Annotated in this window: 83 protein-coding genes and 1 pseudogene; 36 read left to right on the plus strand and 48 right to left on the minus strand. The window is 70.1% G+C overall.

Going from position 1 to position 82,820, the window contains the following annotated elements; translation table 11 throughout:
- A partial coding sequence (locus tag CRP55_RS46860; RefSeq protein WP_097328582.1) for a methyl-accepting chemotaxis protein occupies nucleotides 1–1,257 on the minus strand: 1,257 nt, incomplete at its 3' end.
- A 35-nt stretch (nucleotides 1,258–1,292) separates the two neighbouring features.
- Nucleotides 1,293–2,363, minus strand: a complete 1,071-nt coding sequence (locus CRP55_RS46865) for an erythromycin esterase family protein (RefSeq protein ID WP_097328583.1) — start codon at nucleotides 2,361–2,363, stop codon at nucleotides 1,293–1,295.
- A 56-nt stretch (nucleotides 2,364–2,419) separates the two neighbouring features.
- Here CRP55_RS46865 and CRP55_RS46870 point away from each other — a divergent pair, with 56 nt between their 5' ends.
- Both CRP55_RS46870 and CRP55_RS46875 read left to right on the plus strand, forming a co-directional pair.
- Nucleotides 2,420–3,646, plus strand: coding sequence for an endonuclease/exonuclease/phosphatase family protein (locus CRP55_RS46870; protein WP_097328584.1), 1,227 nt, complete (start codon nucleotides 2,420–2,422; stop codon nucleotides 3,644–3,646).
- A gap of 49 nt (nucleotides 3,647–3,695) precedes the next feature.
- Nucleotides 3,696–4,112, plus strand: a complete 417-nt coding sequence (locus tag CRP55_RS46875) for a DUF1801 domain-containing protein (protein ID WP_097328585.1) — start codon at nucleotides 3,696–3,698, stop codon at nucleotides 4,110–4,112.
- 1,242 nt (nucleotides 4,113–5,354) lie between these two features.
- On the opposite strand, the gene CRP55_RS46880 is transcribed toward CRP55_RS46875, so the two are convergent.
- The 9 genes from CRP55_RS46880 to CRP55_RS46920 are packed head-to-tail and all read right to left on the minus strand — an operon-like array spanning nucleotide 5,355 to nucleotide 21,286.
- Nucleotides 5,355–6,155 carry an aminoglycoside phosphotransferase gene (locus CRP55_RS46880; protein ID WP_097328586.1) on the minus strand — a complete coding sequence of 267 codons (801 nt, stop codon included), beginning with the start codon at nucleotides 6,153–6,155 and terminating at the stop codon, nucleotides 5,355–5,357.
- Between the two features lie 12 nt (nucleotides 6,156–6,167).
- The gene (locus CRP55_RS46885; RefSeq protein ID WP_097328587.1) at nucleotides 6,168–7,115 is read right to left on the minus strand and encodes a hypothetical protein; all 948 of its coding nucleotides are present in this window, start codon (nucleotides 7,113–7,115) and stop codon (nucleotides 6,168–6,170) included.
- An 11-nt stretch (nucleotides 7,116–7,126) separates the two neighbouring features.
- Nucleotides 7,127–7,747, minus strand: a complete 621-nt coding sequence (locus tag CRP55_RS46890; protein WP_097328588.1) for a hypothetical protein — start codon at nucleotides 7,745–7,747, stop codon at nucleotides 7,127–7,129.
- Between the two features lie 10 nt (nucleotides 7,748–7,757).
- A complete protein-coding gene (locus tag CRP55_RS46895) occupies nucleotides 7,758–10,751 on the minus strand; it encodes a family 43 glycosylhydrolase (protein WP_245923816.1) in 2,994 nt (997 codons plus the stop codon).
- Between the two features lie 11 nt (nucleotides 10,752–10,762).
- Entirely contained in the window at nucleotides 10,763–16,210 is a 5,448-nt protein-coding gene (locus tag CRP55_RS46900; RefSeq protein WP_245923818.1) for an OmpL47-type beta-barrel domain-containing protein, read from the minus strand.
- Between the two features lie 40 nt (nucleotides 16,211–16,250).
- On the minus strand, nucleotides 16,251–18,191 hold the full coding sequence (locus CRP55_RS46905; RefSeq protein WP_245923820.1) for a glycoside hydrolase family 127 protein: 1,941 nt from the start codon (nucleotides 18,189–18,191) through the stop codon (nucleotides 16,251–16,253).
- A gap of 7 nt (nucleotides 18,192–18,198) precedes the next feature.
- Nucleotides 18,199–19,014 carry a carbohydrate ABC transporter permease gene (locus CRP55_RS46910; protein ID WP_097328591.1) on the minus strand — a complete coding sequence of 272 codons (816 nt, stop codon included), beginning with the start codon at nucleotides 19,012–19,014 and terminating at the stop codon, nucleotides 18,199–18,201.
- 2 nt (nucleotides 19,015–19,016) lie between these two features.
- Nucleotides 19,017–19,925 carry a carbohydrate ABC transporter permease gene (locus CRP55_RS46915; protein ID WP_097328592.1) on the minus strand — a complete coding sequence of 303 codons (909 nt, stop codon included), beginning with the start codon at nucleotides 19,923–19,925 and terminating at the stop codon, nucleotides 19,017–19,019.
- A 50-nt stretch (nucleotides 19,926–19,975) separates the two neighbouring features.
- Nucleotides 19,976–21,286: an ABC transporter substrate-binding protein gene (locus CRP55_RS46920; RefSeq protein WP_245923822.1), complete on the minus strand. Its 1,311-nt coding sequence runs from the start codon at nucleotides 21,284–21,286 to the stop codon at nucleotides 19,976–19,978.
- Nucleotides 21,287–21,424: 138 nt separating this feature from the next.
- On the opposite strand from CRP55_RS46920, the gene CRP55_RS46925 reads away from it, so the two are divergent.
- Complete coding sequence (locus CRP55_RS46925) at nucleotides 21,425–22,465, plus strand: LacI family DNA-binding transcriptional regulator (RefSeq protein ID WP_097328594.1); 1,041 nt, start codon at nucleotides 21,425–21,427, stop codon at nucleotides 22,463–22,465.
- Here CRP55_RS46925 and CRP55_RS46930 read toward each other — a convergent pair.
- Nucleotides 22,434–23,093: a TetR/AcrR family transcriptional regulator C-terminal domain-containing protein gene (locus CRP55_RS46930; RefSeq protein WP_218855066.1), complete on the minus strand. Its 660-nt coding sequence runs from the start codon at nucleotides 23,091–23,093 to the stop codon at nucleotides 22,434–22,436. The genes CRP55_RS46925 and CRP55_RS46930 overlap by 32 nt on opposite strands.
- A 64-nt stretch (nucleotides 23,094–23,157) precedes the next feature.
- Here CRP55_RS46930 and CRP55_RS46935 point away from each other — a divergent pair, with 64 nt between their 5' ends.
- Both CRP55_RS46935 and CRP55_RS46940 read left to right on the plus strand, forming a co-directional pair.
- Nucleotides 23,158–23,355 (plus strand): hypothetical protein, encoded by a 198-nt coding sequence (locus CRP55_RS46935; protein ID WP_179855657.1) that lies wholly within the window; start codon nucleotides 23,158–23,160, stop codon nucleotides 23,353–23,355.
- Entirely contained in the window at nucleotides 23,355–24,314 is a 960-nt protein-coding gene (locus CRP55_RS46940) for a quinone oxidoreductase family protein (protein WP_097328597.1), read from the plus strand. Before CRP55_RS46935 ends, CRP55_RS46940 begins: the two co-directional genes overlap by 1 nt.
- A gap of 65 nt (nucleotides 24,315–24,379) precedes the next feature.
- Here the strand turns inward: CRP55_RS46940 and CRP55_RS46945 are convergent, their stop codons facing one another.
- The 4 genes and pseudogenes from CRP55_RS46945 to CRP55_RS56415 form a co-directional block, all read right to left on the minus strand.
- On the minus strand, nucleotides 24,380–25,336 hold the full coding sequence (locus CRP55_RS46945; protein ID WP_097328598.1) for a cobalamin B12-binding domain-containing protein: 957 nt from the start codon (nucleotides 25,334–25,336) through the stop codon (nucleotides 24,380–24,382).
- The gene (locus CRP55_RS55425) at nucleotides 25,333–26,568 is read right to left on the minus strand and encodes a PP2C family protein-serine/threonine phosphatase (RefSeq protein ID WP_245923829.1); all 1,236 of its coding nucleotides are present in this window, start codon (nucleotides 26,566–26,568) and stop codon (nucleotides 25,333–25,335) included. The genes CRP55_RS46945 and CRP55_RS55425 overlap by 4 nt, the downstream gene beginning before the upstream one ends.
- Nucleotides 26,565–26,822, minus strand: coding sequence for an ATP-binding protein (locus CRP55_RS55430; RefSeq protein WP_245923831.1), 258 nt, complete (start codon nucleotides 26,820–26,822; stop codon nucleotides 26,565–26,567). Before CRP55_RS55430 ends, CRP55_RS55425 begins: the two co-directional genes overlap by 4 nt.
- A 244-nt stretch (nucleotides 26,823–27,066) precedes the next feature.
- Nucleotides 27,067–27,429, minus strand: a pseudogene (locus tag CRP55_RS56415) (STAS domain-containing protein); the annotation flags it as partial.
- Between the two features lie 6 nt (nucleotides 27,430–27,435).
- Between CRP55_RS56415 and CRP55_RS46965 the strand changes: the two are divergent.
- Both CRP55_RS46965 and CRP55_RS46970 read left to right on the plus strand, forming a co-directional pair.
- A complete protein-coding gene (locus CRP55_RS46965) occupies nucleotides 27,436–27,996 on the plus strand; it encodes a copper resistance CopC family protein (protein WP_179855658.1) in 561 nt (186 codons plus the stop codon).
- A gap of 134 nt (nucleotides 27,997–28,130) precedes the next feature.
- Nucleotides 28,131–28,724 carry a hypothetical protein gene (locus CRP55_RS46970; RefSeq protein ID WP_143235428.1) on the plus strand — a complete coding sequence of 198 codons (594 nt, stop codon included), beginning with the start codon at nucleotides 28,131–28,133 and terminating at the stop codon, nucleotides 28,722–28,724.
- A gap of 21 nt (nucleotides 28,725–28,745) precedes the next feature.
- Here the strand turns inward: CRP55_RS46970 and CRP55_RS55950 are convergent, their stop codons facing one another.
- A complete protein-coding gene (locus tag CRP55_RS55950) occupies nucleotides 28,746–28,877 on the minus strand; it encodes an MFS transporter small subunit (protein ID WP_281260862.1) in 132 nt (43 codons plus the stop codon).
- Nucleotides 28,874–30,262, minus strand: coding sequence for an MFS transporter (locus CRP55_RS46975; RefSeq protein WP_097328653.1), 1,389 nt, complete (start codon nucleotides 30,260–30,262; stop codon nucleotides 28,874–28,876). Before CRP55_RS46975 ends, CRP55_RS55950 begins: the two co-directional genes overlap by 4 nt.
- A 205-nt stretch (nucleotides 30,263–30,467) precedes the next feature.
- Between CRP55_RS46975 and CRP55_RS46980 the strand changes: the two genes are divergently transcribed.
- From CRP55_RS46980 to CRP55_RS46995, 4 genes are read left to right on the plus strand one after another with little or no spacing between them, the layout of a single operon-like run.
- On the plus strand, nucleotides 30,468–30,857 hold the full coding sequence (locus tag CRP55_RS46980; protein ID WP_097328602.1) for a hypothetical protein: 390 nt from the start codon (nucleotides 30,468–30,470) through the stop codon (nucleotides 30,855–30,857).
- Entirely contained in the window at nucleotides 30,851–31,078 is a 228-nt protein-coding gene (locus CRP55_RS46985; RefSeq protein ID WP_097328603.1) for a helix-turn-helix transcriptional regulator, read from the plus strand. Before CRP55_RS46980 ends, CRP55_RS46985 begins: the two co-directional genes overlap by 7 nt.
- Entirely contained in the window at nucleotides 31,075–32,004 is a 930-nt protein-coding gene (locus CRP55_RS46990; RefSeq protein WP_097328604.1) for an NAD(P)-dependent alcohol dehydrogenase, read from the plus strand. Before CRP55_RS46985 ends, CRP55_RS46990 begins: the two co-directional genes overlap by 4 nt.
- A 7-nt stretch (nucleotides 32,005–32,011) precedes the next feature.
- Entirely contained in the window at nucleotides 32,012–33,016 is a 1,005-nt protein-coding gene (locus CRP55_RS46995) for a methyltransferase (protein ID WP_097328605.1), read from the plus strand.
- Here the strand turns inward: CRP55_RS46995 and CRP55_RS47000 are convergent.
- Both CRP55_RS47000 and CRP55_RS47005 read right to left on the minus strand, forming a co-directional pair.
- Nucleotides 33,006–33,713: an alpha/beta fold hydrolase gene (locus tag CRP55_RS47000; protein ID WP_097328606.1), complete on the minus strand. Its 708-nt coding sequence runs from the start codon at nucleotides 33,711–33,713 to the stop codon at nucleotides 33,006–33,008. The genes CRP55_RS46995 and CRP55_RS47000 overlap by 11 nt on opposite strands.
- A 206-nt stretch (nucleotides 33,714–33,919) precedes the next feature.
- The gene (locus tag CRP55_RS47005) at nucleotides 33,920–34,120 is read right to left on the minus strand and encodes a hypothetical protein (RefSeq protein WP_097328607.1); all 201 of its coding nucleotides are present in this window, start codon (nucleotides 34,118–34,120) and stop codon (nucleotides 33,920–33,922) included.
- Between the two features lie 310 nt (nucleotides 34,121–34,430).
- On the opposite strand from CRP55_RS47005, the gene CRP55_RS47010 reads away from it, so the two are divergent.
- Together CRP55_RS47010 and CRP55_RS47015 are read left to right on the plus strand one after the other, a co-directional pair.
- A protein-coding gene (locus CRP55_RS47010) for an IS5 family transposase (RefSeq protein WP_281260863.1) occupies nucleotides 34,431–35,346 on the plus strand; the annotation gives its coding sequence in 2 pieces (ribosomal slippage) (nucleotides 34,431–34,862 and nucleotides 34,864–35,346; 915 coding nt in all).
- A 174-nt stretch (nucleotides 35,347–35,520) separates the two neighbouring features.
- Complete coding sequence (locus CRP55_RS47015; RefSeq protein WP_179855659.1) at nucleotides 35,521–35,856, plus strand: hypothetical protein; 336 nt, start codon at nucleotides 35,521–35,523, stop codon at nucleotides 35,854–35,856.
- A 28-nt stretch (nucleotides 35,857–35,884) separates the two neighbouring features.
- Here CRP55_RS47015 and CRP55_RS47020 read toward each other — a convergent pair whose 3' ends face one another.
- From CRP55_RS47020 to CRP55_RS47040, 5 genes are read right to left on the minus strand one after another with little or no spacing between them, the layout of a single operon-like run.
- On the minus strand, nucleotides 35,885–38,392 hold the full coding sequence (locus CRP55_RS47020) for an HAD-IC family P-type ATPase (RefSeq protein WP_245923843.1): 2,508 nt from the start codon (nucleotides 38,390–38,392) through the stop codon (nucleotides 35,885–35,887).
- Nucleotides 38,393–38,447: 55 nt separating this feature from the next.
- A complete protein-coding gene (locus tag CRP55_RS47025) occupies nucleotides 38,448–39,107 on the minus strand; it encodes a response regulator (RefSeq protein ID WP_097328608.1) in 660 nt (219 codons plus the stop codon).
- Complete coding sequence (locus CRP55_RS47030) at nucleotides 39,104–40,357, minus strand: sensor histidine kinase (protein WP_245923845.1); 1,254 nt, start codon at nucleotides 40,355–40,357, stop codon at nucleotides 39,104–39,106. Before CRP55_RS47030 ends, CRP55_RS47025 begins: the two co-directional genes overlap by 4 nt.
- Nucleotides 40,358–40,413: 56 nt before the next feature.
- Nucleotides 40,414–41,190: an ABC-2 transporter permease family protein gene (locus CRP55_RS47035; RefSeq protein ID WP_097328610.1), complete on the minus strand. Its 777-nt coding sequence runs from the start codon at nucleotides 41,188–41,190 to the stop codon at nucleotides 40,414–40,416.
- A complete protein-coding gene (locus CRP55_RS47040) occupies nucleotides 41,187–42,098 on the minus strand; it encodes an ABC transporter ATP-binding protein (RefSeq protein ID WP_097328611.1) in 912 nt (303 codons plus the stop codon). The genes CRP55_RS47035 and CRP55_RS47040 overlap by 4 nt, the downstream gene beginning before the upstream one ends.
- 110 nt (nucleotides 42,099–42,208) lie before the next feature.
- Here CRP55_RS47040 and CRP55_RS47045 point away from each other — a divergent pair, with 110 nt between their 5' ends.
- From CRP55_RS47045 to CRP55_RS47080, 7 genes are all read left to right on the plus strand, one after another.
- Nucleotides 42,209–43,396 (plus strand): SGNH/GDSL hydrolase family protein, encoded by a 1,188-nt coding sequence (locus tag CRP55_RS47045; RefSeq protein ID WP_179855660.1) that lies wholly within the window; start codon nucleotides 42,209–42,211, stop codon nucleotides 43,394–43,396.
- Between the two features lie 50 nt (nucleotides 43,397–43,446).
- Nucleotides 43,447–44,649, plus strand: a complete 1,203-nt coding sequence (locus CRP55_RS47050; RefSeq protein WP_218855068.1) for a M28 family metallopeptidase — start codon at nucleotides 43,447–43,449, stop codon at nucleotides 44,647–44,649.
- Nucleotides 44,650–44,691: 42 nt separating this feature from the next.
- A complete protein-coding gene (locus CRP55_RS47055; RefSeq protein WP_097328613.1) occupies nucleotides 44,692–45,375 on the plus strand; it encodes a hypothetical protein in 684 nt (227 codons plus the stop codon).
- 77 nt (nucleotides 45,376–45,452) lie between these two features.
- The gene (locus CRP55_RS47060) at nucleotides 45,453–45,842 is read left to right on the plus strand and encodes a hypothetical protein (protein ID WP_097328614.1); all 390 of its coding nucleotides are present in this window, start codon (nucleotides 45,453–45,455) and stop codon (nucleotides 45,840–45,842) included.
- 87 nt (nucleotides 45,843–45,929) lie between these two features.
- Entirely contained in the window at nucleotides 45,930–48,428 is a 2,499-nt protein-coding gene (locus CRP55_RS47065) for a M14 family zinc carboxypeptidase (protein WP_097328615.1), read from the plus strand.
- A gap of 34 nt (nucleotides 48,429–48,462) precedes the next feature.
- Nucleotides 48,463–49,770, plus strand: coding sequence for an MFS transporter (locus tag CRP55_RS47070; RefSeq protein WP_097328616.1), 1,308 nt, complete (start codon nucleotides 48,463–48,465; stop codon nucleotides 49,768–49,770).
- Between the two features lie 205 nt (nucleotides 49,771–49,975).
- On the plus strand, nucleotides 49,976–50,422 hold the full coding sequence (locus tag CRP55_RS47080) for a hypothetical protein (protein WP_143235430.1): 447 nt from the start codon (nucleotides 49,976–49,978) through the stop codon (nucleotides 50,420–50,422).
- Between the two features lie 259 nt (nucleotides 50,423–50,681).
- Here CRP55_RS47080 and CRP55_RS47085 read toward each other — a convergent pair whose 3' ends face one another.
- Together CRP55_RS47085 and CRP55_RS47090 are read right to left on the minus strand one after the other, a co-directional pair.
- Complete coding sequence (locus CRP55_RS47085) at nucleotides 50,682–52,922, minus strand: catalase (protein ID WP_097328618.1); 2,241 nt, start codon at nucleotides 52,920–52,922, stop codon at nucleotides 50,682–50,684.
- A gap of 94 nt (nucleotides 52,923–53,016) precedes the next feature.
- Entirely contained in the window at nucleotides 53,017–53,646 is a 630-nt protein-coding gene (locus tag CRP55_RS47090; RefSeq protein ID WP_179855661.1) for a hypothetical protein, read from the minus strand.
- A gap of 178 nt (nucleotides 53,647–53,824) precedes the next feature.
- Here CRP55_RS47090 and CRP55_RS47095 point away from each other — a divergent pair, with 178 nt between their 5' ends.
- The 4 genes from CRP55_RS47095 to CRP55_RS47110 are packed head-to-tail and all read left to right on the plus strand — an operon-like array spanning nucleotide 53,825 to nucleotide 56,607.
- On the plus strand, nucleotides 53,825–54,790 hold the full coding sequence (locus CRP55_RS47095; protein WP_097328619.1) for a methionine ABC transporter ATP-binding protein: 966 nt from the start codon (nucleotides 53,825–53,827) through the stop codon (nucleotides 54,788–54,790).
- Nucleotides 54,787–55,443, plus strand: a complete 657-nt coding sequence (locus CRP55_RS47100; RefSeq protein WP_097328620.1) for a methionine ABC transporter permease — start codon at nucleotides 54,787–54,789, stop codon at nucleotides 55,441–55,443. The genes CRP55_RS47095 and CRP55_RS47100 overlap by 4 nt, the downstream gene beginning before the upstream one ends.
- A gap of 12 nt (nucleotides 55,444–55,455) precedes the next feature.
- Complete coding sequence (locus CRP55_RS47105; RefSeq protein WP_097328621.1) at nucleotides 55,456–56,271, plus strand: MetQ/NlpA family ABC transporter substrate-binding protein; 816 nt, start codon at nucleotides 55,456–55,458, stop codon at nucleotides 56,269–56,271.
- A gap of 30 nt (nucleotides 56,272–56,301) precedes the next feature.
- Nucleotides 56,302–56,607, plus strand: coding sequence for a hypothetical protein (locus CRP55_RS47110; protein ID WP_097328622.1), 306 nt, complete (start codon nucleotides 56,302–56,304; stop codon nucleotides 56,605–56,607).
- Here the strand turns inward: CRP55_RS47110 and CRP55_RS47115 are convergent.
- The 8 genes from CRP55_RS47115 to CRP55_RS47150 all read right to left on the minus strand — a co-directional run bounded on the left by CRP55_RS47115 (nucleotide 56,553) and on the right by CRP55_RS47150 (nucleotide 64,103).
- Nucleotides 56,553–57,155, minus strand: coding sequence for a P-loop nucleotide/nucleoside kinase family protein (locus CRP55_RS47115; protein ID WP_281260864.1), 603 nt, complete (start codon nucleotides 57,153–57,155; stop codon nucleotides 56,553–56,555). The two genes, CRP55_RS47110 and CRP55_RS47115, sit on opposite strands and share 55 nt — an antisense overlap.
- 611 nt (nucleotides 57,156–57,766) lie before the next feature.
- The gene (locus CRP55_RS47120; protein WP_281260865.1) at nucleotides 57,767–58,441 is read right to left on the minus strand and encodes a class I SAM-dependent methyltransferase; all 675 of its coding nucleotides are present in this window, start codon (nucleotides 58,439–58,441) and stop codon (nucleotides 57,767–57,769) included.
- A 72-nt stretch (nucleotides 58,442–58,513) separates the two neighbouring features.
- On the minus strand, nucleotides 58,514–58,753 hold the full coding sequence (locus tag CRP55_RS47125) for a hypothetical protein (protein WP_097328624.1): 240 nt from the start codon (nucleotides 58,751–58,753) through the stop codon (nucleotides 58,514–58,516).
- The gene (locus CRP55_RS47130) at nucleotides 58,750–59,280 is read right to left on the minus strand and encodes a class I SAM-dependent methyltransferase (RefSeq protein WP_097328625.1); all 531 of its coding nucleotides are present in this window, start codon (nucleotides 59,278–59,280) and stop codon (nucleotides 58,750–58,752) included. Before CRP55_RS47130 ends, CRP55_RS47125 begins: the two co-directional genes overlap by 4 nt.
- 37 nt (nucleotides 59,281–59,317) lie before the next feature.
- Nucleotides 59,318–60,385 carry an FAD-dependent monooxygenase gene (locus tag CRP55_RS47135; protein WP_097328626.1) on the minus strand — a complete coding sequence of 356 codons (1,068 nt, stop codon included), beginning with the start codon at nucleotides 60,383–60,385 and terminating at the stop codon, nucleotides 59,318–59,320.
- A gap of 69 nt (nucleotides 60,386–60,454) precedes the next feature.
- On the minus strand, nucleotides 60,455–61,510 hold the full coding sequence (locus tag CRP55_RS47140) for a tartrate dehydrogenase (protein ID WP_097328658.1): 1,056 nt from the start codon (nucleotides 61,508–61,510) through the stop codon (nucleotides 60,455–60,457).
- Between the two features lie 5 nt (nucleotides 61,511–61,515).
- Entirely contained in the window at nucleotides 61,516–63,096 is a 1,581-nt protein-coding gene (locus tag CRP55_RS47145) for an SLC13 family permease (protein WP_097328627.1), read from the minus strand.
- 44 nt (nucleotides 63,097–63,140) lie between these two features.
- Entirely contained in the window at nucleotides 63,141–64,103 is a 963-nt protein-coding gene (locus tag CRP55_RS47150; protein ID WP_097328628.1) for an ArsR/SmtB family transcription factor, read from the minus strand.
- A 303-nt stretch (nucleotides 64,104–64,406) separates the two neighbouring features.
- On the opposite strand from CRP55_RS47150, the gene CRP55_RS47155 reads away from it, so the two are divergent.
- A complete protein-coding gene (locus CRP55_RS47155; protein WP_097328629.1) occupies nucleotides 64,407–64,781 on the plus strand; it encodes a hypothetical protein in 375 nt (124 codons plus the stop codon).
- Nucleotides 64,748–65,458, plus strand: coding sequence for a hypothetical protein (locus tag CRP55_RS47160; RefSeq protein ID WP_097328630.1), 711 nt, complete (start codon nucleotides 64,748–64,750; stop codon nucleotides 65,456–65,458). The genes CRP55_RS47155 and CRP55_RS47160 overlap by 34 nt, the downstream gene beginning before the upstream one ends.
- 173 nt (nucleotides 65,459–65,631) lie before the next feature.
- On the opposite strand, the gene CRP55_RS47165 is transcribed toward CRP55_RS47160, so the two are convergent.
- From CRP55_RS47165 to CRP55_RS47175, 3 genes are all read right to left on the minus strand, one after another.
- The gene (locus CRP55_RS47165) at nucleotides 65,632–66,051 is read right to left on the minus strand and encodes a hypothetical protein (RefSeq protein WP_097328631.1); all 420 of its coding nucleotides are present in this window, start codon (nucleotides 66,049–66,051) and stop codon (nucleotides 65,632–65,634) included.
- Between the two features lie 64 nt (nucleotides 66,052–66,115).
- The gene (locus CRP55_RS47170; protein WP_097328632.1) at nucleotides 66,116–66,433 is read right to left on the minus strand and encodes a DUF3817 domain-containing protein; all 318 of its coding nucleotides are present in this window, start codon (nucleotides 66,431–66,433) and stop codon (nucleotides 66,116–66,118) included.
- 103 nt (nucleotides 66,434–66,536) lie between these two features.
- On the minus strand, nucleotides 66,537–67,640 hold the full coding sequence (locus CRP55_RS47175) for a ScyD/ScyE family protein (RefSeq protein ID WP_179855662.1): 1,104 nt from the start codon (nucleotides 67,638–67,640) through the stop codon (nucleotides 66,537–66,539).
- A 186-nt stretch (nucleotides 67,641–67,826) separates the two neighbouring features.
- Between CRP55_RS47175 and CRP55_RS47180 the strand changes: the two genes are divergently transcribed.
- On the plus strand, nucleotides 67,827–68,243 hold the full coding sequence (locus tag CRP55_RS47180; RefSeq protein ID WP_179855663.1) for a hypothetical protein: 417 nt from the start codon (nucleotides 67,827–67,829) through the stop codon (nucleotides 68,241–68,243).
- Here the strand turns inward: CRP55_RS47180 and CRP55_RS47185 are convergent.
- Nucleotides 68,214–68,993 carry an MBL fold metallo-hydrolase gene (locus CRP55_RS47185; protein ID WP_245923847.1) on the minus strand — a complete coding sequence of 260 codons (780 nt, stop codon included), beginning with the start codon at nucleotides 68,991–68,993 and terminating at the stop codon, nucleotides 68,214–68,216. The genes CRP55_RS47180 and CRP55_RS47185 overlap by 30 nt on opposite strands.
- 57 nt (nucleotides 68,994–69,050) lie before the next feature.
- On the opposite strand from CRP55_RS47185, the gene CRP55_RS47190 reads away from it, so the two are divergent.
- A complete protein-coding gene (locus CRP55_RS47190) occupies nucleotides 69,051–69,731 on the plus strand; it encodes a hypothetical protein (RefSeq protein ID WP_097328635.1) in 681 nt (226 codons plus the stop codon).
- Here the strand turns inward: CRP55_RS47190 and CRP55_RS47195 are convergent.
- Nucleotides 69,685–70,119 (minus strand): hypothetical protein, encoded by a 435-nt coding sequence (locus tag CRP55_RS47195; protein WP_143235431.1) that lies wholly within the window; start codon nucleotides 70,117–70,119, stop codon nucleotides 69,685–69,687. The genes CRP55_RS47190 and CRP55_RS47195 overlap by 47 nt on opposite strands.
- A 93-nt stretch (nucleotides 70,120–70,212) precedes the next feature.
- On the opposite strand from CRP55_RS47195, the gene CRP55_RS47200 reads away from it, so the two are divergent.
- The 4 genes from CRP55_RS47200 (at nucleotide 70,213) to CRP55_RS47215 (ending at nucleotide 73,791) form a co-directional block, all read left to right on the plus strand.
- Entirely contained in the window at nucleotides 70,213–70,965 is a 753-nt protein-coding gene (locus CRP55_RS47200; protein WP_245923849.1) for an SDR family oxidoreductase, read from the plus strand.
- Between the two features lie 334 nt (nucleotides 70,966–71,299).
- On the plus strand, nucleotides 71,300–72,082 hold the full coding sequence (locus CRP55_RS47205; protein WP_097328638.1) for an SAM-dependent methyltransferase: 783 nt from the start codon (nucleotides 71,300–71,302) through the stop codon (nucleotides 72,080–72,082).
- Between the two features lie 33 nt (nucleotides 72,083–72,115).
- Nucleotides 72,116–73,009 carry a Sco1979 family transcriptional regulator gene (locus CRP55_RS47210; RefSeq protein WP_097328639.1) on the plus strand — a complete coding sequence of 298 codons (894 nt, stop codon included), beginning with the start codon at nucleotides 72,116–72,118 and terminating at the stop codon, nucleotides 73,007–73,009.
- A complete protein-coding gene (locus tag CRP55_RS47215; RefSeq protein ID WP_097328640.1) occupies nucleotides 73,006–73,791 on the plus strand; it encodes an SAM-dependent methyltransferase in 786 nt (261 codons plus the stop codon). The genes CRP55_RS47210 and CRP55_RS47215 overlap by 4 nt, the downstream gene beginning before the upstream one ends.
- 1 nt (nucleotide 73,792) lies before the next feature.
- Here the strand turns inward: CRP55_RS47215 and CRP55_RS47220 are convergent, their stop codons facing one another.
- The 3 genes from CRP55_RS47220 to CRP55_RS47230 all read right to left on the minus strand — a co-directional run bounded on the left by CRP55_RS47220 (nucleotide 73,793) and on the right by CRP55_RS47230 (nucleotide 76,057).
- A complete protein-coding gene (locus CRP55_RS47220; protein WP_097328641.1) occupies nucleotides 73,793–74,329 on the minus strand; it encodes a hypothetical protein in 537 nt (178 codons plus the stop codon).
- 127 nt (nucleotides 74,330–74,456) lie between these two features.
- Nucleotides 74,457–75,005, minus strand: a complete 549-nt coding sequence (locus tag CRP55_RS47225) for a CPBP family intramembrane glutamic endopeptidase (RefSeq protein ID WP_218855072.1) — start codon at nucleotides 75,003–75,005, stop codon at nucleotides 74,457–74,459.
- The gene (locus CRP55_RS47230; RefSeq protein ID WP_097328642.1) at nucleotides 75,002–76,057 is read right to left on the minus strand and encodes a LacI family DNA-binding transcriptional regulator; all 1,056 of its coding nucleotides are present in this window, start codon (nucleotides 76,055–76,057) and stop codon (nucleotides 75,002–75,004) included. The genes CRP55_RS47225 and CRP55_RS47230 overlap by 4 nt, the downstream gene beginning before the upstream one ends.
- A gap of 69 nt (nucleotides 76,058–76,126) precedes the next feature.
- Here CRP55_RS47230 and CRP55_RS47235 point away from each other — a divergent pair, with 69 nt between their 5' ends.
- Together CRP55_RS47235 and CRP55_RS47240 are read left to right on the plus strand one after the other, a co-directional pair.
- Nucleotides 76,127–77,266 carry a glycoside hydrolase family 53 protein gene (locus CRP55_RS47235; RefSeq protein ID WP_097328643.1) on the plus strand — a complete coding sequence of 380 codons (1,140 nt, stop codon included), beginning with the start codon at nucleotides 76,127–76,129 and terminating at the stop codon, nucleotides 77,264–77,266.
- Nucleotides 77,267–77,270: 4 nt separating this feature from the next.
- Nucleotides 77,271–77,495, plus strand: a complete 225-nt coding sequence (locus CRP55_RS47240; RefSeq protein ID WP_097328644.1) for a hypothetical protein — start codon at nucleotides 77,271–77,273, stop codon at nucleotides 77,493–77,495.
- On the opposite strand, the gene CRP55_RS47245 is transcribed toward CRP55_RS47240, so the two are convergent.
- Both CRP55_RS47245 and CRP55_RS47250 read right to left on the minus strand, forming a co-directional pair.
- Nucleotides 77,487–78,230 carry a class I SAM-dependent methyltransferase gene (locus CRP55_RS47245; RefSeq protein WP_097328645.1) on the minus strand — a complete coding sequence of 248 codons (744 nt, stop codon included), beginning with the start codon at nucleotides 78,228–78,230 and terminating at the stop codon, nucleotides 77,487–77,489. The two genes, CRP55_RS47240 and CRP55_RS47245, sit on opposite strands and share 9 nt — an antisense overlap.
- Nucleotides 78,231–78,309: 79 nt before the next feature.
- A complete protein-coding gene (locus CRP55_RS47250) occupies nucleotides 78,310–79,194 on the minus strand; it encodes an alpha/beta fold hydrolase (protein WP_097328646.1) in 885 nt (294 codons plus the stop codon).
- Between the two features lie 103 nt (nucleotides 79,195–79,297).
- Between CRP55_RS47250 and CRP55_RS47255 the strand changes: the two genes are divergently transcribed.
- Nucleotides 79,298–79,858 (plus strand): TetR/AcrR family transcriptional regulator, encoded by a 561-nt coding sequence (locus CRP55_RS47255; RefSeq protein ID WP_097328647.1) that lies wholly within the window; start codon nucleotides 79,298–79,300, stop codon nucleotides 79,856–79,858.
- Here the strand turns inward: CRP55_RS47255 and CRP55_RS47260 are convergent.
- Nucleotides 79,848–80,567, minus strand: a complete 720-nt coding sequence (locus CRP55_RS47260; protein WP_097328648.1) for a mycothiol-dependent nitroreductase Rv2466c family protein — start codon at nucleotides 80,565–80,567, stop codon at nucleotides 79,848–79,850. The two genes, CRP55_RS47255 and CRP55_RS47260, sit on opposite strands and share 11 nt — an antisense overlap.
- Before the next feature lie 17 nt (nucleotides 80,568–80,584).
- Complete coding sequence (locus CRP55_RS47265; protein WP_218855074.1) at nucleotides 80,585–81,775, minus strand: MFS transporter; 1,191 nt, start codon at nucleotides 81,773–81,775, stop codon at nucleotides 80,585–80,587.
- A 102-nt stretch (nucleotides 81,776–81,877) separates the two neighbouring features.
- Here CRP55_RS47265 and CRP55_RS47270 point away from each other — a divergent pair, with 102 nt between their 5' ends.
- The gene (locus tag CRP55_RS47270; protein WP_097328650.1) at nucleotides 81,878–82,267 is read left to right on the plus strand and encodes a MerR family transcriptional regulator; all 390 of its coding nucleotides are present in this window, start codon (nucleotides 81,878–81,880) and stop codon (nucleotides 82,265–82,267) included.
- Here CRP55_RS47270 and CRP55_RS52600 read toward each other — a convergent pair.
- Entirely contained in the window at nucleotides 82,235–82,507 is a 273-nt protein-coding gene (locus tag CRP55_RS52600) for a hypothetical protein (RefSeq protein ID WP_143235433.1), read from the minus strand. The two genes, CRP55_RS47270 and CRP55_RS52600, sit on opposite strands and share 33 nt — an antisense overlap.
- Nucleotides 82,508–82,820: the final 313 nt, after the last annotated feature.

Here is an 82,820-nt window from a genome sequence, read left to right on the forward strand (position 1 = left end):
CTCGGTCTCCTGGGCCAGGTCCTTCACCTCGCCGGCGACCACCGCGAAACCCTTGCCGGACTCGCCGGCCCGGGCCGCCTCGATGGTGGCGTTCAGGGCCAGCAGGTTGGTCTGCTGGGCGATCGCGGTGATGGCGCGGACCACGTCGCCGATCTGCCGGCTCGACTCGCCGAGACGGTCGATGAGCTCGTGGGTGGCGCGGGCGGCCCGCACGCTCTGCTCGCACACGGCCGACGCCTCGGCGGCGTCGGCCGAGACCCGCTGCAGCGAGCCGCTCAGCTTCTGGGTTCCGCCTTCCACGGTACGGACGGTGCCCAGCACCTCGTCGGCCGCGAGCACCACCTCACCCGACTGGCGGGACGTCTTCTTGGCGTCGACCAGGATCTGGATCGCCGACTTCGTGAGGGTCTCGCTGGCGTGGGCGACGGTCGCGGCGGACGCGCCGATCTCCCGTACGGTAGCCCCGATCTTCCCGACGAACGTGTTGAACGACTGGCTGACCCGGGTGAACTCGTCGTGCCCGGTCGTTTCCAGGCGACGGGTCAGGTCGCCCTCGCCCTCGGCGATGTCGGCCAGCCGGTCGCCGAGCGCGGTCAACGGTCTGATGATCGAGAAGGCGAGGGCGACGGCCAGCGCGACCGACAGGAACAGCACGGCCACGCCGACCACCGTGGCGACCCGCCTCGTCGTGGTCGCCGTGTTCCGTGCGTCGGTCAGAGCGGCCGCCTCGGTGGCCCGGGCGCTGGCCAGCAGACTGTCCGAGCCGCTGCGGATCACCGCGTAGATCTCCAGGCCCTGCCCGACCACCAGGTCGTTGGCGAGCTCGGTCTGCGCCGGCGTGCCGGCCCGGTAGGCGGCGATGATCCGGTCGTCCATGTCCTCGAACTGGGCCAGGCCGTTGCGGATCGTCGCCACGTCGGCCTGCTCGGCCGGAGTCCGGGCCAGCGCGGCCAGCGTGTCGAGCTCCTGGTGGAAGCTCTTCATGGCGGCCAGATAGGCCGAGCGGGTCGTGGCGTCGTCGTCGGTCGCGTTCTTCGCACCACGGACGATGTCGAACGCGTACCCGGCCTGCCATCCGCTGACGTCGGTGACCCGGAACTTGAGCTGCTGGGCCGCGTCGAGCTTCGCCTGCGTCTGCGCCAGCTCGGCGGCGGTCACCCGGGTGCCGTGCGCCGACCACAAGGCGGCCGCGCCGACCGCCACCACGCAGAGCGAGAGCAGCAGGAAGCCGATGACCAGCCGGGTCGTCACACGCACCCGCCGTAGGACATGCACGGCGCATTTTATCCCTTTTATGGGTGTCGGCGGCCCCCGTTCCAGACTCCTTCCGGGGTCGGGCTGATCTCGGGCAGATTGACGATCAGGTCGTACGCCTCGGCGACCGGCCCTTCGAGCCACGTGTCGAGCAGCCGCACCCGGTCCGGGCCGCGCCGGCCGCGCAGCGGGCGCAGGTCGGCCACCACCGGGCGCGGGCCGAGGAAGTCCTCGACGCTGCCCGGCACGGGCGCCGGCAGCGGGACGGCCACCGTCTCGGCGCCGGCCGGGGCATCCGGGGCGGGCCGGCGGGTCGGGGTGACGCCGCCGTGAGCGGTCAGGCCGACGGCCAGGTAGTCGTCGCCGAACGCGGCGGCCAGGTGGCTGCCGAGCACGTCGAGGCCCGGGAAGACCCGCTGGATGTGCGTGTTGGCGGCCGCTACCACGATTTTGCGGTGGCCCTGACCGCGTACCCAGTCGACCGTCTCCGCCATCGCGGCGTCGCGCACGTTGAGAGAAGGGTCCGCGCGCAGCATCTGGTCGAGGAGCACCAGCAGGCGCAACTCGTGCCGGGCCTCGGCGGCGCCACGATGCCGGACGGCGAAGCGGGCGCTGAGCTCAGCCAGAGCGACCGTCAGCGCGTCGCGGTCCTCCTGCGGCATGGCGCGATAGGCGGCCAGCGCGGGCATCGTGTACGCGCTCGCGAACTTGTCGGCGTGACGGCGTACACCATCAATGTTGTCGAAGTTGGCGAGGTGGTCGAGGGCGGGGCTCATCGACGCGAGGTCGCCCGGCAGATCGAGGCCGTAGAAGGCGACGCCGTGCCGGCGGGCCCAGCCGAGCAAGTGCTGCATCTCGGGGTTGCGGCCGAAGCGATAGGTCATCGCGCCCTCGGGGAACGGGCCGGAGCCGTCCCACGCGGTCAGGGCGAGGCCCTCGCTGAAGCCGGACTCCATGAGCAGCGCCGTGAAGCCCTTCTCCTCCACCAGGAACTGCAACAGCTGATGCCGTACGAGGTCGTACTCGCGGACGTGGTGGGCGGACTCGCCGAGCGCGACGACCCGGGCATCGCCGACCAGATCGCCGAACCCCGAAAGAGAAATGTTCACCCGGCAGACCTTAGTGTTGGTTGATTGATCAAGGTCGCTCCGGATAGGACGGGAGCATGAGACGTCTATTGGTTACCGCCGTGCTGGCCACGGTGGCCCTCGGCACGCTGCCCGGTGCGGCCGAGGCCCATAAGAGCCGCGACCTGCGCGTCGCGACGTACAACCTGTCGCTCAACCGGCCTTCGCAGGGGCTGCTGCGCGAGCACCTGGCCAACCCGGACGTCGACGACGTGTACCGGCGGCAGGCCAAGAACGTGGCCGAGGTCATCCAGCGGGCGCACCCGGACGTGGTGCTGCTCAACGAGTTCGACTACGACCCGCGGGCGGCGGAACTGTTCGCGAAGAACTTCCTCGGGGTGTCGCAGAACGGGGCGCCGGCCCAGCGCTACCCGTACCGGTTCGTCGCGCCCTCCAACACCGGCGTCCCGTCGGGCTTCGACCTGAACAACAACGGCGTCATCGACACCACGCCGGGCGATCAGGCGTACGGCGACGACTCGTACGGCTTCGGGTTGTTCCCGGGCCAGTACGGGATGGTCGTCTACTCGAAGTACCCGATCGACCGGTCGGCGGTCCGCACGTTCCAGCAGTTCAGATGGAAGGACATGCCGGGCAACCTGCTGCCCACCGACTACTACTCGGCCGAGGAGCAGGCGGCGCTGCGGCTGTCGTCGAAGAGCCACTGGGACGTGCCGGTCCGGGTGCACGGCAAGACGTTGCACTTCCTGGTCTCGCACCCGACCCCGCCCACCTTCGACGGGCCCGAGGACCGCAACGGGCGCCGCAACCACGACGAGATCCGGTTCTGGGCCGACTACGTCGCCGGCGCGCGGTACTTCTACGACGACCAGGGCCGCCGCGGCGGCCTGAAGCGCGGCCAGGACTTCGTCATCGCCGGCGACCAGAACGCCGACCCGCTCGACGGCGACTCGTACGAGGGCGCCATCAACCAACTGCTCGAGCACCCGCTCATCAACTCGCGCACCCGCCCGTCGAGCGCCGGTGCGGCCGAGGCGGCGGCCCTGCAGGGCGGCGCCAACGCCACCCACGAGGGTGACCCGCGCTACGACACGGCCGACTTCGCCGACACCGCCCCGGGCAACCTGCGCGCCGACTACGTGCTGCCCCGCAAGGGCCTGAAGGTCACCGGCGCCGGCGTCTTCTGGCCGGTCCAGTCCGACCCGCTGTCCCGCCTCACCGGCGTCTACGACCCGGTCTGGGCCCCGGTCAACGGCTTCCCCACCTCGGACCACCGGCTGGTCTGGCTCGACCTGCACAAGTGACGCCGGCGGCCCGCCGCGCCCCTGGGCGTGGCGGGCCTACGCTGGGGCCATGCCGAAGACGACGCCGAACGACGCCAGCGTGGCCGCGTTCGTGGCCGCGGTCGCCGACCCGAAACGCCGGGCCGACGCCGAGACGGTGTGCGCGCTGATGACCGAGGCGACCGGCGAGCAGCCGCAGATGTGGGGCACGTCGATCATCGGCTTCGGTCGCTACCACTACCGGTACGCCTCGGGCCAGGAGGGCGACTGGCCGGCGGTCGGGCTGTCGCCGCGCAAACAGGCGCTCACCCTGTACGTCTCGGCCGGCTTCGCCGAGTACGACGACCTGCTGGCCCGGCTCGGCCCGCACAGCACCGGAAAGTCGTGCCTCTACCTGAAGCGGCTGACCGACATCGACGAGCAGGCGCTGCGCGAGCTGGTCACCGCCGCCTTCCACCACCTTCACGGCCGCACCCTGACGGCATAGCCGGCGGATCAGCCACCAGCACCAACGACGGTCAAGGCGGCACACCAGAAGCCTCGAATGCATCGTGGCGGGGCGGCTGGAAAGTCCGTTACCAGCGCTCCTGTGCTGACGACCGCAAGGTATGAGCCGGTTCGAGTCCGGTAGCCCGGCGCGCGCCTCATACGCGGCAACTCGCTACGCACCATGGCAGGCATGACTTCAGCCGCGCCGTCTGGGAGATCGACGAGCGGGGCCTTGGCGGTGCGATGGCCACTGCTGTTATCGGGGCGTTAGACCCTGTCCGCAGGGACGGCCGCCTCGCCGCACTGCGCCCGCAAAGTGGCACGAGAATGCCCATCTCACAGACAGGGAAATTGATTGTTGCGCACCTCGCTCGGACGGGTAACGCCATTTTCAAATGGCATGATCGAATTGTTGTTCTCGATCTTCCGGAGGCGGGATAATGGCTTATGCAGCAGCTGGGGTTCTTTTCTAGGTCGGTAATCGCTTCTCTGCGGGATTGGTCTGGGGTGCCGAGCCATTCGCCGGCGATGGTGGAGTTCCGGCGCGATCATGCGGAGCGGCGGCGGTGGGGGTTGAAGCGGCGTCATGCGCTGAAGTTGTGTCGGCTGCATGGCTGTTCGCGGGTGTGCGGGGAGTTGGGCTTACACGATTCGTTCGAGCGCATACCGCCGTTGGTCTGGGATGACGACGTCGAGTGGGTGCGGCGGCCGGGTCCGAGCGGCCGCGTTGACCAGGCAGACAGCGTGCCGCGGGCGGCGTCTGTCGGCTACGTGGACATGCTTGGTGAGGCCGAGGCGGTGACGCCGGTCGAGGCGGTGACGCCGGTCGAGGCGGTGACGCCGGTCGAGGCGGTGACGCCGGTGCAGTCGGCGGCCCAGGACGAGACGACAGCGCAGGCCGAACCCGGGGCTCAAGCTGGACCGGTGGACCGGGCCGAGAAGAGGTGCAGCCTGAGCCGACGGGCCGGGGCGAGGTGGCTGTGCGGGCTGAGTCGGTGGTCTCGGCCGAGATCAACGCCGGGGAACTCGGCCGTAGGCGGCGGTCGCGCCATCCGAGATCGAACGTTGCCGGCAAATGCTTCGTTGAATGGCGCCATTCGAGCGCTCGGGCCGTGAGAAGACCGGGCTGGTGACGACGAATATAGCGGCGAGCGGAAAAACGCATCCCCGACTAGTGAAAAGCTGGAGTTGCGGGTCCTGGGCGGCCAGTTTGAGATGGGAGTGAATACCTCTCCACGGGTCACAGGCCGATGGCTGTGGCTGCGCGACCGTACCGCCGCGCTTCGTCGCGTAGGTTGGCGTCGGCGCCGGACAGGAGGCGCTCGTTTGTCGTGGCCATTCGGAACAGCAGGGCGCGGGCTACCGCTGCTGGCGATACTCCCACCGTCTTCCACAGTGACGATGGGGCGTCGTGCCAGCTGAGCGCGTCAGCCACCACGATGCCGTCGGCGTATGCGGGCGGGCGCCAGTACGGTGAGATGTCGATGATCGCGGGCGGGAGTCCTGGAGCGAACAAGACGTTCTGTGTCAGGTCGGCGTGTACGAGCTGTGGGGTTCCCAAGGGGTGCAGCGCGGGCTCCAGACGTCGGGCCAGGGTGACGAACTCCGGCACGAAGCTGGTGGTCCGTTCCGACCAGGCCGTTCTGTCCGCCTGCGCCCACCAGTCCTGTCGCGTGTCGAGAAAGGGCGGGCGCCCCACGTGGGCGACCGCTCGGTGGAACGCCCGGCCGGCCGTGAGGATCTCCTGCCACGTCGACGCCGCGGAGTAGTCCGGTTCGGTGCCCTCGACCCATCGGGTGGCCGACCATCCGTGCGCGCTCCACGCGCCGTCGCGGGCACGGACCGGCGCCGCCAAGCGGAAACCCTCACAGGTGACGTCGGCGAACGCCTCGGCCAGCCATTCGTGCAGGGCGCCCCCGTCCGGCTTGAGCACCACATGGTCCGCGGCCCACGAGGTGCCCTGCCCACCGGCCAGCGGGCGGGCCGGGCCGTCGGCGCCGAAAGCTCGCAGGACGGCCGAAGGAAGGGGATCACGAGACATCCGGTGAATGTCTCATGCGCCGGCTCGGCCCTCCTGGCGTGCCGCCTCCAGCAGGTGCTCGAGGCGGCGCCGCTTGCGGCGGGCATTCCAGCGCATCGACCACACCAGGGCCGCGGCCGCCACGAGCACGAACAACTGCGGCCACGGGACCACCCATGTGGTCACGGTGGCCGGGACACCCTTCGACAGGGTGACCGTCGTCTTCACCCGGCCCAGCGCCCACACCCCCTCCACGCGGGCCGCGCCGGCGGTGGTGCCGCCGGGAAGGAGCTCGCCGAGGTCGGCCGAGGCGGTCCGGGTGCCCAGCAGTGATGAGACCTCGGCCCGGGCCTGGACGGGCAGGCGCACGTTGCCGGTGTTGGCGGCCGCGTAGGACAGGGAGACGGCGCCGGGGCGGAACGGGTTCCACGAACGCTCGTAGCGGGCCTTCAGCTCGCCGGCCGATGCCGACTCGACGACGGCGCCGGAGGCCCGCAGCAGGACGCGGAAGCCGACCCGGCTCTCCACCTGGACCGTGCCCTGCTTGCCGGCGATGGTGGCGGCGATGCCGGCCGGGTGGTCTCCCGGGCTGACCGAAACGGGGACGGTGATGGTGAACGGGACGACCTTCGTCTCCTGGGGGCCCACGGTCACCGACTTCTGGACGCTGATCCACGTACCGCCGTCGACCGACTTCCGGTCGGACGGGAGCATGTTGAAGCGGCCCTTGTCGGTCAGGTAGCCGTCAGCGGCCTTCAGGGCGAAGACGGCGCTGGTGTCCCCGAAGTTGCGGACCGCCAGGTGTTCGGTGACGGTCTTGCCGGGGTCGAGGGTCTGCTCGATCCAGCGGCGGCCGTCCGGGCCGTTCTTGCCGGCGGGCTGGACGGTCCAGGTGACTGATCCGGATGCGGGCGCCGCCGCTGCCGGCACCGCCGGCAGCAGGAGGGCGGCGGCGATGACGGCAACGGCGACGCGACGCATGTGGGGGTTCCTTACTCGAACAGGGAGAGGGTCAGCTTGGCGTGGTAGGAGCCGGCCGGCACGTCGGCCGGGGTGCGCAGGTTGAGGTCGGCGTTCACGGTGTAGGCGCCGCCGGTCACCTCGGCCGAGTCGTAGGTGGACACCAGCAGTTCCTGGTCGACGAGACCCACGTTGTTGCCGGGCTGGGTCGGCTCGTCCAGCACCGTCACGACCTCCGAGCCCTCGGAGACCAGACCGGTGTCGCCGCCGTCGATCAGTTTGGGCTTCCAGCCGAGATGGTCGGCGGTGATGGCCGGCTTGCCGGCGGCGGTGAAGTCGCTCGAGCTGCCGAGCACGGCCCAGGCCGATCCGGCGGGAATCTCCTCCAAGGTGCGGGTGTCGGTGACGGTGACAGTCGGCAGTGTGCCGGTGAACTGCCGGACCAGCAGGTCGGAGCCGTCCTCCTTCAGGGCCACCGAGTTGCCGGCCACGGTCAGCGCGAGCACGCCGGGCTCCTTGATCTCGGTGATGTCGACGCTGACGTCGAGTTCGGCTTCGTCGCCCGGGTCGGCGACCGCCGCGGCCGGGAAGACGGCGACGCCGGCCAGCAGGGAGCCGGCCGCGGCCAGGCTGAGGCGGGTTCTTCTGTTCATCTGTTCTCCTCTATGAGCAATTCAGCGCGGAGTAGGTGGCGGTGATGCCGTTGGCGGTCGCGGTGCCGACCGGCACCGAGGACGTCCGTGCGGCGAAGGCTTGGTAGGCATTGCCGCCGGCGGCGACGTTTTCGAAGACCTTCTTGCCGTACGCCGTGACGAGCTCGACGTCGGTGGCGGCGTCCCCCTCGTTGCGGGCGGTCACGGCGACGTACGCCTTCCCGGCGATGCACCGCGGCTGGGCCGTCACGGTGAGCGCGGGCCGGCTCTCGTCGGCGAAGGCACGCCATTCGGTGACGGCCACCGCCGAATAGGTGGTGCCGTTGCCGTTGGCGGTGATGGTGGCCCGCAGCCGCGAGGTGGTGACCGGGTCGAACGTCACCTTGTTGAAGGCGGTGCTGCTCGTCCCGTACGCGCTGGGGTTGGTCACGTCGTTCCACGCCGTGCCGTCCCAATACTGGAGTTTCCAGCCGTCCGGTTCGGCCACGCCGTCGCCGGTGCCCTTGGTGCTGTCGCGCCAGAACTTCAGCTCGGCGCTCGTGAGCCGGATCGGCCGCGACCAGTCGTACTGGATCCACTGGGTGGCCGGGCGGGTGCCCGACCAGGTGCCCCAGATCTGCGCCTGGCCCGGGTTGGCCGGGTCGCTGTCGTCGTTGAGCGCGGTGACGCTGTTCCATCCGGCCGTGTACGAGGCGGTCGGCACCGCGATCGGCCCCACGTTGCCGGTCAGCGGCCCCGAGAGGTCGGCCGGGATGACCACCGACTTGGCGGTCTCCAGGTTCCCGGCCTTGTCGAGAGCCCGGAACGACACCGTGTGCTTCGAGGACGAGGGCGCGGAAACCGGCCCGGCGTAAGGCGTCCAGGTGCCGTCGCCGAACGTGTACTCGATGCGGGCCAGGCCCGAGGTGGCGTCGGTGGCGGTGACGGTCACCTTCCGGTCGGCCACTGTGCCCGTGCTGGCCGGGGCGGTGGCGTCGATGTTCACCGCGAGCGTGGACGGCGCCGAGGTGTTGCCGGCCCGGTCGGTCGCGGTCGCGCTGACCGTGTGCCGCCCGTCGCCGGAGACCGTGGCCTCGGCCTGGCGGACCGGACCGGCCTCGACCGGTGCCGCGGCGTCGACAGTGGTGCGGATCGTCATGCGCCCGCCCCGGTCGTCGGCCGCGGCCGCCCGCACCCGGACCGCCGACCGGTACCAGCCCTCGGTTCCGGCGCTGCCGCTCGGTGTCAGCGTCAGCGTGGGCGCGGTCGTGTCGCCTTCGGTGTCGGCGGGCGAGATGACGGTGACCTCGGCCGTAATCCGTCCGGCGGCGTAGCCGAGCACGCTGCCGGACACGGTGAGCTTGCCGGGCTGGGCCACGTCGGCCGCGGTGAGCGCGTCCCAGTAGACCGGGATCTGGAGGCCGTCGACCGGCAGCGTGGCCGGCAGGCCGGTCTCGCCGACCTCGACCGTGATGGCCGGGGCCGTGACCGAGGCGGGCTGGGCGGCCAGGACCTTCCACTCCTCGACCGCGACCGCCGAATAGGTGGCGCCGTTGGTCGAGGCGTCGAACACCGCCCGCACCTGGGTCGTGGTGACCGCGTCGAAGGTGGTGTTCTGGAAGCCTTGGGTGGCGGTCGGATAGCCGCTCGGGTTGGCCACGTCGGCCCACTGCCCGGTCGTCAGGTTCCAGTACTGGATCTTCCACTTGGCCGGTGCGGCCACGCCGACGCCGGTCCCTTGCGGCTGGTCGTTCCAGAAATCGATCTGCGAGCCGGAGATCTTCATCGGCTGGTCCCACGTGTACTGGACCCACTGCTGCGGCGGGTTGGTGCCGGTCCAGGTGCCCCACATGTCCGGCGGCAGCGGGTTGGCCCGCACGATCTCGTCGTTGAGCGCCTTCACCCAGTACTGCGTGGGCACCGGGTTGTTGGAGACGGTCACCTGCGCGGCCTGGGCGATGTTGGCCCGCGGAGTGCGGTCCGGCTGCTTCACCGGTGTCTGCACGACCTGCTTCATGCGCGGCGGCGTCTGCGTGTCGTCCCACTCGACCTTGTCGATCGCCACCGAGCGGCGGAAGTGGTTGCCGCCCACGGCGTCCGCCGTGTGATAGGCGATGTACCACTGGCCGTCGAACTCGACGATGCCCGGGTGGCTGGTGGTCGAGGAGACCGGGGTGAGGACGGTACCCCGGTACGTCCACGGCCCCTCCGGGGCGGAGGCGGTCGCGTAGGCGATGCAGGCGTGATAGTTGGCCGGGGTGCACGCGGACGTGGGCCCGGCGTTGTTACCGGCGTACGCCAAGTAGTAGGTGTTGTTCCGCTTGAAGAGCCAGGGAGCTTCGAAGTAGCCGGTGGGCGCGGTGATGGTCCGCTGGGTGCCGACCGGGGTCTTCATGTCGGCCTGGTACTCCAGGAAGCGCAGCTGGCCGAACGTTCCCCAGTAGACGAAGACGCGCTGGCCCTCGACCAGGATGGTCGGGTCGATGTTCTGGATGTCGTTGGCGGTCGGCGTGCGCTGCGAGATGAGCGGGCCGCCGATGTGGTCGGTCCACGGGCCGGCCGGGTTGTCGGAGACGGCGACGCCGATGGCGAACTTGTCGGCGGCGGTGCTGGTGCGCTCGCTGACCGGGACGTACCAGTAGTAGCGGCCGTCCGGGCCCTGGACGACCTGGCCGGCGTAGGCCCGGCCCGGTGTGGCCCAGGAGAAGACGGTCTCGGGCCGCATCAGCGACGGGAAGTGGGTCCACTGTCCCTCCGCGACGTCCGAAGTCCGGAAGGCGCCCCATTCGTTCATGATGAAGTCGTTGGTGGTGGGACCGGCCTCGTCGTGGCCGGTGTAGATGTAGAGCTGGTCGCCGGCCACGAGGGGCGCCGGGTCGGCCGAGTAGTAGGAGCCGTCGGCCAGGATCGGGTTGGTGGCGTGGGTGAAGGTGTGCGAGTCGGCCGCCTGGGCGGCCGCGGCGGGTGCTACGAGGAGCAACCCGGCCGCGACCATCCCCGCGACCGCTGCGGAAAGCGGTCTCAAGGCGATTCCCTCTAGGAGCAGCTGATGGAGCCGTACGGGGCGGTGACGGTGGCCGTGCCCTCGACCTTCACCGAGGCCGTGCCCGCCGCGATCTGCGTGGCCCGGCTGGTGAAGGACTGGTAGGCGATCTTGCCGGGGGCGAGATCGGTCACGGTCTTCGTTCCGTACGGGGTGACGAGCTCGACGGTCAGCGGCTGGTCATCGTTGTTGCGAGCGGTGACCGACACGTACGCCTTGCCGGCGATGCACTGCGACTTGGCCTCGGCCGCCACCCGGAAGCCGGAAGTGGGAACGTCGTAGACCTCCCACTCCTGGACGCCGGGCGCGCCCTTGCCCTCCTCGGTGCCGCCGGCGGTCAGCAGGGCCCGCAGCTTCGTGGTCGTGACGGCCTTGAAGCCGACCGTGTTCCACGACGTCGCGGAGTTGCCGTAGGCCGTCGGCGACTCGACGTCCTGCCAGGCGCCGGCCGAAGTCCAGTACTGGAGCTTCCAGGCGCTGGGCGGGGCGACGCCGTTGCCGTCGCCGTCGATGTCATCGATGAACCAGATGCGGCTGCGGTCCACCGTCACCGGCGAGGCCCAGTCGAGCTGGATCCACTGCTCGCCGACCTGCGGCCAGGTGTTCCAGACGTCGGTGTTCGGCCCGACCGGCCCGGTCGGGGTGACGCCGTCGACCAGGTTGTCGGGGGTGACCCAGCCCGGCGTGTACGACGCGGAGGCCGTGCCCGATCGGGCCACGTTCACCGGCGCCTGGCCCGCCTCGACCGCGAGGGTCCCCACGGCCGAGGTGTTGCCGGCCTTGTCGACCGACCGGTATTCGACGGTGGTGGCCGACGAGCCGATCGGCACCGCTCCGGTCGCCGTCGTCCAGTCCTGGGTGCCGCTCAGCTTGTACTGGACAGCGCCGATGCCCGACAGCGCGTCGGTTCCGGTGATGGTGACGGTCCGCGCGGCTTTGTCGAACGAGGCCGCGGCGGTGGGTGCGGTGCGGTCGATGCCGGCCACGAGCGAGGTGACCGCCGAGACGTTGCCGGCGTCGTCGGTGGCGCGGGCCTTGACCGTGGTCGAGCCCTCGGTGGTCACCGTGACCGGCCCGGTGTAGTCCTTGAACGCGCCGTCGCCGACCGCGACCTCGATGGCCGGTGACTGGTCCCGGTTGTCGGTCGCGGAGGCGGTCACCTTCACGTCCGTGTTGGTCCAGGCCGCTTCCGGCGCGGCCGTCAGCGTGACCACCGGGGCCGAGGTGTCGACCGGTCCGCCCGTGCCGACGGTGACCGTGGCCGTGGCCGTCTTGTCGGTGCCGGCCACCTGGCCGCTCACCTCGAAGGTGCCCGCCGCTGCGTACTTGGACGGGTCGATCTGGGCCCAGGTGACCCCGATGCCGCTCTGCCGCGAGCCGTCGTTGTAGCCGACCGTGACCGTGGCCGGCAGGACGGGCGCGACACCGACCGCCGTCGTGACCGCCACCGGGTCGATCGTGTTGATCTGCACCGGGGCGCTGCCGCGGACCCACACGTGGGCCGAGGCGGTGAGGGTGGTGCCGGCGACGAAGCCGCTGACCGTGAAGTCACCGATCTCGGCCAGCTTGGCCGGGTCGACAGTGCCCCAGGCCACCGCCACCGGCAGCGTGGCGCCGTCGGCGTACGTCACCTGGACCGTGGCCGGCAGGGCCGGCGGCACACCTGTCTGGGTGCGCACGTCGACCGGCTGGATCGAGCTCGCCGCGGCGGCGAAGACCCGCCACTCGGTGACGCCGACCGCCGAGTACGCGGTACCGGCCGCGTTCGGCAGCGCGTTGAACGTGGCCCGCAACCGGGTCGTGGTGACCGGGTCGAAGCTGACCGCGTTGGTGCGGCCCCGTACGGCCGGGTCGAAGCCGGTCGCCCCGGTGACGTCCTTCCAGGCCGCGCCGTCCCAGTACTGGACCTTCCAGCTCTTCGGGACCGCGACGCCGCTGCCGCCGGTCGTGCTGTCCGACCAGAAGTCGATCGACGCCCGGTTGACCCGGACCGCGGACGCGAAGTCGTACTGCAGCCACCGGGTGGCCGGCTCGTTGCCGGTCCACGTTCCCCAGATGTCGGAGTTCGAGCCGCCGCTGAAGAACGGTGCCTTGTCGTCGTTGATGGCGTTGACGTTGTTCCAGCCGGCGGTGAAGCTGGCCGACGCGGTGGCCGAGGTGGCGATGTTGATCTCGCCCTCGGTCAGCGCGGTCGCGTTGACGACGACGTCCTTCGTGGAGACCGCGGATCCGTTGCGCACGGTCAGCCGAAGCACGTGCCGCCCGGCCTCGGTGAAGCGAGCGATCGTGGTCGGCGAGGTGGCCGGGTCGAAGGCGACCGAGCCGCCGGCCGGCGCGTCCACGACCGACCACGAGGAGGTCAGCGCGGTGCCCGGCGTGCCGTCGTCCTGGGCCAGTCCGAGCAGCCGGACCGAGCCGTCCTGAGAGTACGTCGAGTCCACCCATGCGTCGGCGAGCGGCGCCGCGTTCTGGGCCTCCGGCGCGGCCACGCCGCTGTCGTAGGCCTGAACCTCTTTGATGCCGGTCTTCGAGCCCGCCGCGTGGTGCACGGTGATCCGCAACTTCTGCGCCGTGACGGCCGGGAAGCGCACCTGATTGAGGTTGCCCCGCGGGTAGGCCGGGAATCGGCTCTGACCGGGGATCGAGACCCATCCGGCACCGTTGTCGTACTCGACCGTGAACTGGGCCGGAGGCACGTAACCCTGGACCGTGGCGGTCGTCGACGTCTTGTAGAAGTGCACCCGGACGTCGTCGATCTTGCGCGAGCCTTCCAGATCAACGGTGATGGCGTCGGTCGCGTTGGGCGAGCCGGCGGTGCCCCAGAAGGGCTCGTTGACAGTGGTGCCGTTGACCGCACCGGCCGGAGCGCGCCCCGAGGCCGAGAACGTGGCGGTGGCGGGGTGTCCGGCCGCGACGTTGGTGGCAGTGTTCATGCCGGCCTTGGCCATGATGTCGGTGACCCGGGCGTCGGCGGCGTAGGTGACATCCTGGGGCGCTTTGATCGCGCTCTTCTCAGAAGTGAGAACCTGTACTCCCGGCGCCGCGTCGACCTGGCCGGTGGCCGGGTCGTAGACGAGCTTGCCCAGCTTGTCGGCGGTGAAGGCGAGCTGTCCGTCCAGGTAGACCGAGTAGCCCTCCGGGGTGTCGCCGTAGTACCGCTGGCCGCCCGGCGCGTCCCAGACGACCGTCAGGTCCTTGTCGCGGTACTTGATGTTGTTGGCCGTGAAGTGGTCCCAGCCGATGTCGATCGGGTCCAGCTCGACCTTGGCGTCGGAGCGCGGGCGCAGGCCCATCGCGTCCTCGATCACGGTGAAGTTGGTGGCGCCCAGGATCGTGTGGTGGATCCAGGAGCGGTAGCCGATGCTCTGGTTGGCGGCCGAGCCGTCGGCCCAGAACTCGTTCTGGTCGGGGTACCGGTTGTCGCCGTTGTTCTGGTAGTGCGCCCAGGCGTTCCAGTACAAGAGCTTCTTGTACCACTCGGCGTTGAGGTACTGCGTCGGATAGTTGCGCAGCACCGAGGAGAGCATCCGGAACGTCACCGTCGAGTTGATGACGGAGAAGTTGTTGCTGCCCGGGTCGCCCTGCGCGGCCGCGGCCGCCTTGTCGGCCTGGTTGGCCGTGGTGAACGGGAAGATCGGGTACTGGGCGTCGTCGGCGAACAGCCGCAGCGCCTCGACGTAGGGCTGGTCGTAATCGGGGTCACCCGGCTTGGGCATCAGCCCGACCGAGAACGGGTAGTAGTTGTTGATCTCCTTCCACGGCACCAGCGAGTCACTCGCCACGTGCCGATGTTTCAGCAGATTGCCTTTGAGTCCCATCTCGTCAGGGGTGTCACGGGCGGGCTCCCACAGGTAGTCGAGCACGGCGGTCTTGACGCGGGCGGCGAAGGCGTCCATCTCGGCCGCCTTCTCCGCGTTCCCAGCGGTACGGTAAGCGGCCGCGGCCGCCTTGGCGTTCGAGTACAGATAGGCGTTCTCGGTGCGGTCCATGTTGCCGGGTTTCCAGTCGAACGACACCGCGTCGGCGTCGTTGCCGGTCATCGCGCCCCAGCTGTACTCGATGAGACCGTTGCCGTCGAAGTCGTACGCGTCGAGCAGCCCCTCGACGTCGCTCTCGGCGTACTCGGCGAGGTTCCCGGCGATCGACGCCGGCCCGCCGTGCAGCTGGTACGAGCGCCAGGCCGCCTCCGAGATGTACTCGGTGTAGCTGTTCGACCAGTTGGCCGGGTCGCCCGGGTTGTCGACGTACTTGGAGCTCTTCGCGACCTCGCCGGCCGACACCCACGGGCCGTACGAGAAACTGGGGTCCCGGAAGTACTTCAGGTCGTCGATGAACATGCCGGTGGTCAGCACGATGGCGTTGTTGTAGCCGAGCACGCCCTCCATCGACGTCGGGAACTGGTAGTCGTTGCCCGGGATGTCGGCGTCGAGGAAGTTGTAGCGCATCAGCCACCAGCGGTAGAACAACGTCTTGTCGATGTTGTTCTCGGGGGTGTCCAGATACGGGACGTTCTGGGCCCACCAGCGGTTGTACGCGGTGACGTGCTCCTTGTAGGCGGCGGCCGGAGCGAGGCCGCGGTAGTGCTCGTACTCCGACGCCGAGGCCGGTACCTCCTTGGCGACCAGGCCGAGCTGCACCTTCGTGCGGGCGGATCCGGTGGCGGGAACCGCGAGCGTGCGCTTGAGGGTGCCGTCGACCGGCGCGAAGCCGTCGCCGGAGAACCGCGGGAACAGGTCGGTCAGCTTGTTGAAAGCGCGAACGGCGCCGGTGAGTTCGCCGTTGTCGCTCTCGATGGTGCGGGCGAAGGGCGATCTCGCGGTGAGCGTGACGTCCTTGGCCCCGTTCGTGCTGGTCACGTCGACGTCGGTGACGAGCACGTTCTGGTCGGTGATGTACTTGGTCTGCACGATCCGCAGACCGGCGGCGGTGCTGGTGAACACCGAACGCCAGTAACTGGGCGTCTGCTTGCGCTGCGCGGCGTCCTCGGTGAGGGTGACGTCGGCGCCGTTCACGGACGCGGTGATGGTGTAGCCGCCCTGGCCGCCGGCGATCGACTCGATGTAGGCGAGCTCGCCGCCGAAGCCGAGAACGCCGGGCGTGTGGGTTTTCATGAAGGCGGCGCGGCCCCGGCTGAACAGGTACTGGTTGGCGTCGCCGTTGGAGCCGCCGGGCTGGTTGCCGGCCCGGGCCAGCATCTTGTCGACCCAGAAGTCGTTGTCGGTGGAGTTGCCGGCCCCGGCCGCCACGTCGGCGTCGAAGATGCCCTGGAGCTGGTTGCGGACGTGGTAGCCGGTGCGCTCGTCGGGAACGGGGTTGGCGTCGCCCTTGAAGACGGGAAAGGGCGTGCCGGCGTTGGGCGCCGCCTCGGCGGCGGCTATCGGACTTAAGAAGGTGAGGAGCAATCCAGCGGCTAGTGCCGCCCTCAAGCGTGGTGTCTGCACGGACGGGGACACCTTTCTTCGGGGGGTGTTTCGCAGGCCGTCAGTCGCCGTTGACCGGCAGCCAGACGCGCATGGTGGAGGGGCCGCGACGGGCCCATCGGTGGTACGGGTGCAGCGGCGCCTCGAACGTCGTGGCCTCCCCCGCCGGCGCGGTGGGTGCGCCGTACGGCCATGCGTCGCTGCCCGCGGGGAGCTTGCGGAAGGAGGCGACGACCTCGCCGTCGCGCTCGGACAGGCCGGCGTCGAGGTCGAGGCGCACCTCGTCGACGCTGAGGCCGCCGGGCAGGTCGACCGACTCGACCGCATAGACCTCGGGGCCGCGCTCGACGGCGACGCTGCCGCGCACGGCGTCGATCCGCGGATCGCCGAAGGTGATCCGGGGCCGCACCGGCAGGTCGAGGACGACAACCTCGCCCGCGGTGAAGCGGCGGCGGATCTGCACGGTGCCGGGCTCGACCCGGCGCCGGCCGGCGCCTTCGTCCACAGTGGCGCCCTCGGCCCATCCGGGCACGCGCAGGCTGAGCGTCCACGGGGTTTCGGGGGCGCGCGCGATGCGGATGGCGATGCGGCCGTCGGCCGGGTACTTGGTATCGATCTCCAACGCGACCGTGCGGCCGCCGGGCAGGGACACCTCGAGCGCCGCCGCCGCGTACTGGTGGATCTGAACGCCGTCCTCGTCGGTGGTGGCGAGATAGGCGCCGAGCCCGGCGAAGGTCCGGGCCAGGTTCGTCGGGCAGCAGGACACCGCGAACCAGGGCGCGCGCAGGCTGGACGCGGCCCGCGGGACGATCTGGTCGGGCTGCGGCTCGGTGCCGGGCACCCGCTGGTGCAGCGTGTTGGTGTAGAAGAACCGGGTGCCGTCGTCGGCCGGCGAGGCCGCGACGACGTTGAACAGCGTGCGCTCGATCAGGTCGGCGTAGCGCGGGTCGCCCTCGGCCAGCAGCAGCCGCCAGCTCAGCATGATGGAGCCGACGCTGGCGCAGGTCTCCGAGTACGCCCGGTCGGCCGGCAGCACGTAGTCGTCGCCGTAGGCCTCGTCCTGGTGCCGGGAGCCGACCCCGCCGGTGATGTACGTGCGGCGGGCCACCGCGGTGCGCCACTGCCGGGCCACCGCCTCGAGCAGGTCGGTGTCGCCGGTCTCGACGGCCACGTCGACCGCGCCCGCGCCCAGGTAGTTCGCGCGGACGGCGTGGCCCCGCAGCACGCCGGCCTCGCGGACGGGCAGGTCGTCCTGGAAGTACGCCCGGCCGAACTCGATGTCGTCGAGGACCTGGTGGCCGCGGCGCTCGACGAACAGGCTGGCCTGGTCGAGGTAGCGGCTGTCGCCGGTGACGCGGTAGAGCTCGGCCAGGGCCGGCTCGATCACCGGGTGGCCGCAGACCGACGGGATGCCGTCGGGGCCGAACGTCGCGCAGACGTGGTCGGCCGCCCGGATCGCCACCCGGGCCAGTTCGTCGTTGATCCCGTACGCCCGGGCGGCGGCGACACCGGCCTGGATCAGGTGGCCGTAGCAGTAGAGCTCGTGGCCCCACTCCAGATCGCTGTAGCGCGGCTGCTGCCCCGGACGGCCGAAGTTGGTGTTGAGGTAGCCGTCGTCCTCCTGCGCCGCCGCGACCCGGCGCACGATGGCCCGGTAGCGCGCGTCGAGGTCCTGGTCGCCGGCCCGCCCGTACTCCCAGGCCATGGCCTCCAGAAGCTTGTAGACCTCGCTGTCGGAGAACTCGCGGCCGCGGCGGTCGGCCGGCAGCCGGCCCTCGACGGCGGCGTCGAAGTTGGGCAGCCAGCCCGCTTTCTCCAGCCAGTGCTCGATGTGCGCCAGCGACGCGGCCCGGTTGGTCTCCTGGCGCTGCTGCCAGAAACCGGGGCGCAGGGTGACCTCGCGCAGGCCTAGTGGACGAAGACGGCCGGTGCTGGGGACGGCGGGAGTGCCCCCGCGCTCGGTCCAGTCCGTACGAGTGGGGAGTGCTTCGTTGATGGTCACGTGTTGATCAACCCTTGAGTGCGCCGGACATGAAACCACGGACGTAGTGCCGCTGGAGGGCGAGGAACAGCACGATGCAGGGCAGCGCGAGAACGACCACGCCGGCCTCCGTCGCTCCGTAGTCGACGATGCCCATCACCTGCTGGCGCATGTTGGCCACGGCCAGCGGCAGGGGCAGCTTCTCGGAGTCGCTGATCAGCACCAGCGGGGTGATGAAGTCGTTCCAGGCGGCCAGGAAGGCGAACAGGCCCACGGTGATCAGGCCCGGCTTCACCGCCGGCATCAGGATGTGGGTGAGCGCGCGGAAACTGCCGCAGCCGTCCACCTCGGCCGACTCCTTGAGGTCCTTGGGAATGGCCTCGAACGAGATGCGCATCATGAAGACCGCGAACGGCAGCTGGAACATGGTGAGCACCAGGGCCAGGCCGAACAGCGAGTTCTGCAACCCCAGCTGGTTGAGCAGGACGTAGAGCGGGATCAGCAGGGTCGCGTACGGCACCATGAGGATGGCCAGGGTCACCAGGAACAGCGCGTTGCGGCCGGGGAACCTGAACATCGCGAACGCGTACCCGCCGAAGGTGGCCACGCCCAGCGTGAACAGCACGGTCATGGCCGAGACGAGCGTCGAGTTCAGCAGGTACTGCCCGATGCCGGCCTGATAGTTGGCCAGGGTCTCGTAGTTGGCGAAACCGAAGCCGCTGGTCTGCGCGGTGCCGGGCTGCGGGCTCACCGAGGCGTACGAGGCCCAGACGAGCGGAAAGAGGAAGAGCAGAGCAAGGGCGCCGGTGAGTACGTACTGGGGCATGCGGACGAAGCGCAACATGCTCAGCTCTCCTTGTCTCGGAGGCCGCGGAACTGGAGGGCGTTGAGGACCAGCAGCGCGATGAGGATGAGGATCGACAGCGCGGCCGCCCGGCCCAGGTTGTTCTGTCCCTGGAAGGCCATGTTGTAGACGAGCTGGACGATGGTGATGGTGCTGTTGTCCGGCCCGCCCTTGGTGAGGATGTAGAACTGGTCGAAGGCGAGCAGGGAGCCGGTGACGCACAGGATCGTGCAGAGCGCGATCGACGACTTCAGCAGCGGCAGGGTGACGTACCGGAAGGTGTGCCACCGATTCGCGCCGTCCAGCCGCGCCGCCTCGTACACATCTCCGGAAATGCCTTGCAGGCCGACGAGAAGCAGCAGCATGTAGAAGCCGGCGAACCGCCAGACGATGAGGGCCACAGTGGACCAGAGCGCCTTGCCCGGCGTGCCGAGAAACGACACGGGTCCGAAGAAGTCGAGCGGGCTGCTCTGCGGCGAGTAGAGGGCGTAGAAGAGCAGTGAGGCCGAGGCGAGGCCGAGCGCCGACGGGATCAGGAAGGACGTCCGCAGGAAGCCGGTCCAGCGCGTCGACTCCTGCACGAGCAGCGCCAGCCCGAGGGCCAGGGCCAGCAGGATCACGGTGGTGACGACGGTGTACTTGATGGTGAACCACACCGCCGGCCACAGCAGCCGGTCGTCGAGGACGTCCTGGTAGTTCTCCGGGGCGTTCCAGCCCTGGTCGCCGGCGAACAGGCCCCAGTCGGAGACCGACATCCGGGCGACGATGATGATCGGCACGACGAAGAAGAGCAGGACGAAGACGGCCGTGGGGGTCGCGTAACCCCAACCCGCGATGGCCTTCGAGCGCTTCTTCGTTGCTTTCAGCGGCGCTGCGCTTGCTTCCCGCTGCGCGACGAGAGGTGATGCCACGGGAGGTTCCTCCTTGGGCGGCGCCGGGTTTCCCCGGCGCCGCTGCTGAATCACTGGCCGAGGACCTGCGTGATGGCCTCGTTGTCCTTCTCGAGGCTCTTTCCGTCGCCGTAGACCTGGTTGCGGAAGAGGGTCACCCAGGGGCTGCCGGGCGCGTTGAACGCCTGCTGGAAGTTGACCGCCACCGGCGTCTTGCTCTGCGGCGACGCCGCCACCTTGTTGATCGTCGCGACCCGCGGGTCCTTGGCCGAGTACTGGTTGTCGGCCAGGTCGGTGCGCGACGGCGAGGTGTTGTTGGCGGCCAGGACGTCGACCTGACCCTGCTCGGACATCATCCAGGACAGGAAGTTCCAGGCCTGCTGCGCCTTCTTGGAGTCCTTGGAGACGCCGATGCCGTCGCCGCCGACGAAGGTCGAGCCGTCACCGGCCGACGCGCCCGGGATCGCGGTGACGCCGACGTCCACGGTCTTGGCCGCGGTCGGCAGCAGCGTCGCCGGGTACGGCATGACGCCGATCTTGTTCTCCTGGAAGGCGGCGACCCAGGTCGCGCCGGTCTCGTCCTTGGAGCCGGGCGCGATGGCGCCGGCCTTCTGCAGCTCGCTCCAGGTGCTGTAGACCTTCTGCGCCTCGGGGCTGTTGAGCAGCGACTTCTTGCCCTCGGCGTCCATCACCTCGGCGCCGCTGGCCCACACCATCGGGAACCAGGTGAACACGCCGCAGCCGCCGCAGTTGCCGCCGAAGTAGGTGCCGTTGACGCCCGGCTTGTTCAGCTTCTGGACGGCGAGCGCCTGCTCCTTGAACTCGTCGAGGGTCGTCGGGCCCTTCTCGGGGTCGAGCCCGGCCTCCTTGTAGAGCTTCTTGTTCCAGAAGATGACGGACAGGTCGAGCACGAACGGCAGCACGAACTTCTTGCCCTCGAACGTGCCGGCCTGAATGTGCCCCTGGTTGATCTTGTCGGCGTACGGCAGCTTGCCGATGTTGCTCGTCAGATCGGCGAACAGGCCGGCCTTCGTCCAGTTGGGCACGTAGACGATGTCGGCCGCGAACAGGTCCGGCAGGTCGCCGCTGCCGGCCGCCGCACCGACCTTCGCCACATAGTCGTCGTTCGGGACGATGGTGAGTTTCACCTGGTTCTTGTGGCTTTTGTTGTACGCGTCCACGAGCGCCTTGGCCTGAAGCTCGAGCGGGGCGCGGGTCCAGAGGGTCAGCTCGGAGCCGTCGTCGACGCCCTCCGCGGTCACCTCGGCCAGGGCCGCGGTGGGGTTCCCCTTGTCGCCGTCGCCACCACAGGCGGCTACCGCGGGCGTCATCAGCCCCGCGAGGGCGGCGACAACGACAGCTTTCAATATGGTCCGTCGCACGGAAGCACCTCCATGTTTTCGGTGAGTTTTCGGTCATGCCCGTTATGGGGTAGCCTTCAGCGCAGCGACCAGGGGTTTTGGGGACCGAAAACGTTTTCAGGAACGTAATACGGAGGAAATTTCTTGTCAAGAGCTTCGATGGGTGTCCCGTCCGGATCGGACGGAGACCAGCCGCCCACGCGCACGGTCACGCTGCGCGACGTCGCCCAGCTGGCCGGCGTGTCCATCGCGACCGCGTCGAAAGCCCTCAACGGACAGCCCCAGGTGCGTGCCACCACGAGGGAGAAGGTGGTCCGGGCGGCCGAGCAGCTGTCGTTCTCCCCGAACACGCTGGCCCAGGGCTTGATCACGCAGCGCAGCGGAACCGTGGGCCTGCTGACCTCCGACCTGGAGGGCCGCTTCTCGATCCCCATCCTGATGGGAGCCGAAGATGCCTTCGGATCTGACCAAACGTCGGTCTTCCTTTGCGACGCCCGTGGGGATAACGTGCGCGAGCGCCACCACCTGCGCGCCTTGCTGTCACGCCGGGTGGACGGCCTGATCGTGGTGGGCGCGCGCCCCGACGCCCGCCCGTCATTGGGCGACCTGCCGGTGCCGGTGATCTACGCCTACTCCCCCTCCGACGACCCGAACGACCTGTCCCTGGTCACCGACAACGTGGGCGGTGGCAGCATGGCCGTCGACCACCTGATCCGCCACGGCCGCCGCCGCATAGCCCACATCACGGGCGACGCGACATACGGCGCGGCGCGCGACCGGGCCGCCGGGGCGCTCGACCGCCTCCGTCAGGAAGGACTGGCCCTGGCGGGAGATCAGGTCTGGTACGGGGCGTGGTCCGAGGCCTGGGGCCGGGGCGCGACTCGCATGCTGCTGCAGAGAGACCCGACGGTCGACGCCATCTTCGCCGGCTCCGACGAGATCGCCCGGGGCGTCCTCGACGTCCTGCACCAGGAGGACCTGGACGTGCCCGGCCGGGTCGCCGTCATCGGCTTCGACAACTGGAACATCCTGGCCGCCAACGCCCGCCCGCCACTGTCCACCATCGACATGAACCTGGAGCAGCTGGGCCGCTTGGCCGCCCAGCGCTTGTTCGCCGCCATAGACGGCAACGTCGGCTCCGGCACCGAGACCATCCCGCCCCGCCTGATCACCCGGGAGTCGACCGCTCCCCTGGACTGAGCCCGGCTCCGGCTTTGACCGCGGCGCCCTCGATGACCACCTCGAGGCAGTCGCGGAACAGGTCGTCCACGGTGCGGCCGGGCTGGAAGTATTCGGTGACAGCGGCCATCACGGTCGGGTGCTGCGCGGTGAAGGTGGTCATGTCGAAGCCCTTCAGGGCCTCCGGGTCCGGGCGGGGTGCCTGCTCCTCGAGGACGTGACCGACCGTGAAGCGCTCGACGGTCAGGACGATCACGCGCGCCTGCCGCAGCGCGACGCCGCGCGTCACCAGGGTGCTCATGGCCAGTTCGGAGATCGCCGCCATCTTGAGGGAGAGCTGCGAGGCGGAGACGACCCGGGCGCCGTCCGGGTGGGCGAGCAGCGCTCGGCGCAGCCTCTCGGCCAAGCCACTGAGCCAGTCGCGCCAATGCTGATCCGGCTCGGGCGCTGACATCTCGCCGAACTCCTGCTCGAGGATCGCGTCGGCCACCGCGGTGACCAGCGCCGCCTTGTTGGGCACGTGCCAGTAGAGGGTCGGCGATCGCACACCGAGCCGGGCGGCGAGTTTGCGTGTCGTCACGCCGTCGAGACCTTCGGCGTCCAGCAGGGCGACGGCCTCGGCGACGATCTGCTGTCGGTCCAGCGTCAATTCGGAACCTCCCGCCGTCACTCTATCAGTGCTAGAGTCCGCCCTATCACTGATAGAGAGGAGCATGGCGATGGGCTCGTTGGGCAAGCTGCTGCACCGGACGACACACCGCGTTCCCGGAGTTCCCGCGCATGCCGAGCGGCCGGCCGGGCATCAGGGCACCGGCTTCCGGCCGTCGCTGAACAGCAGGCGGAACCACACGTCCGCCCGGCCTCCCCGGTACGTGGTGGCCGTCGCGGCCTTCTTCGGCCGGGAGCTTTGATGAAAGCGGCGGTGCTGCACGAGATCGGCGGCACGCCTCGCTACGAGGACTTCCCCGATCCGGTGGCCGGCGACGACGAGGTGGTCATCGACGTCAAGGCGGTCGCGGTCGAGAACGTCGACAAGCGCATCGCGGACGGCACGCACTATGCGAGCGGTCAGTACACCGCACAGTTGCCGGCGGTTCCCGGCTTCGACGGCGTCGGCGCGCTGCCGGACGGCACGCTCGTCGGGTTCGGCAACCCACGCCGGCCCTACGGCGCGCTCGCCGAGAAGACGGTGGTGCCCGAGGGCGCCTACGTGCCGGTCGCCGAGGGCCTGGATCCCGCGATCGCGACCGTGCTGGGCACGGCGATCACCGGCATGGCCGTCAGAACCGCCGCCGGCTTCGTGCCGGGCCAGACGGTGCTGGTGCAGGGCGCCACCGGGGTCGCCGGGCGACTCGCGGTGCAGGTGGTGCGGCTGCTCGGCGCCGGGCGGATCGTCGCGACCGGCCGCGACGACGGCCAACTGCGTGAGGTTCGCGCCCTCGGCGCCGACGAGGTGATCAACACGGCCGTGCCGGACGAGGCGCTGACGCGGGCGTACCTCGATGCCAAGGGCGATGGTTACGACGTGGTGCTGGACTACCTGTGGGGCCGGCCCACCGAGGTCCTGCTGCGATCGCTGGTTCCGAAGTCGTTCGCGTTCCCCACACCGACCCGGCTGATCCAGATCGGCGAGTCCGCCGGCGCCGCGATCGCTCTGACCGCGGACAGCCTGCGCACCTCCGGCGTGGAGATCTGCGGTGCGGCCAAAGGACTCAGCCCGCAGACCATGCAGGAGGCGTACGGCCAGGTAGTGACGTGGGCGCGATCCGGCGAGCTGACCTTCGACGTGGTGAGGGTCCCGCTCAGCGACATCGAGACGGCCTGGCAACGCACCGACCTGCGGGGCAGCAGACTCGTCGTCGTGCCGTAGCTATAGACGGGATTGGAGCGCCGCCCGGCCCGCGGCCAGCACTCGGGCGGTGCGGGTGCGTTCGTTCAGCGTTTCCTGCAAGTGCTCCAGGACCAGGTCGGAGCTTGCCGGGGGCACGTGCCGGGCGGCCAGCAGGGGGCCAGCCACTGAAGAAAACGGGTGAACAAGGTGTCGTCGTCGACGTAGACGGCGGCCGCCAGGAAAGCCGCGATGTGTCCCAGGTCCTCGACCGTGGCCTCGCGCTGCCGGGTCGTGTAGGCGCTCATCGGGCGGAACCGCTGGTCCAGGACGGCCAAGGCGCTCGCGACCAACGCCGGTGTCTCCTTGACCAGCCGGCTGTACTCGTCGTCGGCCAGGTGGTCCAAGCCGGCCCGCGCCGGGTGACGCGGTGGCCAGTCCTCGAGCACGGCGGCGGCCTCGACGGCGTCGGCGGCCCACGCGTCGGCGCCGAGGCGGCGCGCCCAGCGTGCCGAGTCGCCGAAACCCCGGCCGCCGCACAGGATCGGCACGCCCGCCAGCCGGGCCGCCTGCACCGAGCGGCGGGCCGACGGCAGCCGGACCGGCAACGAGATGCTGAGCAGCACCGCCGCCGGCTCCTCCTGTTGCAGGTACGACGTCAGGTGTGCGGGCGGGACGCTGGCGCCCAGAAAGGTGATGGCGAAGCCGCGCAGGCGCAGAGTCTCGGCGAGCAGCCTCGACGGCAGGGTGTGCCACTCGCCGTCCGCGCAGACGACCACCAGCTTCTCCGGCCGCCACGGCGGCCGGTCCGATCCGGCGCAGGCGACCGCGGCCGCCCGCTCGTTGATGTAGCTCGCCACATGTTCGCCGGCCACCGACAAGTGATTGGCCGCCCACAGTTCCCCGATGTCCGCCTGGACCGGCGCGATCAACCGCAGCAAAATGTCCTCCGGGCTCGAACCGGTCTCGACGAGACGGCGGACGAGCCGGAGCGCGGCCTGCTCGTCGGCGCTCAGGAGATGGCCCAGCAGGGCCGGGCACTCGGGATGGGTCGCCGCGGTCATCGTTCGTCTCCTCCGCGAGGTGGATCGGCCCGCACGACGAGGACCGCGATGTCGTCGTGCTCGGCCCCGTTCAGCCAGTCGGCGACCCGTTGCTCGATCCGCTCGGCCAGCACGGCGGCCGGCGCGCCCGCGTACTCGGCCAGCAACCCGGCCAGCCGGACCTGGCCGAACATCGGCCCCTCCGGTCCGCCGGCCTCGGTCACGCCGTCGGTGTAGAGGACGCAGGTCTCGCCCGGTGCCAGCCAGACGACCGTCTCGGTGAAGTGGCCCGGCAGGTCGGCGCCGAGCATCATGCCGCCGATCCGCACCGGCTCCACCCTTCCGCCCTGCCGCACCACCAAAGGCGGAAGATGGCCGCCGGCGGCCAGGCGCAGGAGGGCGCCGCCGTCGGGCGCCGCCCGCATCGAGCCGACGACCGCGGTGGTGAACTGGGTCGCCCCGCTGCCGGCGTCGAAGGAGGCGTCGTTGAGCACGGAGAGGATGTCGAGGGGCTGCTCGGTGAGCCGCCGCAGGATCCGCAGGGACTGCCGAAGCCGGCCGCCCGCCACCGCCGCGTCGACACCCTTGCCGCAGACGTCGCCGACGATGCACAGGGCGCCGCCGCCGGCCAGCGGCTCGACGTGCACGATGTCGCCGCTCATGTGCATGGCCTCGCGGGCCGGCCGGTACGCGGACGCCAGTTCCAGGCCGGCCACGGACGGCAGCGGGGCCGGCCGCACGGCCGCGCGCAGGGCGTCGGCGACCCGCACCTGATCGCGGTGGAGAAGGGCGGCTGTCACGGCGCGGCCGACCGGCTCGGCGTACCGGCCGGCCAGGGCGAGTTCAGCCTCGTCGAAGACCGGGCGGTCCGGGTCGCGCAGCAGCACCAGCACACCCGGGCAGAGGTGATCGCTGGGGAGCCGGACGATCGCACCGTGCCCGTCATGGTCCGTACCGCCGGGCAGGGCCCACCGTCCGGAGCCGACCGTCCGCGCCCACGCGCCGTCCTCGCCGGCGAGCGCGGCCCTGATCCAGCCCGGCAGTTTGCCACGCGGCACCTCACCCGAGCGGGCGCTGGTCCACCACTGCGCCTGGCCCGGCCCCGGGCAGAGGATCAGGGCCGCGGCCCCGGCCAGCGCGGGAACGGCGAGGCGGACGGCGGACTGGGCGTTGCGGTGCAGGTTGAGCGACTGCCCGAGCACCCGATACGCGGCCAGGAGAAAGTCCGGAGGGCAGACGAGTACGGGATTCACGGCGACGGCATCACGTACGTCAGCAGAACCGTCGTGCCGCCGGGCCCGGTGGTGATCTCGACACGCTCGCAGACCTGCCGGGCCAGCCACAGGCCGGCGGAGCCGATCCGCCCGGGCCTCGGGCGAGGGCTCTGCGTCCGGTGCCGTCGCGGGATTCCGGGGCCCCGATCGGCGATCCGGATCATCAACCGGTCGTCCCGGCGCTCGACGGTGATGACTCCCCGCCCGCCGCCGTGGAACACCGCGTTGGCCATGATCTCGGTCGCGGCGAGCAGCAGCTTGTACCGGTCGAACCCGGTCAGGCCGCAACTCGTGGCACGTCAGGAGCCGGTCCCGGATCGCCCGGATGCTCTGCCGGTCGAACGGCTCGTCGAGGATGGGAACGGCGGCGCCGGACGGCACGCCGGTCTCCGCCTCGCCGGGGCCATCGGGCGGTTCCACGCCGAAGAACCGGGCCAGCCCGGCGATCTCGAGGTGCCGGAAGACCTCCTGGCGCGCCCCTCGCACGTGGAACTCGGCGCGGGACCGGGTGGCCAGCCGGCGCAGAAGGATCAGCAGCGCGATCCCGGACGAGTCCAGCGCCGTGACCTCGGCCAGGTCGACATCGACCCGGGTGCTGTGCTCGGCCTTGATGGCCCGCTCCGCCTGCGCCAGCACCTCGTCGTGCCGGACCATGACGACCGCTCCGGCCAGCACGACACGCACCGTGCCGCCCCGAACGACGTCGATCCGCGCCGGACCGTCCATGCCGGTTGCCTCCTCCCAGCGCTCCTGTGACCCACGGTCGCGCCGCAACAGGCCCCGGCGAGGGACAAAAAGTGCGACGACGGGGTGGCGCGAGCGGGCAAGATCGACGATCATCCGTCGGTGCTTCGGAGAACCGCTTCCCTTCTTGCCGCCGTCGTGCTTCTGATCGCGGGGCCGGGCGCCTCACCGGCGCGGGCCGACATCGCCGTCCTCCAAACCGTGCCGGTCGCCGGGTCGACGCTCACGGCGCCGATCACCGAGGTGCGGCTCAGCTTCACCCGGGCCGTGCACGCGAACTACAGCAGCGTCGAGGTGACCGGCCCGGACGGGGCCGACTACGCCTCGGGCGACCTCGACGTCTTCATGGACCTCAACATCGTGCAGCCGGTGCGGCATCTGGCGCCCGGCACCTACCGGGTGTCGTGGAGCGCGGGCGTCGCCGCGCCCGGCGAGGCGCAGGGACAATTCGACTTCACGGTGCCGGAGGCGGCGCTGATGGCCGTCGACGACAAGCCCGCCGCGGTCGCCTACGACAACCCGAACAGCGGGCCGGGCGTCTGGTTGGTGCTCGGTGGGCTGGCCGGCCTGGTCGTCGTGCTGTGGGTGGTGCTGATCGTCCGCCGGTCCAAGCGCGAGCTGGCGCCACCGCCCTACCGCGGCGACCGCGGGATGGACTTCTGACATGCGCGGCGATGAGGTTCCCAGCACGGCGCTGATGGAAAGCGTGCTGGCCCGGGCCGCTCGAGTGCTGATCGGCTGGCCCGCCTGCTGGCCGTCGTGGACGGCGGAACCGGAGATCGTTGCCTGTGCCGGGGGTGGCCGACGATCGTCGTCTCGGGAACTGCGACGCGGAATTGGCCGACGGCCCGGGGCTGACCGAGTGGCTGGCCGGACGGGGATTGACCGGGTCGCATGAGGCCCAGCAGAGCTTGGCGCGACAGGACGCCGAGGAGGAGGCACGCCGCGTCCAGTGGGTGGCGGCCGCACCGCCACCACTCACCGAGGCCGCCGAAAGGGCGTCGCGCCGCGAGGACGACGCGGAGGAAGCGCTCGCCGGTCTGGTGGCCCGGCAATACCCCGATCCGGTTCAGCGCATTCGGACGCTGGTGGGCTGGGCCGGCGTCCCGCCACGGCACAGCACCTCGATGGGTGGCACGCCGTGGTACGAACTGGCACCGCGGCGCCTCCTGCTGACTGAACCGAAGGAGACGATCTTCGAAGCGCTGACGTCGGCCCCGTTGAGCGCGAGCCAGCTCGACGGTGCCGCGGAACTGTTCACCTGCCTCGAATGGAAGGGCGCCGGCATTCCCGAGTCGCTGAGGGCGGCGCTGGTCGAGTATGTGACGGCGACCGGGACCGATCCGATGACGTTTCGGATGGACCAGGGATATGGGACGGCCGCGCCCTAGCTGGGCGCGGCCGTCGGGGTGTTACTCGAAGAGCTTGGCGGCGGTGATCAGGGTCTGGATGATGCCGTAGCCCAGCAGGACCGTCACCAGGAGCCAGGACAGGACCAGGCGGACGGTGCTGGTCGTGGTGGTGGGGGTGTCCTCGGTGGTCATGCGGCGGCCTCCTTCGCGGCGGGGGTCGTGGGCTCGTGGTAGGCCGACGGGACCGGGCGGATCAGCAGGTTGGCTACGAAGCCGACGGCCAGGACGCCGACCATCGTGAGCAACGCCGGCTGGTAGGCCGACGACGTCAAGGTGCCGGGCTTGCCCTGCTGGTCCAGGAAGCCGTTGACGATCAGCGGACCGGCCACGCCGGCGGCGGACCATGCCGTCAGGAGGCGGCCGTGGATGGCGCCCACCTGGTACGTGCCGAAGAGGTCACGCAAATACGCGGGCACTGTGGCGAAGCCACCGCCGTAGAAGGAGATGATCAGACCGGCCATGAGGACGAACAAGGCCGTCGCCACGTCGCCGACCAGGGCCAGCAGCAGGTAGAGAGCCATGCCCACGCCCAGGTACACCATGTAGATGGGCTTGCGGCCGATCAGGTCGGAGGTCGACGACCAGGCGAAGCGGCCGGCCATGTTGAACAGGGACAGTACGCCCACGAAACCGCCGGCCGCGGCCACGCTGACGGTGGAGACGCCGTCGGAGCGGAAGAAGTCCTGGATCATCGGGCTGGCCTGCTCCAGGATGCCGATCCCGGCCGTCACGTTGCAGAACAGAACGACCCACAAGAGCCAGAACGCTTTTGTCCGGATGGCGTTCGCGGCCGAGACATTCGCGGTCGTGACCAGTCGCTTCTCCCGGACCGAGGACGGATCCCAGCCGGCCGGCCGCCAGCCCTCGGCGGGAACGCGGATGTTGGCCACGCCGAACATCATGATCAGGAAGTAGCCGATGCCGAGGGTCAGGAACAGGAGCACCAGAGCGTGACCCGACGCCACTGAGGTGGCCACGTTCGGGTCGTAGTCCGAGTCGTACAGGGAAAGCAGTTGTCTTGAAGCGGGACTGGCGATCAGAGCGCCACCACCGAAGCCCATGATGGCCAGGCCGGTGGCGAGGCCGGGACGGTCCGGGAACCACTTGATCAGCGTGGAGACCGGGGAGATGTAGCCGATGCCGAGGCCGATGCCGCCGAGGACGCCGTAGCCGGCGTAGACCAGCCACAGCTGCTCGGTGGCGATGCCGAGGGCGCTGACCAGGAAGCCGGACGCCCAGAAGCAGGCGGAGACGAACATGGCCTTGCGGGGGCCGTTCGCCTCGACCCAGGTGCCGCCGACGGCCGCGGACAGGCCCAGCATGACGATGGCGATGCTGAAGATGATGCCGATAGCGGTCTGGCTGGCGTCGAAGTGCGCGATGAACGAGTTTTTGTAGACGCTGGTCGCATAGACCTGGCCGATGCACAGATGCACGGAGAGCGCGGCCGGCGGGATCAACCACCGGCTGTACCCGGCCGGCGCCACGGTGTGCTGGCGGTCGAGCGCGGTGAGCAGGGACAACGGTACCGCCTCCAACCCTTGGGGGATGGCATCGATCCTCACCTCAATCGTTTGCGGCGGCAACTCGGGACGAGATCAAATCTCGTTGATACGGTCGCGCCCCGTGTCCGCCCTGATCGCCGAGTGCAGCTGAGAGGACGCTGAGGGAGGCGTGTCAAAGATCTTTGACTTGGTGTCGTGGATCTTTTACATTCGATGCATGCCTCTCGAGGAGAAACGGGCCTGGAGCCTCGCTGTGACGAGCGTTCTGGGCTATGTGATCTATCTGCTGCTGCTCGCGGCCGACGTCGGCTACGTGAAGGCCGCTCTGTGGACCGTTGGCGGGGGCATCGTTGCCAACATCGTCATCGGGATGTTCTTCGGCAAGGACCGGCAGACCGATCAGCGTGACCGGGAGATCGGGCGTTTCGGCGACCACATCGGACAGTCGCTGGTCGTGGCCGGGGCGGTGGCGGCGATGCTGCTCGCGTTCGCCGAGGTGCGGCATTTCTGGATCGCCAACGTCATCTACCTGTCGTTCGTCCTGTCGGCCGTGCTCGGGTCGACCGCCCGGATCTTCGCCTACCGCCGCGGGTTCCACCCGTGGTGAAACCGACCCGCATCACCAACGCGATCCGGTCTCTGCGCTTCAGCCACGGCGAGATGACGCAAGCTCAGCTCGCCGACCGGATCGGTGTCACCCGGCAGACCGTCATCGCCATCGAGCAGGGGCGCTACTCGCCCTCCCTGGAAGTGGCCTTTCAGATCGCCCGCGTGTTCGGCGTGGGCCTCGACGACGTGTTCCAGTACCCGGAAGGTGAGCAGACATGAAAGCGGTTGTCCAGGACACGTACGGAAACGCCGATGTGCTCCGCCTGGAGGAGGTCGCCAAGCCGGAGCCCGGGCCCAAGCAGGTGCTGGTCGAGGTCCGCGCGGCCGGTGTCGACCGTGGCGCCTGGCATGCCATGACCGGCCTGCCGCTGGTGGCACGGCTCGGTTTCGGGCTCGGCAAGCCGCGCCACCGCACGATCGGCATGGATCTGGCCGGCCGGGTCGCCGCGGTCGGCGCCGAGGTCACCGAATTCAAGGTCGGCGACGAGGTGTACGGGTCGGGAAGCTCCGCCTGGGCCGAATACGCCAAAGCCAAGCCCGCCAAGCTTTTCCGCAAACCGGCCCACCTGAGCTTCGAACAGGCCGCCTGCATGCCCACCTCGGGGGCCACCGCACGCCTCGTACTGGCCAAGGGCCGGGGTGAGGTCCTGGTCCTCGGCGCCGGCGGCGGGGTCGGCGCGTTCACGGTGATGCTGGCCAAGTTGCGCGGTGACCGGGTCACCGCCGCCACCAGCCCCGGCAAGATCGAGGCGGTCGAACGGTTCGGGGCCGACACCGTCATCGACTACACCACGACGCCGTTGGCAGGCCGCTACGACCTGATCGTCGAGTGTGGTGGCAACCGCCCGCTGGGTGAGCTGCGCAAGCTGCTCAAGCCGCGCGGCGTCCTGGCCATCGCCGGCGGCGAGGACGGCGGCCGTTTCCTCGGCGGCCTGGAGCGCAGCCTTCAGCTCCTCGCCGTCTCCCCCTTCACCAAGCAGACGCTGCGCGCCCCCCTCGCGCTGACCCGGCGGGCCGACCTCGAAGCCCTCACCGCGCTCACCGACCCGCCCCTGGAACGTTCCTACCCGCTCGGCGAGGCGCCCACGGCGATGCGGCGGCTGGCCGAGGGGCGGGTGACGGGCAAACTCGTCCTGACGACATGATCGATGGATGTTGACGCCCACACCCCTGATGGAGCTCGTCACCGGGTTCTGGAGTTTCAAGACATTCGCGGCCGCGGTGGAGCTGGACCTCTTCACGCGGCTCGCGGGCGGGCGCACCCTCACCAAGGAACAGATAGGCCTTCCGGAGCGGCCGGCCGACCTGCTGCTGGCCGCCTGCGCCTCGCTCGGCCTGCTCGAACGCGACGGCGACGGCTACCGCAACTCGGCCATCGCGGAGGAGTTCCTCGTACGGGGCAAGCCGTACTACTTCGGCGGCCAGGTGACCTACTGCGATCAGCGCACCTACCTGCCGTGGCACCGGATCGGCGAGGCCCTGCGCACCGACCGGCCGCTCACGTGGGATCCGGCAACCCAGGAGTCCATGTTCGACACCGCGGATCCACAGATGCTGTCGACGTTCTGGGACGCCATGTATTCGACGTCGGTGTTCACGGCGCGGGCGCTGAGCGAGACCGTCGACCTGAAGGGGCGCGGGCGGCTGCTCGATGTCGGGGGCGGCTCCGGCGCGTACGACATCGAACTCTGCCGGACCCACCCGGACCTGAAAGCGACAGTCTTCGATCTGCCCCACGTGTGTGAGATCGCCGCGGCGAAGGCGGCCGCGGCCGGTCTCAGCGACCGGATCGGGACGGCGCCGGGCGATTTCCTGCAAGACGGTCAACTGCCCGGTGGGTACGACGTCGTGCTGCTCAGCATGATCCTGCACGACTGGGACGAGGCAACCAACCGGCGGCTGCTCGCCAAGGTTTTCGCGGCCTTGGAGCCGGGCGGGCTCGTCATCGTCTCGGAGCTGCTGCTCGACGCCGACCGGGCCGGGCCGGCGCCGGCCGCCCTGATGGGCATGAACATGCTGGTGGAGACGGTCGCCGGCCGCAACTACTCCAATGCGGAGTACGAGCGGTGGCTGGCCGATGCCGGCTTCACCGGGGTGCGCACGGTAAGGTTCGACGCGCCCGGCGCCAACGGGGCCGTGCTCGGGGTCAAACCTTAGACAGCAGCGTCCGTACGACGGCCGGGTCCTCGACATGAGCGTTGTGGCCGAGGCCCGGCAGGTCAGAGGGCTCCACGCCCAGGGCCTTGATCTGCTCGGCGGACACCATGTGGTCGCGTTCGCCGCGGGCCAGGATCACCGGGACCTCCGCAGCCGCCAGCAACGATGTCATCGGCGGGGCACCGACCGCGAAGGCACGCGGGTCGAAGGTGGTACGCCAGCCGCCCTCGACCTCTTCGACCGCATCCTCGGGCGCCTCCCCAGCAAGGCCAGCCACCCGGAGGTGACGGCGTTCCGCCTCCTCGCGGGTCGCGAAGACCTGCGCCGGCCGCTGCGCGACGGCAGCCGCCTTGGCCAGTTCTTCGTCCGACCACGACACTTTGATGCCCAGCCCGATGACGGCCCGCACGCCGGGTTTCCCGGCCAGGTGGAGAGCGACGACCCCGCCGAACGAGTGCCCGAGGATGACCGTCCCTCTCGGATCGATCAGGCCGGCCACCGCCTCGGCAACCGCGGCGAAAGAGTATTCGGCCAGATGAGCGGACCCGCCGTGGCCGGGCAGATCGGGCGCGATCCACGCTTGGGCGCCGAGCTCGTCCGGCAGTCCGGTCCACACATCGGCGGTCGCACCGAGCCCATGCAGCAAAAGGACGGCCGGTGACTCGGTGCCACCCGTACGAATGCGGAGCGCTGTCATACGTACAGCATCTCAGTCTCTCTCCAGCCTCCTTCGATGGGCTCATGATCATGGGAACGAGCTACCAGACGATGCTGGTCGCCGCCGACTTCACGGCGACGCTGGACGCTGTACGGCAGGCCGCCGCCTCCGCACTGGTGGTGCCGGTCACCGCGCAACGAACAACGGTCGTCCCGCGGGAGAACGAGGACGGGGTTGCCCGCCGTTCACGCCCTCGCCGAGAGGCTCAGCGCCATGCTGCACCGGCCGGTGCTGGCGATCGACGTCGTCGATTCTGATTCGTCCAGTACGTCGTGTACCGCAACGGGGACGCCGTGGGCTCTCCCGGCCTCGACCGGATCGGCGCCGCACTGCGCGGCGAGGTCGATCGGGGCGGCGCCGCGCATCTGACGGCCGAGCGCCAGCACTGGGCGATCATCACGAGTCTCGGGGCTGTCACCGGCGTCGCTGGGCGGCGGATATCGGCACCTCGATCGCGCCGCCTTCTCCGACGCGGTCGTCGTGGGAGGAGTCATCGAGGGCTAGACACCTTTCGGGGCGGGGGTCTGGCTGAGATCCATTGTGAGGCTTGTGGGTGATCGTCACGGTGGGTTGGTGTCAGGTCTTCTAGGCCGTGTTTCGTAGGCGTCGATGTCACGGCGTGGCGGTGATCGATAACAGAAGAGGTCTCCGGTATTTGGTTTAGCGACCAAGCCAAAACTTCACACCGGAGACCTCGTGCCGAGCGTAGCGGCAGCGAGGCGACACGACCTGACCGACCTGCAATGGACGGCTCTCGAGCCGTTGCTGCCTGCGGGAACAGGTCGTGATCGGCCACGCAGATGGACGTTGAGAGTGATCATCGACGGGATCAGGTGGCGGGTGAGGACCGGCTCACCCTGGCGAGACGTGCCCGCGGTGTATCCGCCCTGGCAAACCCTGTATCGATGGTTCCGCCGCTGGCAGCGCGACGGCGTCTGGGCCCAAATCCTGGCCTCGTTGCAGACCCGCGCGGACGCCGCCGGGCTGATCGGCTGGAGCGTGAGCGTGGACTCGACCATCAGCCGCGCCCATCAACACGCCGCCGGAGCCCGCCGTAACGGCGACCAGCAGAAAGAGCCACCCGGCGGCCTGCAAACCGAGCCAGCCGATCACGGACTCGGCCGATCCCCGGGGCGGGTGGACCACCAAAACGCACCTGGCCTGCGAACAGGGCCGCAAACTGATGGCCGCGGTCGTGACCGCCGGGCAACGCGGCGACAGCCCTCAGTTCATCAACGTCCTGGCCAAACTGCGGGTCGCTCGCACCGGCGCCGGCCGGCCCCGCGTGCGCCCGGACATCGTGCTGGCCGACAAGGCCTACACGTCCAAAGCCAACCGCGCCCACCTGCGATCCCGCGGTATCACCGCCTGCATCCCGAGCAAGAGCGACCAGGACGCCCACCGCAAAGCCAAAGGCTCCAAAGGCGGGCGGCCACCCGCCTTCGACCCCGAGATCTACCGCCTGCGTCACGCCGTCGAGTGCGGCATCAACCAGCTCAAACAACACCGCGCCATGGCCACCCGCTACGACAAACTCGCCGTCCGCTACGAAGCCACCCTCACCATCGCCGCCATCAACCAATGGCTCCGCGCCCTACGAAACACGACCTAGTCGCATGCGATACGGCGATGGTGGCGGCGTTGACCAGGCGGAACGTGTCCGGCTCGGCTTCACCGCTCAACTGCCGATCCATCGCGCGATCGAGCGGGACGAGGCCACGATCGCGCACTGGCGCCGGTATCAGTGGCCGGCGGTGAAAGAGTCGCCGCCCGCACGGCCGCCTGGATGAAGGTGACCGCCAAAGGCACCGTGCCGGTCTCGGTGGCCGGGTTGTGCTGCTACCGGCCCGGCGAGTCCAGCCGGTTGATCTACCGCACGCTGCTTTACCGCGGGCGTAAAGGTCAGCCGAAAGTGTTCCGCGAGCCGGATCTGATCAGGTTACTCGACGCTGCGCATCAGCAGTTGGAGGCGCCGATGGTGCTGGTCTGGGACGGCCTGTCGGCTCATAAGTCGCCGCCCGCGGTGAAGAACAGACTCAAACGCATGCAATCCCGCGTCGGGCTGATCGACGGCTACCTCACCGGAACAGGTCTATCTCCACCATCACCAACCAGACTCTGACCACCAAAAGTGTCTAGAGCTTCCGGGATCAGGGCAGGTTGTCGAGACCCAGGACGCGGTCGAGGATGTGGAAGCGGTAGGCGCAGCTCAGGGTGACGAACCACAGGCCCAGCATCGGGAAGACCACCTCGAAAGTGGGTTCGGCCGGGCCGGCCAGGCCGAAGTAGTTCCACAGCACCGGGACGAACAGGACCGCGAAGAAGACCAGGGCCAGGGCGATCACCAGGTAGAGCGGCCGCCGGTCGGCCACCGGGGCGGTCCAGGCCGAGAAGAAGCGGTGGGGCGGCTCCAGGAACAGGATCAGCACGAACGAGGCCAGGCAGAAGAACGTGGACAGGCCGGTCTGGGCGCCGATGGTCGCGGCCGCCTCGGCGAAGTCGGTGTCGCTGCCGTACGTCAAGCCGGTGTAGCGCTCCCACTGGTCGATGATCTCGGCGGGGGTGCGGCCGTCGGAGAAGCCCCTCTCGATCATGTGGTAGAACAGCGCGTAGATGGCCGTGCCGAAGCCGGCCGTCACCACTGCGGCCGGGACCACGAAGCGGGCCATGTTGCCGAGCAGGTGGTCGTCCGGTGGCAGCGGCTTGGCCCACCATGTCAGGAAGAACGTGGGCACGCCGACGGTCAGCAGGGTCAGGCCGACCTGGGCCGGCGAGTACGGGAAACCCAGGCCGAGCATCGTCACCGCGAGGATGACCAGGCCCTGCGAGGCGACCCGGGCCAGGAAGACGTAGAGGGAGACGCCGATGCCGTTGAGGATGCGGCGGCCCTCGCGCTGGGCCGGCAGCAGCGCGGCGAACGAGTCGTCGACCAGCACGATGTCGGCCACGTCGCGGGTGACCGCGCTGCCGCTGCGCATGGCCACGCCGACCTGGGCGCCCTTCAGCGCGCGGGCGTCGTTCACCCCGTCGCCGATCATCGCCACGTAGTGGTGGCGGCGGCGCAGCGCGGCGACGATGCGCTCCTTCTGCTCCGGGGCGACGCGGCCGAAGACGGTCGTCCGTTCGACGAGGCGGTCCAGGGCCGCGTCGTCGAGACCTTCGAGACGGTTTCCGGGTACGGGCTCTCCCGGCTCCAGACCCGCGCGTTCGGCCAGCGCGGCGACGGTGCGGGGATCGTCGCCGGAGAGCACCATCAGCCGTACGCCGTCATCGCGGAACCGGGCGACGGTCTCGGCCACCTCGGGTCTCAGCTCGTCGGCCAGCGCGACCAGGGCGACCGGCTGAAGCTCCGGCAGGACGGTCCGGCCCTGCTCGTCGTGCAGGCGCTCACCGATGCCGGCCGCGCGGGCCAGCAGCAGCACCCGCAGCCCACGGCCGGTCCGCTCGGTGACCAGCGCGGGCTCGACCGGCCAGCTCAGGCTCCCGGCGAGCGCGTCGGGCGCGCCCAGCACCCAGGTGGCGGTGTCGGTGGCGATGCCCGACCAGCGCAGCGACGAGGCGAACGGCACCTCGTCGCGGGGCGTCCACGGCTCCCCCGGCAGGGACGCGGCCAGGGCGGCGGTCGTCAGGTTGGGCGTCTCGCAGGAACGGGCGAGGGAACCGAGCGTCCGCAGGGCCTCGGCGGTGTCGTAGCCGCCGAGCGGCACGACCTCGTCCACGGTGAGCTTGCCGGTGGTGAGGGTGCCGGTCTTGTCGGTGCAGACGACGTCCACATTGCTCACCGACTCGACCGCGTTGACCTGCTGCACGAGCGCGCCCTGACCGGCGATGCGGGCGGCCCCGGCGGTGTAGGCGACGGCGATGAGGAAGAACAGGCCGTACGGGACCAGGCCGGAGAGCACCGCGCCCATCTGCACCAGGCGCAGCAGGCTGAAGCCCTCGAGCGCGGCCTGGGCCAGGATGGTGAGGCTCATCAGCAGCGCGAGCGCCATGACGAGCCGGACGACGAACTCGATGCGCCGCTGCAGCGGAGTGTCGTCGGTGGTGGCCCGCCGGGCCTCGCTGGTGAGCCGGCCGGCGTAGCTGTGCCGGCCGACGTCACGGGCGTGCTGGAAGCCGTCGCCGGCCACGCACAGGCTTCCCGAGCGCAGGTCGTCGCCGGGCGCCTTGGCCACCGGGTCGGACTCGCCGGTCAGCAGCGACTCGTCGGCCTCGAGGCGGCCGCCGTCCTGCAACGGCCCGTCGACCACGATCTGGTCGCCGGCGCGGACCCGCAGCAGGTCGCCGCGGACGACGGCGTTCGGCGGGACGGACATCTCGCGGCCGTCGCGCACCACGACGACCATCGCCCGGTCGAGCAGTTGGAGGCGGTCGAGCTTGCGCTTGGCCCGGATCTCCTGGAGGGCGCTGATGACGGCGTTGATGAGACCGAGCCCGACGCTGATGAGCGCGTCGCTGTAGCGCCCCAGGGCCAGCAGCGCGGCGCCGATCACGAACAGAATAATGTTGAAGAAGGAGAAGACGTTGGTGCGCAGGATGGTCGCGTAACTACGGCCGCCGCCCTTGCCGGTGGTGTTCGCCTCGCCCCGGCGGCGCCGCACCTCGGCCTCCGCCTCGGTCAGCCCTCGCACCGGCGCCGGCCGCACGTCGAGGTCCACGATCAGCCGCCCGATCAGCCCGATTGATTACGTTTTGACCATACACAGGGCCACGTCACGGCGTGCCGGGTCGGGCCAGACCCATGTCGTACGCGAAGATGACGGCCTGGATGCGGTCGCGCGCGCCGATCTTCGCCAGGACGCGGCCGACGTGGGTCTTCACTGTCGACTCGGAGAGCACGAGACGCTCGGCGATCTCGCCGTTGGTCCAGCCCCGGCCGATGGCGACCAGGATCTCGCGCTCGCGTTCGGTGAGCGTGCCCAGCCGGCCGTCCTCTTTCTGGGGAGCGGTCAGATGCTGCGCGAACTCGTCCAGCAGGCGACGGGTCAGCGCCGGGGCGATCACCGCGTCCCCGGCGGCCACGGCCCGGATGCCGGCCAGCAGCTCCTCGGGGTGGGCGTCCTTGAGCAGGAAGCCGCTGGCGCCCGCCCGCAGCGCGGCGTGCACGTATTCGTCCAGGTCGAACGTGGTCAGCATGAGGATCCGGCTGCGGCCTCCGGCGGCGACGATCCGGCGGGTGGCCTCGATGCCGTCCATCCCCGGCATGCGGACGTCCATGAGCACGACGTCGGGCCGCGATTCCGAGGCCTGGCGTACGGCGTCGGCCCCGTTGGCCGCCTCACCGGCCACTTCCGTGCCGGGGTTGCTCTCCAGCAACATCCGGAACGCGAACCGCTGCAACTGCTGGTCGTCCACGATCAGCACGGTCGTCATGCGTGTTCCTCCAGCCGCACGGCGTCCAGGTCCGCCGTCACATGCCAGCCGCCGCCGGGCACCGGCCCCGCGTCCACCGTCCCGCCGTAGATCGCCGCCCGCTCGCGCATCCCGGCCAGACCATGCCCCTCACGCGCCGGGTTCCCCGTGTCGTTCGCGGCGCTGCCCCCGGGCGGGCCGCTGTCGCGCACCTCGATGTGCAGCCGGTCGTGGCCGGCGGTGACCGCCAGCGTCACGGTGGTGTGCGAGCCCGCGTACCTGAGCGTATTCGTCAGCGCTTCCTGCACGATCCGGAACGCCGTCACCTGAACGCCGCGGTCCAGGTGGGTGAAGTCGCCGGCGGTCCGGTACTCGATGCCGGGGCCGGCGGCCCGGATCCGCTCGCAGAGCTCGTCGAGGTCGGCCAGGCCCGGCTGCGGGCGCAGATCGGGAGCACCCTCGTCGTCGCGCAGGACGCCGACCGTGCGGCGCAGCTCGGCCAGCGACTTGCGGCCGGTGTCGCCGATCAGCTGGAGGGCTTCGCGGCTGCGTTCAGGGGCGGTGCCGACCGCGTACGCGCCGGCGTCGGCCAGCGACACGATGACCGACAGGCTGTGGCCGACGATGTCGTGCACCTCGCGGGCGACCCGGGTGCGCTCGGTGGCGGTGGCCAGCCGGTCCCGTTGCTCGCGCTCGACCTCCAGGCGCTCGGCCCGGTCGCGCAGGGCGGCCACGTTCGCCTGCCGGAGCCGGACCGCGATGGCCAGGGCCCCGGCCGCCGTGAAGACGCTGGCCAGGAAGAACAGCACGTCCGAGACGCCCATCCGGTCGGACAGCCGCCAGGTGACCGGCCCGAACGACGCCAGCAGCACCGGCGCCGCCCAGATCAGGCGGTCGAGCCGCCCGTACCGGACCAGGCTGTAGAACGCGATCCCCACCGCCGCGTCCGCCCGGAGCAGCACCCCGGACAGGCATTGGGCGATGAAGACCAGCATGACCACATGGAACACCGCCATCGGCGCCCGCCGCCGCCACCAGAGCGGAACCAGCAGAGCCAGCTGGAGGACGACCATCTCGCCGGCCGGCAGATCGGAGAAGGCGACCGGCCCGTCCTCGTGGCGGACGCCGCCCAGGTCGGGCAGGCAGAAGTTCAGGAAGAGCAGCAGGACCAGGGCCGTGTCGAGCGCCCACGGCCGCCGGGTGTCGAACCGCCGGAGCCGCTGGCCCACCCGCAGCAGCCCGGCCGTCGCCCCGGCGTCCTCGCTCCTCACGTGATCATCCTCCCTCGGCAGCAGGCCCGTCGTCGCCCGAGATCACCAGCAGCGGCTCAGGCGTCCGCGCGCTTCAAGCGGTACGCCGCGCCGGCCAGGACGGCGGCCGTCCAAGCCAGCAGGACCAGCAGGCCCGCGCCGGCGCTCAAGGAGCCGTCACTGGAGGTCAACGCGTAGATCGAGGCGCCCGCGTTACTGGGCAGGTACGGGGTGATGGCGTCGGACCAGGAATCGGGCAGCAGCGACATCAGGCCCGGAACGAGCAGGAACGTGCCGACCAGGGCCGAGATGCCGCCCGCGGTGGAGCGCAGCAGCACGCCCAGCGCCACACCGATCACGCCGACCAGCCCCAGATAGGCGCCCGCGCCGAGCAGGCCCCTGACCACGCCGTCGTCGGACAGGCTCACCGCGCCGCTCGTGCCGGACAGGACGGCGCTGGTGGCCAGGAACGCCACGACCGCGCCGGCCAGGCCGGCCAGGAACGCGATGACCCCGTACACCGAAGCCTTGGCCCACAGGACCGGAAGACGCCGGGGCACCGCGGCCAGGGTGGAGCGGATCATGCCCGTCGTGTATTCGGCCGAGGACGTCAGCACGCCCAGGACGCCGATCGCGATCAGCGCGAACGTCACGCCGAACAGCGCCATGCTGTAGCCGGTGGCACCCTCCGAACCGGGCGCGTCGATGCCCGAGCGGCCCTGGAACGCGGCGATGACGCCGAAGCCGACCAGGAAGAGCAGGGCCAGGCCGAGCGTGATCCAGCTGGAGCGCAGTGACTCGAACTTCGCCAGTTCCGACCGGGCGACCCGGCGTGGTGAGACAGCGATGCTCATGCCGCACTCGCCACGTATTCGACGGCGTCGTGGGTCAGGTTCATGAAGGCTTCCTCCAGGGAGACCTCGTGCTTGGTGAGCTCGAAGAGCGGGATGCCGTGCTCGGCCGCCGTGAACCCGATCTCGCGGGCGGTCCGGCCGGTCACCATCAGCTGTTCCGAGCCGGGACGGCCGGTCACTTCGACCCCCGGACCGGCCAGGAGGCTTCGCAGCCGTACGGGGTCGGCGGTCGCCACGAGCACGGTGTCGCCACCGGCCTCGCGGACCAGCTGCTCCACGGTCGTGTCGGCCAGGATCCGGCCGCGCCCCACGACGATGAGGTGGTCGGCGACCAGGGCCATCTCGCTCATCAGGTGCGACGACAGGAAGACCGTGCGGCCCTCGGCGGCCAGCCCGGTGAGCAGGTTGCGGATCCACAGCACGCCGTCCGGGTCGAGGCCGTTGACCGGCTCGTCCAGCATCAGCGTCTCCGGGTCGCCGAGCAGCGCGGCCGCGATGCCGAGCCGCTGGCCCATGCCGAGCGAGAAGGCGCCGGCCCGCTTGCGGGCCACCTGGGCCAGGCCGGTCATCTCGATCACCTCCTCGACCCGGTGGCGGGAGATGCCGTGCGTGTGGGCGAGCGCCATCAGGTGGTCGAAGGCGGAGCGGCCGGGGTGGATGGCCTTCGCCTCGAGCAGGGCGCCGATCTCGCGCAGCGGGGCCGGGTGGTCGGCGTACGGGCGGCCGTTGACCGTCACCGTGCCGGAGGTCGGCCGGTCCAGGCCGACGATCATGCGCATGGTGGTCGACTTGCCGGCGCCGTTCGGCCCCAGGAAACCGGTCACCGCGCCGGGCCGGACCGTGAAGGTCAGCCCGTCGACGGCGGTCTTCTCGCCGTACGTCTTCGTGAGTTCCCTCGCTTCGATCATGTATCCAGCGTCGGCCCGAGCGGCCCCGGGGACGTCGTACCGCGGTTCGATCTTGCTGACGGTGAGTGGTACCGCGGTACCACATGATCGACTTCGGTACCGTTGGTTCGATGACAGGGACCAAGAAGATGCTGGTAGTGGTGGCTCTCACGGTCCTCGCGGCGGCGGGTTGCACCTCCGCTGCACAGAAGCAGGCCGCGACGGAGACGGCGTGGGTGGGCAGCTGGGCCGTGGCCGCGCAGAGCGGCGGGCGGACCTTCGACAAGCAGACCGTGCGGCAGATCGTGCACACCAGCGCCGGCGGCTCGACCGCCCGGATCCGGCTCACGAACGTGTTCGGCAGTGCCCCGCTCACCCTCGCCAACGTTCATCTGGCGCTCAGCAAGGGCGACGCCGCCGCCGACGCGAGCACGTCCACGGCCGTGACGTTCGGCGGCGAGCCGAGGGTGACGATGGCCGCGGGCGCGAGCATCGAGAGCGACCCGATCGCGTTCGACGTGCCGGCCAGTGCCGACCTGGCGATCAGCGCCTACCTCCCGGACGCCAGCCAGGCGACAACGCAGCATTCGTTCGCCAACCGCCACAACTACGTCGCATCCGGCGACCAGACCACGAACGCCACCCTCGACGGCGCCCAGACCGTCGACAGCTACTTCTTCCTCGCCGGCCTCGACGTCGAGAACGCGGCGGCCGAGGGCACGCTGGTCGCCCTGGGCGCCTCCATCACCGACGGCTTCGACTCGGGCTTCGGCGCGAACAAGCGCTGGCCCGACCTGCTCTCGCGGCGGTTCAGCGCCGCCGGCCGCACGGTCGGCGTGGTCAACGCCGGCATCAGCGGCAACAAGCTGCTCAAGGACGGCGCGGGCGAGAGCGTACAGAAACGCTTCGAGCGTGACGTCCTCTCCCAGCCCGGCGTCAAATGGGTGATCCTCTCCGACGCCGCCATCAACGACCTCGGCGACGACCGCCCCACCGGCGACCAGCTGATCACCGCGCTGCGCGCCGTCATCCAGCAGAGCCACGACGCCGGCGTTCAGATCTTCTGCTCCACCCTGACCCCCTTCAAGGGCACAAATTATTGGAGTACGCAGGGTGAAAGCGGCCGCGAAGCGGTGAACGCCTTCCTCCGCGGCGCCTCCAGCGGCTGCGACGGTGTGATCGACCTGGACGCCGCCACCCACGACCCGGACAACCCGGCGACCTACCTGCCGGCGTACGACAGCGGCGACCACCTGCACCCGAACGACGCCGGCATGCAGGCCATCGCCGACGCGGTGGACCTGTCGCTCTTCCGCTGAGTCGGCCAGGTGACTGATCCGCCCGCCCACGAGGGAGGATCGTCGCCCCCATGACTGCCGAACGACGGATCCACTGGGCCGTGCTGCCGTCCGACGAGGCCGGAACGAGCGGCCGCCTGTCCGGGCATAGCGTGCGCGTCGGCGACCAAACGCTGATCTGGTCGGAGGAGGAGGCCCAGCCGTCGGCCCGCGTTGCGCGCACGGGTGTGGTGGCGTCGGGGTTGTCCCTGGTGACGCAGGTGGGGCGGGCCTTCCAGGAGGCGCACCCCGACGTGCCGGTCGTGCTCGACCACGGCCGCCACCTCGTCGTCGAGGGCGGCGAGGCGCTGCGCGGCAAGGACGACACGTGCTGGCGGGTGGAGCCGATGCCGGCCGATCCGGTCGTCGTCGACCGGCCGGAGCCGCGGGCCCGGCGCGTCGACCCGGTGGTCGAGAACGTGCTCGTGGGAGTCGCTCGTCCGCCGTACGAAAGCAATCTGACCTGGATCTCGGAGCTGGAGACCCGGCACTCGCTCAGCGACGGGTTCCGGCAGGCGGCCGATCGGGCCGAGATGGCGCTGACGACCCTGGGGTACGCGACGTCGCGCCAGACGGTGAGCGTCGGCGGCGGGCAGAGCGCGAACGTGATCGCCGACCGGCCCGGCCAGGCTTCCGACCGCCAAGTCGTGCTGGTGACGGCCCATCTCGACTCGGTCAACCAGGCCGGCGGCACGAAAGCGCCGGGCGCCGACGACAACGGCAGCGGCGCGGCCGGCGTGCTGCTGCTGGCGAGCGCCCTGGCCGCCCACGAGTGGCAGAACGACCTGCGGCTCATCCTGTTCGGCGGCGAGGAGCAGGGCCTGTTCGGCAGCAAGCACTACGTGGCGGGACTGTCGCCGGACGAGCGCGGCCGGATCCGCGCCGTCCTCAACATGGACATGATCGGCGTCCGCAACGGAGAAGAGCCGGGCGTGCTGCTGGAGGGCGCACCGGTCTCCAAGGCCCTGATCGACGACCTGGCCGCGGCGGCCGCCACCTACACCGGGTTGCGGGTGGAGACGTCGCTCAACCCGTTCGCCAGCGACCACGTGCCGTTCATCGTGGCCGGCGTCCCGGCAGTGCTGACCATCGAGGGCAACGACAGCGCCAACGGCACCATCCACAGTGCGAACGACCTGCTCACGCACATCGACTACGGGCTGGCGCTGGAGATCTTGCGGATGAACGCGGCCGCCCTGGCCGGGTGGCTTCGCCCCGTGGAGGTGGCAGGCTAACATTGCCGCGGTTTCGTCCTTTGCAAGCGAAAACGAGGCGACATGCGGTGGTTCCGGCGCGGGTCGGGCAGTCAGAAGGACCCCGGCCAGCAGCAGGCCCTCGTCGACGACGTCCGCGGCCGGTACGGTCCGCACCTGCCCGGCACGTTCCTCCAGCAGGCCGACGCGGCCGCCGCGCAACTCAGCGGTGACGACGGCCTGCTGGCCGCGGCCCAGATCGTGCGAGAGTTCGCCGACGCCGCCCACGCGGACGTGGCCGGTCAGGTCGCCGGCTACGGCTACGCGGTCGACCGCCGCAACTATCGTCCGCTGTGGAGGGAGTTGGGCAGCCGCCTGCGCTGGAACCTGTGGGCCCTGCCCGGCGGCCTCCACCCGTACATCCAGGTCAGCGGCGCCGTCGCGGCGATCGGGGCCGACCCCAAGCGGGTCACGAAGGTGACCGACCCGGGCCCGCTGATGGCCCACCTGTTCGAGATCCTCGACCTGACGATCGCCGGCTGGGAGTTCGCCCGGGTCCGCCCCGACACCGACGCCGCCACCCTGGTCCACCGCATCATCGGCACCACCCGCGACCTGCGGGCGGCCTGGGACGAGCCGCCACTGCCCCAGCCGGTCCGCGAGCTGATGCGCCGCAACAACACCATCAACATCTACGACCCGGCCTCCCCGGCCGTCGTCGGCGGTTTCAACCCGGGCAAGGAGATGCGCGAGGCCCTCCTGGCGTAGGACGGGGCGGCGGCCCGGCCGGCTGGCTGGCTGGCTGTGGCCGATGGGAACCGTGCTGGTCTCGGTCCTGCGACAGCGTGACCATCGGGCCGGCGGCCGCCGCCGACTACATCCGGCTCCAGGCCGTCGCCGCCGCCCTGGCCCGCCGCCGGCCCGACACAGTCTCCCGCCGGACCGCCGACGCCATCCTCGACCTGCTGCATGACCGCCCCGCCGAGGCCCAGCGGACCCTGTTGGGCATCTCCCCCTCGGCCGGCCCCGACGCGGCCCAGGCAGCGCTGATCCGCGCGATCGCGCAGGCGGCCCTGCATGATCACGCCCAGGCCGACCGGCTGGTCAACGCCGTCAACCGCGCCCATATGGAGGCCGGCACCCCCGGCGCGGAAGATCCGGCGCCCGTGCTGACCGACATTCTGGCGGCCCACCGCGCGCGAACCGGCCGAGACGTTCGCTCCCCGGCGCCGTAGTCGGCCGGGGCGTCCCGGCCCCATCGCGCCGGGTGAATGGCACACACGGTATTACCAATCACGTACGTCAATAGGTAATAGTGCATTGTGGACCTCTCACGGCTCGCCGCGGGCTTCGGCGCGGCTCTGCTCATCACCGCCTTTCCCGTGCCCGCGCACGCCGACGACCGGGCCTCGACCCGGGAATTCGGCAACGGGCCCGAGCGCAACGAGGTCGCGGCGACCGACAGCGCGGCGGCGCGGATCCTGGCGGCCGTGGCCCCGGAGGCGGCCTGGAAACCCGGCCGGCAGGGCTATCCGCGGCAGCACGAGTTGCGGGTCTACCCGCCGAACCCGGAGGACCGCTCGATCAAGCTCGGCCTCATCCCGTACCACCAAATCGCCCCTGAACTGAACGCCTTGCAGCAGGCCTCGAACCGGGTGTCGGCCGAGGTCGTCGGGCGTTCGGCGCTGGACCGGGATCTCTATCTGGTGACCGTCACGGCGCCCGAGAGCGCGGCCGAGGCGGCCCGGCAGGAGCGCTGGCGCGAGCTCATCGAGAACGACCCGGTGGCCGCGAGGCGGGACCGGTCGCTGGCCCGCGGGTACAAGACGCCGGTCTGGATCAACGCGAACATCCACGGCGACGAGTGGGAGGGCACCGACGGGGCGCTGCGGGTCATCGAGCGGCTCGCCACCGCGACCGACGCCGCCACCGCCGCCTTCCTGGCCCGCAGCCGGGTCTACGTCACGGTCACCAACAACCCGGACGGGCGGATCGCCGGCACCCGGGTCAACGGGGCCGGCTTCGACATCAACCGCGACCACGCCACGAGCTCGCAGCCGGAGTCGCGCGCGGTCCGCGACGTCGTCATCGCCACCCAGCCGTTCGTGATGCTCGACGAGCACGGCTACACCGGCACCACGCTGATCGAGCCGGCCACGCCGCCGCACGGGCAGAACTACGAGTACGACCTCTACATCAAGCACGCCCTGCCGAACGCGCTCGGCATGGAGGCCGCGATCCAGCGCCTCGGACATCCGGAGACCACCCGGGCCGACATCCCGTTCCGGGACTACGCTTCCGGTGACTGGGACGACTGGCCGCCCATCTTCACCCCGATGTACGCCATGTACCACGGCGCGATCGGCCACACCGTCGAGATCCCGTTGCAGGTCAACCGGGGCCTCTACACCACGCTTCCGGTCGAGGAGCTGCGCCGCCGCTCGGGCGTCAACACCGATGTCGCGGCCGCGACGATCGAGGCGGCCTTGACGTACGCCGACACGAACCGCGCCTCGCTGCTGGCCGGCCAGATCGAGCAGTTCCGCCGCGGCTGGGCCGGCGAGCCGCAGCGCCAGGTCCCGGACGGCTACGTGCCCGGCTACGGACCCGAGGACCGCTACTCGACCGACTTCCCCCGGGCGTACGTCGTCCCGGCCGGCGCTCGCCAGCGTTCCGCGCCGGCCGCGGCCCGCCTCGTCAATCACCTGATCGCCAACGACGTCCGGGTCACCAAGGCCCGCACCGCCTTCACCTTGAACGGCCGCCGCTACCCGGCCGGCTCCTACGTCGTCGACATGCACCAGCCCAAGCGTGGCCTGGCCAACGTGCTGCTCGAGGCCGGCCGCGACATCTCCGACCTGGTGCCGCAGATGTACGACATCTCCGGCTGGAGTCACCGCCTGCTCTGGGGCGCTTCGGTCGACATCAGCCGCACCGCCGCACCACGCGTGGCGACATCGCCCGTATCGAGTGTTGTGTTCCGCGGCAGTATTCCCAAGAGCCGGGAGCTGGCTCTCACGCTGCGGGACCCGGCCGACATCCGCGCTGTCAACGCCCTTCTCGACCAGGGAATCAAATTGCGGTTGTACGGCGCGGCCACCGTCGTGCTTCCGGCCTCGGCGGCGTGGATCGCGGACCGCTTCGGTGTACGCCTCGACGCCGCCCCTCGCGGCGCTGCGGGCACCCCGATCTCGCGTCCGGTGCTGGCCGCCGCCGTGGCCGCCGACGAGCTGTTCGCGTTGCGGGAGATGGGCTTCGACGTACGGACCGTCTCCACCGCCAGTCTGAACGCGGGCGCGAGCCTGGCCGGGGTGACCGGCCTGATCGTGTCCTCCGGCCTGAACTACGCGCAGCTCGGCGAGGCCGCCAAGGCTCAGGTCGACGACCTGCTCAGCCGCGGCGGCGTCGTCACCCGTGGCGTCACCGGCGCCACCTTCAACGCGGCCGCCGGCCTGCTCCCGGCGACCGCGGTCGCGGGCCGCGGCGACGCCAACGGAGTCGTCGCCGTCCGCAACACCGGCCGGGTCGTCGGCGAGGACTCGCCGCCGCACTCGTTCGTCTACTCGCCGCTGTGGTTCACCGGCACCGGATTCACCGTCGAGCAGCGCTACGCCGACGAGCCGCTCGTCGCCGGCCACTGGCTGCCCACGGCCCCCGGCGTGGGCGGCCCGTCGCAGGCGGCGGGCCAGGCCTCGGTGGTCTCCGGCACCACGGCCCGCGGCAGCCGGGCCGTCCTGTTCGGCACCGAGACTCTGTTCCGCGCCCACCCGAAGGGTTTGTACGCGCAGTTCGCCCGAGCGCTCTACTGGACAAATTCATAGACTTCAACCGGGGTTGAGGCCCTACGGTGTCCCGATGGGGCGGGTCTTCTACCAACTGCTGGTCAACACACTGCTGGTCTCGGTCATCAACTTCACCGTGTGGTTCGCGATCACGTTCTACGTGTACATCGAGACCCGATCGGTCTTCGCCACCGGCGTCATCTCCGGCATCTTCCTGGTGATGACGGCGCTGACCGGCATCTGGTTCGGCAGCCTGGTCGACCACTACCGCAAGAAGACAGTCATGCAGGCGTCGGCGCTGGCTTCATTCCTGCTGTACGGGGTGGCGCTGCTCCTCTACCAGACGACGCCCCGCGACGAGTGGCGCGATCCCACGAGCGTTCGGCTGTGGCTCCTGGTGGTGCTGCTCATGTTCGGCGTGATCGCCGGCAACGTGCGCACGATCGCCCTGCCCACGATGGTGACGGTCCTGATCGAGGAGGACAAGCGGGACCGCGCGAACGGCTTGGTCGGCACCGCCTCCGGCGTCTCGTTCCTGGTCACCTCGGTGATCAGTGGCTTGTTGGTCGCCCTGGGCGGCATGTTGTGGGTCCTGGTGGTCGCCCTCGGGGTGCTCGGCGTCGCGGTGCTGGCCCTGACGTTCGTCCGGATGCCGTTTTTCGCTGCCGCAGCCACGGAGAAGCGCTCGGTCGACCTGCGCGGCACGATCCGGGTGATCGGAGGGGTGCCCGGCCTGCCCGCACTGATCGCCTTCTCGGCCTTCAACAATCTGCTCGGCGGCATCTTCATGGCGCTGCTGGACGCGTACGGCCTCTCCTTGGTCTCGGTCCAGACCTGGGGTTTGCTGTGGGGTGCCCTGAGCACAGGCTTCATCGTCGGCGGCCTGCTGATAGCGCGCACCGGCCTGGGCAAGAACCCGGTCTGGCTCCTCCTGATGGTCAACATGATCCTCTGGACCGTGACCCTGGTCTTCCCACTCCGCGACTCGATCGTCTGGCTGACCGCGGGCCTCTACATCTACATGCTCGCCGTCCCGTACGCCGAGGCGGCCGAGCAGACGATCCTGCAGAAGGTGGTCCCGTTCGAGCGCCAGGGCCGGGTCTTCGGCTTCGCCCAGAGTGTCGAGCAGGCCGCTTCCCCACTGACTGCCTTCCTGATCTCCCCCATAGCCCAGTTCGTCTTCATCCCTTTCATGACCGACGGCGCCGGCGCACGCCTGATAGGCGACTGGTTCGGCACAGGCGCCAACCGCGGCTTGGCCTTGGTCTTCGCCCTGACCGGCATCATCGGCATCGCCGCCACGACGATCGCCCTGCGAAGCCGCCCCTACCGCCGCCTGAGCCACCGCTACACCGAAGACCCAGCCCCCATCCCGTCCTGACCCCACCGCCCCACCGCCGCCCCACTCCGCGCCGCCCCACTCCGCGCCGCCCCACTCCGCGCCGCCCCACTCCGCGCCGCCCCGCGCCGCCCCGCGCCGCGCCGCCCCGCGCGCCGCCTCGCTGCCAGTCCGCGCCGCCCCCGCGCCCGCGCCGTCTCCCCCGCCCCACCTGTGCTGGTTCCTCCGCCGGGCCTATGATCGACTCGTGGTTGAACGTGTTCAAGTAATGCGAGCGGCGCCCTCGGCCCGCTGGTGTGCGGCAGCGGCGTCGGGCTACAGCTTGGCGGCCGGGCTTGTGCTCCTCCGCGCTGATACCTCGGAGACCGCCTTCTTCGGGTCCGTCGCCGGCACCTTCCTGGTGCTGACGCTGCTCCCCCAGCCCTTCCGCCGGCACACGTCGTTTCGGGCGGACTGCCGGATCGCGGTTGTCCTGAGCGTCCTCGCCCAGTTCCTGGTCTTCTTCTTCGGCGGGTGCCTGTTTCTGCCCACTATCGCGATGCTGGTCCTGGCCGCGCTCCGCCCGCCACGAGCGGCCTCGGTCGCGCCCGACCCGCGCTCATGGCGGGAACGCTGGGAGATCACCGTCCGGCGCGCGATCGCCGGCTCGGCGATCGCCGGCCTGCTGCTCTACATCGCCGCGGTCACCCGATGAGCCGCCGGCCGGGTATCGGGCAGCGCGCCTTGGCCGCCGTGTACGTCGCCGTTCTTTGTGCGATGCTCCACGGCCACGTCGACGAGTCAGGGGTCGGCACGACACACGTCGTCTACCCGCTCGCCCCCGTCGCCGTGCTGCTGGGCTTCGGCGCCTATCTCCTCAGCATCCCGGCCCGCGTCTGGGGAACGGGCACAAGCCGCGACGACGAAGGCGCCGCCGGCCACGTGGCCGGCGGCGCCTTCTCTGTTCGGGATCGTCAGGCGACTGTGGCGGGGAAACGCTCCCAGACCCGGTGGGCGGCCATCAACTGCTGGACCTGGGTCAGGGCGGCGGCGCCGGAGTCGGCGGTGACCACGCCCGGAGTGCTGGTGATGCCGGCCGAGGCCAGGGCCTCGACGCCCTCGCCCCAGGCGCCGATGGCCTTGGCGTGGCGCCAAGCCTCGTCGAGGAGCAGGACCACCCGCGGGTCGACCGAGGTGGCCGCGGCGCCCGCCTTGTCGTCCCGGGCCGGGATCGCGTCCGGGGCCGGGACGGGGGCGGCGCCGACCAGGATCGCGTCGAACTCGATCGAGCGGGCCGTGGCGAACGTGCGCTGCACCGGCAGGCCGCCGACCTTGCCGCCGTGCGGGGCGATGACCAGCGGGACCATGCCGGCCGCCTGGATCGTCTCGCGGACCTCGGCCAGGCCGGGCACCTCGGTGCCGTCGGGGCCGACCACGATGCCGACGATGCGGCCGTCCGGCGGCCACTCGGCGCCGACCTGGGACAGGGCGGGGCTCGGGGCCGGGTCGGCCAGCTCGATGGTGGGCTTCGGGGCGGGCAGGCCCAGGCCGGTGGCGACCTCGGCGCAGAGCACCGGGTCGATGTTGGCCAGCGACTGGAGCTGGCGCTCCTTGATCGCCTGCTCGTAGCACTTGCCGAGCTCGAAGGTGTAGGCCCGGATGATGTGCTCCTTCTCGACCGGCGACATGCTCAGCCAGAACAGGCGGACCTGGCTGTAGTGGTCGTCGAACGAGGCCGGGTTCTCCCTGATCTTGGGTGCTTCGGCGACGCGTACGGGGAAATCGAGGAAAGCCTGCTCTTTGTCACCCGCGGTGAACGGGTTGCCGCCGTCGAGCGAGTTCGGGCGGTACGGCGCCACCCCGGCGTGGACCGCGTGCTGGTGGAAGCCGTCGCGGAGCATGTCGTTGACGGGGGCGTGCGGCCGGTTGATCGGGATCTGCGAGAAGTTGGGGCCGCCGAGCCGGGTGAGCTGCGTGTCGACGTACGAGAAAAGCCGCCCCTGAAGCAGTGGATCGTTTGTCACGTCGATGCCCGGGGGCAGGTTGCCGAGGTGGAAGGCCACCTGCTCGGTCTCGGCGAAGAAGTTGCGCGGGGTGCGGTTGAGCACCAGCTTGCCGACCCGCTGGACCGGCGCCAGCTCCTCCGGCACGATCTTGGTGGGGTCGAGCAGATCGATGCCGGCGAACGTCTCCTCGGGCGTGTCCGGGAAGACCTGGATGCCGAGCTCCCACTCGGGGAACGCGCCGGACTCGATGGCGTCGTAGAGGTCGCGCCGGTGGAAGTCCGGGTCGACGCCCGACGTGATCTGCGCCTCCTCCCAGGTCAGGGAGTGCACGCCGAGCTTGGGCTTCCAGTGGAACTTGGCCAGGACGGTCTCGCCGGCGTCGTTGATCAGGCGGAACGTGTGGACGCCGAAGCCCTCCATGGTCCGGTACGAGCGCGGGATGCCCCGGTCGGACATGTTCCACATGGCGTGATGCTGGGCCTCGGTGTGCAGCGAGACGAAGTCCCAGAACGTGTCGTGCGCGCTCTGAGCCTGCGGGATCTCGCGGTCCGGGTGCGGCTTGCCGGCGTGGATGATGTCCGGGAACTTGATCGCGTCCTGGATGAAGAACACCGGCATGTTGTTGCCGACCAGGTCGAACGTGCCCTCGTCGGTGTAGAACTTCGTGGCGAAGCCGCGGGTGTCGCGGACGGTGTCGGCCGAGCCGCGCGAGCCGAGCACGGTCGAGAAGCGCACGAAGACGTCGGTCTCCTTGCCCTTCTTGAGGAAGCCGGCGCGGGTGACGCCCTCGGCGGTGCCGTAGCCGACGAACACGCCGTGCGCCCCGGCGCCGCGAGCGTGCACGACGCGCTCGGGGATCCGCTCGTGGTCGAAGTGCGTGATCTTCTCGCGGAAGTGGTGGTCCTGCATGAGGATCGGGCCGCGCGGGCCGGCCTTCAGCGAGTGGTCGGTGTCGCGCAGACGTGCGCCCTGCGACGTCGTCAGATAGGCGCCCTGCTGGCCTTTGGTCTCGGCGGGTGCGCCGGTTTCAGCTCCGGTGGGTGTACGGGTGTCCGGCGCACCGTGCTCTTTCTTCGGCGGCAGGGGCTCGACGGGTGTGGTGGGTTCCGCGACGGTCGGCGGAGCGCTCGAGGGCGCGCCGGGCACCGATGGGGTCAGCGCCTCGGCCACCTTTTCCTTGATCTTCTTAATCGGCTTGCTGGCTGCCATTTTGCGTAGATCCTCCGGAACGTGGCGGATTGCGTCGCCACCCGGGTACCCGGCCCCGAAGCCGATAAACGAACTTTGGAACCGATCAAGATCCTTAGAAGAAGTCGCCGAACCCGCCCGGGCCGTGCGGGCCGTGGTGGTCGAACAGCGCGTCGAAGATCATCATGCCGCCGAGGGCGCCGGCGCCGGCCGCGAGCGCGGTCTTCCACCACGGCGTCGAGTACCAGCCCGCGGGAACCGGACGGCCGCCGACGTAGCCGCCGGGGTAGTAGTACGGCGTCTGCGAGCTCGCCCGGGGCCCGGCCCAGTAGGTCTGGCCCTGCACGATCACCTGGCGGTCGTCGCTGAGCGTGCCGGTGTTCCGGCCGGCCGCGGGCAGCTCGGGACCGGGGTCGAGGCCCATGGCGAGGCGGGCCGCCCGTACGTAGGCCAGACCCTCCAGGGCCGTCTCGCGCGCCATGTCGAACTGCAGGGGCGTCTCGGCCCGGGCGAGCTGGCCGCCGGCCGCCTGGTGGCGTTCGGCCGCGTCGACCAGGGCCTGCCGGGCCGCCGGATCGTCACTGCTCAGGTTGACCAGTTGGCCGCCGAGGCGCTCGTACCAGCGCTGAGCCTCGGCCCGGGCGTCACTGAGGGCGTTGTGCCGTTGTCCGCTTGTGGTGCGCCGGCCGGAGAAGAGGAGAGCCGCACCGACTCCGAACACCAGCGCCAGAACCAGGAGTGCCATGACCCGAAGGTAGGCGCGGCGTCTGTGCGGTCCCTATGTCGTCGCTGTGCGTAGGTGACGGTCAGGTATCAGGCTCGTGACAGTCGTTACACCGACTTTCCTCGCGCGAGCAAGGTCGCTATGGTCTGTCGATGTCCCATCAGCCTATGGGATATCTAGGTTTTAAGGGTGCTTCTTCTTGATCGAGATAACGGGACTCCGGAAGACCTACCGGAGCCGCGGCCGTGAGGTGCGCGCCGTCGACGGCGTCGACCTCACCGTGGGTGAGGGTGACGTCTTCGGCGTGCTCGGGCAGAGCGGCGCCGGCAAGAGTACGTTGCTGCGCTGCGTGAACATGCTGGAACGGCCCGACGAGGGGCGGATCACGGTCGGCGGGGTCGACCTGACCTCGCTGAACCGGAAAAGGCTGCGGCTCGCCCGGCACGGCATCGGGATGATCCACCAGCACTTCGCGCTGTTGTCGTCGCGGACCGTGGCCGGCAACATCGCGTTCGCGCTCGAGGTCACCGGCGAGCCCCGGGCCGCCCGCAAGGCCCGCGTGTCCGAGCTGATCGACCTGGTGGGTCTCAGTGGGCGCGAGGACGCGTACCCCTCGCAATTGTCCGGAGGTCAGAAGCAGCGCGTGGGCATCGCCCGGGCGCTGGCCGCGCGGCCCAAGGTCCTGCTGTCGGACGAAGCCACGTCGGCGCTCGACCCGGAGACGACCGACTCCATCCTGCGGCTGCTGCTCGACCTCAACCAGCGGCTCGGCCTCACGATCCTGCTGATCACCCACGAGATGGGCGTCGTGAAGAAGATCTGCCACTCGGCGGCCGTGATGCGCGATGGCAAGTTCGTCGAGTCCGGCCCGGTCGCCGACCTGTTGCACCACCAGGGTTCCGAACTCGCACACGGCCTGTTCCCCCTCGCCGCACGCTCATCGGAGCCGGGCGCGACCCTCATCGACGTCACCGCCAGCGGAGAGGACGCCGACGCGCCCCTCACCGGCCTGGCCCGGCGCTTCGACTTCCGGATCCTCGAAGGCTCCGTCGAGACGCTGGCCGCCACCCGCGCCGGACGCTGGCGGCTGGCCCTCACCGGTGACGCCGCCCCGCAGATCGAGTTCCTGCGGTCGCACGGCGCCCAGGTGGAGGTAGTGGCATGACCTGGTCCGAGGTCTTCGACCTGCTCTGGGTGGGCCTGCAGGAGACCGCCTGGATGGTCTTCGTGTCGACAGTGCTGACCGCGATCGGCGGGCTGCTGCTCGGCGTCCTGCTCGTGCTCACCGCGCCCGGCGGACTGCTGTCGGCGCCGCCGCTCTACTCGGTGCTCGGCCTGATCGTGAACATCACCCGGTCGCTGCCGTTCATCATCCTGCTCGTCGCGGTCATCCCGTTCACCCGGGCCGTGGTCGGCACGACGATCGGCACCGACGCGGCCATCGTGCCGCTGACCATCGGCGCCATCCCGTTCTTCGCCCGCATCGTCGAGGCCGCGCTGCGCGAGGTGCCCAGCGACGTCATCGCCGCGGCCACCGCGATGGGCGCCACCCGCACCCAGATCGTCGGCAAGGTGCTGCTCCGCGAGGCCCGGCCCGGCCTGGTCGCCGGGCTGACCATCACGGTCATCGCGCTGGTCGGCTACTCGGCCATGGCCGGCGTGGTCGGCGGCGGTGGTCTCGGTGACCTGGCCATCCGCTACGGCTACCAGCGCTTCGAGACCGAGGTCATGGTCGCGACCGTCGCCGCGCTCGTCGTCTTCGTCCAACTCGTACAGATGGCAGGCGATCTGATCGTCCGCCGGCTCTCCCACAAATAGAAAGGTTCTCTTGTGCGCCGCTCCATCACCGCCCTCGTAGCGTCCGCTTCCCTCCTGTTGGGGCTGGCCGCTTGCGGTTCTTCTGACTCTTCCGAGGCGTCCTCGGACACCTTGAAGGTCGGCGTCAGCCCGGTTCCGCACGGGGAGATCCTGAAGTACGTCGCGGACAACCTGGCCTCCAAGGAGGGCCTCAAGCTGGACATCGTCGAGTTCAACGACTACATCCAGCCGAACGTGGCCCTGAAGGAGAAGCAGCTCGACGCCAACTACTTCCAGCACATCCCGTACCTGGAGGAAGAGGTCGCGTCCAAGGGCTACAAGTTCACCGCGCTCAAGCCGGTGCACATCGAGCCCCTCGGCGTCTACTCCAAGACGGTCAAGAGCCTGGCCGAGGTGCCGTCCGGCGGCATCGTGGCCATCCCGAACGACCCGTCGAACTCGGGCCGCGCCCTGAGCCTGCTGGCCAAGAACAACCTGATCAAGCTGAAGGACGGCGTCGGCGTCAAGGCCACCGAGAAGGACATCACCGACAACCCGAAGAACCTGAAGTTCAAGGCCCTCGAGGCGGCCCAGCTGCCCCGTAGCCTCGAGGACACGGCGATCTCGGTCATCAACGGCAACTACGCCATCGAGACCGGCCTCAAGCCGGCCACGGACTCCCTGGCCCTGGAGTCCGGCGACGACAACCCGTACGCCAACCTGGTCGTGGTCCGCACCGGCGACGAGAACGACGCCCGCGTGCAGAAGCTCGAGAAGCTGCTGCACAGCCCCGAGGTGAAGAAGTTCATCACCGACAAGTACCAGGGCTCGGTCCTCCCGGCCTTCTGATCCGACGATGGCGGGCGCGATACTTCAGCCGTGCCTGACCGACCTGAGATCGTCTGCATCTGTGGCTCCCTCCGGTTCGCCGAGGAAATGAACTCGGCGAACCGGGAACTGACCTTGGCCGGCGTCATCGTCGTCGCGCCGGCCGCCTTCCCTTTTTCACCGGAAGACGACCAGAAGGCTGCCCTGGCCGCCCTCCACCTGCGCAAGATCGATCTGGCCGACCGGGTCCTGGTCGTCAACCCGGGCGGATACATCGGCGAGACCACGACCAGGGAGATCGCCTACGCCCGCGCCTGCGGCAAGCCGGTCTCGTTCACCGACGGCCAGAATCGCTGAACCCACTCCGGCCAGCTCCCCTCCCCCGACGGCGGGACGGCCGGAAAAGACCCGGAGAACTCGTCGGCGCCGGGCACCTCGAACATCTCCCGCCAGGGGCCGAGCTCCGCCTCCGCCATGGGGAACGTCAGCTCCGGCGTGTGCTTCCAGCGATGCTGAATCCGGCTCCACTGCACGTCACGCTCCACCGGCAGGTACACGATCTCACTGGCCGCACCCACCGACCCGGCCAGCCAGCGCAGCGCGGAGCGCTCATCGCGCGACCAGAGCCCGAAGTCGAGAACGACGCTCAGTCCCAGGCGCAGCGTGTCGAGGGCCAGCGTGATGAGCAGGCCTTCCAGCAGCCACCGCTTGCCGTCCGGCCGCTCCTGGTGACGGTCGTCCTGACCGAAGAGGGTGAGCGCCCAGTGGTCGGGGGTGAGTCGCAGGGCGCCGTGCTCGGCCGCGAGCTCCCGCGCCCGCACGGTCTTCCCCGAGCCGGGAAGGCCCACCATCAGGAATAGTGTGGGTGCCCGATCCGCCGGCATCTTTCGCACCGCCTCGTTCATGTGGTCATGATGCCCGGCCGTCACCCACAAGCACTCGCGACCAGCCAGGCCGCGCGAGGGCACAGCCGCATTTCCTCGGGACGTGCGGCTCCCCCGTCAACCACGCGCCTTAGGCACCGCTTCCGTGTAGACCGGGCGATGGAAGCCAGTCAGTTGGCGAGGCGCCTGTTCGAACTCCTCCTAGTTCCGAGAGTCCGCAAACTCCTCGCGGATGGTGGGGTGGCCGCGTCCAGATCATCGTGAATGACGACTCTCCACAGTTGCCCTGGGAGCTGGTGCACGACGGCCGGGAATTCGTCGCTGGAGCTGCCGGTCATCACGACGCCGGCAAAACTCGGCGGTGCGCAGGTGACCTCCCCGTTCCCAGCCGAGATACTGAGAGTGGAGGCGGATCGATGAACCGCTTCGACGCTGATTTCGGTCCGGTGAGCACGACGAGCGTCGAGCTGTTCGGTGGCGGAGTCCGGATGGCGGTCCTCTCCGCCTGTCAGACAGCGATAGGAGGGCGGAGGAGGGCACCTACCGCCGAAACACCGCGTTCCGCATGTCCCCCGCACTCGGTATCCATGTGATCGGGATGACAGCTCCGCCGCCATCGCCACCACCGTGAGTCATCGAGCCGGGCCGCCGCAGCGGCGGCCTCGTACGACGAGGAAGGGCGGAAGCCCCGCGCGATGGGGCTGATGGTCGATGAGCCGCTGGTCCGGCTGTGGTTCGGCGATGACCTCGATGGCGAAACGCTCGGCGATCAGGGCCATGAGGTAGCGCGACAGAGTGCGGTGCTGATTGCCGGCACGCCGGACGCCGGACGGGTTGGCCGACCTCCAGAAGCCCTGAGCGAAGTAGTCCCCGACGATCCGCCGGCTCGTGCCGTCGCCGGAGTCGGCCCAACCGGCGTGCGGGGCCTCGAAACAGGGGTGCGGGACGGTGAAAGCCAGCCTGCCGCCCGGTGCCAGGACCCGCCGAACGGACCGGAGAGCGGCTTCGAGGTCGGGCACATTGTTGAGGGAGAGCCCGGCGGTGACCCACTCGGCGGAGCTGTCACTGACGGTGGCCAGGGTGGTGCCGTCGTCCACCGCGTAGGTGGCGCCACAGGGGTCGGCGGCTTCGATCGATCTGGCGTGTTCGACAAGGCGCTCCGTCGGGTCGATACCGACGACGGTCGCCCCGCGGGCGGCGACGGCACGCGTCATGAGCCCTTCCCCGCACCCGAGGTCGACAACTCGGGCACCCGACATGTCCCGGGGCAGGACCGCGAGGAGAGCGTCGCGGGCGAAGTCATGCATCGGTGAGCCGCGGTCGAGGTGAGCGGCATACCAGTCAGCGATGGTGTCCCAGTTGTCTTCCACAAGGCGACCTCACATGCCGAGAGGCGCGCTGACCTGAAGGCGCCGGTCGAGGGCGGCGACCAGCGGATCCGCCAGATCGGCCCGGATGTCGAGCGCCCAGGGGCGCAGAGCGGTCAGAAAACCGGCGAGATCATGCTGTACGTCAGCCAGCAGCTTCGGAAGGTCATCGCGCGGGATGTCGATGTGTGGCTCGTCCGGGCCGACGGCGGTCGCGAACCACTGCTCCAGCACCGGCGTCAGCCTGATCATCGCCCGAGCGCGTTTGATGGGCCGGGCGGGCGCTGGGCTGACACTGCCGCTCGGGTGCCGGTCACGGTGGTGGTGATGTTGGTGAAGTGGGCTTGTCTCAGGGCGCTGGTTGCTCGGGCGGCTATCGCCTCTATCGCCATGCGGGTCGGGCGCTCGGCGAAGACGTGGAAGGTGCCGCCGGGGGCCAGGAGGCGGCCGATCTGGTCCAGCAGGCCGGGTGGGGTGCCGAGCCAGAAGAGGCTCACGTTGACGGCGAAAACGGTGTCGAACGAGCTGTCTGGCAGGTCGGCCTCTTCGATGGCCAGCTGGCGGACCTCGACGTGGCCGGAGCGGATGTGGGCGGCGTTGCGCTCGCGGGCCAGCCGCACCGCGCCGGCCGCACGGTCGATGGCGAGGAGGTGGCCTGTGGTGAGGTGGTCGGCGACCCTGGCCGCGGTGGCGCCGCTGCCGCAGCCGATCTCCAGCAGCCGGTCGGCCGGACCCACCGGGAAGATCTCCGCCCGGTTCAGGAGTGCGTTCGCGCCCATAGCGGTCCCTACGGTACCCGCTTGATCGACGCAGCCGTCAGCGCAGCGGGCCGTACGCCGCCTTGTAGGAGATCGGGCCCATCAGCGGCAGCAGGGCGTTGCGGAGACGGATCGGCAGGCCGGCGACCTTGGAGAAACGGTCGGTGGCGGCCTGGACGTGGGTGACCCGGTCGCGGCGGCGCTCCTCGTAGCGGGCACCCACCGAATCCCACGCGCCGCCGGCCAGCAGGTCGGCCAAGGTGATCGCGTCCTCCATGGCCAGCGCACCGCCCTGGGCCCAGACCGGGGCGGTGGCGTGTGCGGCGTCGCCTATCAGGACGCAGCGGTCCCGGTGCCAGGTGGCGATCCGCACCTCCTCGATCGGTGAGTGGTAGAGGCGGCCGAGGTTGCCGAGCACCTCGCGCACCGGTGCGGGGTAGGCGCCGAAGGTCTCCCGCAGCCACGACGGGTCGGGGTCGACCGGGCCGCCCCGGGTGGCCGAGGCGAAGACGTACACCTCGGAGTCGTCGACCGGGATCATCAGGAACGCGCCTTCGGCGCCCGACCAGACCGTGAAGCAGTCGACGCCCGGGTTCGGGGCCATGAAACGCCAGCTGGCCCGGCTCAGCATGGCCGAGCGCATGCCGGCGTGGCCGAACACCTGCTCACGGACGCTCGAGTGCACGCCGTCGGCGCCGACCACGAAGCCGTACCGGCGGCCGCCGACCCGGGCGCCCGACGGCTCCAGCTCGACCGGGCCCACCTTCTCGTGGGTGCGGGGGATGTCCTCGCCGAGCAGCGCGTGCAGGTCGGACCGGCGTACGCACCGGGGCCTCGCGTCGGGACCCCAGAACTCTTCCTCGTCGACCGCGAACAGCACCTTCCCGGCCGCCGACCGGTATTCGCGGCGGCGCGTCGGGCGGCCGATCTTCTCCAGGCCGGCGCGCAGGCCCAGCGCGTGCAGCGCCGCCACCGCGTTTCCGGGCAGGTTGATGGCCAGGCCGCCGTCGCCGGCCGCCGGGTCGCGCTCCACCAGCTCGAAGGGCACGTCCCGCTGGCGCAGGGCGCGCGCCAGCGCCAGCCCGGCCACCCCGCCGCCGACCACCAGCACACTGTCGTCAGTCATGACTCGTTCCTCCCCGGATCCCGAGAAACTCCCCCGGATCCCGCGAGGAAGGTACCGTTCTGTCGGAGATCAGCCCAGAAGGGCAACCAGCGATGAGACGACGGACGCAGTGTCGCCCGTGCCGCCCAGGTCGCGGGTGCGGGTGTCCGGGGCCATGAGGCTCTCCTCGATCGCGGCCATCACGTCGGCCGCGGCCGCCGCGTGGCCCAGGTGCTCCAGCATCAGCGCGGCCGACCAGACGGCGCCGATCGGGTTGGCCACGCCGTGCCCGGCGATGTCGGGCGCCGAGCCGTGCACCGGCTCGAACATCGACGGATAGGTGCGGGTCGGGTCGAGGTTGGCCGACGGGGCGATGCCGATGCTGCCGGCGACCGCGGCCGCGAGGTCGCTCAGGATGTCGCCGAACAGGTTGGACGCGACGATCACGTCGAACCGCCCCGGGTCCAGCACCAGCTTCGCGGCCAGCGCGTCGATGTGCTCGCTGTCCGTCCGTACCTCCGGGAAATCCGCCGCCACCCCGGCCACGACCTCGTCCCAGAACGGCAGCGTGTGGACGATGCCGTTGGATTTGGTGGCCGAGGTGACGTACGAGCCGCGGGTGCCGGCCAGCTCGAAGGCGAACCGGGCGATCCGGGTGACGCCGGGCCGGGTGAAGACGGCCTCCTGCACGGCGAACTCGTCGGGGAAACCACGGTTGAGGCGGCCGCCGATCTCGCTGTACTCGCCCTCGACGTTCTCCCGGATCACCACGAAGTCGACGGCGCCGGGCTCGGCGTCGCGCAGCGGCGAGCGCACGCCCTCGAAGACGCGGATCGGCCGCAGGTTGACGTACTGCCGGAAGGCCCGCCGGATCGGGATGAGCAGACCCCACAGCGACACGTGGTCGGGCACGCCGGGCCAGCCGACCGCGCCCAGCAGGATCGCGTCGTACGGGCGCAGCCGCTCGATGGCGTCGGCCGGCATCATCTCGCCGGCGGCCGCATATCGCTGACAGGACCAGTCGAACTCGTCGTACACCAAATCGATCTTGTGTTTGATCGTGACCGCCTCCAGCACCTGGCGGGCCGCCCAGGTCACCTCGAGGCCGATGCCGTCTCCCGGTATCACCGCTATCCGCTGTGTCATCGCGGTCACCCGAGCCCGACCGCGGCCACCATGAGCGGCAGCAGCAGGAGGATGAGGATGGCGCCGAGCACGTCGAACGAGGCGCCGGAGCGGATCATCGTGGTGATCGGGACGACGCCGGAGCCGTAGACCACCGCGTTCTGCGGCGTGGACACCGGCAGCATGAAGCCGAACGACGCCGCGAAGGTGGCGGCCAGCGCCGGCACCAGCGGGTTGACGCCGGCCGCGACCGCGATCGGGATGATGATCGGCACGACCACGGCCGCCGAGGCGGTGTTGCTGGTCGTCTCGGAGACGATGATGGCCAGCACCACGGCGAACGCGGTGATGGCGAACGTGCTGCTCAGGCCGAGGGCGTCGGCGCTGGAGGTGCCGATCCGCTCGGCCAGGCCGGTGTCGGCCAGCAGCGAGCCGAAGATGATGCCGGTGCCGAACAGCACGATCGTGCCCCAGTCGATGCGCTGGGCGTCGCTCCAGTTGAGGGTGAACTCGCGGTCGCGCCACGAGGTGGGCAGCAGGAAGAGCAGCGACGCGCCGAGCACGGCGACCACGCCCTCGTTGAGGCGGCCGCTGACCACGTCGTACACCTTCGAATCGGTCCCGGAGACCAGGGCCACGATGCCGGGGAAGATCCAGAGGGTGACGGTGACGGCGAAGGCGATCACCGTGTTGCGCTCGGCCGGGCTGAACTTGCCCAGCTTGGCCCGCTCCCCGGCGATGTATTCCGAGACGCCCTCGATCCGGCGCACCTCGGGCCGGTTGAGCAGCAGCAGGATCACCGCGAGGACGGCGAACATGCACAGGCAGATCGGCGCGGCGAGCGCCATCCACTCGGCGAACGAGATCTTCTCGCCCGTCGCCTCCTCGATCAGGCCCCGGCCGATCAGGTTGGGGGGCGAGCCGACCGGGGTGAGCAGGCCGCCGACGCTGGCGCCGTACGCGAGCATCAGCATCAGCGCCGCACCCACCCGCAGGCGGGTCGGGTCGAAGCCCTCGCCGACCAGGCCCCGGTCCTGCATCATCTTGGCGATCACGGCCAGGATGCCGAGCGCGGTCGGCAGCAGCATGGCCACGGTCGCGGTGTTCGACACGAAGGCCGACAGCAGGCAGGTGATCACGCCGAAGGCCACGATGACCCGCACGGTCGACCGGCCGATGCCGGGCAGCGACAGGATGCGGAAGGCGAACCGGCGGGCCACGCCGTGCTTGAGCATGGCCTGGGCCAGGATGAAGGCGCCGATGAAGGTGAAGACGGTGGACGAGCCGAACGGGGCCAGCACGTCGGCCGCCTCGGCCACGCCGAAGACCACGATCAGGCCGACGCCGATGAGCCCGCCGACCGGGATCGGCACGGCCTCGGTCACCCACAGGATGATCACGCCGAGCAGCACGCCGGCCAGCACCTGCTGGCTGGGCGGGATGCTCAGCGGCAGGGCCAGGAAGACGATGGTGACGATCGGGGCGAGGAAGAGGCCGACGGTGCGGCGGCCGCGCTCGAAGCGCTCCTCGGCCGGTGACAGTTGCTGTTCACCCAGACTGCGGTACGTAGCCCCACCGAGCAGGCGTTTCTCGACGTCGATAGCCATGTCGCCTCCTTCAAGTGATTCACATCACTCGATCGTAGGCGGCGTCAGGGCAGGTCGCTCAACAGCGCGTTACCCAGCGGGGTGAGGGTGTGCACGACGGCCTTGCCGGCCCGGCTCGTGGTGATCAAGCGGGCCTCGCGCAGCACCGCCGTGTGCTGGCTGACGCTGGCCGCGCTCACGCCGACCCGCCGGGCCAGCTCAGAGGTGGTGCGAGGGTCGGAGAGAGATTCCAAGAGGCTTGTTCTCGTACGGCCGATGAGCGCGGCCAGATTTTTCGCCTCGGCCGGAAGCTGGAGCGTCAGGTCGTGCTCGACCGGGTAGACCAGCACCGGCGGCAGGGTCGTGTCGCGCAGCACGTCGGGCGTCCCCCACGACAGGTACGACGGCAGGAGCAGCAGGCCGCGACCGTCGAGGTGGATCGTCTGCTCGAACGGGACGTCGGCCTCGAGGAAAGGCGGCTCCCAGCGCAGCTGCGGGCGGAAACTGTCGAGCAGCCCCTCGGCCCCCTGGTCGAGCAGCACCCGCGCCCGGCGGGAACGCTCGGCCTCGATCTGGGCGCGGGCCCTGTCCCAGTACGGGGCGACGGCGCTGTCGTACTGCGACTGGAGCGCCCCGGCCAGCCGTTCCAGGGTGGGCTGATCACCGTCGGCCAGGCGGCCCAGCCAGGACGGGGTGGGCCCGCCGGCGCGGACCAGCTCGCGCATCTCCTCCCGCAGCCGGCCGGCCGGGGTGGAACGCACGGCCTCGAGAGCCGCGGGCAGCCCTCGCGAGCCCTCGGCCGGTGTCAGGAAGTCGGGATAGTAGGCGCCACGGACCAAGGGCAGAAGCAATTCGAGGTCCGTACGGCGGCTGGCCCGCAACGCGTGATCCCGCCAGCGCCCGAAGATCAGCTCGGGTCCGGGCCGGCGCAGCCGCCAGACGCTGAAAATGGTCTCCCAGAGCGGATCGGGCTCGCCGGCGATCCGCACCCGCCCGACATCCTCCGGCGTGAAGTGAATACGCAACACGTCGGCCCGCCCCCTCGGATCTCAGGCGGCGATTCTATCCGGCATCCGGATAACACGACAAAGGACCGCACGCCCCGGGGGAACGCGCGGAGGAGAACGGGTGTCGCCACGAGCAGGTCGTGGTTTTGGCTGGATACACACCCCCGATACCGGCATATCCGTTATTGCCCACACCCGTCCACCGGCTCGTGGCCGACCCGGCGCCATGACCTTGCATGGGAGCGCGCCCGCCCGGCAACACGTTTAATGCGTCGCTGAAAGGATCGCGCTCTCCGAGCCACCCCCGAGCCATTTCGCAGCCTGATGCCGGTTTCGTTCCACAAAGCGCCGGGGCCGCCGCCGGAGATAGGTCACCGCGTCGTCGATCTCTCCTGCCTCCCGCCGATCCCAGGCAAGGATTTCGGCGGCGGCGAGATCGCCGGTTTCCGCCCGGTTCCTCAATTCACCAAACCGCCCGGCGTCCCGCAGCACCCGGGCCAGTTCCTCAGCGGCTCCGTCCTCGCCCACACCGGCGGTCCGGCTTCCCGCTCCCTCGGCCACGGCGGCCCGAGCGCGGAGGCGGTCCAGGTCAACTTCGCCGCGCAAGATGCGCTCCAGCTGCCGGACAGCGGCGACGTCGCCGGCCTGCTCGCGCGGAGCTCGGCGTGGTCGTCGCGGTCGGCGAGCACGCGGGCGTAGACGACGGCGGCGGCCTCGTCGCCGCTGTCGGCCCGACGGCGAAGGTCGTCGATGGCGCCGGTTTCTCGGAGCAACTCGGCGAGTTGCTCCGAGGCGAGGCGTTCGTGCAGATCCGCCCGGCGCCGCAGGATGGCGATCGCCTCGTCCACCTCGCCCTGCTCTCGGAGCACCTCGGCCAGCTCGTACAGCGCGCTTGCGCTGCCCATGTCGGCGTACTGCCGAAGCTCGTCCACGTCACCACGCTCGCGCAGGTGCTGAGCGAAATGGCCTCGCGCGAACGGCTCACCGGCCATCCCGAGCTCGCGGAGCACGGCCGCGGCCCGGCCACCCTCACCGCCCTCGGCGAGATCTTGAAGGAGCCCGAGCCTGCTGCGGCGCCGACGAGGGCGGCCGGGTCGCCCGTGGCGAAAACGTCCTTGGCCAGGCCAGCCATCAGTGGGGAGGAGAGAGTGCGGGCCAGTGGGCCGCTCGGCGCCCCTTTCATCTCGGCGAAGACCAATTCCCACAACGGGCGCCGTTTCGGGGACGGGTCGGTCAGGAAGTCGATGGCGTCGGTGACCTCCAGGGGCTCCATCCGGATCACCGCGGCCCGGGGCAGCACACCGACGATCTCCTCGGCACGGCGGTACTCGCGTTCGCGGCAGGTGATGACTACAGGGCGGTCACCGGCGGCGTAAGTCTCGACAGCGGTCAGGGCGTCCGGCTGGAGCTTCTCGTCGATCTCGTCGAGGCCGTCCAGCACCGGCATCACCCACCAGGCCGAGCGGTCGCCCTCCGCCGTGCGCGACCGAGCGGACAGTGCCGCCGCCACCGGCTCGGCTAGGCCGAAATCCTCAGACAGGCGCCCGGGTCACGAAGTCACCACCGACTCGGCACCGGGGTTCCAGGAGGAGACGCCGAGCAGGACGGGCACCGGCTCGCCCGGCCTCCGGTCGGTGAGCGGCTGGTCGACCAGCATCATGGCCGGCACGCTCTTTCCCGCGCCGGGCTCGCCGACCACGGTCAGCTGGCGCCACGGCAGCTCGCGCAGCTTGGCCGCGATCACTCCGACGTGGCCGGACAGGGGCGACTCCGACCACTGCGGAGGCTCGCCGGCCATCACCGCGGGGCGACCGGCGCTCAGATCGTCGGCCGTGCGGAAGCGGACCCGGATCGGCATCGGGCGGTGCGGGCGGGTGCGCAGCGGGCTCGACCGGACCCGGGACAGCACGTCGGCAGCCAGAGTGGAGGCCGCCTCCGGCAGCGGCAACTGGTCTCCGCCGCCGCGCATCACTCCGACGAGGGACGGAGCGAACGCCCCCCACCATCGCGGCCACCGCGAATGAACCGGCCGATCAGGCGACCGGGGTGAGTTCCTCGGTGGCGGGGCGGCGCTTGGCGACCCAGCGCTCGAAGATCAGGGACGTGAAGGGTGGGATGGAGGCGGTCAGGCCGACCAGGGTGCGCAGCAGGGACCAGCGCTCGGCGCGGGCGGTCCAGACGGCCGCGGCGATGTAGACGACGAACAGCAGGCCGTGCACTCGCCCGAAGATGTAGACGCCCAGGTCGGTGGTCTCGGTGACGCGCTTGAGGTACATGCCGACGAGCAGGCCGGCCCAGGAGAAGGCCTCGGCCACGGCGGCGATTCGGAAGATCTTGTACGGGGTGAACACGGTGCTCGATCGTACAGACGCAGCGGCCGGGGTGACTTGTCGTCACCCCGGCCGCCGGGGGCGGCGCCGGTCGGAGAGGCGCGCCGCTCCTGTGAAAGGACCCCTAGTGGAAGGCCTTCGGGCTGACCTGCACGAGCCGGCCCGCCTTCTTGATGCCCACGAAGCTCGCCGTGCTCCACGCCGTGGAGTAGAGGCTGCCGTTGACGTACTCGATGCCGGTCGGCATGGTCACCTGGGCGTGCGTGACCCGGCCGTGCTGGATGCGGGTGAGGCGGCCGACCTTGGCCGGGTCGAAGCCGGGCGGCGGCGTCGGGCCGGCGGGCATGCCGTAGAGCACCTCGGACGCGTACAGCGTGCCGTTCGGGGCGACCGCGACGCCGGTCAGCGACGTGAAGCCGTGCCAGACCTTCAGGACGCGGCCGGTGCGGCCGTCGAGCTTCCAGATGGACGAGGCCTTCGGCTGCTCGGCGCCCAGGGTGGACACGTAGACGTACTTTCCGCTGGCCACGACGCCGGTCGGGACCGAGTCACAGCCCTTGGTGCCCGGGTTGGCCTGCGCGCCCGGCTTGAGGCATTCCTTGGTCTTCGGGTTCGGCGGGACGAAGAAAGTAGAGATCTTTCCCGTACGCGGATTGATCCTCAGGACGTCATTCGCGCCACCGTCGGCAACGAGCAGACCCCACTTCGTCGACGTGATGCTGAACGGGTTGGAAAGAGCGTCGTACGGCTCGCCCTTGGGGTTGAATTGTTTCTGCCTGTCCGGGTTGTGCTTCAGCTCGTATTTCAGCAGATCGGCCAGGACCCGGACATTCTTGCCGTTCTTGTCGGCCACCAGCACGGTGGCCGGCTTGTATTTCGACGGCGGCGGTGGCGGGCCGTCCGGTGCCGGGCCGCCGAGCGCGACGTAGATCCGGTGGCCGTCGGTGGTCACGCCGGACGGCGACGGCAGCTTCGAGATCAGTGTGCGCTGGCGGCCGTTGTGCAGGTCGACCGCGGTGATCTCGCCGGAGTCCCCCTCGGCGACCAGCGCGGTGCGTGACGAGACCACATCGAGTCCGAACGGTCCGTCGAGGCCTTTGGCGATCGTACGGATCGGCGGCGGGCCGTGGTGACCACCGGTTCCGGCATAGGCCGGAACACCGGCCAATACGGTCACCAGGCCGGTCGCGGCGGCGGCCGACGCGGTCAGCGCGTGCGTGAATTTCATCCCTGTCCCCCCGACAGTTACGCTCGCTATTCGGTGATTTCCGATAACACTTTTCAACGCACCCGGTAACCGCGCAACCACCCGATCGGCCGAGTGAATGGAGCATTCGGCCTCCCCCATTCAGGGTTACCTTTCTTGATCAATTATCGGGTGTCAGATCTTGTACGCCGGGTCTACAGTCGCGTCATGGAACTGCGCTGGTGGTCGATCGAGGTCCTTGACGGGCCCGGCGGCTCCGCGCGCGCCTGGCGCGACGGGCTGGGCTCAGCGCTGACGGAGGCCGCCATCACTCACGGTGCCTATCAGTGGGAGTGGCACACCCACACGTGGGGCGTTCTGTTCGAGATCGCGTTCGCCACCGACGAGCGCTGGGCGGCCTTCCGCGGCCTGCCGCTGGTCACGGCCGCGCTCGACGCGGTGCCCGATCCGGTGCACGGCCTCTACGTCTACCCCGGCCGGGGCGGCAGCTCGGGGCCGCACGTTCCGCGCCGGCCGCGCCCGATCGCCGGTGCCGGGGCGGCGCCGCTGCCGATGGACGAGGAGCTCGATGTCGTACGGCTGGTGTCGCCGACCTCAGCTCCGCCCTTCCGCATCGCCGTCTGAGGCGTCGCCGTCTGAGGCGTCGCCGTCTGAGGCGTCGCCGTCTGAGGCGTCGCCGTCTGAGGCGTCGCCGCCTGGGGCGTTGCCCGCGTACTCCCGGAAGCTGTCGACGGCCCGCCCGGTGACGGCTTTGCCGTGCCCGAAGACGGCGTGCTCGAAGTCGAAGGTGGCCAGCTTGGCAATGCTGCGGGCCTGCTCGGCCGGGTCGGCCGAGACCTGCGTGGGGCCCAGGGTCACCTTGCCGTCGCGGCCGCGGCCGGCGGTGTCGCCCACGAAGAGGATCCCGCCGTCGCGCTCGAGCAGGTACGAGACGTGGCCGCGGGTGTGACCCGGCGTGTGCAGGGCGGTGAAGCCGGGGACGGGGCTGCTCTCGTCGCCCGTGATCAGCTGGTCGAGCTTGGTCGGCTCGGGGGTGCCGATCAGGCGTACGGCGAATTTGGCCAGGCCTTTCGGAGGCTCACCGGTGATCGCGCCCGTGATGACCGGTGCGTCCGCGGCGTGCGCGATGACCCGGGCGCCCGAGCGGCGGCGGATGTCGGCCACGTTCCCGACATGATCGAGGTGATGGTGCGTGAGCAGCACGACCCGTACGTCACCGATCGTCTTCTTCATCTCGCGCAGAGCGCGGTCGATGCGCTTGGCGTTGCGCGGCAACCCCGTGTCGACCAGCACGACGCCGTCGTCGGTGACCACCAGGTGCACGTTCACGAAACCGAGGCTCAGCTCGAAGACCCCATCCACCACTTCTCGCACGCCGATCATTCTGCCCCACCCGGCCCGGAGGTCAATTTGCCCGTTTAGTCTGATCGCATGGACCGCCGAACGTTTCTGTCCACCGCCGCCGGCGCCTTCTCGCTGCTGGCGATCGGCGCCGGCGGCGTGCCCAGCCGGCCGATGTTCGAATGGTCCCGCCCGGGCGGCTTCTTCAACCCGGGCGTGGGCGTCTTCGAGCCGCCGCCGCTGGTGGTCTTCGACGACGGCACCGCGTACGCCGACGCCGCGGCCAGCCTGCGCCTTCCCCACGCCGAGGTCCGCGCGTTGCGGATCCACGCTCTCGACGCGCTCCGCACTCCCATCGACACGGTCAAGGACGACAGGCCTTTCCATGACGTACGGGTGTGGGCCGGCGCCGGGAAGCCTCTCCGCGCCCGGGTCGGCGCGGGACCGGTCGTCGCGTTCCCGCCGGCACTCCATGAGCTGCACGACCGAGTACAACGCCTGCGCCGCCGCGTTCTCGACGGCGAGATCTTCCGCCCACCCGCAGTTCTTCTGGCGACCGTGAAGATCAATTACTTGCCCGATTTTTCGGATATTTGGCCTTTTGATGCGCCGCCGGTCGAGGGGTACGCCGAGCAGCGTCTTCGTGGTTCTTCCGCGCTCGAGGTGCAGCAACGGCTGCCCCGCGCGACCGAGACCGTCTGGCCGATCTACCGCGTCGGCGCCGCTAGCTACGTGGCTGCGACGTGGCGTTATCTGCTGCCCCACGAATAGACCAGGTGACGTAGACAAGCAGGACCGCCAGCACCACCTCGATGCCGAGGCCGGTGCCGACGCCCAGCGCCTCGGCCAGCGAAAAGTTGCCGAAGTGCGTCACGTGGAAGAGGAAGTGCGTCGCCGCATAGATCAGATAGCCGATCAACGCCGACATGACCACCTTGTTCTCCATGACCACGGCCGCGAAATACAGCATCGCGGTCAGCGCCAGTCCGAGCCCGCCCACATCCGACACCAGGTGCTCGTTGTACGGCGGGTCCAGCTTCACCGTCGGGAAGTGGTCGTAGAACGCGCGCGGGAAGAAGTACTGCCAGACCGAGGCGATCGTCTGCAGTCCGGCCAGGGTCAGCAGGCCACCCCGCAGCCACGAGTTCACAGGTGTCATGCCGAAAGGACGCGTCACCAGCGCTTTTCGTGACAGCACCCGGTGTGCCGCGGGTCACTGTCACGTTCCCGGCGGCTGCCTCGTCCCTCCGGCATGAAGACATTGCGCATTGCCGTCGCGGGGGGAACCGGCCTGGCCGGACGGCAGGTCGTCGAGGCGATCCGCACCCGCGGGCACTCCCCCGTGGTCCTGTCCCGCGCCGCCGGCGTCGACCTGCTCACCGGCGCCGGCCTGGACGACGCCCTGACCGGCGCCGACGTGGTCGTCGACGTCAGCAACGTGCTCACCCAGCGCAAGGCGGTCGCCGTCGACTTCTTCGAGAAGGCGGGCACCCACTTGACCGCCGCCGCCACCCGAGCCGGCGTACGCCACCTCCTGTCCCTGTCGATCGTCGGCGTGGACCGCGTGAAGAACGGCTACTACACCGGCAAGCTCCGCCAGGAGGAGATCGTCCGCACGTCGGGCCTGCCGTGGACGATCCTGCGGGCCACCCAGTTCCACGAGTTCGCCGGCCAGCTGCTGTCCGCCGTCCCCGGCCCGCTGGCGCTGGTCCCGACGGGCAAGGTCCAGCCCATCGCCGTCCGCGAGGTGGGCGAGCACCTGGCCGCCCTGGCCCTGGAGCCTCCGCAGGCCATGGCCCCCGAACTGGCCGGCCCCCGCCTGGAGACCCTGGTCGACATGGCCCGCCGCCTGATGGCCGCCGGCGGCGCCCGCCGCCGCCCCGTCCTCCCCGTCTACTTCCCCGGCGGCATGAGCGCCGGCGGCCTGCTCCCGACCAGCGACGGCCCCCGGGGAACCCAGACCTACACGGACTGGCTGAAGGAGAACACCGCCGCCTTCCACTGACCTCTCAGGCAGCGCCGCTGGCAGGTCTTTCAGTGAGCCATTTCGCCATCTGCCACTCGTACACGTCGGTGGACTCGCCGACGTGTACGCCGAGGTCCCCCTTCGCGGCGACATAGAACCGATGACGGGGACGCCAGCGTGCCCGCTCGGTGGCCGAACTGGTGAAGAAGGTGGCGAGCGCGCAAGGGCTTGCCACCGGCGCGTACGGTCTGTCGTGTTGGGACTTGTCAAGCTCAATGCGCCGAGCGGGTGAAGGAAATGGCCGTCCGGGTGGAGACTGGCCGGGGCGGCGCGTGAGTATGCTGTCGATCATCGTCGTGGATCTCCACAAAGGATGGTCGCGTTGGCTGAGAGCATCGACCGGCTCGACACGAACGTGCCGGAGACCGCACGGATCTGGAACTACCTGCTCGGCGGCACCGACAACTTCGCCGCCGACCGGGCCGTCGGTGACCAGATCATCGCGACATTGCCGCAGCTCGCGGAGCACGCGAAGCTCTCGCGCGCCTTTCTCGCCCGGGCCGTTCGCTACCTGGTGCTCAACGAGGGGATCAGCCAGTTCCTCGACATCGGCACCGGGCTGCCGACCGCGGAGAACACGCACGAGGTGGCGCAGAAGGCGAACCCGGCCGCCCGTGTCGTCTACGTGGACAACGACCCTCTGGTGCTCGCGCAGGCTCGCCGGCTGCTGACGAGCACCGATGAGGGGGCCACTGAGTACGTACACGAAGATCTCAGAGACCCGGAAGCGATCCTCCGAGCCGCCGCCGCGACGCTTGATCTCTCCCAGCCCGTCGCGGTGACGCTGATGGGCGTGCTCGGGCACATCGAGAGCGACGACAAGGCCAAGAACATCATCGACCGTCTGATGCGCGGCCTGCCCAGCGGCAGCTTCCTGGCCATGTACGACGGCGCCGACACCGACCCGGCCACGTCGGAGGCCACCCGCATCTGGAACGTCTCGGCCAATCCGAAGTATCACCTGCGCAGCCCCGAGAGAATAACGAAGCTCTTCGATGGGCTGGAGCTCGTGGAGCCCGGCGTGGTGCCGGTGACTCGATGGAGGACCGACGAAACCGAGATCAGTCAGTTCTGCGCCGTCGGCCGCAAGCCGTAGCGTGCGAGCTCAGAGCCTGATAAGCAGGTCAACGTGACCGGGAGACAGGACAGCGGTGGCTCCACTGTGCGCCGCCTCCAGCTGGGTGCCCGCCTGCGCGAGCTCCGGCTGGCCAAGGGTGTCAGCCGGGAGGACGCCGGCTACCGCATCCGCGCGTCCGAATCCAAGATCAGCCGGATGGAGCTGGGGCGGGTCAGCTTCAAGCCCCGCGACATCACCGACCTGCTGCATCTGTACGGGGTGGAGGATCAGGAGGAGCACGACCGGCTGCTCGAGCTGACCCGCGAGGCCAACTCGCCGGGCTGGTGGCGCACCTACGGCGACGTGCTCGACAGCTGGTTCACCAACTATCTCGACCTGGAGCAGTCGGCCGAGCTCATCCGGACGTACGAGATCCAGTTCGTGCCCGGGCTGCTGCAGACCGAGGCGTACGCGAGCGCGGTCATCCGCCTCGGTCACCAGGGTCCCGGCACTGTGGAGATCGAGCGCCGGGCCAAACTGCGCATGGCCCGCAAGCAGATCCTGACCAGGCCGGACGCGCCGAAGCTGTGGGCCGTCCTGGACGAGGCGGTGCTGCGCCGGCTCATCGGCGGCCGCGAGGTGATGCACGAGCAGATCGTCTCGCTCATCGAGGCCACCGAGAATCCGAACATCCGCCTGCAGATCATCCCGTTCGACTCGGGCGGGCACGCGGCGGCCGGCGGCGCGTTCAGCATCCTGCGCTTCCCGCACGAGGAACTCGACGACGTCGTCTACATCGAGCACCTGACGAGCGCCGTCTACCTCGACAAACACGACGATCTCGACAACTACGCGACCGCGTTCAGCCGCCTGATCATCGATGCCGCGCCGCCGGACGAGACGCCCCAGATACTTCGCAAGATCGCTGACGATGTGGCATTCGATCACAAGGAGACGGAGATATGACGGACGAGGCCCCCGCCGAACTGCAGCCGAACGTGCCGCACGCGGCCCGCATGTGGAACTACTGGATGGGCGGGAAGGACAACTTCGCCGCCGACCGGGCCGCCGGTGACGCGGTCGCGCAGGTCTACCCCGAGATCGCGGTGATGGCCCGGCTGTCGCGCCAGTTCCTGATCCGGGTCGTCAGCCACCTGGCCGGCGAGGCCGGCATCAAGCAGTTCCTCGACATCGGCACCGGCCTGCCGACGATGCAGAACACGCACGAGGTGGCGCAGGGCATCACCCCGGACGCCCGCATCGTCTACGTCGACAACGACCCGCTGGTGCTGGCCCACGCCCGCGCGCTGCTGGTCAGCGTCACCGACGAGGGCGTCACCCAGTACGTCCACGCCGACTACCACGACCCGGAGAAGATCCTGGCCGACGCCGACGGCCCGCTCGACTTCACGCAGCCGGTCGCGGTCATGTTCATGGGCGTGATGGGCTACGAGCCCAGCCTCAACCGCATCCGCGAGATCGTGAACACGGTCATGGACGCGGTCCCGTCCGGCAGCTACCTGGTCTTCTGGGACGGCACCGACACGACGGAGGCGGTCCGCGAGGGCGCGCGCAAGCTGGCCGAGAGCGGCGGCGTGCCGTACATCCTGCGCAGTCCCGCCCAGATCGAGAGCGTCTTCGACGGCTTCGAGATCATCGAGCCCGGCGTGGTCCAGATCAGCGCCTGGCGCGCCGACGGCGAGATCGAGACCATTGAGGCGTACGGCGCGGTGGCGCGCAAGCCCTGATTCAGGCGGCCTCGAGATGCAGGGTGCCGGCGGGCCGCAATCCTGTTCCGCCGGCATCGAGAGCTTGAAGTTCGAGACTCACAGGCTCGTGAAGCCAGTAGTCCTGAATCATGACGAGCCCCTCTCGGACCGGAAACGGTCCGAGGCGGGTGCCGTCGGGCGACGTCAGAACCACCGAGGCGCCTTCTTTTCGGGGCGGAGCGAAGACCACGGTCCCCATGCCTCGGGCCGACCGCCAATCGGCGTCGGCGCCGTCCCAGCAGGAACCCGAGGCGTCGGCCCGATGACGGCCCTCGGCGTCGACTTCTTCCTGCACGAAGCAGATGTCGGCGCTCCGATCACGCACCCAGAGCTGGATGGAGCTCTCGCCGACATCGACGGCCGACACCACCGTGTAGCCGTCGGGGTCCTTCCAAGTGGACGTGGCCGGGATCCGCTCGTCATCGGCCGAGCCGTCCCATCGGGCGGCACCGAGCAGACCCGCGCCCACAACGGCCACGACGAGAAGCGCGCGAGCGTACGCACCGGCGACCGACATTGCTGAAGGGTACGCAAACGTCCTGGTCAGGGGCCTCATCCGCCGGTACGGCCCGTTCCGGGCGCTCCGCCGATCGATCATGGGCTCATTGGTGCGGATCGCCTGCCCGAAGGGACGGGGTCCCCGTCTACGGGTCCGGGTCGCCGGGACGGCCACGCTTCTGGAAGAAGAGGACGCCCAGGCCGTTGGCGGCCCAGTGCCAGGCGACGGGCACGAGCAGGGAGCCGGTGGTGTCGGCGCCCCAGGCCAGGACCAAGCCGGCGGCGGCGGTGAACAGGACGGCCTTGAAGGGGCGGAGATGCCACAGCCCGAACAGCAGGGAGGACCAGTACGGGCCGATCAGTTCCAGGAGGACGCCGCGGAAGGCGATCTCCTCGAAGAGGACGACGGCCAGCGGGATCTCGACCAGGGCTTTTCGCCAGGGGTGCTCGTCGGTGCGGCCCGGGGTCACGAAGCGTGACGCGACGGCGAAGGTGGCGGCCAGTACGGCGGTGCCGGTGACGGCGTACACCCAAGCGGTCTTGGAGATGGTGAGATCGAGGCCGAACAGGGTGAACAGCAGGAGCGCGGCGATGGGGTTGACGATGGGCTGGAGCTTGGGCGGGCCTTTGTAGTTCCAGATGCGGACGGCGGCCAGCGCCAGAAGGACCGCCCCCAGTTCCGTGTGAGCGCTCACGCGGACTCACGGAGCACGAGCTCGGTCGGCAGCACCCGGGAGGACGCGGGGCGGCCGGCGATCAGCTGGGTCAAGACCTCGACCAACTCGGCCGCCACCCGGGGCAGGGGCTGGCGGACCGTGGTGAGCGGCGGGGTCGTGGCCGGTGCGATGGCCGAGTCGTCGAAGCCGCCGACCAGCACGTCGGCGGGCACGGCGCGGCCCGCGTGCCGCAGGGCCTGCAACGCGCCCACGGCGAGCAGATCCGACGCGACGAAGACCGCGTCGAGGTCGGGGCAGGTGTCGAGCAGCCGGGTCATCGCGTCGCGGCCGGCGTCGATCGTGTACGCGGTGGCGTGGGCGATGACGCGGCGGCTGGCCCGGCGGCCCAGCACGTCGCGGAAGCCCTGGAGGCGTTCGGCGCCGCCGGCCATGTCCCGCGGGCCGGCCACCGTGGCTATCCGGCGGCGGCCCCGGCCGGCCAGGTGCCGGGTCATGAGGCGGGCGCCGTCGCGGTCGTCGGCCGCCACGTAGGGAAAGGCCGGGCCCCGGGACGGCGGGCGCCCGCACACCACGACCGGCACGCGGGTCTCGTGCAGCTGGGCGGCAAGCGGGTCGCCGTCGTGCACGGAGACGAGCAGGACGCCGTCCACGTGGCCGCCGCGGGCGAAGTGCAGGACGCGTTCGCGCTCCTGCGGGGTGCCGGCCAGCATCAGCATGAGGCTGCTCCCACGCTCGGCCAGCAGCTGCGTGCACGTGCGCATCAGGGCGCCCAGCACCGGATCCTCGAAGAGCCGGTCGGGCGCGTCGGACAGCACGAAGGCGACCGCCCCCGACCGGCGGGTGACCAGGCTGCGGGCGCTCTGATTGATGACGTAGCCCGTGCTGCGCAGGGCGTCGTGCACTGCCGCGAGCGCTTCCGGGCTCACATGGGCGCCGCCGTTGAGCGCGCGGGACACCGTGCCGCGGGAGACGCCGGCCACCTCGGCGACGTCCTCCATGGTCGGCCCCCGGCGCTGGGCCCGCCGGGCCGCGCCCCGCGATTTGGGATGAGGCGCCGTGTCGTCCACCATCTGCCCCTCCTCTTGACTTTCGCATTGTCCCGGAGCAGCGTGAGCGCTCACAAGCATTGGGGGTTATCAATGTCGTTCGTCAGCCGCCGCACCCTGCTGGCCGGCGCCGGTGGGGCCGCACTCGCCGCGATCACGCCGGGCGCCGCTTCGGCCGCGTCAGCCACTACCCGGGCGCTCAGCGTTCGCGGGGCCGACCTGTCCTTCCTTCCTCAGCTGGAGGAGGCCGGGGTGCGCTACCGCGACCTGGCGGGCCGGGTGCGCCCGGCCGAGCAGATCCTCGCCCGCGAAGGCGCGACCCACATGCGGCTGCGCGTCTGGGTCGACCCGCCGGACGGCTACAGCGACAAGGCCCGCGCCCTCCATCTGGCCCGGCGTGCCAAGAAAGCCGGCCTGCAGATCGTGCTCGACCCGCACTACAGCGACTTCTGGGCCGACCCCGGCAAGCAGCCCATCCCGGCGAGCTGGCCCAAGGACCTGCCAGGACTCGTACGGAAAATCCGCTCCTACACCCGCGACCTGCTGCGCGACTTCGCCCGGCAGGGCACCCCGATCGACATCCTCCAGGTCGGCAACGAGATCACCAACGGCATCCTGTGGCCGGTGGGCCAGCTCTACCTGCCCGACGGCACGCAGCAGTGGCCGGCCTTCACCGACCTGCTCAAGTCGGCCATCATCGGCGCCCGCGAGGCCGCCGGCGACCGCGTCCGCATCATGCTGCACATCGACCGCGGCGGCAAAATGGGCGACACCCGCTGGTTCTTCGACAACATCGAGACCTACGGCGTCCCGTACGACATCCTCGGCCAGTCGTACTACCCCATGTGGCACGGCTCGATCGCCGACCTGGAGGCCAACCTGGCCGACTCGGCCGCCCGCTACGCCAAGCCGATCCTGCTGGCCGAGATCTCCTACCCGTGGACGATGGAGGACGGCGACGGCCGCGGCAACATCGTCACCGACCCGTCCACCCTGCCCGACCTGGCCCAGTTCCCGGCCACCCCCGAGGGCCAGGCCGCCTTCTACGAGCGCATCCGCCAGGTCCTGTCGGCCGTGCCCGGCTCACTGGGCCTGGGCTTCCTGGCCTGGGAGCCGGAGTGGATCCCCGGCGTCGGCTGGGAGCCGGGAGCCGAGGCCCCCAACGACAACCTGACCCAGTTCGACTTCACCGGCCACGCCCTACCGTCGATCCGCGCCTACCGCCATCCTTGACCCCATGGATGTCGTCGTGCAGCGCGTGTTCATGCTGTGGAGCAAACGTTCCCGAGGTTCCCCGAACGCATTCTCATTGCCGCCGGGAAGCCCTCCCCTGTCGGCATCCGGCACGGGCGACTGGCATTACACCTTGACCGTCCTGAACATCGCCTTCGGCCCCGTGCCGACCGGCGCTTTCCTCGGCGAGGCCCCGCACACGATCGACGAGCTGGCCACCCTACGCTGACCGTTCCGCCCGTACCAGAAACCGATGCGCTCGCACCCGGAACTCCCCGCTCTCGCGAATGTGCCGGTCAATCCGCCGCAGACCCTCCTCGTAGCGCGAGACAGTGAAATCAGGAACCTGCCACGCCACCGCGCGCAACTGATAGACCAAAGCCCCGATGTCATAGAACGTCAAAGACGGCCATTCTTCCCGTACGTCGATGACGCCCATCCCGACCGCACCAAGCTCAGCCACAGCGCCCCCCGCATTCCACGACCGGCCATAGGCCGCGGGTGCACCCAGGGCCGCGTTGATCTCCGCGCAGTCATCGCTGCCCACTTGCTGCGTCAGAAGAGCTCCGCCCGGCGCGAGCACCCGGGCCACCTCACCCGCGTCCAGCCGCCCATGCCGGTTGAGCACCACGTCGACCGACCGATCCGCGACGGGCAGCCCGTCACCTCGGCCGAACCGCACGTCGACTCCCAGCGGCCCCAGCCGTTCCCGGGCCGACGCGAGGTTGGGCTCCCACCCTTCGGTGGCGACGGCGCCCGCGGGCAACGGAGCCAGCGACGACAGCAGTTCACCTCCGCCGGTGTCCACATCGAGCAGACGCGAGCCGCTCCGCACCAGCTCCCCCGCCAGCAGTGGATAGGACCAGCTCGGATCGGATCCCTCGACCCGCCCGGCCAGCCAGCCGAAATCCCACCCCTTCAGCGGCGCACCGATCGCCTCGGCCACCAGCCGCTCGAACTCCATCCCGCGACGGTAGCGGCGCTTGTGAATCACGCGCCCGGGGTGTGCAGGTTCCGGCGGTGGCCGGGCCACGCGCGGCTGGTCAGCCGAGCTTGCGGGTCAAGAAGTCGTGGATGAGGGGGAAGACCTCGTCGGGGCGGTCCTCGAGCAGGAAGTGGCCGCTGTCGAACAGGTGGAACTCGATGTCCTTCAGGTCCCGCTTGTACGGGTGCGCGCCCTCGGCCGGGAAGATGACGTCTTTCTCGCCCCAGACGATGAGGGTGGGCGGCTGTGTGTCGCGCAGCCACTGCTGCACCGCCGGGTAGAGGCCCGGGTTCGTGCCGTAGTCGAGGAAGTAGTCGAGCTGGATCTCGTCGTTGCCGGGGCGGTCGAGCAGGGCCTGGTCGACGATCCAGTTGTCGGGTGAGATGCGGGAGGCGTTGGCCATCCCGTCCGTGTACTGGAACTTCGTGGTGTCCAGGGTGACCAGCCCGCGCAGAGCGTCCCGGTTCTCCTGGCTGTTGTCGGCCCAGTACCGCTTGATCGGCGCCCAGAAGTCGTTGTCCAGGCCCTCGTCGTACGCGTTGCCGTTCTGCACGACGAGCGCGGTGACGGCGTCCGGGTTGGCCAGGGCGAGCCGCCAGGCGGTGGGCGCGCCGTAGTCGAAGACGTTGACCGCGTACTTGGTCACTCCGAGCTTGGTCAAAAGCTTCTGCACGTACGTCGCCGCGTTGTCGAAGGTGTAGGAGAAGCCGGCCCGGTCGGGGGCGGCGCTCTGCCCGTACCCGGGCAGGTCGGGCGCGATGACATGGAACCGGTCCGCCAGGTACGGGATCAGGTTGCGGAACATGTGCGACGACGTCGGGAAGCCGTGCAGCAGCAGGACGACGGGGGCGCCGGCCGGCCCCGCCTCCCGGTAGAACATCTCGAACCCGTCGAGATTCTCGGTCCTGTACTGAACGACGGGGGCGGCGAACGTGCTGGTCATGGCGGTACTTCCTCTCGCTGAACGTCCGATGCGATCGACCATACATACCTCTAGGTATGGTCGCAACCCTACTTCTAGGTATGGCGGTTGCTAGTCTTGTGTCATGGACAACAGGCGGCTGATCATCGACTCGGCCAAGGAGCTCTTCTGGCATCACGGGTACTCGACGACGAGCCCGAAGCAGGTGATGGTCGACGCCGGTGTCGGGCAGGGCAGCTTCTACCACCACTTCCCGGCCAAGGCCGACCTCGGCCAGGAGGTGGTGCGGGAGAACGGCCGGGATCTGCTCGCCTCCGTACGCAGCGCGATGGAAGGTCTTCCCACCGGCCGGCAGCGCCTGGCCGCCTTCCTCGGGTCGGCCGGCGACGCGCTCGGCGGATGCCAGATCGGTGGCTTCGCGTACGACGCCGGAATCCTCGCCGAGCCCGCCCTGCGGGAAACGCTCGGCACCGCCTTCGTCGAGCTGGCCGGCCTGCTCGAGCAGGTGGTCCGCGAAGGGCAGGACGACGGTTCCGTGTCGCCCAAGCTGGACCCGGCGAAGACCGCCGCCGCCCTGCTGGCCGTCGTCGAGGGCGCGTTCGTCGTCGCCCGGGCCACCGGCCGGCAGTCGTACGCCGACGCCGCCACCGCCGGTGCCCTCGCCCTGCTGGAGGCTACTTCTTGAGACGCCGGCTTCCGGCGTGCCAGTCCTCGACCTTGCCCGCCTCCTGGGCCGTGACCCCGAACGACGGCAGTTGCGGCTGCTCGCGCAGGCTGCGCTTGAGCTCGGCGAACCCGGGGAACCGGGCGAGGCCGACGACGTGGTCCCACAGCTCGGCGGCCTGACGGTCGTCGGGCAGGCGGCTGATCACCGGCCCGAAGAACGCCACGCCGTCCGGTGGCTCGAAGTGCACGATCGGCGTGCCGACATCCTTGCCGGTCAGCGACAGCGCCTCGTCCGACTCCGCCTGGATCCCGGCGTCCCGTGACGTGTCGTCGAGGTGCTCGGCCAGCGAGGCCGGCAGCCCGGCCTCGGCGAGCGCGTCCGCCGCCAGCTCGGGAGTGCCCTGCCAGCCGGGCTCGCGCCCCTCGTCCGGGCCGCTTTCCAGGATCCGGGCGCCGTACGCGGCGTACAGCGGGCCGACCGCCTCTCGTCCGTGCCGTTCCCGCACCGCCGAAGCCACCCGGAGCAGCCTCAGCCCCGCGGTGTGCTGGGCCTCGTACTCCGGCGGGAAATGACTGCCGTAGTCGAGGTGCGCGTTGATCAGGCGCAGCGAGATGAAGCGCCAGTCGACGGTGTAGTTCCGCTGGGCCCGCACGATCCGGATCCACTTGCTCGTCATCCAGGCGAACGGGCAGATCGGATCGAAGTAGAAGTTGATGTCAGCCTTCATGGGTGCGACGTTCCCCCTCATCGGGCCGGGAAAGCATGCCGGCGGGCCAGGATCACGACGAGCGCGGTCGGCGCCAGGAGCGCGACCGCCGCGATGATGAGCGATCGCGAGCCGAAGCCGGCCAGAAGCGCGCCACCGACCAGTCCGCCCAGCCCGATCCCCAGGTTCCAGACCGTCACCATCGACGACTGGGCCACGTCCGCGTGCTCGCCGGCCGCCCTCATCAGCGCCGACTGCAGCAGGGTGGCCGCCCCTCCGAACGAAAGCCCCCATGCCGCGACCGCGACGTAGTCGACCGCGGCGCTGGAACTGGCCACGGACAGCACCACCGCGGCCGCGGCGAAGAGCCCGGTGCTGGCCACGCTCAGCCGGCGGTGATGCCGGTCGACGAACACGCCCGTGAGCCAGATGCTGACTATCGAGGCGACGCCGAAGTCGAGCAGGATCCACTGGAGGTGGTCCGGCCGGCCGGCGTCGGCCAGGATCGGCGCGATGTACGTGTACAGGATGGTGTGCGCGAGGACGAACGCGCCCGTCACCGCGAGAACTGTACGGATGCCCCGGAGCCGCAGGATGTCGTACAACGGAATCCGGTCCTCGGCCTTCTGCCCGGCGAAATTGGGCAGCTTCCAGGCGGTCCAGATGATCAGGACGGCGGTCAGGGCCGAGGCGAGACCGAAGGTGAGCTGCCACCCGACCGCGCGGCCGAGATAGGCGCCGACGGGCACGCCGAGCGACAGGGCGACCGGGGTTCCGGCGAAGGCGAACGCCATGGCCCGGCCCCGGAGAGCGGGACCGACCAGGCGGGCCGCGTACCCGCCGAGAAGACTCCAGACGACACCGGAGGCGGCGCCCGCCACGAACCGGGCCGCCATGGTGACGGAGAAGTCGAGGGAGACGGCGGTGACGAGGTTGGCGACCACGAAGCCGGCCAGCGCGGCCAGGAGCAAATGACGGCGGGGCCAGGTGGCGGTGGCCAGCGCGACCGGGATCGCCGTCAGCAGCGTTCCCACCGCGTAGATGGTGACGGTCTGGCCGGCCACGGATTCCGAGACCCCGATGGCCGCGCTCATCTGCGGCAGCACACCCGCGGGAAGGGCCTCGGTCAGGGTGGTGATCAGCCCGGCGGTGAAGAGCGCGATCAGGGGCGGAAGCGGCAGGCGTTCCACGGACGAGGCCCGCGGGGCTTGCAGAGGTGCAGTGGACACAGGAGGTTCCTCACCTTGACGAGCCGCCACGATCGCGGCGGCCCGACCAGGGTCTAACCTTCACATTGATGTGAAGGCAAAGCCCTTGTGAGGGGGATCTCGATGAGGATCAAAGAGCTCTCCGAACGCGCCGACGTGTCACCGCGGCTGCTGCGCTACTACGAGGAGCAGGGCTTGCTCAGCCCGCGGCGCCAGGAGAACGGCTACCGCGACTACGACGAGTCGCTGGTGGCCCGGGTCGAGCAGATCCGCAGCCTGCTGGGCGCGGGCCTGACCACGGAAATCATCAGGGAGGTCCTCCCCTGCCTGGCCGAGGCGGCGAAGTCGCAATATCCCGCGCCCGATTTCATAAGCCGGGTCCGGCAGGAGCGCGACCGCATGGCCGAGCGCCTGGAATGCCTGACCAAGAACCTCCAGGCCATCGACACTTACCTGAACGCCGTCACCGGGCCGAACAATTCAGAACCCGGCAAAATCGTAGGTGAAGCGTAACATCGCGGTGGTGATGTCCACTTCCGGCACGGTGACTATGATCGCCGAGGCGGGGATCTTCTCTCGCTTCTCCCGTGCGAATTGAGCGACGATCAACCCCTCTTGGACCTTTTCCTCCCGGTCCGGCTCTTGATTCAGGAGCTGCTTCAAACGCGCATATGTGCCGCCGGGTTCGAGCTTTTCGAGTATCTCTTCTTCCGCCTTCTTCGCGTCGGATCCAGCGCCCCCCGACCCGGCCACCTGGGGCCAATGGCGCTTCTTTAAGGTGTTTGGGCTGGTAGGGGTTTCACCCGGTGGAGGGTGATGGTGTGTTCGACGTGGCGGGCTGGGGGTCGGTCGCCGCGGGAGGGGTAGCGGCGGCTGTAGCGCTTGGTGGCGCGGGGGCTTGATCTGCCGGGTCGGTCGTGGACGCGGCGGCCGAGTTCGTGCCAGGCGTGTTCACGGGCTTGTTGCAGGTGGTGAGGGGGGAAAATCCGCCGTTATCCGGGACACGGAGCGGCGGGCGGTGTTGCGGGCGCGCAGGAAGCTGATCCGGTCGGGGTCGACGCGGTGG

Source organism: Paractinoplanes atraurantiacus, from assembly GCF_900215205.1.
Lineage (GTDB): Bacteria > Actinomycetota > Actinomycetes > Mycobacteriales > Micromonosporaceae > Actinoplanes > Actinoplanes atraurantiacus.

Excerpts from the sequence above, each read along its gene's own strand:
- CRP55_RS46870 (WP_097328584.1), top strand. The coding sequence starts at position 2,420 with ATGAGACGTCTATTGGTTACCGCCGTGCTGGCCACGGTGGCCCTCGGC.
- CRP55_RS46875 (WP_097328585.1), top strand. The coding sequence starts at position 3,696 with ATGCCGAAGACGACGCCGAACGACGCCAGCGTGGCCGCGTTCGTGGCC.
- CRP55_RS46880 (WP_097328586.1), bottom strand. The coding sequence starts at position 6,155 with ATGTCTCGTGATCCCCTTCCTTCGGCCGTCCTGCGAGCTTTCGGCGCC.
- CRP55_RS46885 (WP_097328587.1), bottom strand. The coding sequence starts at position 7,115 with ATGCGTCGCGTCGCCGTTGCCGTCATCGCCGCCGCCCTCCTGCTGCCG.
- CRP55_RS46890 (WP_097328588.1), bottom strand. The coding sequence starts at position 7,747 with ATGAACAGAAGAACCCGCCTCAGCCTGGCCGCGGCCGGCTCCCTGCTG.
- CRP55_RS46910 (WP_097328591.1), bottom strand. The coding sequence starts at position 19,014 with ATGTTGCGCTTCGTCCGCATGCCCCAGTACGTACTCACCGGCGCCCTT.
- CRP55_RS46925 (WP_097328594.1), top strand. The coding sequence starts at position 21,425 with ATGGGTGTCCCGTCCGGATCGGACGGAGACCAGCCGCCCACGCGCACG.
- CRP55_RS46935 (WP_179855657.1), top strand. The coding sequence starts at position 23,158 with ATGGCGATGGGCTCGTTGGGCAAGCTGCTGCACCGGACGACACACCGC.
- CRP55_RS46940 (WP_097328597.1), top strand. The coding sequence starts at position 23,355 with ATGAAAGCGGCGGTGCTGCACGAGATCGGCGGCACGCCTCGCTACGAG.
- CRP55_RS46945 (WP_097328598.1), bottom strand. The coding sequence starts at position 25,336 with ATGACCGCGGCGACCCATCCCGAGTGCCCGGCCCTGCTGGGCCATCTC.
- CRP55_RS55430 (WP_245923831.1), bottom strand. The coding sequence starts at position 26,822 with ATGGCCAACGCGGTGTTCCACGGCGGCGGGCGGGGAGTCATCACCGTC.
- CRP55_RS55950 (WP_281260862.1), bottom strand. The coding sequence starts at position 28,877 with ATGACCACCGAGGACACCCCCACCACCACGACCAGCACCGTCCGCCTG.
- CRP55_RS46980 (WP_097328602.1), top strand. The coding sequence starts at position 30,468 with ATGCCTCTCGAGGAGAAACGGGCCTGGAGCCTCGCTGTGACGAGCGTT.
- CRP55_RS46990 (WP_097328604.1), top strand. The coding sequence starts at position 31,075 with ATGAAAGCGGTTGTCCAGGACACGTACGGAAACGCCGATGTGCTCCGC.
- CRP55_RS46995 (WP_097328605.1), top strand. The coding sequence starts at position 32,012 with ATGTTGACGCCCACACCCCTGATGGAGCTCGTCACCGGGTTCTGGAGT.
- CRP55_RS47000 (WP_097328606.1), bottom strand. The coding sequence starts at position 33,713 with ATGACAGCGCTCCGCATTCGTACGGGTGGCACCGAGTCACCGGCCGTC.
- CRP55_RS47015 (WP_179855659.1), top strand. The coding sequence starts at position 35,521 with ATGAAGGTGACCGCCAAAGGCACCGTGCCGGTCTCGGTGGCCGGGTTG.
- CRP55_RS47025 (WP_097328608.1), bottom strand. The coding sequence starts at position 39,107 with ATGACGACCGTGCTGATCGTGGACGACCAGCAGTTGCAGCGGTTCGCG.
- CRP55_RS47035 (WP_097328610.1), bottom strand. The coding sequence starts at position 41,190 with ATGAGCATCGCTGTCTCACCACGCCGGGTCGCCCGGTCGGAACTGGCG.
- CRP55_RS47040 (WP_097328611.1), bottom strand. The coding sequence starts at position 42,098 with ATGATCGAAGCGAGGGAACTCACGAAGACGTACGGCGAGAAGACCGCC.
- CRP55_RS47045 (WP_179855660.1), top strand. The coding sequence starts at position 42,209 with ATGACAGGGACCAAGAAGATGCTGGTAGTGGTGGCTCTCACGGTCCTC.
- CRP55_RS47050 (WP_218855068.1), top strand. The coding sequence starts at position 43,447 with ATGACTGCCGAACGACGGATCCACTGGGCCGTGCTGCCGTCCGACGAG.
- CRP55_RS47055 (WP_097328613.1), top strand. The coding sequence starts at position 44,692 with ATGCGGTGGTTCCGGCGCGGGTCGGGCAGTCAGAAGGACCCCGGCCAG.
- CRP55_RS47070 (WP_097328616.1), top strand. The coding sequence starts at position 48,463 with ATGGGGCGGGTCTTCTACCAACTGCTGGTCAACACACTGCTGGTCTCG.
- CRP55_RS47085 (WP_097328618.1), bottom strand. The coding sequence starts at position 52,922 with ATGGCAGCCAGCAAGCCGATTAAGAAGATCAAGGAAAAGGTGGCCGAG.
- CRP55_RS47090 (WP_179855661.1), bottom strand. The coding sequence starts at position 53,646 with ATGGCACTCCTGGTTCTGGCGCTGGTGTTCGGAGTCGGTGCGGCTCTC.
- CRP55_RS47100 (WP_097328620.1), top strand. The coding sequence starts at position 54,787 with ATGACCTGGTCCGAGGTCTTCGACCTGCTCTGGGTGGGCCTGCAGGAG.
- CRP55_RS47115 (WP_281260864.1), bottom strand. The coding sequence starts at position 57,155 with ATGAACGAGGCGGTGCGAAAGATGCCGGCGGATCGGGCACCCACACTA.
- CRP55_RS47120 (WP_281260865.1), bottom strand. The coding sequence starts at position 58,441 with ATGCATGACTTCGCCCGCGACGCTCTCCTCGCGGTCCTGCCCCGGGAC.
- CRP55_RS47125 (WP_097328624.1), bottom strand. The coding sequence starts at position 58,753 with ATGATCAGGCTGACGCCGGTGCTGGAGCAGTGGTTCGCGACCGCCGTC.
- CRP55_RS47130 (WP_097328625.1), bottom strand. The coding sequence starts at position 59,280 with ATGGGCGCGAACGCACTCCTGAACCGGGCGGAGATCTTCCCGGTGGGT.
- CRP55_RS47135 (WP_097328626.1), bottom strand. The coding sequence starts at position 60,385 with ATGACTGACGACAGTGTGCTGGTGGTCGGCGGCGGGGTGGCCGGGCTG.
- CRP55_RS47140 (WP_097328658.1), bottom strand. The coding sequence starts at position 61,510 with ATGACACAGCGGATAGCGGTGATACCGGGAGACGGCATCGGCCTCGAG.
- CRP55_RS47145 (WP_097328627.1), bottom strand. The coding sequence starts at position 63,096 with ATGGCTATCGACGTCGAGAAACGCCTGCTCGGTGGGGCTACGTACCGC.
- CRP55_RS47155 (WP_097328629.1), top strand. The coding sequence starts at position 64,407 with ATGCCGGTTTCGTTCCACAAAGCGCCGGGGCCGCCGCCGGAGATAGGT.
- CRP55_RS47165 (WP_097328631.1), bottom strand. The coding sequence starts at position 66,051 with ATGCGCGGCGGCGGAGACCAGTTGCCGCTGCCGGAGGCGGCCTCCACT.
- CRP55_RS47175 (WP_179855662.1), bottom strand. The coding sequence starts at position 67,640 with ATGAAATTCACGCACGCGCTGACCGCGTCGGCCGCCGCCGCGACCGGC.
- CRP55_RS47180 (WP_179855663.1), top strand. The coding sequence starts at position 67,827 with ATGGAACTGCGCTGGTGGTCGATCGAGGTCCTTGACGGGCCCGGCGGC.
- CRP55_RS47190 (WP_097328635.1), top strand. The coding sequence starts at position 69,051 with ATGGACCGCCGAACGTTTCTGTCCACCGCCGCCGGCGCCTTCTCGCTG.
- CRP55_RS47195 (WP_143235431.1), bottom strand. The coding sequence starts at position 70,119 with ATGACACCTGTGAACTCGTGGCTGCGGGGTGGCCTGCTGACCCTGGCC.
- CRP55_RS47200 (WP_245923849.1), top strand. The coding sequence starts at position 70,213 with ATGAAGACATTGCGCATTGCCGTCGCGGGGGGAACCGGCCTGGCCGGA.
- CRP55_RS47205 (WP_097328638.1), top strand. The coding sequence starts at position 71,300 with ATGGTCGCGTTGGCTGAGAGCATCGACCGGCTCGACACGAACGTGCCG.
- CRP55_RS47215 (WP_097328640.1), top strand. The coding sequence starts at position 73,006 with ATGACGGACGAGGCCCCCGCCGAACTGCAGCCGAACGTGCCGCACGCG.
- CRP55_RS47220 (WP_097328641.1), bottom strand. The coding sequence starts at position 74,329 with ATGTCGGTCGCCGGTGCGTACGCTCGCGCGCTTCTCGTCGTGGCCGTT.
- CRP55_RS47230 (WP_097328642.1), bottom strand. The coding sequence starts at position 76,057 with ATGGTGGACGACACGGCGCCTCATCCCAAATCGCGGGGCGCGGCCCGG.
- CRP55_RS47235 (WP_097328643.1), top strand. The coding sequence starts at position 76,127 with ATGTCGTTCGTCAGCCGCCGCACCCTGCTGGCCGGCGCCGGTGGGGCC.
- CRP55_RS47240 (WP_097328644.1), top strand. The coding sequence starts at position 77,271 with ATGGATGTCGTCGTGCAGCGCGTGTTCATGCTGTGGAGCAAACGTTCC.
- CRP55_RS47245 (WP_097328645.1), bottom strand. The coding sequence starts at position 78,230 with ATGGAGTTCGAGCGGCTGGTGGCCGAGGCGATCGGTGCGCCGCTGAAG.
- CRP55_RS47250 (WP_097328646.1), bottom strand. The coding sequence starts at position 79,194 with ATGACCAGCACGTTCGCCGCCCCCGTCGTTCAGTACAGGACCGAGAAT.
- CRP55_RS47255 (WP_097328647.1), top strand. The coding sequence starts at position 79,298 with ATGGACAACAGGCGGCTGATCATCGACTCGGCCAAGGAGCTCTTCTGG.
- CRP55_RS47260 (WP_097328648.1), bottom strand. The coding sequence starts at position 80,567 with ATGAAGGCTGACATCAACTTCTACTTCGATCCGATCTGCCCGTTCGCC.
- CRP55_RS47270 (WP_097328650.1), top strand. The coding sequence starts at position 81,878 with ATGAGGATCAAAGAGCTCTCCGAACGCGCCGACGTGTCACCGCGGCTG.